Origin of the sequence: Nocardioides sp. 1609 (genome assembly GCF_004522105.1) — a bacterium.
Taxonomy (GTDB): domain Bacteria; phylum Actinomycetota; class Actinomycetes; order Propionibacteriales; family Nocardioidaceae; genus Nocardioides.
On sequence record NZ_SPUJ01000003.1, the window covers coordinates 739,864 to 855,206 of the forward strand.

102 protein-coding genes and 1 tRNA gene (1 of these 103 running past the window's edge) are annotated in these 115,343 nt (G+C 73.5%); 32 read left to right on the top strand and 71 right to left on the bottom strand.

Translation table 11 applies throughout. From position 1 onward, the window contains the following. Positions 1-51: 51 nt before the first annotated feature. Positions 52-636 carry an HhH-GPD-type base excision DNA repair protein gene (locus E4623_RS09740; RefSeq protein WP_134766292.1) on the bottom strand — a complete coding sequence of 195 codons (585 nt, stop codon included), beginning with the start codon at positions 634-636 and terminating at the stop codon, positions 52-54. A 129-nt stretch (positions 637-765) separates the two neighbouring features. On the opposite strand from E4623_RS09740, the gene E4623_RS09745 reads away from it, so the two are divergent. Next, a complete protein-coding gene (locus E4623_RS09745) occupies positions 766-1,944 on the top strand; it encodes a ScyD/ScyE family protein (protein ID WP_167736549.1) in 1,179 nt (392 codons plus the stop codon). Here the strand turns inward: E4623_RS09745 and E4623_RS09750 are convergent. The 3 genes from E4623_RS09750 to E4623_RS09760 are packed head-to-tail and all read right to left on the bottom strand — an operon-like array spanning position 1,884 to position 4,372. After that, positions 1,884-3,149, bottom strand: a complete 1,266-nt coding sequence (locus E4623_RS09750) for an AGE family epimerase/isomerase (RefSeq protein WP_134766294.1) — start codon at positions 3,147-3,149, stop codon at positions 1,884-1,886. The genes E4623_RS09745 and E4623_RS09750 overlap by 61 nt on opposite strands. After that, complete coding sequence (locus tag E4623_RS09755; RefSeq protein WP_134766295.1) at positions 3,146-3,970, bottom strand: VOC family protein; 825 nt, start codon at positions 3,968-3,970, stop codon at positions 3,146-3,148. Before E4623_RS09755 ends, E4623_RS09750 begins: the two co-directional genes overlap by 4 nt. 24 nt (positions 3,971-3,994) lie before the next feature. Next, positions 3,995-4,372, bottom strand: a complete 378-nt coding sequence (locus tag E4623_RS09760) for a universal stress protein (protein WP_134766296.1) — start codon at positions 4,370-4,372, stop codon at positions 3,995-3,997. An 86-nt stretch (positions 4,373-4,458) separates the two neighbouring features. Here E4623_RS09760 and E4623_RS09765 point away from each other — a divergent pair, with 86 nt between their 5' ends. After that, a complete protein-coding gene (locus E4623_RS09765) occupies positions 4,459-4,929 on the top strand; it encodes a hypothetical protein (RefSeq protein WP_134766297.1) in 471 nt (156 codons plus the stop codon). A gap of 12 nt (positions 4,930-4,941) precedes the next feature. On the opposite strand, the gene E4623_RS09770 is transcribed toward E4623_RS09765, so the two are convergent. The 5 genes from E4623_RS09770 to E4623_RS09790 form a co-directional block, all read right to left on the bottom strand. Continuing rightward, a complete protein-coding gene (locus E4623_RS09770) occupies positions 4,942-6,426 on the bottom strand; it encodes a glutamate--cysteine ligase (protein WP_134766298.1) in 1,485 nt (494 codons plus the stop codon). A gap of 32 nt (positions 6,427-6,458) precedes the next feature. Further along, complete coding sequence (locus E4623_RS09775; protein ID WP_167736550.1) at positions 6,459-7,457, bottom strand: DUF4192 domain-containing protein; 999 nt, start codon at positions 7,455-7,457, stop codon at positions 6,459-6,461. 95 nt (positions 7,458-7,552) lie between these two features. Further along, entirely contained in the window at positions 7,553-8,203 is a 651-nt protein-coding gene (locus E4623_RS09780) for a response regulator transcription factor (RefSeq protein WP_245154988.1), read from the bottom strand. Beyond that, positions 8,200-9,486: a sensor histidine kinase gene (locus tag E4623_RS09785; RefSeq protein ID WP_134766300.1), complete on the bottom strand. Its 1,287-nt coding sequence runs from the start codon at positions 9,484-9,486 to the stop codon at positions 8,200-8,202. Before E4623_RS09785 ends, E4623_RS09780 begins: the two co-directional genes overlap by 4 nt. A 20-nt stretch (positions 9,487-9,506) precedes the next feature. Next, positions 9,507-9,905 carry a hypothetical protein gene (locus tag E4623_RS09790; RefSeq protein WP_134766301.1) on the bottom strand — a complete coding sequence of 133 codons (399 nt, stop codon included), beginning with the start codon at positions 9,903-9,905 and terminating at the stop codon, positions 9,507-9,509. 149 nt (positions 9,906-10,054) lie between these two features. Here E4623_RS09790 and E4623_RS09795 point away from each other — a divergent pair, with 149 nt between their 5' ends. Both E4623_RS09795 and E4623_RS09800 read left to right on the top strand, forming a co-directional pair. Further along, positions 10,055-11,392: a DNA polymerase IV gene (locus E4623_RS09795; RefSeq protein WP_134766302.1), complete on the top strand. Its 1,338-nt coding sequence runs from the start codon at positions 10,055-10,057 to the stop codon at positions 11,390-11,392. A gap of 9 nt (positions 11,393-11,401) precedes the next feature. Beyond that, positions 11,402-12,406 (top strand): GNAT family N-acetyltransferase, encoded by a 1,005-nt coding sequence (locus E4623_RS09800; RefSeq protein ID WP_134766303.1) that lies wholly within the window; start codon positions 11,402-11,404, stop codon positions 12,404-12,406. Between the two features lie 18 nt (positions 12,407-12,424). Here E4623_RS09800 and E4623_RS09805 read toward each other — a convergent pair whose 3' ends face one another. From E4623_RS09805 to E4623_RS09835, 7 genes are all read right to left on the bottom strand, one after another. Further along, positions 12,425-14,155 (bottom strand): ABC transporter ATP-binding protein, encoded by a 1,731-nt coding sequence (locus E4623_RS09805; protein ID WP_134766304.1) that lies wholly within the window; start codon positions 14,153-14,155, stop codon positions 12,425-12,427. 18 nt (positions 14,156-14,173) lie between these two features. Next, positions 14,174-15,877 (bottom strand): ABC transporter ATP-binding protein, encoded by a 1,704-nt coding sequence (locus E4623_RS09810; protein WP_134766305.1) that lies wholly within the window; start codon positions 15,875-15,877, stop codon positions 14,174-14,176. A gap of 9 nt (positions 15,878-15,886) precedes the next feature. Continuing rightward, entirely contained in the window at positions 15,887-16,747 is an 861-nt protein-coding gene (locus tag E4623_RS09815; RefSeq protein WP_134766306.1) for a biotin-dependent carboxyltransferase family protein, read from the bottom strand. Then, complete coding sequence (locus E4623_RS09820) at positions 16,744-17,376, bottom strand: carboxyltransferase domain-containing protein (RefSeq protein ID WP_134766307.1); 633 nt, start codon at positions 17,374-17,376, stop codon at positions 16,744-16,746. Before E4623_RS09820 ends, E4623_RS09815 begins: the two co-directional genes overlap by 4 nt. 435 nt (positions 17,377-17,811) lie before the next feature. After that, positions 17,812-18,894, bottom strand: coding sequence for an oxidoreductase (locus E4623_RS09825; protein ID WP_209020585.1), 1,083 nt, complete (start codon positions 18,892-18,894; stop codon positions 17,812-17,814). A 39-nt stretch (positions 18,895-18,933) separates the two neighbouring features. Further along, positions 18,934-19,635, bottom strand: a complete 702-nt coding sequence (locus E4623_RS09830) for a 5-oxoprolinase subunit PxpA (RefSeq protein WP_134766308.1) — start codon at positions 19,633-19,635, stop codon at positions 18,934-18,936. Continuing rightward, positions 19,632-20,531 carry a GNAT family N-acetyltransferase gene (locus E4623_RS09835; protein ID WP_134766309.1) on the bottom strand — a complete coding sequence of 300 codons (900 nt, stop codon included), beginning with the start codon at positions 20,529-20,531 and terminating at the stop codon, positions 19,632-19,634. The genes E4623_RS09830 and E4623_RS09835 overlap by 4 nt, the downstream gene beginning before the upstream one ends. 34 nt (positions 20,532-20,565) lie before the next feature. On the opposite strand from E4623_RS09835, the gene E4623_RS09840 reads away from it, so the two are divergent. From E4623_RS09840 to E4623_RS09850, 3 genes are all read left to right on the top strand, one after another. Then, positions 20,566-22,758: a S9 family peptidase gene (locus E4623_RS09840; RefSeq protein ID WP_134766310.1), complete on the top strand. Its 2,193-nt coding sequence runs from the start codon at positions 20,566-20,568 to the stop codon at positions 22,756-22,758. Positions 22,759-22,946: 188 nt separating this feature from the next. Further along, on the top strand, positions 22,947-23,912 hold the full coding sequence (locus E4623_RS09845; protein WP_134766311.1) for a sigma-70 family RNA polymerase sigma factor: 966 nt from the start codon (positions 22,947-22,949) through the stop codon (positions 23,910-23,912). Between the two features lie 105 nt (positions 23,913-24,017). Further along, positions 24,018-24,473 (top strand): GNAT family N-acetyltransferase, encoded by a 456-nt coding sequence (locus E4623_RS09850; RefSeq protein ID WP_134766312.1) that lies wholly within the window; start codon positions 24,018-24,020, stop codon positions 24,471-24,473. Here E4623_RS09850 and E4623_RS09855 read toward each other — a convergent pair. The 6 genes from E4623_RS09855 to E4623_RS09880 all read right to left on the bottom strand — a co-directional run bounded on the left by E4623_RS09855 (position 24,454) and on the right by E4623_RS09880 (position 29,221). Beyond that, positions 24,454-25,650, bottom strand: a complete 1,197-nt coding sequence (locus E4623_RS09855; RefSeq protein ID WP_245154989.1) for an MFS transporter — start codon at positions 25,648-25,650, stop codon at positions 24,454-24,456. The two genes, E4623_RS09850 and E4623_RS09855, sit on opposite strands and share 20 nt — an antisense overlap. An 8-nt stretch (positions 25,651-25,658) precedes the next feature. Further along, complete coding sequence (gene coaE / locus E4623_RS09860; RefSeq protein ID WP_134766313.1) at positions 25,659-26,264, bottom strand: dephospho-CoA kinase; 606 nt, start codon at positions 26,262-26,264, stop codon at positions 25,659-25,661. A 9-nt stretch (positions 26,265-26,273) separates the two neighbouring features. Further along, positions 26,274-26,585 (bottom strand): hypothetical protein, encoded by a 312-nt coding sequence (locus E4623_RS22960; RefSeq protein ID WP_209020587.1) that lies wholly within the window; start codon positions 26,583-26,585, stop codon positions 26,274-26,276. A 35-nt stretch (positions 26,586-26,620) separates the two neighbouring features. Further along, a complete protein-coding gene (locus tag E4623_RS09870) occupies positions 26,621-27,574 on the bottom strand; it encodes a hypothetical protein (RefSeq protein ID WP_134766314.1) in 954 nt (317 codons plus the stop codon). Continuing rightward, positions 27,574-28,158 (bottom strand): RNA polymerase sigma factor, encoded by a 585-nt coding sequence (locus tag E4623_RS09875; RefSeq protein WP_134766315.1) that lies wholly within the window; start codon positions 28,156-28,158, stop codon positions 27,574-27,576. Before E4623_RS09875 ends, E4623_RS09870 begins: the two co-directional genes overlap by 1 nt. Before the next feature lie 91 nt (positions 28,159-28,249). After that, a complete protein-coding gene (locus tag E4623_RS09880; protein ID WP_348537288.1) occupies positions 28,250-29,221 on the bottom strand; it encodes an NAD-dependent epimerase/dehydratase family protein in 972 nt (323 codons plus the stop codon). A 127-nt stretch (positions 29,222-29,348) separates the two neighbouring features. Between E4623_RS09880 and E4623_RS09885 the strand changes: the two genes are divergently transcribed. The 8 genes from E4623_RS09885 (at position 29,349) to E4623_RS09920 (ending at position 37,821) form a co-directional block, all read left to right on the top strand. Then, positions 29,349-30,047: a TetR/AcrR family transcriptional regulator gene (locus E4623_RS09885; protein WP_134766317.1), complete on the top strand. Its 699-nt coding sequence runs from the start codon at positions 29,349-29,351 to the stop codon at positions 30,045-30,047. 178 nt (positions 30,048-30,225) lie between these two features. Then, positions 30,226-31,263, top strand: coding sequence for a GNAT family N-acetyltransferase (locus E4623_RS09890; RefSeq protein WP_134766318.1), 1,038 nt, complete (start codon positions 30,226-30,228; stop codon positions 31,261-31,263). Further along, entirely contained in the window at positions 31,238-32,527 is a 1,290-nt protein-coding gene (locus E4623_RS09895) for a hypothetical protein (protein ID WP_134766319.1), read from the top strand. Before E4623_RS09890 ends, E4623_RS09895 begins: the two co-directional genes overlap by 26 nt. Continuing rightward, the gene (locus tag E4623_RS23335) at positions 32,524-33,579 is read left to right on the top strand and encodes a glycosyltransferase family 2 protein (protein WP_209020588.1); all 1,056 of its coding nucleotides are present in this window, start codon (positions 32,524-32,526) and stop codon (positions 33,577-33,579) included. The genes E4623_RS09895 and E4623_RS23335 overlap by 4 nt, the downstream gene beginning before the upstream one ends. Beyond that, positions 33,576-34,844: an ATP-grasp domain-containing protein gene (locus tag E4623_RS09905; protein ID WP_134766321.1), complete on the top strand. Its 1,269-nt coding sequence runs from the start codon at positions 33,576-33,578 to the stop codon at positions 34,842-34,844. The genes E4623_RS23335 and E4623_RS09905 overlap by 4 nt, the downstream gene beginning before the upstream one ends. After that, complete coding sequence (locus E4623_RS09910) at positions 34,841-35,509, top strand: hypothetical protein (RefSeq protein ID WP_134766322.1); 669 nt, start codon at positions 34,841-34,843, stop codon at positions 35,507-35,509. The genes E4623_RS09905 and E4623_RS09910 overlap by 4 nt, the downstream gene beginning before the upstream one ends. Then, positions 35,506-36,516 (top strand): GNAT family N-acetyltransferase, encoded by a 1,011-nt coding sequence (locus E4623_RS09915; RefSeq protein ID WP_134766323.1) that lies wholly within the window; start codon positions 35,506-35,508, stop codon positions 36,514-36,516. Before E4623_RS09910 ends, E4623_RS09915 begins: the two co-directional genes overlap by 4 nt. A gap of 27 nt (positions 36,517-36,543) precedes the next feature. After that, complete coding sequence (locus tag E4623_RS09920; protein ID WP_134766324.1) at positions 36,544-37,821, top strand: AMP-binding protein; 1,278 nt, start codon at positions 36,544-36,546, stop codon at positions 37,819-37,821. Positions 37,822-37,883: 62 nt separating this feature from the next. On the opposite strand, the gene E4623_RS09925 is transcribed toward E4623_RS09920, so the two are convergent. Continuing rightward, positions 37,884-38,828 (bottom strand): helix-turn-helix domain-containing protein, encoded by a 945-nt coding sequence (locus E4623_RS09925; protein WP_134766325.1) that lies wholly within the window; start codon positions 38,826-38,828, stop codon positions 37,884-37,886. A 102-nt stretch (positions 38,829-38,930) separates the two neighbouring features. On the opposite strand from E4623_RS09925, the gene E4623_RS22585 reads away from it, so the two are divergent. Next, positions 38,931-39,095 (top strand): hypothetical protein, encoded by a 165-nt coding sequence (locus E4623_RS22585; RefSeq protein WP_167736552.1) that lies wholly within the window; start codon positions 38,931-38,933, stop codon positions 39,093-39,095. Positions 39,096-39,192: 97 nt separating this feature from the next. On the opposite strand, the gene rpsA is transcribed toward E4623_RS22585, so the two are convergent. Together rpsA and E4623_RS09935 are read right to left on the bottom strand one after the other, a co-directional pair. After that, positions 39,193-40,662: a 30S ribosomal protein S1 gene (gene rpsA, locus E4623_RS09930; RefSeq protein ID WP_134766326.1), complete on the bottom strand. Its 1,470-nt coding sequence runs from the start codon at positions 40,660-40,662 to the stop codon at positions 39,193-39,195. Positions 40,663-40,735: 73 nt separating this feature from the next. Beyond that, positions 40,736-41,632 carry a phosphotransferase gene (locus E4623_RS09935; protein ID WP_134766327.1) on the bottom strand — a complete coding sequence of 299 codons (897 nt, stop codon included), beginning with the start codon at positions 41,630-41,632 and terminating at the stop codon, positions 40,736-40,738. Between the two features lie 44 nt (positions 41,633-41,676). Here E4623_RS09935 and E4623_RS09940 point away from each other — a divergent pair, with 44 nt between their 5' ends. Further along, positions 41,677-42,588 carry a class I SAM-dependent methyltransferase gene (locus E4623_RS09940; protein WP_134766328.1) on the top strand — a complete coding sequence of 304 codons (912 nt, stop codon included), beginning with the start codon at positions 41,677-41,679 and terminating at the stop codon, positions 42,586-42,588. Here the strand turns inward: E4623_RS09940 and E4623_RS09945 are convergent. The 6 genes from E4623_RS09945 to E4623_RS09970 form a co-directional block, all read right to left on the bottom strand. After that, positions 42,543-45,383, bottom strand: coding sequence for a PQQ-dependent sugar dehydrogenase (locus E4623_RS09945; protein WP_167736553.1), 2,841 nt, complete (start codon positions 45,381-45,383; stop codon positions 42,543-42,545). The genes E4623_RS09940 and E4623_RS09945 overlap by 46 nt on opposite strands. A gap of 69 nt (positions 45,384-45,452) precedes the next feature. After that, a complete protein-coding gene (locus E4623_RS09950; protein ID WP_134766330.1) occupies positions 45,453-47,591 on the bottom strand; it encodes a transglutaminase domain-containing protein in 2,139 nt (712 codons plus the stop codon). Continuing rightward, entirely contained in the window at positions 47,588-48,805 is a 1,218-nt protein-coding gene (locus E4623_RS09955; RefSeq protein ID WP_134766331.1) for a DUF58 domain-containing protein, read from the bottom strand. The genes E4623_RS09950 and E4623_RS09955 overlap by 4 nt, the downstream gene beginning before the upstream one ends. Continuing rightward, complete coding sequence (locus E4623_RS09960) at positions 48,798-49,763, bottom strand: AAA family ATPase (protein WP_134766332.1); 966 nt, start codon at positions 49,761-49,763, stop codon at positions 48,798-48,800. Before E4623_RS09960 ends, E4623_RS09955 begins: the two co-directional genes overlap by 8 nt. Before the next feature lie 30 nt (positions 49,764-49,793). After that, the gene (locus E4623_RS09965; RefSeq protein ID WP_167736554.1) at positions 49,794-50,714 is read right to left on the bottom strand and encodes a DUF3068 domain-containing protein; all 921 of its coding nucleotides are present in this window, start codon (positions 50,712-50,714) and stop codon (positions 49,794-49,796) included. A gap of 110 nt (positions 50,715-50,824) precedes the next feature. Further along, the gene (locus E4623_RS09970; protein WP_209020590.1) at positions 50,825-51,583 is read right to left on the bottom strand and encodes a class I SAM-dependent methyltransferase; all 759 of its coding nucleotides are present in this window, start codon (positions 51,581-51,583) and stop codon (positions 50,825-50,827) included. 35 nt (positions 51,584-51,618) lie between these two features. On the opposite strand from E4623_RS09970, the gene E4623_RS09975 reads away from it, so the two are divergent. Continuing rightward, on the top strand, positions 51,619-52,779 hold the full coding sequence (locus tag E4623_RS09975; RefSeq protein WP_134766334.1) for a glycosyltransferase family 4 protein: 1,161 nt from the start codon (positions 51,619-51,621) through the stop codon (positions 52,777-52,779). 71 nt (positions 52,780-52,850) lie between these two features. Here the strand turns inward: E4623_RS09975 and E4623_RS09980 are convergent, their stop codons facing one another. Then, the gene (locus E4623_RS09980; RefSeq protein WP_134766335.1) at positions 52,851-54,722 is read right to left on the bottom strand and encodes a hypothetical protein; all 1,872 of its coding nucleotides are present in this window, start codon (positions 54,720-54,722) and stop codon (positions 52,851-52,853) included. A gap of 73 nt (positions 54,723-54,795) precedes the next feature. On the opposite strand from E4623_RS09980, the gene E4623_RS09985 reads away from it, so the two are divergent. Both E4623_RS09985 and E4623_RS09990 read left to right on the top strand, forming a co-directional pair. Continuing rightward, positions 54,796-56,052 carry a lipopolysaccharide biosynthesis protein gene (locus E4623_RS09985; protein ID WP_245154991.1) on the top strand — a complete coding sequence of 419 codons (1,257 nt, stop codon included), beginning with the start codon at positions 54,796-54,798 and terminating at the stop codon, positions 56,050-56,052. Between the two features lie 68 nt (positions 56,053-56,120). Then, entirely contained in the window at positions 56,121-56,852 is a 732-nt protein-coding gene (locus E4623_RS09990; RefSeq protein WP_209020591.1) for a class I SAM-dependent methyltransferase, read from the top strand. Between the two features lie 31 nt (positions 56,853-56,883). Here E4623_RS09990 and E4623_RS09995 read toward each other — a convergent pair whose 3' ends face one another. The 3 genes from E4623_RS09995 to E4623_RS10005 all read right to left on the bottom strand — a co-directional run bounded on the left by E4623_RS09995 (position 56,884) and on the right by E4623_RS10005 (position 63,959). Then, the gene (locus tag E4623_RS09995) at positions 56,884-57,954 is read right to left on the bottom strand and encodes a hypothetical protein (protein WP_134766336.1); all 1,071 of its coding nucleotides are present in this window, start codon (positions 57,952-57,954) and stop codon (positions 56,884-56,886) included. Between the two features lie 61 nt (positions 57,955-58,015). Beyond that, positions 58,016-59,863 (bottom strand): hypothetical protein, encoded by a 1,848-nt coding sequence (locus tag E4623_RS10000; RefSeq protein WP_134766337.1) that lies wholly within the window; start codon positions 59,861-59,863, stop codon positions 58,016-58,018. Beyond that, positions 59,847-63,959, bottom strand: a complete 4,113-nt coding sequence (locus E4623_RS10005) for an alpha-(1->3)-arabinofuranosyltransferase family protein (protein WP_134766338.1) — start codon at positions 63,957-63,959, stop codon at positions 59,847-59,849. Before E4623_RS10005 ends, E4623_RS10000 begins: the two co-directional genes overlap by 17 nt. Before the next feature lie 44 nt (positions 63,960-64,003). On the opposite strand from E4623_RS10005, the gene E4623_RS10010 reads away from it, so the two are divergent. Next, positions 64,004-64,870 (top strand): decaprenyl-phosphate phosphoribosyltransferase, encoded by an 867-nt coding sequence (locus tag E4623_RS10010; protein WP_245154992.1) that lies wholly within the window; start codon positions 64,004-64,006, stop codon positions 64,868-64,870. Between the two features lie 84 nt (positions 64,871-64,954). On the opposite strand, the gene polA is transcribed toward E4623_RS10010, so the two are convergent. Beyond that, positions 64,955-67,645 carry a DNA polymerase I gene (gene polA, locus E4623_RS10015; RefSeq protein WP_134766340.1) on the bottom strand — a complete coding sequence of 897 codons (2,691 nt, stop codon included), beginning with the start codon at positions 67,643-67,645 and terminating at the stop codon, positions 64,955-64,957. Between the two features lie 65 nt (positions 67,646-67,710). On the opposite strand from polA, the gene E4623_RS10020 reads away from it, so the two are divergent. Next, complete coding sequence (locus E4623_RS10020) at positions 67,711-68,142, top strand: hotdog fold thioesterase (RefSeq protein ID WP_134766341.1); 432 nt, start codon at positions 67,711-67,713, stop codon at positions 68,140-68,142. Here E4623_RS10020 and E4623_RS10025 read toward each other — a convergent pair. After that, a complete protein-coding gene (locus E4623_RS10025) occupies positions 68,132-68,746 on the bottom strand; it encodes a GNAT family N-acetyltransferase (protein WP_245154993.1) in 615 nt (204 codons plus the stop codon). The genes E4623_RS10020 and E4623_RS10025 overlap by 11 nt on opposite strands. 318 nt (positions 68,747-69,064) lie before the next feature. Between E4623_RS10025 and E4623_RS10030 the strand changes: the two genes are divergently transcribed. The 4 genes from E4623_RS10030 to E4623_RS10045 are packed head-to-tail and all read left to right on the top strand — an operon-like array spanning position 69,065 to position 73,216. Continuing rightward, positions 69,065-70,420, top strand: coding sequence for a branched-chain amino acid ABC transporter permease (locus E4623_RS10030; protein ID WP_134766342.1), 1,356 nt, complete (start codon positions 69,065-69,067; stop codon positions 70,418-70,420). An 18-nt stretch (positions 70,421-70,438) separates the two neighbouring features. Then, on the top strand, positions 70,439-71,407 hold the full coding sequence (locus E4623_RS10035) for a branched-chain amino acid ABC transporter permease (RefSeq protein WP_134766343.1): 969 nt from the start codon (positions 70,439-70,441) through the stop codon (positions 71,405-71,407). Further along, positions 71,397-72,419 carry an ABC transporter ATP-binding protein gene (locus E4623_RS10040; protein WP_134766344.1) on the top strand — a complete coding sequence of 341 codons (1,023 nt, stop codon included), beginning with the start codon at positions 71,397-71,399 and terminating at the stop codon, positions 72,417-72,419. Before E4623_RS10035 ends, E4623_RS10040 begins: the two co-directional genes overlap by 11 nt. After that, positions 72,416-73,216, top strand: coding sequence for an ABC transporter ATP-binding protein (locus E4623_RS10045; RefSeq protein ID WP_167736555.1), 801 nt, complete (start codon positions 72,416-72,418; stop codon positions 73,214-73,216). Before E4623_RS10040 ends, E4623_RS10045 begins: the two co-directional genes overlap by 4 nt. Before the next feature lie 325 nt (positions 73,217-73,541). On the opposite strand, the gene E4623_RS23145 is transcribed toward E4623_RS10045, so the two are convergent. From E4623_RS23145 to E4623_RS10060, 3 genes are all read right to left on the bottom strand, one after another. After that, positions 73,542-74,903, bottom strand: a complete 1,362-nt coding sequence (locus tag E4623_RS23145) for an ABC transporter substrate-binding protein (RefSeq protein ID WP_245154994.1) — start codon at positions 74,901-74,903, stop codon at positions 73,542-73,544. Positions 74,904-75,059: 156 nt separating this feature from the next. Beyond that, on the bottom strand, positions 75,060-75,644 hold the full coding sequence (locus E4623_RS10055; RefSeq protein ID WP_134766345.1) for a response regulator: 585 nt from the start codon (positions 75,642-75,644) through the stop codon (positions 75,060-75,062). Positions 75,645-75,680: 36 nt separating this feature from the next. Next, positions 75,681-75,863, bottom strand: coding sequence for a hypothetical protein (locus E4623_RS10060; protein WP_134766346.1), 183 nt, complete (start codon positions 75,861-75,863; stop codon positions 75,681-75,683). Positions 75,864-75,969: 106 nt separating this feature from the next. On the opposite strand from E4623_RS10060, the gene E4623_RS10065 reads away from it, so the two are divergent. The 3 genes from E4623_RS10065 to E4623_RS10075 all read left to right on the top strand — a co-directional run bounded on the left by E4623_RS10065 (position 75,970) and on the right by E4623_RS10075 (position 76,919). Beyond that, positions 75,970-76,043, top strand: a tRNA-Leu gene (locus tag E4623_RS10065). Next, a complete protein-coding gene (locus E4623_RS10070; protein WP_209020592.1) occupies positions 76,017-76,292 on the top strand; it encodes a hypothetical protein in 276 nt (91 codons plus the stop codon). Before E4623_RS10065 ends, E4623_RS10070 begins: the two co-directional genes overlap by 27 nt. Positions 76,293-76,325: 33 nt before the next feature. Next, complete coding sequence (locus E4623_RS10075; protein WP_134766347.1) at positions 76,326-76,919, top strand: hypothetical protein; 594 nt, start codon at positions 76,326-76,328, stop codon at positions 76,917-76,919. Positions 76,920-76,929: 10 nt separating this feature from the next. On the opposite strand, the gene pyk is transcribed toward E4623_RS10075, so the two are convergent. The 8 genes from pyk to trpC all read right to left on the bottom strand — a co-directional run bounded on the left by pyk (position 76,930) and on the right by trpC (position 89,234). Next, complete coding sequence (gene pyk, locus E4623_RS10080) at positions 76,930-78,393, bottom strand: pyruvate kinase (RefSeq protein ID WP_134766348.1); 1,464 nt, start codon at positions 78,391-78,393, stop codon at positions 76,930-76,932. 130 nt (positions 78,394-78,523) lie between these two features. Then, positions 78,524-80,011, bottom strand: coding sequence for a glutamate synthase subunit beta (locus tag E4623_RS10085; protein WP_134766349.1), 1,488 nt, complete (start codon positions 80,009-80,011; stop codon positions 78,524-78,526). Further along, a complete protein-coding gene (gene gltB / locus E4623_RS10090; RefSeq protein ID WP_134766350.1) occupies positions 80,004-84,593 on the bottom strand; it encodes a glutamate synthase large subunit in 4,590 nt (1,529 codons plus the stop codon). The genes E4623_RS10085 and gltB overlap by 8 nt, the downstream gene beginning before the upstream one ends. 152 nt (positions 84,594-84,745) lie before the next feature. Continuing rightward, positions 84,746-85,780, bottom strand: a complete 1,035-nt coding sequence (gene lgt, locus E4623_RS10095; protein WP_134766351.1) for a prolipoprotein diacylglyceryl transferase — start codon at positions 85,778-85,780, stop codon at positions 84,746-84,748. Continuing rightward, a complete protein-coding gene (locus E4623_RS10100) occupies positions 85,780-86,382 on the bottom strand; it encodes an SCO family protein (RefSeq protein WP_134766352.1) in 603 nt (200 codons plus the stop codon). The genes lgt and E4623_RS10100 overlap by 1 nt, the downstream gene beginning before the upstream one ends. After that, on the bottom strand, positions 86,363-87,184 hold the full coding sequence (gene trpA / locus E4623_RS10105) for a tryptophan synthase subunit alpha (protein ID WP_134766353.1): 822 nt from the start codon (positions 87,182-87,184) through the stop codon (positions 86,363-86,365). The genes E4623_RS10100 and trpA overlap by 20 nt, the downstream gene beginning before the upstream one ends. Beyond that, positions 87,181-88,455 (bottom strand): tryptophan synthase subunit beta, encoded by a 1,275-nt coding sequence (trpB, locus tag E4623_RS10110; RefSeq protein WP_134766354.1) that lies wholly within the window; start codon positions 88,453-88,455, stop codon positions 87,181-87,183. Before trpB ends, trpA begins: the two co-directional genes overlap by 4 nt. Next, on the bottom strand, positions 88,452-89,234 hold the full coding sequence (gene trpC, locus E4623_RS10115) for an indole-3-glycerol phosphate synthase TrpC (RefSeq protein WP_134766355.1): 783 nt from the start codon (positions 89,232-89,234) through the stop codon (positions 88,452-88,454). The genes trpB and trpC overlap by 4 nt, the downstream gene beginning before the upstream one ends. A gap of 138 nt (positions 89,235-89,372) precedes the next feature. Here trpC and E4623_RS10120 point away from each other — a divergent pair, with 138 nt between their 5' ends. Next, a complete protein-coding gene (locus E4623_RS10120; protein ID WP_134766356.1) occupies positions 89,373-89,699 on the top strand; it encodes a DUF4190 domain-containing protein in 327 nt (108 codons plus the stop codon). Positions 89,700-89,734: 35 nt separating this feature from the next. On the opposite strand, the gene E4623_RS10125 is transcribed toward E4623_RS10120, so the two are convergent. The 18 genes from E4623_RS10125 to hisD form a co-directional block, all read right to left on the bottom strand. Further along, entirely contained in the window at positions 89,735-90,139 is a 405-nt protein-coding gene (locus E4623_RS10125) for a DUF2752 domain-containing protein (RefSeq protein ID WP_167736556.1), read from the bottom strand. An 11-nt stretch (positions 90,140-90,150) separates the two neighbouring features. Then, entirely contained in the window at positions 90,151-90,351 is a 201-nt protein-coding gene (locus E4623_RS22590; RefSeq protein ID WP_167736557.1) for an HGxxPAAW family protein, read from the bottom strand. A 40-nt stretch (positions 90,352-90,391) separates the two neighbouring features. Beyond that, positions 90,392-90,982 (bottom strand): Trp biosynthesis-associated membrane protein, encoded by a 591-nt coding sequence (locus E4623_RS10130; RefSeq protein ID WP_134766358.1) that lies wholly within the window; start codon positions 90,980-90,982, stop codon positions 90,392-90,394. Then, entirely contained in the window at positions 90,975-91,328 is a 354-nt protein-coding gene (gene hisI, locus E4623_RS10135; RefSeq protein ID WP_134766359.1) for a phosphoribosyl-AMP cyclohydrolase, read from the bottom strand. Before hisI ends, E4623_RS10130 begins: the two co-directional genes overlap by 8 nt. Next, entirely contained in the window at positions 91,325-92,539 is a 1,215-nt protein-coding gene (locus E4623_RS10140) for an acetate kinase (RefSeq protein ID WP_134766360.1), read from the bottom strand. The genes hisI and E4623_RS10140 overlap by 4 nt, the downstream gene beginning before the upstream one ends. Further along, a complete protein-coding gene (gene pta, locus E4623_RS10145; RefSeq protein WP_134766361.1) occupies positions 92,536-94,623 on the bottom strand; it encodes a phosphate acetyltransferase in 2,088 nt (695 codons plus the stop codon). The genes E4623_RS10140 and pta overlap by 4 nt, the downstream gene beginning before the upstream one ends. Before the next feature lie 51 nt (positions 94,624-94,674). Then, positions 94,675-96,585, bottom strand: a complete 1,911-nt coding sequence (locus tag E4623_RS10150; RefSeq protein WP_348537289.1) for an ABC transporter ATP-binding protein — start codon at positions 96,583-96,585, stop codon at positions 94,675-94,677. Continuing rightward, the gene (locus E4623_RS10155) at positions 96,582-98,405 is read right to left on the bottom strand and encodes an ABC transporter ATP-binding protein (protein WP_134766362.1); all 1,824 of its coding nucleotides are present in this window, start codon (positions 98,403-98,405) and stop codon (positions 96,582-96,584) included. The genes E4623_RS10150 and E4623_RS10155 overlap by 4 nt, the downstream gene beginning before the upstream one ends. 122 nt (positions 98,406-98,527) lie before the next feature. Then, a complete protein-coding gene (locus E4623_RS10160) occupies positions 98,528-98,833 on the bottom strand; it encodes a hypothetical protein (protein ID WP_134766363.1) in 306 nt (101 codons plus the stop codon). Positions 98,834-98,901: 68 nt separating this feature from the next. Then, entirely contained in the window at positions 98,902-99,447 is a 546-nt protein-coding gene (locus E4623_RS10165) for a hypothetical protein (protein WP_134766364.1), read from the bottom strand. 8 nt (positions 99,448-99,455) lie between these two features. Continuing rightward, positions 99,456-101,036 (bottom strand): hypothetical protein, encoded by a 1,581-nt coding sequence (locus E4623_RS10170; RefSeq protein WP_134766365.1) that lies wholly within the window; start codon positions 101,034-101,036, stop codon positions 99,456-99,458. A 64-nt stretch (positions 101,037-101,100) separates the two neighbouring features. After that, complete coding sequence (gene hisF / locus E4623_RS10175) at positions 101,101-101,874, bottom strand: imidazole glycerol phosphate synthase subunit HisF (RefSeq protein WP_134766366.1); 774 nt, start codon at positions 101,872-101,874, stop codon at positions 101,101-101,103. Next, positions 101,871-102,623: a bifunctional 1-(5-phosphoribosyl)-5-((5-phosphoribosylamino)methylideneamino)imidazole-4-carboxamide isomerase/phosphoribosylanthranilate isomerase PriA gene (gene priA / locus E4623_RS10180; RefSeq protein WP_134766367.1), complete on the bottom strand. Its 753-nt coding sequence runs from the start codon at positions 102,621-102,623 to the stop codon at positions 101,871-101,873. Before priA ends, hisF begins: the two co-directional genes overlap by 4 nt. Positions 102,624-102,633: 10 nt before the next feature. Beyond that, positions 102,634-102,960: a hypothetical protein gene (locus E4623_RS10185; RefSeq protein ID WP_134766368.1), complete on the bottom strand. Its 327-nt coding sequence runs from the start codon at positions 102,958-102,960 to the stop codon at positions 102,634-102,636. Beyond that, complete coding sequence (gene hisH / locus E4623_RS10190; RefSeq protein ID WP_134766369.1) at positions 102,957-103,607, bottom strand: imidazole glycerol phosphate synthase subunit HisH; 651 nt, start codon at positions 103,605-103,607, stop codon at positions 102,957-102,959. The genes E4623_RS10185 and hisH overlap by 4 nt, the downstream gene beginning before the upstream one ends. Further along, positions 103,604-104,221 carry an imidazoleglycerol-phosphate dehydratase HisB gene (gene hisB / locus E4623_RS10195; protein ID WP_134766370.1) on the bottom strand — a complete coding sequence of 206 codons (618 nt, stop codon included), beginning with the start codon at positions 104,219-104,221 and terminating at the stop codon, positions 103,604-103,606. Before hisB ends, hisH begins: the two co-directional genes overlap by 4 nt. After that, positions 104,218-105,324: a histidinol-phosphate transaminase gene (locus tag E4623_RS10200; protein WP_134766371.1), complete on the bottom strand. Its 1,107-nt coding sequence runs from the start codon at positions 105,322-105,324 to the stop codon at positions 104,218-104,220. Before E4623_RS10200 ends, hisB begins: the two co-directional genes overlap by 4 nt. Continuing rightward, positions 105,321-106,664 carry a histidinol dehydrogenase gene (gene hisD / locus E4623_RS10205; RefSeq protein WP_134766372.1) on the bottom strand — a complete coding sequence of 448 codons (1,344 nt, stop codon included), beginning with the start codon at positions 106,662-106,664 and terminating at the stop codon, positions 105,321-105,323. Before hisD ends, E4623_RS10200 begins: the two co-directional genes overlap by 4 nt. A 90-nt stretch (positions 106,665-106,754) precedes the next feature. Between hisD and E4623_RS10210 the strand changes: the two genes are divergently transcribed. Together E4623_RS10210 and ybaK are read left to right on the top strand one after the other, a co-directional pair. Next, a complete protein-coding gene (locus E4623_RS10210) occupies positions 106,755-107,420 on the top strand; it encodes an LON peptidase substrate-binding domain-containing protein (RefSeq protein WP_134766373.1) in 666 nt (221 codons plus the stop codon). Continuing rightward, positions 107,420-107,917 (top strand): Cys-tRNA(Pro) deacylase, encoded by a 498-nt coding sequence (gene ybaK, locus E4623_RS10215; protein ID WP_134766374.1) that lies wholly within the window; start codon positions 107,420-107,422, stop codon positions 107,915-107,917. The genes E4623_RS10210 and ybaK overlap by 1 nt, the downstream gene beginning before the upstream one ends. Before the next feature lie 9 nt (positions 107,918-107,926). On the opposite strand, the gene E4623_RS10220 is transcribed toward ybaK, so the two are convergent. The 5 genes from E4623_RS10220 to E4623_RS10240 all read right to left on the bottom strand — a co-directional run. Then, complete coding sequence (locus E4623_RS10220) at positions 107,927-109,705, bottom strand: DUF3352 domain-containing protein (RefSeq protein WP_134766375.1); 1,779 nt, start codon at positions 109,703-109,705, stop codon at positions 107,927-107,929. Between the two features lie 70 nt (positions 109,706-109,775). Then, a complete protein-coding gene (locus tag E4623_RS10225) occupies positions 109,776-110,393 on the bottom strand; it encodes a hypothetical protein (RefSeq protein WP_134766376.1) in 618 nt (205 codons plus the stop codon). Continuing rightward, the gene (gene dnaE, locus E4623_RS10230) at positions 110,390-113,947 is read right to left on the bottom strand and encodes a DNA polymerase III subunit alpha (RefSeq protein WP_134766377.1); all 3,558 of its coding nucleotides are present in this window, start codon (positions 113,945-113,947) and stop codon (positions 110,390-110,392) included. The genes E4623_RS10225 and dnaE overlap by 4 nt, the downstream gene beginning before the upstream one ends. A gap of 208 nt (positions 113,948-114,155) precedes the next feature. Further along, positions 114,156-115,319 (bottom strand): bifunctional RNase H/acid phosphatase, encoded by a 1,164-nt coding sequence (locus E4623_RS10235; protein ID WP_134766378.1) that lies wholly within the window; start codon positions 115,317-115,319, stop codon positions 114,156-114,158. A gap of 14 nt (positions 115,320-115,333) precedes the next feature. Then, positions 115,334-115,343, bottom strand: the 3' end of a protein-coding gene (locus tag E4623_RS10240; protein ID WP_245154995.1) for a C4-type zinc ribbon domain-containing protein. Its footprint extends 734 nt past the window's final position; 10 of the gene's 744 nt are visible here — the last part of the coding sequence; the start codon falls outside the window, past its right edge; it ends in the stop codon at positions 115,334-115,336.

The following is a 115,343-nucleotide window of genomic DNA, read 5'->3' on the forward strand; positions in this document are numbered from 1 at the left end:
GGGCCTCCCCCGCGCCTCACCCTGCCCCCGCGCGGCGGACGTGCCCTGCGCTCAGGCCGGTCCCGCCTGGGCCGGTCCCGCCTTGGCCGCCGCCTTCTTCTCCTTCTTGAAGTCGCGCACCTTCTGCAGGGAGCCGGGGTCGACGACGTCGGCGACGGAGCGGTGGCCCTCGAGCGCGTAGTCGCCGGCGACGGCCTCCCAGCCCGGGGGGCGGACGTCGAGCTGCTTGGCGAGCAGGGCCACGAAGATCTTCGCCTTCTGCGCGCCGAAGCCCGGCAGCGCCTGGATCCGGCGGCCGAGGTCCTTGCCGTCGGCCGCCTCGGTCCACAGCCGCTCGGTGTGGCCGTCGTACTGGTCGACGACGATCCGGGCCAGCTCCTGGAGCCGGGCCGCCATCGAGCCCGGGAACCGGTGGATCGCCGGCGTGACCGCGCACAGCGCGGCGAACTCCTCGGGGTCGGCGGCCGCGATCCGGTGCGGGTCGAACGAGCCGAACCGGTCGGCGACCTTGGCCGGGCCGCGGAACGCGTGCTCCATGGGGTACTGCTGGTCGAGCATCATCCCCACGAGCAGGGCGAACGGGCTCGAGGTGAGGATCTGGTCGGCCGTGTCGTCACCGGTGATGTGGATCGCCATGGGCGTCATCCTCCCCCATCGCGCAGGCCACCACAGGGCAGCGGTCCCCCAACTCTGGCGATGACGGTGCCCGCCCGGTGTGAGGTAGTGGAGGTGGCCATGGGGACGTCATGTCAACGGAGACCCACCATGCACCGACGCCCGTCACTGCCCGCAGTCCTCGTCACCGCCGTCCTCGGCGCCGCCACGCTCGCCGCCGTGCCAGCCGGAACCGCCGCCGGCGGCGGTCACGGCCATCCACACCACGGGTCCCCGACCCTGCGGTCCGTCGTCGAGGGCCTCGACGGCCCACGCGGCGTCGACGCCCTCGGGCGCGGCCGCACCCTCGTCACCGAGTCGGACGGCACGTTCTCGCTCGTCGTGGAGGGCCGACGCGGCACGGCCCGCACCGTCGAGCTGTCCAGCGTGCCGTCGACCGGCTTCGCGCCGGCCATCTCGGCCGGACGCCGCGCCGTCTACGTCCTCACCGGCGCCGCCGGCGAACCCGGAGCGCCGCCCGTCCCGGGCGCCGCGTCGCTCTTCCGGTGGCAGTGGGGTGACGACGAGCCGGAGCTGGTCGCCGACATCGCCGCCTACCAGGTGACCGACCCGGACCCCGACGACCAGGAGTCGCTGCCCGCGGACTCGAACCCCTTCGACGTCCTCGCCCTGCGGGACGGCACCGTCCTGGTCGCCGACGCCGCCGGCAACGACGTCCTGCGCGTGCACCGGGACGGCACGATCGAGACGGTCGCCCGGCTGCGTCCGCGCACCGTCGAGACCCCCGCGGGCCTGCCGCCGGGCACACCCCCGGCCGGCACACCGGTCGTCTCGGAGGCGGTGGCCACCTCGCTCGCGGTCGACCGCCGCGGCGACATCTACGTCGGCGAGCTCCGTGGCTTCCCCGCGACGCCCGGCACCTCGCAGGTCTGGAGGATCGAGGCCGGCAGCACCGACGCGGTGTGCGACCCCGAGGACCCGTACGGCGACGACTGCCGGCGCCACGCCGACGGGCTGACCTCCGTCGTCGACCTCGCGGCCGGCCCCTCCGGCGACGTGTACGCCGTCAGCCTCTCCAAGCTGTCGTGGCTCGCGGTGGAGCTCGCCGTGCCCTGGGCCGAGGTCGGTGCGCTCTACCGGCTGTCCGGCCGGCACGGGCACCACGGCCACCGCGGTGGGCACGGGCACGGTGGCTGGACCCGGGTCTCCGAGCTGTTCGAGGACCAGCTCCTCCTGCCCGGCGGCGTGGACGTCGACCACGACGCGGCCTACCTCACCGGCCCCGTCTTCGGCCCGGGGGGCCTGTCGACGGGCCGGCTGCGCGGCTGAGGGCCGGTGCGCAACGCCGCCGCCAGCGCGGGCGCGAGCGGCAGCCGGGGCAGGAGCGTGGCCTGCACCGCGTGGTACAGGTCGGGCTTGCCGGTCCAGGTGAGCGTGCTCGCACCCCCGGACGGCGAGCGCTCGTGCACCCACGAGCCCCGGTCGCGGTCGACGAACCAGGCCTCGACGTGCGCCCACCAGGCGTCGTACCGCTCCCGGTGCCGGGCGTCGCCGGTCACCCGGTGCAGCGCCGAGGCGGCCGCGACCGCCTCGGCGGCGACCCAGTGCATCCGCTCGCGCACCACCGGCGTGCCGTCCCAGTCGACGGTGTAGACGAAGCCGTCGGCACCGTCGACCGCCCACCCGAGACGGGTCGCGGTGTCGACCAGCCCGACGGCGTGGTCGACCATCCAGGCCGCCGCGTCGGGACCGGCGCCGGCGTGCACCTGGAGCGCGAGCCGGGCCCACTCGAGGGAGTGGCCGAGGGTGGCGCCGTAGGGACGGAACGGGTGGGCGGGCTGGTCGCGGTGGTGGTCGAGCACCGGCTCCCACCCCGGCGTGAAGTGCTCGGGAAGCAGCCACCCGTGGGCCGGTGCGAGGTCGCGGACGACGGCGGTGGTGATCCGGGTGGCGAGGTCGCGCAGGGCGGCGTCGTCGCGGACGTCGGCGGCGGCGAGCAGCGCCTCGACGCCGTGCATGGTCGCGTTCAGGCCGCGGTAGTCGTCGAGGCGCTCGAACCCCTCGTCCCACTGCTCGGCCACCATCGCGTGCTCGTGGTCGACGAACCGGTCGAGGACCTGGAGCGCCTCGTCGAGCACCTCGCCGGCGCCGGGCCGCCCGGCCGCCTCGGCCGAGGACGCGGCCAGCACGACGAACGCGTGCTCGTAGGCGGTCTTGTCGCGCGTCGTCGGCGCACCGTCGGCGTCGAGGCCGGCCCACCAGCCGCCGTGCGCGTCGTCGTGGAAGACGCCGGCCAGCGCCTCGACGCCGTGGTCGGCCAGCGCGGCCGCGCCGGGGACGCCGAGCAGGGTCGCTAGCCCGTACACGTGGGTCATCCGGGCGGTGATCCACAGCGCGCGGGGCCGGGCGGGGTCGAGGACGCCGTCGTCGTCGAGCCAGCCGAAGCCGCCGTCACGGTGCCGTGCGCCGGCGCCGAACCCGAGCAACCGCGCGGTCTCGGCAGCCAACCAGGGGTCGGAGCCCGGGACGCTCACCGGTCGGCGGGGGCGAGCTGACCCAGGGTGAGGACCGCGCCCGCCGGGTCGCGCACCACCACGGCGCGGACCCACTCGTCCTCGTAGGTGGACAGGACCGTCCCGCCGAGCCGCTCGACGGTGGCCGCCGACGCGTCGCGGTCGGCGACGGTGAAGGTCACCCGCCAGTGCGGGACGTCGTCGTCAGACAGGTCGACGATCGCGCCGATGACGTCCTCGAACCCGTCGGGTGCCGAGGCCCGACGGGTGCGGATGTCGGGGTCGACCGTCGCGTCGAGGTGGTCACCGTGCCCCGGCACCTGGATCGAGGTCGACCGGCCCTGGTCGACGATGCGCCACCCGAAGGCGGCTGTGTAGAACGCGGTCGCCGCCGCCACGTCGGCCGACGCCAGGTCGCTGGAGCTCCAGGCGCCGGGCGCGTTCACGAGCTGCGCGCCGAGCCGGGCGCGGGCCTGCCACAAGCGCAGCTCGGCACCCTCGGGGTCGCGGACCGTCGACGTCCGGCCGCCCGGGCCGGCGTCCGCGGGCGGCTCGACCACCACGGCCCCGAGGCCCGCGAGCCGCTCGGTGGCGGCGTCGCAGTCGTCGACCGCGACGTAGGTGGACCAGGTCGGCGCAGCATCACCGTCGTCCGGGCCGGCGATCGCTGCGACGTCCTGCCCGTCGAGCGTGGCGATCACGTAGCGGCCCGGTGCGTCGGGGGGCATGGCGTCCGTGAACGACCAGCCGAACAGGCCGCCGTAGAACTCCAGGGCGGCGTCGACGTCGGCCTGCCGGGTGTCGACCCAGCAGGTGACGCCCTCGGGGTAGGTCCGGACCATCGGCCGACGGCCTCGACGACCCGGTCAGGCCTTGACGGCGAGCACGGGGCAGTGCGCGTCGAGCAGCACCCGCTGGGCGTTGGAACCCAGGATCAGCTTGCCGACCGGGGTGCGGCGGCGCAGCCCGATGACGATCAGGTCGGCCTGGCTGGACGCCGCCACGCTCACGAGGTCCTCGGAGGCCTCCAGCCCGCGGACGAGCTGGCGGAGGTCGTAGCCGACGCCGGAGGCGTCGAGCTTGGCGCGCGCGTCGGCGAGGTCCGGCTCCCCCTCGTCGCCGTGGGCCCGGTAGGAGTGGACGACCACGAGGTCGGAACCCCGCAGGCGTGCCTCCTCGATGGCCTTGTCGAGGGCGGCTTCACCCTCGGGCTTGGGCACGTATCCCACGACCACGGTCGACATGTCGGGCAGGCTATACCGCCCACGGCCCTCAGGGCACCCTGTGGAGGGTCGCGGTGGACGTGTCGTCACCGTGGAACGCTGGCTCGATGCTGCCGCCGTCCGCCAGCGCGATCCTCGAACCGGTCCCCCGCGACCTGCGCGAGCAGCTGCGGCGCGCCGTCGTCCGCCAGGTCGTCGACGAGCCCCGGCGGGCCTACCCGCCCAGCGTGCACGTCGGCGTGCCGGGCGCGGTGTCCACCGCGATCGAGCTCGGCCGCCGGGTGGGCCGGCTCGACCACGCGCTGCGTACCGACATGGTCGAGGCGATGCTGCGCGCCGTCGACCGTCCCGGCACCGCGCCGGTGGTGTGGCTGGCCCGCTGCGGGCCGGCGCAGGCCCTCGACGTCGACCTCGCCTGGCTGGCCGCGGCCCGGTGCGCGGCGGGCGAGCTCGCCCGGCCGCTGCCGATGGTCGTCGTCACCCGCCGCAGCTGGCGCGACCCCTCCACCGGCGTCGGTCGCAGCTGGTCCCGGCTGCGGACCCCCGACGGCCCCGGCGCCGACCCGGACGGCGCGTGACCCCCACGACGCTCACGACCAGGTGTGCACCGGCTCGTTGGTGTGCATCCGCTCGCGGTACTCCAGCAGCGTGGCCCGGAGGTCGTCGAACCGGTCGCTGCCCGACGTCGCCCGCGCGCGCATCGAGTCGACGAACCACTCGGCGCCGTTGGTGCGGAGCAGGCAGCGCTGCTCGATGATCCCGAGCAGCCGGTCGGCCGTCTCGGCCTCGACCCCCCACGACGCCAGGCCCTCGTGGGCCAGCGGCAGCAGCCGGCGCAGCACCAGCTCGGTCGCGGGCACCTGGCCGACGCCGGGCCAGTAGACCTGGGCGTCGATGCCGTGCTGGGCGGCGACGTGGAAGTTCTCCTCGGCGGCGCTGAACGACATCTGCGACCACAGCGGCCGCTCGCTCTCGGCGAGCGCCCGGACCAGCCCGAAGTACAGCGCGGCGTTGGCCATCGTGTCGGCGACCGTCGGGCCGGCGGCGAGGACCCGGTTCTCGACGCGCAGGTGCGGCACGCCGTTGTTGATGTCGTAGACGGGTCGGTTCCAGCGGTAGATGGTGCCGTTGTGGAGCCGCAGCTCGGACAGCGACGGCGTGCCGCCGGCCTCGAGGACGGCGAGCGGGTCCTCGTCGTCGGTGATCGGCAGCAGCGCCGAGAACCAGCGCACGTTCTCCTCGAAGAGGTCGAAGACCGACGTCACCCAGCGCTCCCCGAACCAGACCCGGGGACGCACGCCCTGGGCCTTGAGCTCCTCGCCGCGGGTGTCGGTGGCCTGCTCGAACAGCGGGATCCGGGTCTCGCGCCACAGCTGCCGGCCGAGGAGGTACGGCGAGTTGGCGCCGACCGCGAGCTGGATGGCCGAGATCGCCTGGGAGGCGTTCCAGTACGCCGCGAACTGGTCGGGCGAGGTCTGCACGTGCAGCTGGGTGCTGGTGCACGCGGCCTCGGGGACGATCGAGTCGGACGTCGTCTCCAGCGACTCCGCGCCGGCACCGCTGCCGCCCTTGACCGAGATGATCAGGTCCTCGCCGCGCGCGTGCAGGATCTGCTCGCTGAGCAGCTTGTAGCGCGGGTTGGCGCTGATGCTGTGCATGCCCATGTGGCCCTCGGCCAGCGTCGGCAGCACACCGATCATCACCAGGTGCGCGCCGACCGCGGCCGACTTCTCCTCGGCGTCGTTGAGGCTGCGACGCAGGTTCTCCTCGAAGGTCTCCAGACCGCCCTCGCGCAGCTTGGCGGGCGGCACGTTGATCTCGATGTTGAACTGGCCGAGCTCGGTCTGGAAGTCGGGGTCGGCGATCGCGGCCAGCGCCTCGGCGTTGCGCAGGGCCGGGTCGCCGACCTCGTCGACGAGGTTGAGCTCGACCTCGAGCCCGGTCATCGGGTCGTCGGTGTCGAACGCCGCCTCGCGCAGCATCCGTGCGAAGACGTCGAGGCACCGACGCACCTTCTCGCGGTGCCGGGTGCGGTCCGCGGGGGTGAACTCCTGGAGGTCGACCTCTTCGCCCATGGCCAGACAATAGGGCCACCCGGGCTCGGCTCTCAGGCCGAGTCCAGGCCCTCCCTCCCGTCGAGGTCGCGCCCGGACGCCGACCAGGCCGTCGGCGGGACCGCGCGCTCGAGCGCCTCGGCCACCAGGTCGGCCAGCGAGCACCCGGGGTCGACCTCGCGGCACCGGTCGACGGCGCACCACGCGAGCGCGCCGTCACCGGCCTGCCAGGCGGCCCAGCCGAGCAGCGCGGCGGGAGCGGAGCGCAGGTGGGACGGGCTGCGCCGCACGAGGTCGCTCAGCAGGACGACGGCCGCCCGCGCACTCCCGGGGGCGATCGCGGACCACGCCGCGTCACGCACCCGGCGCGACCGCATCCCGCGGAGCAGCCGCGCGGCCTCGGGGTCGCTGCAGCACGTGGCGGCGTCGAGGTGGCCGCGCACGAGGGCCTCGGCCCACGCGCCCTCGGCGAGGTCGTCGCCGACCGGGGCGAGGTGGGCACCGACGGCCGCCACGCCGTCCGGGTCGGGCGCGAGGGTGGCGGCCAGGTCGTCGCGCGACCCGTGCGTGACCCGCCCGTCGAGGACGGCGTGCGCCAGGAACGGGTGGGTGGCCAGCCCGTCGGTGCTGTAGGCCACCCCCGTCGTGCGGGCAGCCGGGTCGCGCGCGAGCAGCGGGTACCAGCGGTCGGGTGCGACCCGGAACGCCTCGACGACCACCACGGCCGTGCGGGCGAAGGCGTCGCGCAGCGCCGTCCACGCCGCCGCGGCCGCCCGGCCGTCGTCGGCGTAGAGCAGCAGGACCACCCGGCCGGCCCCGTGGCGGGCGGCGGGACGCACGAGCGAGTCGGCCACCTCGGCCAGCGCAGCCGGGTCGTCGGGCGGCGGCAGGTCGACCCGCGCGTGGAAGCGGTGCCGCGCGTCGAGCGTCAGCAGCACCACCGACTCGGTCGGCCAGAACCCGAGGACGACGGCGGCGGCCGCCAGCAGGTCCTCGGGGGTGCGGGCGGTGAGCGTGGTGCGGGTGGTCGGGGTCGAGGGGTCCGGGGTCATGGGACACGGTCGCTCCTGCGGGGGCGGGCGCGTGCCGGGCCGTCGACGGCCTGTGGACGACGGTCTCCTCCACAGGCCGAGGCCCGGGGACGTGGTCATCTCACGTGGTTGCGCTCGGCCCACAGGGCCGCCTGGGTCCGGTCCTGGACGCCGATGCGGGCGAACGCCGAGGTGAGGTGCGCCTTGACCGTCCGCTCGGTGATGCCGAGGCGGCGGGCGATCTGCTTGTTGGCCAGCCCGTCGCGCACGAGCGCGAGCACCTCGGTCTCCCGGGGGGTGAGCTCGACCCGTCCCGGCCGGCCCGGGCCCTGCGCCCGGGCGGTGAGGAGGGACCGCGCCGCCCGGGGGTGGATCGGCGACTCCCCCCGGCTGACGGCACGCACGCCCTCGATCAGGTCGTCGGGGTCGGCGTCCTTGAGCAGGTAGCCGACGGCCCCGGCGTCGAGGGCGGCGACGATGCGCTCGGCGTCGGAGTACGACGTGAGCACCAGCACCTGGGTGACGGGGTGTTCGGCGAGGATCAGGCGCGTCGCGGTCACGCCGTCGACGTCGGGCATCTGCAGGTCCATCAGGACGACGTCCGGCGCGACCTCCGCGACCACGGAGAGGGCCTCAGCCCCGGTCGCGGCCTGGCCGACGACCTCGATGTCGTCGACCGCGCCGAGCAGCTGGGCCAGCCCGCCCCGGACCACCGCGTGGTCGTCGACCAGGACGACCCGCACCACCGCGCGCCCGAGCCCGCTCACGTGCCCACCTCGAGCCGCACCGTCGTGCCCGACCCGACCGACGACGCGACCTCGAGCCGACCCCCGTGGTCGCGGGCCAGGCTCGCCAGTCCGCGCAGGCCGAACGAGCCGTCACCGGCGGCGGCGGGGTCGAACCCGGTGCCGTCGTCGACGACGGTGAGCACCACCTCGCCGGCGCCGGCGCGGGTGACGGTGACCTCGAGACGTCGGGCCTGCGCGTGGCGCAGCGCGTTGCGGGTGGCCTCCTGCGCGACCCGCCAGACCAGCGCCACGGTGTCGTCGGGGACGCCGCCGAGGGCCGCGACGGAGACGGCGACCTCGACACCGAGGTCCGCGGCGCCGGCGGTGAGGTCGTGCAGGGCGGCCTCCAGGTCGTCGGCGCCCAGCCCGGGCGGGTGGATCTCGACGAGCAGCGAGCGCAGGCTGCGCATGCTCGACCGCAGGCTCGTGGTCGCGTCCAGCAGCTGCGCGCGCTCGCCCGGGTCGCCGGGGCGCCGGGCCAGCGCGGACAGCGCGAACGACGTCCCGGCCAGGTCCTGGACGACGCCGTCGTGCAGGTCGCGCGCGATCCGGCGCCGCTCGGCGTCCGAGGCGTCGACGGCCGCGACCAGCAGCCGCTCACGCTCGACGGCAGCCCGGGTGAGACGCCGGGTCAGCACCCACAGCAGCGACGTGGCGAGCACGAGCACGAGGAGCAGGGAGCCCACCGTGATCGTGCGGAACGGCGCGACGAGCTCGGCCTGGCGGTCGTCGATCTGGTCGGCGTCGAAGTACGCCTCGAACAGCAGCGGCTCGCCCTCGGGCGACTCGATGCGCGTGTAGACCTCGACCAGGCTCCCGCCGTCGCGCTCGTAGCGGTTCTCGGGGTCGGCGAGGTCGGAGACCTCGGCGTCGGTGCCGCCGTGGTCGAGCACGTCGAGCTCCTCCTCGTCGAGGTCGAAGTCCTCGCCGAACAGCCGGGCCTCGTCGGACCACACGATCCGACCGTCGCGGTTCCAGATCTTCACCCGTCGCACCTGGTCGGTGACGAGCCGGGTCCGCATCTGGTGGTCGAAGCGGTCGACGGCCCCGGGCTCGCCGTCGACGAGACCGCGTGGGAGGGAGCGCTCGGCCACCGACCGGGCCAGCACCTCGGTGGTGGCGCCGGCGTCGGCGAGGGCCTCCTCGCGCGCCGCCCGGCCGGCGAGGGCGTTCGTCACGGCCAGCAGGACGACCAGCACGAGGAGCCCGGCAGCCAGGAACTGGGCCACCGGGCTCCGCACCGTGCTGGCGAGTCGCGTCATCTCCGGAGGATCATGCCGCCTCAGTAGGTGACGCGGGCGACGCACCGCTGGCCGGCGTGCCGGGCTCGGAGGACGAAGGTGTCCTGGCCGGCCTGGTCGACGACCTTCCGCTCGACCTCGAACGAGCCGCTGCGGGCCGTGGTGCGCGAGGTGCCGCTCGCCGCCCGACCACCGTCGTGCCGCAGCGTCCAGGTCCAGCGCTGACCCGCCTGGTTGCTGTCGATCTCGGCCTCGACCTCGATCCGGCCGTCGTCCTGCTTGGCCTTGATCTTCCACCGCGCCCCGTCGGAGCAGCTGCCGCTGCGCTCGACCCGGTCGTCGTCGTCCCCGGCGTGCGCCGGGCTCCCCGCGGCGAGCGGGGTCAGGAGGGCGGCGGTGACGACGGCGGTCGCGGTGGCCGTGCGGATCCTGGTGGTCATGGGGGCTCCTTCGGGTGGGTGGCGGACGGCGGCTGGCCGTCCCCTCGGCGCCCCCAGTCAAGGCCAGCGGCGGTCGCGCTTCCCAGATGTCCGGTGGTCCTAGTACCTGCCCGGCACCGCACCGGCCGGGCGGAGGTACGTTCGGCGGCGTGCGGAACACGGCGTCGGTCCTCCACCTGGACCTGGATGCCTTCTTCGCCTCGGTCGAGCAGCGCGACAAGCCCTCGCTGCGCGGCAAGCCGGTCGTCGTCGGCGGCACCGGCGGGCGGGGCGTGGTGTCGACGGCGTCGTACGAGGCCCGGGTCTTCGGCGTCCGCTCGGCGATGTCGACCCGGGAGGCGCGCTCGCGGTGCGGGCACGCGGCCTTCCTGTCCGGGCGGTTCCACGCCTACCGCGAGGCCAGCCACCAGGTGATGACGCTGCTGCGGACCGTCTCCCCGCTCGTGGAGCCGCTCTCGCTCGACGAGGCGTTCGTCGACCTCGCGCAGGCCGACCCGGCCGACCTGCCCGACCTCGACGTCGCCACCGTGACGGCGTACGCCGAGCGGCTGCGCGGACGGGTCACCGAGGTCACCGGCGGGCTGACGGCGTCGGTGGGCGTCGGGACGTCGAAGTTCATCGCCAAGGTGGCCAGCGAGCTCGACAAGCCCGACGGGCTGACCGTCGTCCCGCCGGGCACCGAGCGCGACCTGCTGCGCCCGATGAGCGCCACCGTCATCCCCGGCGTCGGTCCCGCGACCGCCGAGCGGCTGCGCCGCGCCGGGATCCTCACCGTCGCCGACATCGAGGCGGCCGGTCTCGACGACCTGGTCGGGCTGGTCGGCAAGGCGCACGGCGCCGGGCTGCACGCGCTCGCCCGCGCCCACGACGACCGGCCGGTCGTGGCCGAGCGCGAGGCGAAGTCGGTCAGCTCGGAGGGCACCTACGAGACCGACCTGACCGACCGCAGACTGATGGAGGGCCTGCTCACCCGGCAGGCCGGGGAGGTCGCGACCCGGCTGCGCAGGCACGGGCTCGCCGGGCGCACGGTGACCATCAAGGTGCGGCTGCACGACTTCACCACGCTCAGCCGCTCCACCACGCTGCCCGAACCGACCGACAGCACCGCCGTGGTGGCCCGGCTGGCCCGCCGGCTGCTCACCGACCTCGACACCTCCGGCGGCGTCCGGCTCCTCGGCGTCGGCGTCTCCGGCCTCGCCGACTGGATCCAGGACGACCTGTTCGGGGAGACCGAGGAGGAGCCCGAGCCGCTCGACCTGCCCGAGGCGCCGAGCACCCGCCGGGTGGTCTACGCACCCGGCCTCGACGTCGTCCACGACGAGATGGGCCGGGGCTGGGTGTGGGGGTCGGGCCGTGGTGTCGTCACGGTCCGCTTCGAGACCGCCGAGACTCCCCCCGGCCCGGTGCGGTCCTATGCCCTGGACGACCCGGCGCTGCGGCTCTGGGTGCCCGAGAACCCGGTGGCCGAGGAGCCCGTCGCGCCGTAGCGTCGGGGTGTGGAGATCTCACCCGTCGACGTGACCAGCGACCTCGCCCTGCGCGCGTCCTACGACCTCGAGCGACGGGCCGTGATGGTCGGCCGCGAGACGATGCCGCACTGGTCGTGGCCGGAGATGGCCGCCGTCTGGCGTCTCCCCGACCCCGGCGAGAAGGCGGTCCTGCTGGGCGGCACCGAGGGCGGCCGGATGGTCGCCGGTGCGGTGCTGTTCATGCCGCTGCTCGACAACACCGAGAAGTGCTGGCTCGGCGTCGCCGTCGAGCCCGCCGAGCAGGGGCGCGGCCTGGGCCGCGAGATGCTGGACGCCGTGTGCGCGCTCGCCGTCGCGGAGGGCCGCACCGACCTGCTCGCCGAGGTGAAGCTGCCCTTCGACGAGGTCACCAGCCACCGCGCCCGACGCTTCGCCGAGGCGGCCGGCTTCACGCTGTCCAACGTCGAGATCGTGCGCCACCTCGCGCTGCCGGTCGCCACCCACGACCTGGAGGCCTGGGCCGGGCAGGCCGCACCCCGGCACGACGGCTACCGCCTCGAGACCTACCTCAACGAGGTGCCCGACGACCTCGTCCCGTCGCTGTGCGTGCTCCTGGGCCAGCTGTCCGTCGACGCGCCCACCGGCGAGGCCGAGTGGGAGGAGGAGCTGATCACCCCCGAGCGGTACCGCGAGAACCAGCGGTCGCTGGTCGCAGCCGGGCGCCGCATCTACGAGACCGTCGCGGTCGCCCCCGACGGCACCGTCGCGGCGCAGTCGACCATCTCGGTCCCGCCCGCCGGCGGGCGCACGGACGCCTCGCAGTGGGGCACCTTCGTGCACCGCGAGCACCGGGGACGCCGGCTCGGCCTCGCCGTCAAGGCGGCCAACCTGCGCACCGTGCAGGAGGCGCACCCCGAGATGCGCCGGATCGTCACCCAGAACGCCGAGACGAACGGCTACATGGTCTCCATCAACGAGCTGATGGGCTTCGAGCCGGTCGAGGCGTCGGTCGAGCTGATCAAGCGGGTCTGAGCCCCGCCCGGACCCGGGTCAGCCCGACCAGGCCGACCACAGGTCGGCGTACCGGCCGCCGGCGGCGACCAGCTCGTCGTGCGTGCCCTGCTCGACGATCCGGCCGTCGTCCATCACCAGCACCCGGTCGGCGACCGCGGCCTGGCTGAGCCGGTGGGCGATGACGAGGGCGCCGCGGCCCTCGGTGACGGCGAGCGCGGCCGTCTCGAGCTCGCGGGCACCGGAGGAGCCGGCCTCGGCCGTCGCCTCGTCGAGGACGACGAACCACGGGTCGAGGAGCGCCACGCGGGCCAGCGCGACCTGCTGCGACTGGGTGGGGGTCAGGGCGTGGCCGTGCTCGCCGACGACCGTGTCGAGCCCGTCGGGCAGGGCCACGACCCACCCCCACGCCAGCACGGTCTCCAGGGCGGCACGCACCCGCGCGTCGTCGGCACCGGGGTCGGCCAGGAGGACGGCGTCGCGCAGGGTGGCGGAGAAGTCGTGGACCTCCTGGCTGACCATCGCCACGCACCGGCGCAGCCGGGTCCGGCCGAGATCGGCGAGCGGCGTCCCGGCCACCCGCACCTCGCCGCGCGTCGGGTCGAGGACGCCGGCCGCCACCGCACCCAGCGTCGTCTTGCCGGCGCCGCTGGCGCCGACCAGCGCGACCCGCTCCCCGGGCGCCACGGTGAGGTCGACCTCGCGCACCACCGGGTGCTCGGCGACGTAGGAGTGGGTGAGCCCCCGCACGGTGAGCGGACCGGGCTCGAGGTCCGTGTCGGCGGGCTCCACCGCGCGCGGCACCAGCACGACGCCGACCAGCCGGGTCAGCGACGCCCCGGCCGACTGCACCTCGTCGAAGAGGAAGATGAGCGCGCCGATCGGGTTGAAGAGGCGGTGGAAGAACAGCGCCGCCGCGGTGACCTCGCCGACGGTGGCGGCGTCCGAGCGCACCAGCAGGAACCCGGTGCCGAGCACCGCGAGCAGGCCCACCAGCTCGGCCCGGTTGTTGCGGGCACCGAAGCGCATCAGCAGGCCGAAGACGTCGAGGGTGATCTGGACCGCGGCCCACGACGCCTCACGGATCCGACCGACCTGCCGGTCCTGCAGCCCGTAGGCCCGCAGCGTGGCGGCACCCTGGAGCCCGGTGACCAGGGCCTCGGCCCGCGCCCCCTGGGCGACCCGCTCCCGCTGGTAGTAGGGCCCCGAGCGCGGCAGGTACCAGCGCAGCGAGAGCCAGTACGCCGGCCCGGCCACGAGCCCGGCGAGGCCGAGCCGCCAGTCGAGCGCGACCAGGCCGGCCACGGTGAACAGCACCGCGATCGCCGACCCGACGACGGTGGGCACCACCAGGTCCAGCGACCGGCCGATCGCGCGGACGTCGTCGCCGACCCGGCTGACGACGTCGCCGACGCCGGCGTCCTCGACGACGCCGTGGTCGAGGTGCAGGGCCCGGTCGACGACGTCCTCGCGCAGCGCCGCGAGGGCCGGTTGGACGGCGCGGGCCAGCAGCGACTCCGCGACCCAGGTGGCCAGACCGACCAGCAGCCCGGCGACGGCGATGCCGACGGCGTAGCGGGTGATCGTCGCGGGCGCGGCGTCGTCGAGGACGGCGTCGACGGTGCGGCCCATCAGCCAGGGGCCGCCCAGCTGGGCCAGTCCGACGACGGCGAAGGCTGCCGCGGCCAGCGCCAGGACGCCGCGGTGGCGGCCCAGGTAGCCGCGCGAGACGTGCCAGGACTCGCGGGCCGGTGCGATCGGCAGGATCATCGGAGCCTCATCGGAGCCTCATCGGAGCACCGTCGCCCGGTAGGTCTCGTGCGCCAGCAGGTCGTGGTGGGTGCCCTCGAGCACCACGCGACCCTCGCGGACCAGGACGACCCGGTCGGTGCGGGCGAGCAGGGTGGGGCTGCACGTGACCAGCCAGGTGGTGAGGGCGCCGGCGTTGGGGCCGCGCAGGTCGTGGATGCCGGCCGCGACGCGCTGCTCGGTGACGGGGTCGACGGCCGTGGTCGGGTCGTGCAGCACCAGGACCGGGGCGTCGGCGGCGAGCGCGCGGGCGACGGCGACGCGCTGGCGCTGGCCGCCGGAGTAGGTGGTGGCCGAGGCCGACACCGGCTCGTCGAGCCCGCCGGGACGCAGCGCGAGGACCTCGTCGGCGGCGGAGGCGACCAGCACCCGGGCCAGGGCCTCGTCGTCGAGGCGGCCCCAGGGGTCGACGTTGCTGCGCAGGGTGCCCTCGAACAGGTCGACGCGGTGCGGCACCACGACGAGCGTGCCCCGGCGCGCGCCGACGTCGAGGTCGCCCAGCGGCGTGCCGCCCAGGCGGACGTCGCCGACGACGTCGTCCGGGTGCGCGTCGCCGGCGAGCAGCCGGACCAGCGCCTGGGCGTCGGCCGGGTCGGCCACGGCGACGCCGAGGAGCTCCCCCGGCGGCGAGTGCAGGTCGAGGCCGCGCAGCGAGCCGTGCGCGACGCCGGCCAGGCTCACCGTCACGCCGTGGGCCGTCGCGCCGGCCGGGTCGGCGGCGCCGGCCGGCAGGTGCGGCGCGGCCAGGAAGTCGACGATGCGTCGGCCCGAGGCGACGGCGGAGGCGAGCTGGGCGCTCATGTCGGCGAGGATCGCGATCGGCTCGGCGAGGAACTGGGTCAGCCCGACGATCGCGATCAGCTCACCGACCGAGATCTCGCCCTCGAGCGCCAGCCGCCCGGCGAGGAGGGTGACCACGGCGAGGAACAGGCCGCTGAGCACCTGCGCCAGGCCCGCCAGCGCGGCCCGGGCCCCGGCGACGTGCACCGCGGCGTCGCGGGCCTCGCCGCTGGCCACCCGGTAGCGGGCGGCCCCGGCCGACTGCCCGCCGATGCCCTGGAGCACCCGCAGCCCGCGCACCAGGTCGACGGCGAGCCCGGCGGAGGTGGCCGTGCGCTCCTGCTGGACCCGGCTGCGGCGCCCGATCCGGGGCGTGGCCACCTGCGTCACGGCCAGGCACAGCGGCAGCCCGCAGAGGATGACCAGGCCGAGCAGCAGGTCGGTGCGCAGCAGGACGACGGCGGCGATGCCGACCGCGACGAGCGAGCCGGCCGCGTAGCCGACCATCCGCAGCGCGTAGCCCACCTCCTCGGCGTCGGAGGTCGCCAACGACAGCGTCTCGCCCGAGAGCCGGTCGGTGCGCAGCCCCCGGGCGTCGAGCGCGTGCGCGGCGACCTCCGAGCGCAGCTCGTGGACCTCGCCCTCGATGGCGCGCACCCCGAACCGCGCCCCGAACCGGTAGCTGTAGCTCAGCACCGCGAACAGCACGCACAGCCCGGCCGCCCAGGCCAGGAAGACCGACCCGTCGCCGGTCGCCACGCCGTGGTCGATGGTCAGGCCGATCACGACCGGCACCAGCGCCTCGCACACCTGCCACGAGACGAGCAGCGCGACGTACGGGCTCAGCCGCCGCCGGTTGCGACGCAACGCGCGGCGGACGACGCCCCACCCGGTCTCCGGCACCGCGCCAACTTAGGGCACCCTCACGAAGCGCACGGCACCGCCCGGTCGCACCTGGGCGCAGCGGGCCAGGTCGTCGCGCTCGACGACCGCCAGGACCGGGTAGCCGCCGGTGGTCGGGTGGTCGGCGAGCAGCACGACGGGACGCCCGTCCGGCGGGACCTGCACGGCGCCGAGCACCATCCCCTCGCTGGCCAGCTCGCCGGGTCGGACCCGCTCCAGCGCGGAGTCCGCGGCCAGCCGCAGGCCGACCCGGTCGGAGGCCGGGGCGGCGACGTACGACGTCGCGCACAGCCGGTCGAGCGCGTCGGCGGCGAACCAGTCGGCCCGCGGCCCGGGCCGTACCCGCAGCGGACCCGGCCGCACCACGGCCGGGACGTCGACCGGGACCGGCGGCCCCGCCGGCTCCCCCAGCGCGAGCACCGTGCCCGCGGTGACGAGGGGCGGGCCGACCCACGCGAGCGTGTCGGTCGAGCGGGAGCCGAGGACCGGCTCGACGTCGAGACCGCCCGCGACGGCGAGGTAGGAGCGGACCCCGGTCGTGGCCGGCCCCAGCCGCAGCTCCGCCCCGGCCGGGAGCCACTCGGGACGTCCGTGGGCGCGGGCGGCGCCGTCGACGCTCACCGTGCACGCGGCTCCGGTCACCGCGACCCAGCGCGACGCCGTGGACCGGAGCCGCAGGCCGCCCAGGGTGACCTCGAGCAGTGCCCGGGTCGCCGGCCGGTCGTCGTTGCCGACCAGCCGGTGCGCGTGCCGCGCCGCGGGCGCGTCGAGCCAGCCCGCCCGCGGGACGCCGAGGTGCGCGAGACCCGGCCGGCCGGCGTCCTGCACGGTGACGAGGCCGCCGACGTCGAGGACCTCCCAGGCCCTCATGCCGGCACGAACCTGACCCGCGTGCCGGGCGCGAGCAGCGCCGGTCCCCGGTCGCCCCGGCCGCCGGACCGCGCGGGGTCCCACAGGACGGCGTCGGTGCGGCCGAGCAGCCGCCAGCCCCCGGGTGAGCCGGTCGGGTAGACGCCGCACCAGGCTCCGGCCAGCCCCACCGAGCCCGCCGGCACCCGGGTCCGGGGCGTGTCGAGCCGGGGCACGGCCAGGTCGGCCGCGAGCCCGTCGAGGTAGGCGAAGCCGGGCGCGAAGCCGCAGAACGCCGAGACGAACGTCGTCCCCGCGTGCCGCGCGACCACGCCGTCGCGGTCGGTGCCCCACCGCTCCGCCACGTCGTCGAGGTCGGCGCCGTCGTACGTCGTCGGCAGCTCGACCAGGTCGCCGTCAGCCACGGGCGCGCCCGGGGTCCACAGCGCGACCAGGCGGTGCACCGCGGCGACGTCCTCGGGGCCGGCGAGGCCGTCGAAGAGCACCGTCGTGGCCGCCGGCACCACCTCGACCGCAGGCACGGCCGCGGCGCGGGCGAACAGGGCCAGGGACAGCGCCTGCCCGGCGTCGGCGACCTCGGCCAGCAGCGCGGTCGGTCCGACCGGGAGCAGGGTCGTGGCCGGGCGCATGGGGAGAGTGTTCACGATCCGGCCACCGCCGGTCCGTGCCGCCGCCGCGGTGGTGTGGGAAAAAGGGTGAGGGCCTCGTGGAGGTATGAGCTTCACGAGGCCCTCGGGGTGCCTGGCGAGGTGACGTGCCGGGCGACCTGCGGACTCTCCGACCCCGTCGTCCCCGTCACCGGTCCGACGCCGCGAGCGTGCTCGTGGTGTGGGTCTTCGTGCCTGCCGATCCCCTCCGCTCCGGTCCCCCTCGCGGGTTCTCTCGGCTTCGGTAGGGAGAGTTCTACGGGGCGGCGACGGTCTCCCGCAAGGGGGTGGCAGGAACCGGTTCCGACGATGTCGCGGTCCCACAGGACCCTCCACAGGAAACGGTCGGTTCTCCACCACACCCGTCCCGTCGTCCACAGGAACGGCCCGCCCCTGTGGACGAGGACGTCGGGTGGTCTAGGCCGGCTGCCCGGTCCGCACGACGAGGCGCGCGACCGCGCCGGCCGGCCCGGAGGCCCAACAGGCGGCCGGCACGCACTGGACGCTGTCGTAGCCGCCGGCCGGACCGGCCCGGAACGGCGACCAGGTGCGGCCGCGGTCGCGGGACACGTCGACGCCGTCCGGCCCGACCGCGACGACCCACGACCGCCAGAAGTCGACGCCGGAGCGGTAGCCGGACAGGTCGCCGGCGTTGGTCCAGGAGCGACCGCCGTCCCGGGTGTAGGCCGCGCGGTCGACGCCGTCGTCCTCGACCTCGAAGTCGCCGCCGACGGCGACCCCGACGCCGGGGCCGCGGAAGGCCAGCGAGAAGACGCCCCCGGCCTCGGACGCCGGCAGGGTCGAGTCGGTCGCGCGCCACGTGCGGCCGTCGTCGCGCGTCGCGAACACGCGGGCCCGGGCGCCGCCGGAGGCGAGGTAGGCGCGGTGCCGCCCGGCGGTCACCAGGCAGGTGCCGCTGGCGGCGAAGCCGAACTCGCCCTCGGCGCGGGGCATCCCGGCCCGGGGCAGGACCTGCCACGAGCGGCCGCCGTCGGTGGTCGACAGGATCCGGAACCGGCCGTTGACCGGGTCGCTCATCGCGAGGCCGCGACGGTCGCCGGGCCACATCGCGAGGCAGTCGTAGAACGCCCTGGGGTCACGGTTGACGAAGGTCCTGGTCCAGGTGCGGCCGGCGTCGTCGGTCCGGTAGATCCGGCTGTCGCCGCCCTCCCCGATGGTCATCGCGAGCGCGGTCCGCGCGTCGGCGGCCTCGACGTCGCGGAACAGCAGCCCGTCGGCGCCGGGCGGGCTGACGTCCTGCCAGGTCGTGCCGCCGTCGGTGGTGCGCCACACCCCGCCCTCGCTCCCGCCCACCCACGCGACCCGGCCGCTGACGGCGTCGAGCCCCCGCAGCTGCTGGTCGGTGTCGACGGGGACCGGCTTCCACCGGGTGAGCCCGGGAGCGGGACCGGGCTCCGCCCCGACCGAGGAGGTGGCCGAGCCGGGGACGAGCCCGACGGCGAGGAGCAGGGCGGCGATGGTTCCGAGGGTGCGACGCATGACCCTCACGATGTCGATCCGGACCGTCGGTGTCCAGGGTCAGGCGAACGGGGCCAGCGTGTGCCCGGCCGCCTCGAGCGCGGTGCGGCAGGCCACGGCGTGCGCGACGGCGTCCGGGCTGTCGCCGTGGACGCACACCGAGGCCACCGGCCGCCGGGGTGCCGGCGGACCGGCGAGCTCGACGGCCCGGGCCGCCACCGTGGCGCCATCGGTGACCAGGGCGCCGGGGCGGTCGCGCGGCAGCAGGCGCCCGTCGGCGCCGTACCCCCGGTCGGGGAAGCCCTCGAGCACGACCCGCCGGCCCGCCGCCGCGGCCCGGTCGAGGAGCACCCCGGGCATCCCGAGCACCGGCAGCGCGCCGGAGCCGGCCAGGACGGCGGCCGCCTGCTCCTCGTCGTCCATCGTGCGGTGGTAGAGCGCACCGTGCGCCTTGACGTAGCGGACGTCGGTGCCGGCCGCCCGGGCGATCGCGGTGAGGACGCCGACCTGGTCGGCCACCTGCTCGCGCAGCACCTCGCCGGCGACGTCCAGCGCCACCCGCCCGAACCCGGCCCGGTCGGCGTACGACACCTGGGCACCGACCGCGACGCCGCGCTCGACCGCCTGCGCGCAGACCGCGCGCATGATCGCCTCGGTGCCGGCGTGGTAGCCGCAGGCGACGTTCGCGCTGGTGACGACGGCGAGCAGGGCGGCGTCGTCGGTGACCTCCTCGCCGAGGTCCGCGTTGAGGTCGACGGTCACAGCCGCTTGCCCAGGAACTCCTCGGTCACGTGGTAGCCGAGCTTGTCGTAGAGCGCCCGGGCCGCGTGGTTGTGGCCGAACACGTTCAGGCCCAGGGCGTGCGCACCGTGCTCCTGCGCCCAGAGCGCGCCGGCGCGCATCAGCCCGGCGCCGTGGCCCCGGCGGCGGTGCGCCTCGTGGACGGCGACGTCGTAGACGAAGGCCATCGGCCGCTCGGTGCTGAGCCACAGCGTGCCGACCGTGGACCAGCCGTCGTCACCCCTCACCCGGCCGACGAAGAAGTGGTGGTGCTCGCTCGCGACGCCGTCCGGGAGCAGCTCGGCGTGCTGCTCCCGGGAGACCTCGCGGGCCCGCTCGAGCGACTCCCCCGTGCGCGCCCGCTCCTGGGCGTAGTTCTCGAGCTCGTCGGCCTCCCAGCCGGCGAAGGCGACCTCGTCCATCGGCTCGAGGACGACGACCGGCTCGGCCGGGAGCCGGTGGTCCAGGTCGAGCAGCATCTGGGTCGCCGCGAGCTCGAACCCGCCACCCTCGACGAGGGCGGTCGCGACCGGGTCGCCGGGCGAGACCGTCACGGTCAGGCGCGCGGCCGACTCGGCCCGGCCGAGCTCCTCGAGCAGGGCGCGGGTGCCGACGGCGTGCTCGGCCCGCACCAGGGTGAGGTCGACGACGGCGATCTCGTCGCCGCGCGAGACCACCCACACCTCGCCGGCGTGCTCGTCGCCGTCGCGCACCTCGAGCAGGCGGCCACGGTCGGCGGTCCGCTCGACGTGGGCGGTCGCGGCGGCGTGCGCGGCGTCGAGGTCCGCGTGCTCGTGGAGGAACCGGCGGTGCTGCAGCCGGCCCACCAGCGCCTCCGTGCTGCGGCCGGTGTCGTGGTGCAGGGTCAGGTCGCTCACGCTGCGACTCTGCCACTTGGCTACCGTTCGCGACATGCCCGACGTCCCGCCCGTGCCACCCGTCTCCGCACCCGTGGCCCCACCCGTGCCCGCACGCCGCCCGGTCACCACCGAGCACCACGGTCACACCCGGGTCGACGACTACGACTGGCTGCGCGCCAAGGACTCCGCCGAGGTCGTCGCGCACCTGGAGGCCGAGAACGCCTTCACCGCCGACCGCACCGCCCACCTGGCCGACCTGCGCGACCGGCTCTTCGGCGAGATCAAGGCCCGCACCCGCGAGACCGACCTGTCGGTACCGACCCGCGGTCGCGAGCACTGGTACTACGGCCGGTCCTTCGCGGGGCGCGAGTACGGCGCGTCGTGCCGTGTCCCGATCACCGGTCCCGACGACTGGACCCCGCCGCAGCCCGCCGAGGACGCCGCGCCCGACCAGCCGGCCCTGCCCGGCGAGGAGGTGCTGCTCGACCTCGACGTCCTCGCCGAGGGCCACGAGTTCTTCTCCCTCGGCGGGTCGGCCATGAGCCCCGACAGCCGGCTGCTGGCCTACGCCACCGACGTCGTCGGCGACGAGCGCTACACGATCCGCGTCAAGGACGTCGACACCGGCGACCTGCTCGACGACGTCATCGAGGGCGCCCTCGGCGGCGCCACCTGGGACCGCGCCGGCGAGCACCTCTACTACACGACCGTCGACGACGCCTGGCGCGCCGACAAGATCTGGCGGCACCGCCTCGGCACCGCCCAGGACGCCGACGAGCTGGTCTTCCACGAGACCGACGGCCGGTTCTGGGTCGGGTGCGGCCGCACCCGCAGCGACCGCTACCTCGTGATCGCGAGCGGCTCGAAGACGACGTCGGAGTACCACCTGCTCGACGCCGACGCCCCCGAGCTCGGCTTCCGGTGCTTCGCGCCGCGGGCCGAGGGCGTGGAGTACTCCGTCGAGCACGCCGTCCTCGCCGGAGAGGACCGGTTCCTGGTGCTCCACAACGCCACCGGGCCCGACTTCGAGCTCGCCGTGGCCCCGCCCGAGCCGACGCCGCGCGACGGGTGGGTGCCGCTGGTCGCGCACGACCCCGCCGTCCGGCTCGAGGACGTCGACGCCTTCGCCGGCCACCTCGTCGTCCACCAGCGCAGCAACGGGCTCACCCAGCTGCGGATCCTCGAGCTCGGTGACTCAGCGGCCGGGCAGGGGGTCTCCGACGACTACCTCGTCGAGTTCGACCACGAGGTCTACACCGTCGGCTCCGGCGGCAACCCGCGCTTCGAGCAGCCCACCGTCCGCCTGGGCTACGTGACCATGGCGGTGCCGTCGTCGGTCTACGACTACGACGTCCGCACCCGCGAGCTCACGCTGCTCAAGCGCGCCCCGGTCCTCGGTGGCTACGACCCCGCCGACTACGAGGAGCACCGGCTCTGGGCCGCCGGCGACGACGGCGAGCCGGTCCCGATCTCGCTGGTCGTGCGCCGCGACGCACGGGCCGCGGGCGAGCCCGTGCCGCTGCACCTGTACGCCTACGGCGCCTACGAGACCTCGATCGACCCGGCGTTCTCCATCGCCCGCCTCTCGCTGCTCGACCGCGGCGCGGCGTTCGCGATCGCGCACGTGCGCGGCGGCGGCGAGATGGGGCGCCGCTGGTACGACGCCGGCAAGCTCGACCACAAGCAGAACACCTTCGCCGACTTCGCCGCCTGCGCCCGGCACCTCGTCGCCGAGGGCTGGACGACGGCCGACCGGCTCGTCGGCGAGGGCGCGAGCGCCGGCGGGCTGCTCATCGGCGCGGTCGCCAACCAGGCGCCGGACGCGTTCGCCGGCCTGGTGGCGGGGGTGCCCTTCGTCGACAACCTGACGACCATGCTGGACGCGACCCTGCCCCTGACCGTCACCGAGTACGACGAGTGGGGCAACCCGGAGGACGACCCCGACGCCTACGCGACGATCGCGGCGTACGCGCCGTACGACAACGTGGCCGCCCAGCGGTACCCGCGGATCCTCGCCGAGACGTCGTTCCAGGACACCCGGGTGCTCTACGTGGAACCCGCGAAGTGGGTGGCGCGGCTCCGCGAGCGCGCGGTCGAGCCCGACGTGCTGCTCCGTGTGGAGATGGCGGCCGGGCACGGGGGCGTCAGCGGGCGTTACCAGGCCTGGAAGGACCGTGCCTTCACCCTCGCGTGGATCCTGGACACGATGGGCCTCGCGGAGGCCCCTGCGAGCCCCGCAGCCTGAACGTTTCACCCGGCGCCCTGAGAAGTCCCTGAGATCTGCTCCGACTGGCAACTCTGCACCGATCCGGTACGTCCTTGATGACGAAGGCCTATCGAGCCTTCGGGGTGAAGTGGGAATCCACCTCCCCCCGCGAACGTTGGTCAAGACGTGGTCGCAAGGTCGACCGCAGAATCGAAGGAGGGTCCCCCATGGCAGCTCGGACCGCAACGAAGACCGGCGGAGTCTCGCGCGAGATCGAAGGCCGCGACAGCGTCGGTCTCTACCTCGACGAGATCGCCCGCAACCCGCTGCTCGACGCCGCCATGGAGGTCGAGCTGTCCAAGACCATCGAGGCCGGCCTGATGGCCGAGGCCCTCCTGGCCGAGGGCCGGGTCGGACGCCGCAAGGGCGGCGCCCCCATGCGAGCCACCCAGGAGGAGCTCGAGTGGCTCGCCGAGGAGGGCCGCAAGGCCGTCGACACGTTCATCACCGCGAACCTGCGGCTGGTCGTCTCGATCGCCCGCAAGTACGGCCGGGCGCAGATGCCGATGCTCGACCTCATCCAGGAGGGCAACACCGGCCTGATCCGTGCGGTCGAGAAGTTCGACTACACGAAGGGCTACAAGTTCTCCACCTACGCCACCTGGTGGGTGCGCCAGGCGATCACCCGTGGCATCGCGCAGCAGGCCCGCGTCGTCCGGCTCCCCGTGCACGTCGTGGAGGAGCTCAACCAGGTCGGCGGCGCCCGCCGCACCCTCGAGCGCCAGCTCGGCCGTGACCCCGAGCCGGCCGAGATCGCCGTCGAGCTCGGCCTCTCCGTCGAGCGGGTCCTGGACCTGATGGCCTGGGGTCGCGAGCACGTCAGCCTCGACACCCCCGTCGACGAGGACGGCGACACCTCGCTGGGCGACCTGATGGCCCAGGAGACGTCCCCGTCGCCCGACCTGACGGTGCTCGACGTCGAGTCCCGCGACCGGCTCAACACGCTCGTCGGGTCGCTCGACGAGCGGGCGGCCGACATCATCCGCTCCCGCTACGGCCTCACCGACGGCCGTCAGCACAAGCTCGCCGACATCGGCGCCAAGCACGGCATCTCCGCCGAGCGGGTGCGCCAGCTCGAGCGGGAGGCGCTGCAGAAGCTGCGCCGGCTGGGCGACCCCGACCTCGCCGCCTGAGCCCGCTCCACCGTTGTCCGCCGGCCCGCCGTAGATCGAGTACGGCGGGCCGGCGTCATGTCCGGCTCATGTCCGGCGTCATGTCCGGGCACTAGGCTGGCCGGCGTGCGGATCGCCCTCGACGACCTGACCGGTACCGGCGTGGTCGCGTTCCTCGAGGCACACCTCGCCCAGCTGCGGGCGACGTCCCCGCCGGAGTCGACCCACGCCCTCGACCTGGCCGGGCTGCGGGCGGCCGGGGTGCTCCTCTGGACGGCGCACGACGGCGACGAGCTCGTCGGGTGCGCCGCGCTCAAGCGGCTCGACGACGAGCACGCCGAGCTCAAGTCGATGCGGACGGCGACGCACCGGACCGGCGAGGGCATCGGCGCCCGGCTCCTCGAGCACGTGCTCGGCGAGGCTCGCGCGCGCGGCTACCGGCGGGTCAGCCTGGAGACCGGCAGCCAGGACTTCTTCGCCCCGGCCCGCCGGCTCTACGCCCGGCACGGCTTCGCGGAGTGCCCGCCGTTCGCCGGCTACCGGCCCGACCCGCACAGCACGTTCATGACGCGCGTGCTGTGAGCTCGTCCTCCAGGTAGGTCGGCCGGGAGACCGCGAGGCCGCAGAGCACCAGCGGGACGACGAGCACGGTGAGCGCGACCAGCGGCAGCGTCCAGCTGCCGCTGACGTCGTGCAGCACCCCGACCCCGAACGGGCCGACGGCGGAGAACAGGTAGCCGACCGACTGGGTGTAGGCCGACAGGGACGCCGTGCCCGCCTCCGTGCGGGCGCGCAGGCCGATGAGGGTGAGCACGAGCGGGAACGTCGAGGTGCCGGTGCCGACGAACAGCGCCCACACGACCGCGCCCTCGCCGGGGGCGAGGATCAGGCCGAGGTAGCCCACCGGGTAGCAGGCGCCGAGGGCGAGCACGAGCGGCGCCACGTTCGTCATCCGGCCGGCGAGCGACGGGACCAGGAACGACAGCGGGATGCTGGTGCCGGTGATGACGCCGAGCAGCAGGCCCGCCGACCCGCTCGAGAAGCCCGCGTCGCGGTAGACGTCGGCGAACCAGCCGAAGACCGCGTAGGCCTGGAGCGACTGCAGCGCGAACAGCGCCGCCATCAGCCGGCCGAGGCGCGTACGGCCCACGGCGGCGAGCGGGATCCGCTCGCCCGGCACGACCGGCGCGCGGTCGCGGTCGCGGCCCAGCAGCGCCAGCCACGGCAGCAGCGAGATCCCGGCCAGCACCGCCCAGGCCGCGAGCCCGGTGCGCCAGCCGTCGGCTCCGCCGACGGACTCGCTGATCGGGACGGTGAGGATCGAGGAGCCGGTGATGCCGACGGCGAGCGCGGTCGAGTAGACCGCGGTCAGGGTGCCGACCCGCTCCGGGAAGTGCTGCTTCACCAGCGACGGCAGGACGACGTTCGCAGTGGCCATCCCGGCCAGGGCCAGCAACGACAGCAGCAGGAACGCGACGACGTCGTCGACCCGGCTGCGCGCGAGGAGTCCGACGGCGACGCAGCCCAGGGCCAGGGCGGTCAGCCGGTGCGTGCCGAGCCGCTCCGCCAGCCGGGGGGCCAGCGCGCCGAAGAGCGCGAACGCCACCACCGGGAGTGCGGTGAGGATCCCGGCCCCGGTGCCCGACATCCCGAGCCCGCCGCGGACGTCGTCGAGCACCGGGCCGACGCTGACCGCCGCCGGCCGCAGGTTGAGGGCCAGGACGACGATGCCGACGAGGACGAGCAGCCGACCCCGCACCGGCCCGCTCAAGAGGCGGTGAGCTCGGCGTGGACCGCCTCGACCCGGGCACGGAGCTCGTCGAGGGTGCCGCTGTTGTCGACGACGTGGGTCGCGACGGCCAGGCGCTGCTCACGGGTGGCCTGGGCGGCGATCCGCGACTCGGCGTCCGCGCGGGTCCAGCCGCGGTCGCGCACCACCCGCTCGATCCGGATCTCGTCGGGGACGTCGACCACGACCACGGCGTCGAACCCACCCTCCTCGCCCGCCCGACCCGCCCGGCCCGACTCGGCGAGCAACGGGATGTCGTGGACGACGAGGTCGTCGGGACCGGCGGCGGCCTCCAGCGCGGCGTACCGCTCGAAGACCAGCGGGTGCACGATCGACTCGAGCAGCCTCCGCTTCGCGGGATCGCCGAAGACCAGCGCGCCCATCCGGGGCCGGTCGAGGTCACCGTCGGCGGTGAGCAGCTCGGACCCGAAGGCCGCCACGACCTGCTCCAGGCCGGGTGTGCCGCGCTCGACCACCTCGCGGGCCAGGACGTCGGCGTCGATGACCACCGCCCCGAGCTCGGCCAGGATCGCCGAGACGGTGCTCTTGCCCGAACCGACGCCGCCGGTGAGTCCTACCCGCACCCTGCGAGGCTAGTCGCCGCCGCCGCCACCGCCGCCACCGCCGTCCCCTCCCCCACCGCCACCGTCGGAGCCGCCGCCGTCGGAGCCGCCCCCGAACCAGCCGCCGCCCGAGTCGCCCCCCGAGTCGTGCGACCCACCGTCGTGCTGGCGGTGGTCGGTGCTGGTGTCGGTGCCGCCGTCGTAGCTGCCGGCGTAGCCGCCGTCCGCGGCGCGGCCGGTGCGACCGCGTCCGGGGTGGCGGCCCGAGCTCGTGGCGATCGCCACCACGACCAGCGCGACGACGACGGCCACCACGACGGCGAGGGCGATGAGGATGGTCATGGCCGCTGTCTACCCCTCCGCCCCCGACTCACGCCTCAGCAGCCGTGATTGACCTGCGCGCACGTGTCCTCGGCCCAGCGCAGCTCGTGCCGGTTGCTGGTGCCGGCGACCTGCACGTCGACGACGATCGGCTCGAGCGTCGTCTGGTCGGTGCCGGGCGCGACCAGGACGCCGTCGGTGGCGACGTACTCCATCCGCCACCAGGTGCGTCCCTCGGCGTCCGTGCTCGTGGTCGCCTCCTCGACGTGCCCGTCGGGGAAGGTGTAGCTGACCCCCCACTGCATCGCCTGCGACGTGACGATCCCGCCGGCGACGAAGACCAGGTCGTAGTCCCTGGCCGCGCCGTCCTGCGGGTCCACCGCGTTGGTGCTGACGCGCCAGGGGGTGGTGTCGTCCGGGGGGTGGCGGCCGTCGAGCGGCTGGGCACCGTGCAGGGTGACGGTGCCGCCGACGGTGTCGCACAGGACGAACCGGTCGCCCTCGACGAGGTACGACGTCGTGCCGAGCGTGCCCTCGACCGCGAGCGCGGGGACGGCACCGGGCAGGACGTGGCGCAGGTCGCGCCGGCAGGCCCCCGCCGCGTCACCCGCGGGTCCGCCGGACGGGGTGGGCACGACGGCCGCACCGTCCTCGGCCGGGGGGATCGTGCCCTCCCCGGGGTCGTCCGGCGCGTCGGGCGCCTCGGAGGTGCCGGGCGTGTCGGGCACCGTGACGTCCTCGGACGGTGCCGGGGTCGGGATCCGGTTCGGCGCGGAGGTGCTCCGGCCGCCGGGCAGGACGTCGTCGTCCGCGCCGGGGCGCAGGGTGGCGTAGCCGGTCGCGCCCGCGAGGACCACGACCGCCGCCGCTGCCGCCACCGGGACCGCCCAGCGCCGACGCGGACCGGCCGGCGCGGACTCGTCGAGGCCGGCGAGCACGCGGCCCCGCAGGCGGGCGCGGGCGGCGTCGTCGAGCGGCTGGTCGGGCGGGGTGGTGAGGTCGTCGTCCATCACGGGGTTCCTTCGGCGTCGATCGGAGCGAGGGCGGTCAGGCGCCGGCGCGCCCGGGAGAGCCGGGAGCGGACGGTGCCGACCGGCACCTCGAGGGCGGCGGCGGCGTCCTCGTAGGACAGGCCGGACCAGACGACGAGGGCGAGCACCTCGCGCTCGTGCGGTGGCAGGGTGGCGACGGCGTCGAGCACGACCCGCATCCGCCGCTCGGTGTCGAGCCGCTCGTCGACCCGGTCGGCGTGGTCGGGCTGGTCGGGAGGCCCGGGGAGCCGCGCGACGGCGCGCAGGTGGCGACGGCGTCCGCGGGTCAGGTTGCGGCAGACGTTGGTGGCGACGCCGTGGAGCCAGGGCAGCAGCGAACCGTCGTGGACCTGCACCCGGTGCCGGTGCCGCCACACCTCCAGGAACGTCGTCGCCGTGGCGTCCTCGGCGTCGGCCCGGTCGGCGGTGAGCCGGAAGCAGTGCCGGTGGATCCGGTCGGCGTGCCGGTCGAACAGCTCGGCGACGGCGTCGGCGTCGCCGTGGCGCAGGCGTTCGGCGAGCGCGGCCTCCGACTGGGTCATGGTGTCCTCCGGTGGGCTCATGCTTCCTCATGTCCGCACCGGGACCGCAGTTCCCGCGGCCGACCGACTTCCACCCGCACCCGGGGGCGTCTCCGGCCCGCGTCCACCTTCCTCAGACGGGCTCGGACACCTCCGCGCCATGTGCGACGTCGCCCAGCGCGGTCGCGGCGGTCGCCCGGCAGACGTCGTCCCACGGGGTCGGTGCCAGCCCGAGCTCGCGCTCGGTGAGCGAGGAGTCGAGCACGTAGGGGCGCTCGAACTGGTGGACGGTCTCGCGCATCTCCCGCAGGACCGGGACGACGAGCCCGCCGACCCCCAGCAGCGCGCGCGGCCAGGGCCGGACCCGCACCGGCTCGCGCCCGGCGGCCCGGCAGACGTCGGCGACGGCCTCGGCCTGGGTGCGGGGCGGGTTGGTCGGGGCGTGCCAGACCCGGCCGTGGGTGTCCGGGCGGGCCGCGACGGCGACGAGGGTGCGGGCCATGTCGCGGACGTCGGTGAAGGAGTGCGCGACGTCGGCGCGGCCGAACACCCGGACCGACCGCCCGGCGAGGGCCGCCGGCGCCACGGTCGGGATGTGTGCCATGGTCACGCCTGGCCCCAGGTAGTCGGAGCCGCGCACCTCGACCGCACGCAGCCGCCCCGCCTCGTGGGCCGCCCGGGCGTCGGCCCACATCGTGGCGCGCAGGGCGCCCTTCACCCCCTGGGCGAGGTCGGCCTGGCCCTCGAGCATCGGCGCGTCGACCACACCGTAGGGGTACAGGCAGGACGCCGTCGCCAGCACCGCACCGGTCCGCTCGGCCGCGACGAGGAAGGCCTCCGCCACCGGCGGCCACCACGTCGACCACACGTCGTACGACGGCGGGTTCACGCAGTTGTAGAGCGCGCTCGCCCCCTCGACGAGGGTCGTCAGCGCGGCCGCGTCGGCCACGTCGAGCGCCACCCGGCGCACGCCCGGGACGTCGTCCCCGTGACCCGATCGGCTCACCAGGAGGACGTCCTCGTGCCCCTGCGCCACCAGCTCCCGCACGGTCGCCAGACCCACCGGCCCCGCACCTACCACCACGTGCTTGCCCATCGTCACCATCTCCTCGTCGATCCGTTTTCGAGAGCACCGCTCTCCGTCCTGTGAACCTGTCACACTTCGGACACAATGACAAGAGCAGTGCTCTTGTTTGTTGCCACTGCTCTTGTTCCAGGGCAGGATCGCCCTCATGTCACCCGCTCCCCGCACCGCCCGCGCCACCGCCCGCGCCGAGCTCACCCGGGCGATCCTCGACAGCGCCGCGACCCAGCTCGCCGACATCGGCCCGGCCGCCCTCTCGGTGCGTGCGGTCGCGCGCGACCTCGAGATGGCGTCGTCCGCGGTCTACCGCTACTTCCCGAGCCGCGACGCGCTCCTCACCGCGCTCATCGTCGAGGCCTACGACGACCTCGGCGCCGCCGTCGAGGCCGTCGAGCGCGCTGTCCGCCGTGGCGACCTGCGGGGCCGCTGGCGCGCGATCGCGCACGGGATCCGCGACTGGGCCCGCGCCCACCCGCACCAGTACGCCCTCACCCACGGCAGCCCGGTGCCCGGGTACGCCGCCCCGGCCGACACCGTCGTACCGGCCACCCGCGTCACCCTCGCGCTCCTCACGGTGCTGCGCGACGCCCAGGCAGCCGGCCGGACGCCGGCCGCGGGACCGGCTCGGGTCTCGGCCGCCGAGAAGGCCGCGCTCGGCCCCGTCCTGGCGTTCGTCGACCCCCCGCTCTCCCCCGCCTTTGCGGTCCGCGGCCTGACCGCCTGGGCCACGCTCTTCGGGCACGTGTCGCTCGAGCTGTTCGGCCACATGCACCGCGGCGTCCTCGACTACGACACCCACTTCGCCACCGTCGTGGACCAGCTCGGCGCGGACCTCGGTCTGGGCTGACGCCCGCCGTACGCCGTCAGCCCGGAGGAGTTGCGGCGGAAGTCGCCGATGACGAAAGGATTGACGTTTGACGGTGCGTACGTAGGGTGTCGTAGGTCACACTCGTGGCGGTTCGATCGTGTTCGGTCTGTGCTCCGACCCTGCGCGCCACTCTCGGGGAGCTCACACAATGCTGCTGGTGCCTGGATCCACGCACGCCCTCACGACCCGCGTCACCCTCGCCGGCTCGGGTGAGACCCAGCCGGGATGGGCCGAGTTCGTGCGCGACGAGCGGCTCGTCGCGCTGTGGGACCACGACCTGCTGCAGCTCAGCGCGTCGTCCCCCACCCCGTGGTGCCCCACCTTCACCGCCGCCGTCCGGCACGGGGACACGATCGTCGGCGCGTTCGTCGGCAGCTACCGAGGCGTCCGTCCGCACGCGGCGCCGTCCCGCCGCGAACCGGTGCTCGTCGACATGCGGATGCCCGGGCAGGGCCACGAGGCGTCCTGGACGTTCCGCAGCGGGCTGAGCCGCCCGCAGCGGGCCGACGTCGTGCGGGCCTTCGAGCGCGGGGTGGTGCGAGCCCTGGGCCGGACCCGGCTGGCCGGCATCGCCTACCGCAACGTCACCGACGACGACCTGCCCGACCTGCGCCGCCGCGGCGCCGTCACCTCCCAGGCCCAGGGGCAGGGCACCGTGATGCCGCTGCCCGCCACCTTCGAGGAGTGGTTCGCCGGTCTCAGCAAGAAGCGCCGCAAGTCGCTGCGGCGGCTCGGACCGATGATCGAGTCGCAGGTGCGGGTCGAGTTCGGCAACGCTCGCACCGACGTCGACCCGCAGGCCGTCGCCGACCTCCTCGTCGACATGATCGCGCGCAACGCCCCGCTGCGGGTCGATCCGCGCCCGCACATGCCGGCCGCGTACTTCGCAGCGCTGATGGCCCGCTACGACGTCCGCACGATCACCTACCACCAGGGCGAGCGGCTGGTCGCGGTCGGCACCCTCCTCGAGCACCCGCGGCACCCGTGGGGCTCCTACTGGGCGATGGTCCACCCCCGTGACGGCGGCGTCCCGCACCTGTACTTCGACCACTTCCTGCGCTACGCCCGCCACGCCATCGACTCCGGCGCCGAGACCCTCTCCTCGGGACGCGGCTTCGTCGACGACAAGGTGAGCGTCGGCTTCGACGTCACGCCTCTCTCCTTCGTGGGTGTCCCCCGCCCGTTCCTGGGCTGAGGCCCGGATGAGCCTCGCCGCCGCACCGACGACGTCGGTGCCCTACGCGCCGTCGTGGGTCTCGACCGGTGTCGTGCTCGCCGGCCGGGCCGGCTTCCGCGCGCTCTGGATGGTCGCCCCGCTCCTGCTCGCCACCACCTGGACCGCCGAGGAGCTCGGCCGCACGGTCGCCGTCATCGGGGGCTTCGGCTGGTTGGCGATCCTGTTCGCCACCGCCGAGAAGACCCTGCTCAAGCAGGTGCCGAGGCTGCCGCGGCTGGCCGGGCAGGTCTCGCGCCAGACCCTGGCGACGGTCCTCGTCCCGCTGGCGTGCGTCCTGGCCGCGGCGACCCTCTCGACCCTCACGGGGGTCGGGCCGACCCTCCTCCTGTGGGGGCTGTGCTGGGGACTGACCGGCGCCGTCTACCAGGTCGTCGCCGCGCTGCACCGGCTGGCGCACCGCCCGGGGGCCGACGCGCTGCTGTTCGCGTCCGGGGCCCTCGCGCTCCTGGCGGCGACGGGGGTGACCGTCGCCCTCGACCTGCGCCCGGTCGCCTGGGTCGTCACCTGTCTGGTCCTCCTGCTCGCCGTCGCCGCCGCCGGCCTCGCCGCCGTCCCGCGGGAGATGTTCGACGGGGTCCGTCGGCGGGCCGCCGTCACCCCGCTGCGTCGCTCGCTGCTGCTGCTCGGGTTGCCGGAGGTGCTCTCGATCGTCAGCGTCAGCGCGGGCTTCTGGGCCGTCGCCGCCTTCGCCCCCGAGCACGAGGCGGTCCGCTACTACGTCGCCGTCACGGTCGCCAGCGTGTTCGGCGCGACCACCACCGTCGTCGTCCGGCTGCACCAGCCCGACGTCTCCCTGCGCCTGCGCGGCTCCGGCGCCGCGGCCGGGGAGGACGCCGCCCGGCGGATCCTCGCGCGAGCCGTCGTCGCCGGCGCCGGCACCGCGGCGCTCGCCGTCGGCGCCCACCTGCTCGGCGCGCCGTGGTGGGCGACGCTCACGCTGCTCACCGCCGGCGAGGTCGTCGTCTTCACCCAGCGCACGGTCGCCGCCAACCTGGTCGAGAACTCCCGCAGCCGCTGGCTGCCCGGCAACGTCGGCGCCTCCGCGTGCGGCCTGCTCGCGGCGGCCGTGGTCCTGCTGACGTGCACCGGGCGCGGCGGCGCGCTCGCCGCGATGGGCGCGCTGGTGGCCGCCCAGCTCTGCAACGCCACGGCGTTGCGACTCCTGCTTCGGCGCGCATCCGGGCGCCGTGTTCCACAGCCGATCTCGGGGAGATGGACATGAGGGAAGACGACCCCTACGTGACGGGTCTCAGCGTGGTGATGCCCTGCTACAACGAGGCGGGCGGTCTCGACGGGGTGCTCGACGAGCTCCTCGACGAGCTCGACCGCGAGCCCCGGCTCGACGTCGAGGTGGTCTGCGTCGACGACGGCAGCCGCGACGGCACGCTCGACGTGCTGCGGCGCCGCGCCGAGGCCGATCCACGGGTGCAGTACCTCTCGTTCACCCGGAACTTCGGGGTGGAGGCGGCGTTCTCGGCCGGGTACCTCTACGCGAGCAGGCCGTGGCTGGTGCACGTCGACGCCGACGGGCAGTTCCCGCCGAGCGAGATCCGGCGGCTGGTCGAGGCCTCCGACGGGATGGACGCCGTCTTCGGCGTCCGCGTGCAGCGGCACGACCCGCTGGTGCGGCGGATCGGCTCCACGGTCAACCAGCTCGTCGCCCGCGGCCTGCTGGGCATCGAGCTGCCGCGGCACGCGACCTGCTTCCGGCTGGTCCGCACCGAGCTCGCCCGCGCCGTGGTCGACCTGCGCCTGGGCCGCCCGTACTTCCTGGCCACCCTGCCGAAGCTCACCGACCGCCACACCACGGTGCCGATCACCCACCGCGCGCGCACCGACGGGCCGGCCCGGGTGCGGTTCCTCGACCTCGCCGGTCACGCCCTCGACCTGTGGTTCGCCTTCTCCCGCCGCCCGGCGCAGTTCGCGATCCTCACCGCGACCTGGGCCGCGCTGGTGTCGGTCGTGCTCGGCGTGCTGCACATGACCCGCGCCCTGCCGGCGACGGTGATGGAGGGCGGCATCGTGGTGCTGGTCGGGATCGCGCTGTTCGTCATCGCGGTCGAGGTCCGCTGCCTGGGCGTCCTGGCGGCCGGGCAACCACGACCACGGATGTTCTACGTGCGCGAGGCGTCCGTGCCGGTGCTGCCGGCCGACAGCTTCAGCGCCGCGGCGACCGGCGGTCCGATCCGGTCGATGGCGCCGGTCGGGCCGGTCGGGCCGGTCGGGCCGGTCGGGCCGGTCGAGCCGGTCGGTCCGATCGAGGTGGCGTCGTGAAGCGGCGTCGCAGCCGCGGCAGCGTCGTCGTCCTCGGCGCCGCGATCGGGGTCTTCGAGACCTACCGGGCCGCCCAGCGGATGGGCCTGCGCACCATCGCCGTCGACGTGCGACCCGACGCCCCGGCCCTCGGCCTCGCCGACGAGCAGCTGATCATCAGCACCCGCGACGTGGACGCCATCCACGACGCCCTCGTCGGCCGCGACGACCTGCGCGGCGTCGTCGCCCCCGCCTCGGACGTCGCCCTCGACGCCCAGCGTCGTCTCTCCCGCCGGCTCGGACTCCCCTGCGGCCTGTCGGGAGCGACGGTGCGGGCCTCGCACGACAAGACCTACCTGCGCCAGGTCTGCGACGACCTCGCCCTGCCGACGTGCCGGTGGGCCACCGGCGTCCCCGGCCCCCAGCTGCTCCGCGAGACCGAGCGGCTCGGCCTGCCCGTCGTGGTCAAGCCCGCCGACGCGCAGAGCAGCCGCGGGGTGGCCCGCTGCCGCGAGGGCGACGACCTGACGGCGGCGATCGCCGAGGCCGCGGCGTTCTCCTACTCCGGCCGGGTGATCGTCGAGGAGGAGATGCTCGGTCAGCACCTGAGCGCCGAGTGCATCGTCGAGGACTCGCGGGCCGCGTTCCTCGCCCTCAGCGCCCGCGCCATCACGCGGGCGCCCCGGGCCATCACCACCGAGCACGCGATGTCCGGCGAGCTGCCCGGCCACGTCGTCGACCAGGTCCACGACCTCGTCGACGCCCTCTGCCGCGCCCTCGACTACCGGCGCGGACCGATGATGCTGGACCTCGTCCTCGACGCCGGCGACACGGTCCGGATCGTCGAGATCGGCGCCCGCGTGGGCGGCGACCCGCTCGGCGAGCTCGTCCGGCTCACCCACGGCGTCCACACCGTCGAGAACGCGGTGCGCGCGGCGGTGGGCCTGCCCTTCGACCTCGGCCGGCGCCGGCGTCCGAGCGCGGCGGTGGGACGGATCGTCCTTCCCGACGCGGTCGGCACCGTCGCCGGCGTCCGGGGCGCCGGGCACGCCGCGCTGCTCCCCGGGGTGCAGCGGGTCCGGATCGGTGCCCAGCAGGGCGACCGCGTCGAGGGCGGCGCCTGCCTGGCCGACCAGCTCGGCTACGTGCTCACCACCGCACCCACCGTGCGCGAGGCCCGCCAGCGGGCCCTCGACGCGGCCGGGGCGCTCACGTTCGACATCACCAGGGACGGTGCCGGCGACGGCGCCGGCGAAGACATGACCAAGGAGCTGATGGCGGGATGAAGCAGGGAATCGCAACACTCGGGTTCGGTGCGGCCGCGGCCGTCACCGCCTACGCGGTGCACCACTGGGTGGCCAACGACGTCGAGACGCTGACGTCGCTGCTGTTCGCCCTGGTGCCGTTCGTGCTCGCCACCGAGGCGGTCGCCCGGGTCCCGCGTGCGTGGGCCCGCGCCCGCTGGATGGCGCCGTTGATGGTCACCGGTGTCTTCCTCGCCGTGATGGGCGGCTTCGCACCGCTGATGTTCGGGGCGTTCGTCGACGAGGACTTCGACCGCTTCTACAGCATCATGCGGATGCTGGTGCCGTTCGTGATCCTCGGTCTGGTCTTCGCGCTGCGGCTCGGCGGCGCCGCCGGTGCGACCGTGCGGCGCGCGTCCTACGCCGCGCTGCTGGTCATGCTGTCGGGCATCGAGGACCTGATGTTCCAGGTCTGGCGCGGCAACGACATCCCCGACCGGTGGGAGTGGGCCGAGCACATCACCGTGCGCCTCGGCGGCCACGTCGCCAGCCAGAACGAGGCGTTCGCGTTCATCGCCGCGCACTTCGTGCTCGCCGCCGTGGTGATCTTCGCACCGGTCCCGGGCCGCCGCTCCAAGCCCGCCGACGACGCCGACGACGCCGACGACGCCGCGGACGACCGGGCCCCCACCGCGGTGCCCTCGTGACCGACCCGGACGCCGGCCCGTACGACGTCCGCGTCGTCGACCTCGCCGGGCTGCGCGCCGACGCCGCCCTGGCCGCCCGGCTCGCGGCGTCCCGCGGCCCGCTGTGGAGGGTCGAGGCGCTGTCGGCGATGGAGGAGGAGACCCGCAACCGGGTCTGGCTCGCCGTCGCGACCCGGTCCGGGCCCCACGGCGACGCGCTGGTGGCCGGGATGCTGCTCGAGCGGGTCCTCCTCGCCGGCGGCATCGGTCACGTGCACCACCCGCACTCGGGCTCCGAGCCGTCGTACTGGACCGAGCCGGGCCACCGCGGCGCCCTCCCCCTGCTGGTCGGCGCGCTCCGGCGCCGGCTCGGCCCCCGGATGCCGGCGCTGCTGTGGCGGCAGGTCGGCGACGACGACGTGGTCTCGGGGCTGCCCGGGCGCCGGGTGGTGCAGCAGACGACGTTGCCGCTCGGCGTCGTGGACCTCGACCACCCCGACCGGCCCGACGCCGAGGCGTGGCTCCAGTCGCTGGGCCGGTCCCGGCGCCAGGACCTGCGCCGGCTGCGGCGCCGGCTCGCCGAGGACGCCGACCTCGACGTCACCCAGGGCCCCCTCGCCGAGGTGGCCAAGGGCGAGGAGGTGGCGCCGCTGCTCGACGCGAACTTCAGCAAGCACAACCCCCGCCGCCACCCGCTGATGAACCGCCCGGCCCCCGCCGAGTGGCTCGACGTCGCCATGGCCGACCACGACCTCCAGGCCGTCGCCTACCGCGACGGGGGCGTGCTGGCGGCCGTCGGGCTGATGACCACGCACCGCGGGGTCTCCCGGTGGCTGTCGTGGGGTGCCGACTACGAGGGTGCCGCCGACCGGCGCGGGCTCTACTACGACTGCACCCGCCGGATCGTCGAGCTGTCCTACCTCGGGGGCAGCACGACGCTGGTGCTCGGCAAGGGCAAGGGCGACCTCAAGTCGTCGTTCGGAGCCCGGCTCGAGGGGCAGCGCGCCGTGGTGCGCACGCCGTTCTAGTGTCCGCAGCCGTCTAGGGTCGGGGTCGTGGAGCTGGACGAGGGAGCCAGGGTCGCGCTGCTCGTGCCGGGCTCGCGCGCCTACGTCGACGCCGTCCTGGCGCTGCTGGCCCGCGGCGTCGTCCCGATCCCGCTCGACCCGCGGCTCACCGAGACCGAACGTTGCCGCATCCTGACGCCGCTCGCGCCGGAGGTGGTCGTGACCACCGCCGACGAGCTCGCGGCGGTCACGGCCGGAAGCGGACCCACCCCGGGTCACGGACTCCCCCGGGCCCGGCCGATGCACTGCACCAGCGGCACCACCGGCGTCCCCAAGGGCGTGTGGTCCGGCCTGCTCGACGACACGGACGCCGCCGCGCTGGTCGCCGAGGAGCGCGACCTGTGGGGGTTCGCTGCCGACGACGTCAACCTGGTGCTCAGCCCGCTCTACCACTCGGCGCCGCTGCGGTTCGCGATGGGCACCATCCTCGCCGGCGGCCGGTTGAGCGTCCCCGGGCCCTTCGACCCGGCCGCCGTGACCGCCGCCATCGAGCGCGACCGGCCGACCACGATGTTCTGCGTGCCGACCCACCTGCAGCGGCTGCTCGCGCACTGGGACGTCGTCGGGGTGCCGGACCTGACGTCGTTCCGGCTCGTCGCGCACGCCGGCGCCCCGTGCCCCACCGAGGTGAAGCGCCGCCTCGTCGCGCTGTTCCCCGCCGGCTCGACGTGGGAGTTCTACGGCTCCACCGAGGGCCAGTTCACCGCGTGCCGCAGCGAGGAGTGGCTGGAGCGACCCGGCACCGTCGGTCGCGCCCGCCCCGGCCGCACCCTCACCCTCGACGACGACGGCACGATCTGGTGCGCGGTGCCGCCGTACGCCCGGTTCACCTACTACGGCGACGACGCGAGGACCGCCGCGGCCTGGCGGACCGACGGCGGGGTGGCGAGCTTCACCGTCGGGGACCTCGGCCGGCTCGACGACGACGGCTACCTCTACCTCGACGGGCGACGCGAGGACCTCGTCATCACCGGCGGCGTCAACGTCTACCCGCTGGAGGTCGAGCTGGTCCTCGGCGAGCACCCCGGCGTCGAGGACGTCGCGGTGTACGGCGTCGACGACCCCGACTGGGGCGCACGCGTCTGCGCGGCGGTCGTCGGCACGGCGTCCGAGGCCGAGCTCGCGGCCTACGCGCGCGAGCGCCTCGCCCCACCCAAGCGACCCAAGACCTGGTCGTTCCTCGACGCCCTCCCGCGAACCCTCACCGGGAAGGTCCGGGTGCAGGAGCTGCGACGAGGGAGCGGCTCCGTCGCACGACGGGATTGAGCACGCGGTCCGGCCGAGGGACGAGGCCGGGACCCGCGCGTCGAGATGCTCGGGCAGTCAGGTCAGCACGCGAACTGGCGTCGGTAGACCTGCGGGCTGACGCCGCGGACCCGGGTGAAGTGGTGGCGCAGGGTGGCGGCGTTGCCGAAGCCCACCTCGGCGGCGATGTGGTCGACGGAGTTCTCGGTGCGCTCGAGCATCTCCTCGGCGAGCTGGAGCCGCTGGGCGGTGACCCACGCGTGCGGCGTCGTCCCGGTCTCGTCGCGGAAGCGTCGCGCGAACGTGCGCGGCGACATGTGGGCCTTGCGTGCCAGGGTGTCGACGTCGAGCGGCTCGGCGAGGTTCTCCAGGGCCCAGGTGAGCACGGCGCCGAGGGTCTCGGCCTGGCAGTCGACGACCTGCCGGGAGATGAACTGCGCCTGGCCGCCGTCGCGGTGCGGAGGGACGACGATGCGACGGGCCGTGGTCGCGGCGACCCGCGCGCCGAAGGTCTGACGCATCAGGTGGAGGGAGGCATCGATCCCGGCCGCACTGCCGGCGCCGGTCAGCACGTTGCCGGACTGCACGTAGAGGACGTCGGGCCGGACGATCGCGCTCGGGTACATCCGCGCCAGCCGGTCGGTGTAGCGCCAGTGCGTCGTGCACTCGCGGCCCTCCAGCAGCCCGGCCGCGGCGAGCTCGAAGACCCCGCTGCAGTGGGCGTAGACGACGGCGCCGCGGTCGTGCGCGGCGCGGGCGACCTCGAGGACGGCGGGGTCGTGGTCGAGGAAGTCGTGCTTGGGTGACAGGCAGACCAGGTCGGCGTCGGCCGCGGCCTCCAGGCCGACCTCGACCAGCAGGTCGTAGCCAGCGCGCCCCGCGACCCGTCCGGGGCGCGGGGTGCACACCTGGAAGTCGAAGACCGGGTTGTCGTCGTCGGCGTGGTAGGGCTCGCCCCACACCTCGACCAGGGAGCCGAGCCCGAAGGGCTCCGCCCCGTCCTGCACGATGACCGCAACCTTCTGCACCCGACGACTGTAGCGCCGACCTGGCAGGAAATCGACCCACGCCGCCATCTCTGCCAGGCGACGACCCTGGCGTGGGCCGCGGATCGGGCGCATCATGGCGGCATGTGGTTCCTGTGGCTGATTGCGGCTCTTTCCGTCCTCGGGATGGTCGAGACCCTGCGTGTGCTCATCCACGACGGCGCGCCCGTGCGCCCGCCCCGCTCCCGTGCCGTCGACGCGCGCTTCCTGCCCCCGGCCGACCAGGCTCCGCTCGACCGCGCGGCCTGACCCGCCCCGTCCCGACCGGTCCGGGAACGCCGAAGGCCCGCCCCCCCGAGGGGACCGGGCCTTCGTGCGTGCTACGGGTGTGGACCCGACCGTGAGGTCAGGCCTGGCCGCCCGTGAGCTTCTCGCGGAGCGCCTGCAGCGCCTCGTCGGAGGCGAGCGAGCCGCCGTCACCCTCGGTGTCGACGTCCTCGCTGCCCGAGGAGTACGAGGTAGCCTCGCCGGCCTCGGCGTCGGCCGTCTTGGCGTCGGCCTGCTGCTTGACGTGAGCCTCCCAGCGAGCGTGCGCCTTGGCGTACTGCTCCTCCCAGACCGCGCGCTGGTCGTCGAAGCCCTCGAGCCACTCGCCGGTGTCGGAGTCGAAGCCCTCCGGGTAGACGTAGTTGCCCTGCTCGTCGTAGGTCGCCGCCATGCCGTAGAGCGTGGGGTCGAACTCGTCGACGTCGGTCGCGGTCGCGGTCTCGTTGGCCTGCTTCAGCGACAGCGAGATCCGGCGACGCTCGAGGTCGATGTCGATGATCTTGACCATGACGTCGTCGTTGACCTGGACGACCTGCTCGGGGATCTCCACGTGGCGCTCGGCCAGCTCGGAGATGTGCACCAGGCCCTCGATGCCCTCCTCGACGCGGACGAACGAACCGAACGGCACCAGCTTGGTGACCTTGCCCGGCACGATCTGACCGATCTGGTGGGTCCGGGCGAAGTGCTGCCACGGGTCCTCCTGGGTCGCCTTCAGCGACAGCGAGACGCGCTCGCGGTCCATGTCGACGTCGAGCACCTCGACGGTGACCTCGTCACCGACGGTGACCACCTCGGAGGGGTGGTCGATGTGCTTCCAGGACAGCTCGGAGACGTGCACGAGACCGTCGACGCCGCCGAGATCGACGAACGCACCGAAGTTGACGATCGAGGACACGACACCCTTGCGGATCTGGCCCTTCTGCAGCTGGGTGAGGAAGCCGTGGCGGACCTCGGACTGGGTCTGCTCGAGCCAGGCACGGCGCGACAGGACCACGTTGTTGCGGTTCTTGTCGAGCTCGATGATCTTGGCCTCGAGGACCTGGCCGACGTAGGGCTGCAGGTCGCGGACGCGGCGCATCTCCACGAGGGATGCCGGCAGGAAGCCGCGCAGGCCGATGTCGAGGATGAGGCCGCCCTTGACGACCTCGATGACGGTGCCCTCGACGACGCCGTCCTCCTCCTTGACCTGCTCGATGGTGCCCCAGGCGCGCTCGTACTGGGCGCGCTTCTTGGACAGGATCAGGCGGCCTTCCTTGTCCTCCTTCTGGAGGACGAGGGCCTCGACCTTGTCACCGACGGAGACGACCTCGGACGGGTCGACGTCGTGCTTGATCGAGAGCTCGCGGGACGGGATGACGCCCTCGGTCTTGTAACCGATGTCGAGGAGCACCTCGTCACGGTCGACCTTGACGATGGTGCCCTCGACGATGTCGCCATCGTTGAAGTACTTGATCGTCAGGTCGATGGCGGCAAGGAAGTCCTCTTCGGACCCGATGTCGTTGATCGCCACCTGGGGCGCGTCGTAATCCGGGAGAAAGGCAATGGTCATAAGTGGATGGGATCCTAGGGTGGACAGAAGTCGTGTGGGCACGCCAGACGGACGTGTGGCGCAAGGTCCCAGTCTACGCGGGCGCCTCCGGCAGAGTCCAACCCAGGTCGCGCGAGGTGGCGATGCCCCGGAGCAGGTCGTGGGCACGGTCGCCCACCGGGTCCTGCCCGCGGCGCCCGGCCAGGTCGATGAGCGCCCGCAGGTCGGCGGCCCGGGCCAGCGCGAGGGCGTCGTCCGGTGCCACCCCGTGGCGGTCCTCGAAGGCCGACAGCACTACCTCGACGTACACCGGACCGCGGTCGTGGCGCAGCACGCTGCCGAGGTCGGTGAACGGGTGGCCGGCGTGCGCGCGCTCCCAGTCGACCAGGCCGGTGATCCACCCGGTGCCAGGTTCGACGAGCACGTTCGTCGGGTTCAGGTCGCCGTGCACGAGGCAGGTCCGGTCGACGGTGTCGAGGAGGGCCTGCGCGACCTCGGCGACCTCGGCGAGGCCGGTCAGCTCCTCGGGCGACCAGTGCGCCAGGGCGGGCCGGTGCGCGTCGACGTGCGCGGGGAGCCCGTCCGCGGCGCCGTCGAACGGCTCGATCCGCAGGTCGGCGCCGACGAGGGCGCCGCCGGTCAGCATCGGCATCCCGGCCAGGGTCGCGGCGAGCTCGCCCATGTCCCAGGCGAGGCCGGCGACGCGGTCGTCGTCGCGGGAGGCGAGGTGCAGGTCGCCGCGCTCCCCCGGCAGGAAGGACGTCACGAGCAGCGCCGGCATGTCCCCACGCGGCGGCCGGACCTCGAGGACGTCGGCGACCGGCACCAGTCCGCGCACCAGTCGCAGCAGCGCGGCGTCCACCTCGGCCCGGCCGGGATCGCGCGCATGGATGCGGACCACCTGGCGCTCGCCGCCGGCCTGCGCCACGAAGGTCTCCCCCGACCTGCCGCCCTCGAGCGGGGCCAGAGAGGCGAAGGCGTCGTCGATCATGCCCGCACGGTAGCGAGCCGGGCCACCGTCGCTACCGTTCACCCATGCCCGGCGCCGATCCGTTCGCCCCCGACTCGCGACACCACCCCGACCTGCCCGACTCGGTGCGCTCGGCCCGTCGTCCGGTCACCGAGGAGCAGTCGCGCCGCGCCAACGGCCCCGACTGGGACCGTTACGCCGACGAGTACCAGGCCACCCACGGCGCCTTCCTCGGCGACGTCGGGTTCGTGTGGGGACCCGAGGGCCTCACCGAGGCCGAGGCCGGGATGCTCGGCGACCTGAGCGAGCTGGCCGGTCGCGACGTCCTCGAGGTCGGCTCCGGTGCCGGCCAGTGCTCGCGCTGGGTGCGGGCGCACGGCGGCCGGGCCGTCGGGCTCGACCTGTCCTACCGCCAGCTCCAGCACTCACGGCGCATCGACGACGAGACGGGCGTCCGCGTCCCGTCGGTGCTCGGCACCGCCACCCACCTGCCGTTCGCGGACGCGTCGTTCGACGTCGTCTTCTCCTCCTTCGGCGCCCTGCAGTTCGTGCGAGAGATCGACGCCGCCGTCGCCGAGACCGCCCGGGTGCTCCGGCCCGGCGGCCGGTTCGCCTTCTCCATCACCCACCCCACGCGGTGGATGTTCCCCGACGACCCGTCCGAGGCCGGGCTCGTCGCGAGCCAGTCGTACTGGGACCGCACGCCGTACGTCGAGGTCGACGACGCCACCGGCGAGGTCACCTACGCCGAGCACCACCGCACCCTGGGCGACTGGGTCTCCCTGCTCGCCGGCGCCGGCTTCGCCCTCACCACGCTGCTCGAGCCGGAGTGGCCCGCCGGTCACGACCGGGTCTGGGGCGGCTGGTCCGGTGTCCGCGGGGCGATCACGCCGGGCACCGCCATCCTCGGCGCCGACCTGGTCACGCACCTTCAGGGCAAGCAGGGGCCGACCTCGTTGCCCAGCACACAGACGTAGACCGGTGCGCTGAGGGCGAGGAATCCCGAGGAGTCCGCTGCGCTGGCCACCAGGCGCCACACGATCTCCCCCGGAGCGTGGGCGTCGTCGACAACCACCGACCCCGTGGCTCCCGTCACGGCGCCAGGATGGAGGTGCACGGCGGACTCGCCGTAGTGCATCTCGTAGGCGCGGACCGTGATCGCGGACGCGGGCAACGAGCCGTCCTCCGCGTCGACCGCCGCAGCCGTGAACGGCACCGTCGTGCCGCGCCCGACCACGACACCGTTGGCCGGCACCGTGACCGACACGACGGGCGGTGCCCCGACCGTGGTCGAGGCCAGCACCGCCGTGCCGGCGGCACCCGGCACCAGGTCCAGCACCACCGCGGTCACCTCGGCCTGCACCAGCGTGTGGTCGAGCTCGAGACGCTGCGCGCCCCCGGTCGACCAGCGGTCCACCGTCGAGGCACCGACTCTTAGTCGCGCGGAGCCGGTGACCTGAGCCGTGAACCGGTGGGTCCCGGCCGGCAGCGGCGCCCGCCGGGTCCAGCGGACGGCATAGCCCTCGGGCAGACCGGGCGGGGCCTCGGCACCGACCCCGGCACCGGCTGCCGACACGCACGCCTCCGCGAGCGGAGCGCCCCCCATCGTGGAGTCTGCGTAGTAGTCGACGCTCCAGTCCCTGGTCGAGCAGGTGTCGTAGCCGAGCCTGCGGAGCTCGCCCGCGCCCGGTGCACCCGAGCCGAAGCCGAGCCACCAGATGGCGCCGTCGGGGCCGGTCCGGATCGCGACCGGGCTGTGGGCCGCCTCCTCGGACATCAGGGGCAGGGGCGCGGTGGCCGGGTCGTCGAGGTCGATGGTGCTGAAGAACCGCTGTGCGTAGTCGCCGAAGAAGAACCGGCCGACGTACTCGGCCGGGTAGGAGCTGCCGGTGTAGATCGCTCCGCCGGTGACCGAGCCGCCGCTCCCGTCGTGCGGGTAGGTGTGGACGGGCTCCTCGACGAGGAGCCCACCTGCGTCGTGGGCGGCGTGCATCGCGTCGCACCACGACACGTCGACGCGGATCTTCTGGCGGCCCTCGAAGCACGGCCACCCGTAGTTGCCGCCCGGGACGATGCGATCGACCTCCTCGAAGTCGCTGCCGCCGACGTCGGTGACCACGACGGCGCCACCGGGCTCGATCGTCATGCGGAACGGGTTGCGCAGGCCCGAGGCCACGACCCGCGACCGGTTGGCGGCCGGGTCGCCCTCGTCGAAGTAGGGGTTGGCAGGCACTCCCTCGCCCGTGGTCGGATCGATCCGCAGCACCTTGCCGGCCAGGACGTCGAGGTCCTGCGAGCGCATCGCCTCCTCCCCGACACCCCAGTAGATCGTCCCGTCGCCCAACGAGACCAGGAGGTCGCCGTCGGCCTCGAAGACGAGGTCGTCCACCGAGTGACCTGCACCGACGAGCGGGATGCACCCGTCGACGTCGGCATTGTCGACGAGGGAGCAGTCGACGCCGGCGGGATCACCCAGGATCCGTACCTCCGACTCCGGGTCCGCCACGCCGTCCTCGACGGTGTAGCGACTGATCACCTGGCTCCGGTACGAGGGATAGGCGGGCCTCGAGGTCTCGGGCACGTAGCTGAGGTAGAGCCATCCGTTCGCTGCGAAGTCCGGGTCGATCGCGAGCGCCACCAACCCCAGGTCACCCTCGGTCGCGATGCGTCCGCGCAGGTCCAGGACCGGGGTGGGAGCGACGACGCCGTCGCGCACGAGGCGCACCCGCCCGTCCTTCTCCGAGACCAGCACGTTCGACCGGTCGATCGCCGCGAAGTTGCTGGGGAGGTCGAACCCGGCTGCGACCACGTCGATGCCGAACCCGGCCGGCAGACCCTGGTCCTGGTCGGGGTTGTCGACGGTCACGGCGACTCCGGCACCCAGTCTCCCGTGCGGGCCACCGGTCCTCGCGACGAGGTCGTGCCCGCCGTCGGGGAGCACGGTGGTGTCCCACTCCAACCGGTACCTGCCGCCTCCGTCGTGCTCCGCGACGCCGAGGAGCAGACCGTCCGCGAAGACACGCACGGGGGCTTCGCCCGCCGGGTCGGGCAGGCTGACCACGACCGTGGCGGTGCCGACCAGGACCTCGCCGGCGACCGGCGCGACGACCACCGGTGCGGCCCTGGGCACGACGTCGACCACCGCGGCCGCGCTGGGCGCCGCCGGCGTCCCACGCCACGGCGGGACCACGACGGACAGTGCCGCTCGGCCGACGGCCTGGGGAACGTGGCGGAACGACACCCGGCCGCGCGCGTCGGTCCGGGCGCTCGTACGGGAACCCGGCGTGTCGAGGTGGACGACGCGCCCGGCCCGGGCGGGCGACACCTGCACCGGGAGGTCGAGCGGCTGGCCGACGGCCACCTGGCGCGCGCCACCGACGGTCACCGTCGGCTGCCGCACGCGCACCACGCGGGCCCTCGAGACCTGCGCGGGGTGGCGGTGCCCCTTCGAGGTCCAGGCCGGCGCGAGCACACGGAGACGCGTGGTGGTCGCGGGCCGTTGGAGGAACCGGTATCCGCGGGGTCCCTGCTTCACGGCGGCCACCCGTGCCCAGCGACCCTGGTGGCGTCGCTGCAGGACGACCGGGCGTCGCGTGCGGTCCACCCGGCCGGAGACCGTCACGCGCTCCCGCGGCAACGCGAGCCGCGGAGTCACGGTCGGGGCGGCCGACCTCGCGCGCGCCGACGACCCGGGCGGCGCCTCGATCGCGGCGCCGGAGGGGACCGCCACCCCGGAGAGCACGAGGACGGCGACCGGCACCGCCCTCAGCACGACTGCGATCCTCGTTGCCCTCACCGGGTCATTGTCGCGTCCGGGCGGGGTCCGCGCACCCGAACGACGTCACCGGAGGGTGCGCGGGTCGAGGCGGGCGCGGACCCGGCGCCACCGCGGGACCGCGGCGTCCATCCCCCGCAGCTCGGCCTCGACCAGCTCCCAGAACGCGTCCGCGTCTGCCCCGTCGAGGTCCTCGGCGGAGTAGATGCGCCGGTCGGCCTCGAGCGCGAGCGGCAGCGTCCCGGCCAGGGCCGCGGCCTGCACCGGCCGCGGTGCCGGCTCCGGGACGTCGACGCCGAGGTCGCGGCCGTGGTCGACCAGCTCGTCCCAGGCCCCGGCGTACCGGCTGCTGACCCGTCGCGCCCGACGCCGGCGTCGGCGACGCACCGCCTTGACCGCGGGCACCGTCAGCGCGAGCACCAGGACCAGGGGGACGAGCAGCACCCACCACGACAGGCCGCCGCCGTCGGCGCGGTCGGGCCGTGCGGGGTCGTCTTGCTCGGGCTCGGCGTCCGGGAGGTCCGGCTCGGCGTCGTTCGGTGGCTCGTAGTCCCGGTCGGTCGGGGCACTCGCCCCGAGGCGGTCCGGGGGCTTCCGGCTCATGAAGACGTCGCTCGGGATCGTCCGCCACGTGCCGTCGTCGGCGCGGATCTCGACCCACGCGGAGACGTCCGAGCCGCGGACGACACCGTCCTTCGGGACCACCGCGCCGACGACCACCCGGGCGGGAATGCGCATCCGGTTGGCGAGCAGCGCCATCGCCGCGGCGTACTGCTCCTCGTCACCGACGGTCGGTGACGACAGCAGGAAGTCGTCGGTCAGCCGGCGGAGGTCGTGGCCAGCCGTGATCGAGCCCTCCCAGGGCTCCTGGCCGTGGCTGTAGCGACCGACCTTCCGGATGCCTTCGGCGACCTTGAACAAGGCGTCCATCGGCGTGTAGGCGCCGATGGTCCAGTAGGTGACGACCTGGTCGAGCACCTGGAGACGCTCGTACAGGTCCTCGTCGAGAGCCATCGAGCGCTCGACCCGACGGTCGGCGAGGCGGTCGGTGTCGACCGAGGAGAAGGTGTACCGCACGTCGGGATCGAGCCCGCCCGGCAGCAGGGCGGTCTGGGTCGCGGGGTTGTACAGGACGTCGGACCCGAGGCCGGTGTCCGCGCCCTGGAACGCGATGGACCGCACGGCGCCTGCGGTCGGCACCCACGGCATCCTCCAGTGCTGGGTGGCCTGGACGACGACCTCCTGCTCCGGCCCGGACGCCGGGTTCTCGATGCTCTCCGAGACGTGGAGGAAGCGGTCGTCGTCGCGCTCGGGATCGGAGTCGTTGTCGGCCGTCCACGACTGCCCGTCGTACCGGTCCAGCGCTGCGAACCGGAGCCGGTGCCCTGCGGGCAACCCGTCGACGAGCAGCAGCTTGCGGTCGGAGACGACGAGGTCGCGGAACGCGTCGAGTGGCGTGACGACCCCGGACACCGCCTGCGGGCGCACCTCGTCGCGGAGCAGGTAGCGCCCACCGCTCGCGGGGTCGCCGACGAGCTCGAGCGAGGCCGCCGCGCACGCCGCGACGACGACGGCACCGAGGACGGTGCGCCGCAGGGTCGACGGGTCGCGGCCGGTCTCGTCGGCCTCCAGTCGGAGGGCCCGCACTCGCAGCCAGGTGATCGCGATCGCGGTGCCGCCGACCCCGACCCCGAGCAGGGACGCCGGTTCGTGCTGCCCGACGAGCAGGACCGCGCCCAGCGCCAGCGCCGCCGGCAGGAGCGGAGGCCACAGGCGCCGCGACCCGAGGGCGAGCGACGTCCCGAGGCCGCCGCTCACCAGGCCGGTGACGATGGGGGGCAGCAGCGTGGGTCCGGCAGCGGTCACCGGCGGGTGTGTGGTGAGCAGCCGGTGCCACACGTTCCACGAACCGGTGATGCCGTCGGTCACGGTTCCCCAGCCCTCCACCGCCAGGGTCTCGCGGGCCAGCGGGCCCGCGACCACCAGGTAGCCGACCAACAGCGCCAGGACGACCAGCTCGCCACCGCCGCCGGCGTCGCGAACCACGACCGCCACCATGACGGCGAGGAACGACGCCGACAGGCCCGCGACCCACCAGCCGGTGCCGACGTAGGTCGGCTCCCACGCCAGCATGACGACACCGCTGGCGAGCAGGGCCAGGACCGCGTCCGTGAGGACTCCGTCCCTGCGGGCCGTGGCACTCACCGGCCGCCACCGAGCACGCTGGCCGCCAGGACGCCGGGCAGCTCGGCCATCCGCCGGACCCGGAGCATCCGCACGGCACCCGCACCGACGTCGCGCGGCGGGTCGTCGCGGGCCTCGCCCGGCACCCGTCCGGTGGCCAGCCCGAGGAACCGGACGTCGTCGGCGAACGCCGCGCGGCAGGCCTGCACCCGCTGTGGCGCACCCAGCACCCCGGACACCACGACGAGCTGGCTCGAGCCGGGCGCTGCACGGGACGCCGTCCGGGCGCTCTCCTCGAGGTCGTCCGGACCGAGCGTCGCGCGGCACGAGGCGTCCAGCACGACACCGACCGAGTCGGCGCCGACGTCCGTGCCGCACACGAACGTGAGGGTGTAGCCCTCCTCGGTCAGCCGGACGGCGACGGAGGCCGCGATCGACAGCGCGAGCTCGAAGTCCTGGGCGCGGGGGTAGGACCGCTCGTCCCGGTCGACGACGATCACGACGTGGCTGCGCCGGGTGTCGTGGTACTGCCGCACGTGCAGCACCCCCGCCCGGGCCGAGGAGCGCCAGTGCACGTGCCGCAGGTCGTCTCCGGGCACGTACTCCCGCAGGGCGTGGAAGGCGAGGTCGCTCATCGAGACCTCCTCGCTCGGCGTGCCGTCGTGGTCGGGGACGTAGCCGGGCGCGATCGTCTCGATCACGGTCATCCGGGGGCGCACCGCGAGGTCGGCGACGCCGGTCCAGTCGCGGTCGCGCTGGAAGAGGCCGAGCGGGTCGGTACGTCGGGCGCCGATCGGCCCGACCTGGACGATCCCGCGCTCCATCGCCGGCAGCACGATCTCCTCCTGGTGCTGCACGCCGGGGCGCAGCCGGGGCAGCCGCACGAGGCCCCGCTCGGCGACGACCGCACCGGATCGCACCGGCACCGTGACCACGGGGTGGCGCACCGACCACCGGCCGCGGTTGGTCACGCGGAGCACGGCCCGGCCCGGCGTCCCCGCGATCGTCGAGGCCGGTCGCAGCTCCAGCTTGGCCTCGACCCGCCCCGGCGCGACCCGGAGCAGCGCGGCGCTGACGAGCAGCAGCAGCCCGCACAGGACGGCGACGACCTGGAGCTCGACGTACCCACCGACGCGGCCGGCGACCGCGGTGAGCAGGCCGAGCCCGACCACCGTCCACCCCGCCGGCGAGACCGAGGAGGCCAGCGACCTCAGGAGTCGGAGCGGGTCACGCACGGTCGCGAGGCGGCGGCACGTCGCGCAGGAGCCGGTCGATGACGGCGTCGACGTGGACACCGCCGTACTGGGCGTGCGCGTCGAGCAGCATCCGGTGGCACAGCACCGGGTGGGCCAGGTCGTGGATGTCCTGCGGGACGACCGCCGTCCGGCCGGCCGCGGCCGCCCAGACCTTCGTCACCCGGATGAGGGCCAGGCAGCCGCGCGCGGAGAGCCCGAGCTTGACCTGGTCGGCCTCGCGGGAGGCCTCGGCGAGCTCGCGGACGTAGCGGATCAGCGACCGGTCGACGTGCACATCGGCCGCCGCGGCGGCCAGGTCGGCGACGTCGGCGCGGCTGAGGACCGGCTTCACCAGGGTCGCGCGGTCGCGGACCCCGGCGTCCATGAGCAGCTGCTCGGTCGCCTCGGCCCCGGGGTGCCCGACGGAGGTCTTCATCAGGAAGCGGTCGAGCTGGGCCTCGGGGAGCTGGTAGGTGCCGGCCTGCTCGATCGGGTTCTGGGTCGCGATCACCATGAACGGCCGGGGCACGTCGTGCGTGGTGCCGTCGACGGTCACGTGCCCCTCCTCCATGACCTCGAGCAGTGCCGACTGCGTCTTCGGGGAGGCCCGGTTGATCTCGTCGGCGAGCACGATGTCGTGGAAGATCGGCCCCTCGTGGAAGTCGAAGGTCCCCTTGTGCTGGTCGTAGACCGTGACCCCGGTGACGTCGGTCGGGAGCAGGTCGGGGGTGAACTGGATCCGCGCGTGGCTGCCCTCGACCGAGTTGGCCAGGGCGCGCGCCAGCATCGTCTTCCCGGTGCCCGGGAGGTCCTCCAGGAGCAGGTGTCCCTCGGCCAGGAGGCAGGTCACCGCGAGCCGGACCACCCGGTCCTTGCCGAGCAGCGCCAACCCCATGTTGTCCACGACGTCGGTGAAGACGCGCTGGAAACGGGAGGCCTGGTCAGGGCTGAGGGTCACCGGGGAGGTCCTCCCGAGCAGGGGCGGGGATCAGACGTCCGTGGTCGTCTTGTCGGCGTACACGTCGTCGGCGACGGAGTGCTCCGTGCGGCGTCCCTCGCGCAGGACGAGCAGGACACCTGCGACGAGGGCCAGCAGCCCGCCGACGAGGCCGATGATCGGGATCCACTTGGTGACCAGGGCCAGCGACGTCGCGTTGCTCTTCGCGTCGTCGACGTTGGTCTGCTGCTGGTCCTCGGTGAAGGCGAGCTGCAGCTCGAGGGCCTGGGTGGCGTCCGCACCCGAGCCGATGTAGCGCTCCTGGTCGTCGGTCTGGTGGATGATCGCACCGGTGACCGGGTCGACGAAGACCTCCTTGTCGCTGCTGTAGGTGCCCTCCACGCCCTCGGCGACCTCGATGGGCGCGTCCTCGACGACCACGTGGTAGACGTACGTCTTCAGACCGAGGATGTCCTGCTCACGGTCGTAGGCGGCCGTGACCGCCTGGCCGGCGGTGCCGTCCCAGTACGTGTAGTCCTTCTTCTCGGCGTCGAAGGGCCACTTGTTCTGCAGGCCCTCCGGCTGCTCGCTGCCCTCGGGGAGGTAGGAGCCGTTGTCGACCGACATGGCGGTGTCGCGGTCGGTGGCGAACAGGCTGGTGCTGGCGGACAGGAGGCGCTCGTCGTCACCGTCGAGGCAGTCGGGCACGTCGCCCTCGTCCTTCATCAGGCACGAGGTGCTGACGAAGACGGCGACGTCGTCGTCGGAGGCCTCGGTGTCGACCTTGGTGATGCTCGAGGCGACCACCGGGCCGATCGTGATCTCGCCGGTGGCGGTGTCGACCCTGCCGCCCTCACCGGACAGGTGCGTCACCGAGTCGACGTCGAGCGGGGTCTTCTTCACCACGCCGGGGGCCCAGACGAGGGCCACCAGACCGGCCACCAGCAGAAATCCTCCGAGTGCGATCAGCACTCGACCAAGGATGGTGCGCACCTAATGTCTCCTCACGCGTCACACGAATGTCGCCGAACCGTAACGCATCCCTACCGGCAAGTACATGGAACTCACCACGCCGCGCGGGTCTACCTCTTGCGGAGCACGAGCGCCAGGTTCCAGGTGGCCAGCTCGCGCACGATCGGCACCCGCAGCAGCCACCACGACCAGGCCGGGTTGTAGCGCGGGAGCACCTCGACGACGTCGGCTGAGTCCTGCCTCCGCGACCAGTCCAACGCCTCGGCCACGGTGAGCTTGAACAGCGACTCGCCGTACCTGTTCTTCGGCTCGCGGCCGTGCTTGCGCCGGTAGCGGGCGCGGGCCCGGCGGCCACCGAGGAAGTGCCACGGCGCCGTCTCGTGCCCGCCCCACGGTCCGAACCAGACGGTGTAGCTCAGGAACACCGTGCCGCCCGGCCGGGTCACCCGCAGCATCTCCTCGGCCATCAGCCACGGGTCGCTCACGTGCTCCAGGACGTTGGAGGAGTAGCAGACGTCGAGGCTCCCGTCGCGGAACGGCAGCGCCATCCCGCTGCCGAGCACCGTGCCCGGCGGCATCTCGCCGAGGCCGGAGAGCTCGCCGACGTCGGCGTCGAGGGCGACGTAGCGGGCGCCGGCCGCGGTGAACGCGTCGCGGAAGTAGCCCGGACCACCGCCGACGTCGAGCAGCAGGGCGCCGTCGAGGTCGACGTACCCGCTGAGCTGGTCGACCGAGTCGCGGGCGAGCGCGGTGTAGAACCGCGGTGGATCGGGCTGCTCGTGGCGGAACGCACGCAGCAGCGTCACCGAGCGTCGGAGGGTGGAGCGACGTCTCGTCGTCGAGGCGGCGCGCCCGGGGAAGCAGCTCACGCGGCGAACCCTAGGTGATGCCCTACGGTTCGCGGATGCACCCGCTCGACGACCTCGCCGGCAAGCACGTGGTGTTCCTCAGCTGGCGCGACACCCGCAACCCCGAGGGTGGTGGCGCCGAGCGCTACCTCGAGAAGGTCGCCGGCGGCCTGGCCGCGCTCGGGTGCCGGGTGACCATCCTGTGCGCGGCCCACGCGGCCGCGCCACCCGACGAGGCCGTCGACGGCGTCCACTACGTGCGCCGCGGATCCAAGCTCACCGTCTACCTCCGCGGCATGGCCGCGCTGGCGACGCGCCGCTTCGGACGCGTCGACCTCGTCGTCGACGTCCAGAACGGGCTCCCGTTCTTCTCGCGCCTGGTGACCCGGGCACCGGTGGTGGTGCTCGTGCACCACGTGCACCGCGAGCAGTGGGGCGTGCTGTTCGGCCCCCTGATGGCCAGGATCGGCTGGTGGATCGAGCGGAGCTTCGCCCCCTGGCTCTACCGACGCTGCCAGTACGTCGCGGTCTCGAGGGCCACCCGCGCCGAGCTCGGTGAGCTCGGCGTCGACGTCCACCGGGTCGCGGTCGTGCACAACGGCACCGACCGCGTCGTGCGGGTCGACGAGACGAAGTCGGCGGAGCCGAGGATCGCCGTCGTGGGGCGGCTCGTCCCGCACAAGCAGGTCGAGCACGCCGTCGACGCCGTGATCGCACTGCGCGCGGAGCACCCCGGCCTGCACCTCGAGGTGGTCGGCAGCGGGTGGTGGGAGGCGAACCTGCACGAGTACGTCGCCGCGCACGGCGCGACCGACCTCGTGACGTTCCACGGGCACGTCGACGAGGGCACCAAGCACGAGGTCTACGCCCGGTCGTGGCTGCTGGCGCTGCCCTCGATCAAGGAGGGGTGGGGCCTGGTCATCGGCGAGGCGGCGATGCACGCGACGCCGGCCGTGGCGTACTCCTCGGCCGGTGGCACCCGCGAGTCGGTGCGCACGGGCGTGACCGGGCTCCTCGTCGAGGACCAGGACGGGCTCACCGAGGCGGTCGACCGTCTCCTGCGCGACGCCGCCCTGAGGGAACGACTGGGCACCGCGGCGTTGGCGATGAGCCACTCCTACACGTGGGAGCACGCCCAGGAGTCGTTCGGCGTCGTCGCGCTCGCGGCGATCGAGGGACGGATGATCGACGCCCAGGACCCCGACGAGGGAGCCTGAGCGTCAGTCGGTCGGGTGAGTGCTACTCGCCGTACTCGACGACGGGCTTCTCGACGCTGATCGGCGACTTGTCAGGCGCTGCCGTCTGGCTGCTGACGAGTCCCACGATCCCGGCCGCGCCAACGGCGCCGCCCACGACCATCGTCGCGATCAGAGTCACAATGCTGCTGGTTCCCACGTGAAGCCCTCCTAGTCGGTGGCACACCGTAGCATCGTTCGCGGTCCTGACCGGGATTGGCGCGGGTCCGGCCGCGGCGAGCCGCGACCAGCACCAGACCGGTCGCGAGGCAGCCGACGAAGGCGGCCCAGGCCGCCCCCATCCCGACGTCCCACGTCCTGCGTCGCACCGGCGCAGAGGGGTCGTCGACGGCCACGACCCGCAGGGCACCGTCGAGGAGCACCCGGCCCGCGACCTCCGGGGCCTCGCCGACGGCGGTCGTGTCGGTGACCACCACGCCGATGCCCTCCGCGGCCAGGGCGGCGGCCCGCTCCTCGGGCGTCCCCAGCGCGAGGGCGCGGCGCACGTCGGCGACACGGGGGTCCTCCCCCGGCAGCGTCGTCCCGGCGACCACCAGCTCGTCGCTCGCCACGTAGTTGCGGGGCAGGTAGCGCCACACCGGGTCGAGCACCTTGCGGTCGTCGTTCCAGGACGGCTGGCGGTAGCTCGACAGCGGCAGGCTCACCAGGTCGCCGGCCACGCTTCCCTGCGCCGCCCCCGTGCCGGTCGCCGCGCGGGCCGCCGCGTAGGACCCCGGGAAGTCGACGGCACCGAGCCGGCCCCCGGCGCCCAGCAGCGCGCCCGGCAGCAGGACGACGGGCAGCACCACGAGCACCGGCGCGAACACCGCGCGCGAACCCGCCTCGGGGGCGAGCACCCGGAGCGCGGGCTCGGTGCCGTGCGCGACGAGCACCACCAGGAGCGGCGCACAGAGCACCAGCACCCGCGCGCCGTCGCGGAACAGTCCGGCCCCGGGCACGGTGCTGAACAACCAGCCCGCGGCGTCCGGCGCTGCCCACGTCGACACCGCGAGGACGAAGCCGAGGCCCCACACCGCCACGAGGGCCACGGCGTCGCGGCGCTCGGTGGCCCGCCACCACCGCCGCGCGCCGGCCGCGGCCAGCACCAGCAGGGTCACCGTGGCGACCCAGCCGAGCAGCCCGGCCCGAGCGTCGGGGACGACCTCGGAGTTCCAGATGCCACCCAGGGTGAGCGCGGCCACCGGAGCGGGGATGCTGCCCTCGTCGGCCAGGGCGAAGGCTTCCGCCCCGCTGCCCGTCGTCGTCGCGTTCGCGGCGTGCAGGATCCCCGCGACGAACCAGGGGGCGTTCGCGGCGGCCGCCAGCGCCACCACCCGCACCAGGTGCGCCGGCCGCCGGGTCGCCGCCACCGCCACCAGGACGACGGCCGCCGCGACCCCGGCACTCGCGCTGAGCGAGGCCGCCGGGAGCAGGACGCACAGGGACACGGGAAGTCGCCCCGTGCGGCGCCACGCCCGGGCCGCCACGACGATCCAGGGCAGCGCGGCGTACCCCAGCAGCACCGGCCAGTGCCCGATCAGGAGCCGTTCGACCACCAGCGGGTTCCACTGGTAGACGCTGACGGCCACGAGCCGGCCCGACAGCGGCAGCGTCCCGAGCAGGTGCGCGGCCCCGGTGCCGGCGCCGACCAGGGCCGCGAGCAGCACGAGCTTCTGGAGCAGCTCGCCGGGCACGGCCTCGTCGAGGACCGCGACCACCGCGTCGCTCGGCACGGCGCGCGGCAGCCCGCTCGCCAGTCCGAGGAAGTCGGCGCGCAGCACGAGGTCGGGCACCCACACCATGTCGTAGGTGAGCACGAACCCGCGACCGAGCGCGGGCCCGAGCATGAGGAGGGCCAGCACCACCGACCAGGCGTGGGGCAGGACGCCGCGCACCTGCGCCCCTCGCCGCACGTGTCTGGCCACGAGCGCGATCCAACCACGGCACCGGAGCCGTGGCGCGCGCGTGGCGCGCGGCGCGATGGCCTAAGGTCCACCGGTGCCCAGTCCCGCGACGACCGACGGTGGCACCGGCCTGCGCGGCAGCGCCGGCATCGCCGTGGCGATGCTGGTGATGAACGTGGCGACGTACGGGTTCCAGGTCGTCTCGGCGCGTCTCCTCGGGCCGGCCGAGTACGGCGCGGTGGCCGGCCTGATGGCGTTCCTGCTCGTGCTCTCCGTGCCGCAGCTGGGGCTCCAGGCCACCGCGGCCCGTCGGATCGCCGCCGACGGCGACCACGTCGAGGCCGTCGAGCGCTCCATCCTGCGTCTCTCCTACCGGGTCGCGCTCGGGATCAGCCTGCTCGCGCTGGCCGCCACCCCGTTGGTGGTGCACCTGCTGCGGCTCGACACCGCCTGGCCCGCCGTCCTCGTGGCGCTCGCGGCCGGCCCGCTGACCGTGATGGGCGGCCAGGCCGGCGTGCTCCAGGGTGAACGGCGCTGGCGCTCCCTGGGCTTGCTCTACCTCGCCATGGGGATCCCCCGGCTAGTCCTGGGGTGCCTGTTCGTCGCCGTCAGCCCGACCACGACGGCCGCCATGCTCGCCGTCCTGGTCGGGCTGCTCGCTCCGATCGCCGTCGGCACGATCGCGCTGCGCCGGCCCCGCGCGGGCGCCGAGCCCGATGTCGATGCCGCTCCCGCCCGCCGGGTGCTGGCCGAGATCGCCACCAGCTCGGTCGTGCTGCTCGCGTTCTTCGTGCTGCAGAACGTCGACATCCTCATCGCCCGCCGCACCCTCGACGAGCACACGGCCGGGCTCTACGCCGGCGGGCTCATCGTCACCAAGGCGGTCCTGTTCCTCCCCCAGTTCGTCATCGTCGTGCTCTTCCCCTCCATGTCGGCGCACGCCTCGCGCCGCGCCGCGCTCGTGCGCGGGCTGCTCGTGCTGGCCGTCACCGGCGCCGTCTGCACCCTCGGCGGCTACCTCCTCAGCCCCGTGGCGCTGGTGTTCGTCGGCGGCGCCGAGTACGCCGAGGTCGAGACCCGGCTGTGGCTGTTCGCGCTGCTGGGCATCCTGCTCGCCACCCTGCAGCTGCTCGTCTACTCCGCGCTCGGACGCCAGAGCCACCGCTCGACGCACCTCATCTGGGCCGGCGTCGCCGTCATCGTGGTCGCCGGCATGTTCGCCGGCAGCCTCACCGGTCTGGCCACGGCCGTCGGCGCCGTCGACGCCGTGCTGGTCGTCGTCCTGACGGCGCTGGCGCTGCGCGAGGTCGGCCGCCCCGACCCGGCCGACGAGGCACCGCGGCTCGGCTGAGCCTCGCGCCGGCGGCGACAGGTAGCCTGCCGCCTGTGATGCGCAGCCGTCGTTCTCGTGTGATCCCCGTGACAGCGCCCGACGAGGTGACCACCCCCGACGAGCAGTTCGACCGGGCCTGGGAGGTGGCCGACCGGATCCCCGGCTGGTTGACCCGAGACCAGGCCAGGCTGCTGTACGACGAGGCGCTGGCGCTGCCGCACGGCGCGACCCTGCTGGAGATCGGCAGTCACCAGGGTCGCTCGACCGTCGTCCTCGGGCAGGTCGCCAGCGCCACCGGCGGCACCGTGATCGCGATCGACCCCTTCGTCGAGGGCCGGCTGTTCGGCGGGGCGCCGACGAGGACCAGGTTCCTCGCGCACCTGGAGGAGGCCGGCGTGGCCGGTGTGGTCCGACACGTGGAGGACTACTCGACCCGCGCCCGCCCCGGGTGGAGCGACGGCTTCGACTACCTCTACATCGACGGCAAGCATGACTTCTGGACCTTCAGCGACGACCTGCGCTGGCGCTCCTTCCTCCCTCGCAACGCACCGATCCTGGTGCACGACGCGTACTCCTCGATCGGCGTGACGCTCGGCATCCTGGCGCGCGTGCTGTTCGCCCGCGACCTCACCTACGTGCGGCGCGAGGGTTCGATGGCCCTGTTCCGGACCGCCCGTCCGCGACTCGCGGACCGCCTCCGCGTGGTGCGCGAGGTGCCGTGGTGGCTGCGCAACGTCGGGATCAAGGTCTTGCTGCGCCTGCGCCTGCGTCCCGTCGCGCGGCTGGTCGGTCACGACTCGCCGTACGACCCGTACTGAGCCCTGCGCCGCGCCGGAGCCGGAGCCGGAGTCAGTCGAAGAACCTCTCGGCGATCGCGGCGAGCAGCCGGGCGTGCTCCTGCGCATCGAGGTCGCGGCGACGCGTCCGCAGCGAGACGGTCGTGGTGGTCCCGCTCGAAGCCAGACCGATGGCGACCGCCCGCGGTCCGCTCGTCGCCGGGTACATCGCCAGCGACGAGACGCCGTCCCCCTCGACGAGACCGAGGTTGCTCAGGATCGCCGTCGACCCGAGACGGTTGCGGAGCAGCCGGACGAGGAGGGGGCCGGTTCCCTTGGCGGAGGTCTCGGGGAAGTCGGGCTCCGGGCGCAGGCCCGCGATCGCGGCTCCGACAGCCGTGTGGTCCTGGTCCGGGCCGACGCGGAGCCTGAGGTAGGCGGTCTGCCGGTCCGCCGACGGCAGGTCGGTCGTCCGTCGCGAGGCCCCGATGACGACGACGGACCGTCGCCGGTCGCGCGTCGGTGACTCGTCGTGCGCCGCGAGCACCGCGCGCGCCAGGTCCGCCGTGCCCCGCCCGACCCGCGGCCGGGTGACGGCGGTGAGGTCCTCGCCCGCCGCACCCGGGTCACCGACCCCCGGGAACCGAGACGGTGGGTGCACCAGTGCTTCGCCGACCCGGAGCAGGCTCGAGGTCAGGAACCCGTGCGGGGCGGCACGGTCCCCGATGCCGCGTGCCTTCGTGCGCAGGTCGCGTCCCAGGGCGGTGCCGGCCACGGCGAGCAGGCCGAGTCCGTCGACGGCCCCGTGGTGGGCGCCGACGAGGAGACCGGTGCCGTCCTCGGTCAGGGCCAGTCGCAGCAGCGGCGAGCGCGGTCCGTACGGAGCGGCGGCGACCTCGCCCCGAGCAGTCGCCCACCTCGCGTCGTCCGGGCGGTCGACGACCGGCGGTGTCCCGAGGTGCGGCTCCCGCGCGCAGAGGTCGGCGACCCGGTGGGCGACCAGGTCGGCATCGACGGCCCCGGCCAGCCGGAGCTCGACGCAGATCCCCCACGTCGTGTCGGGATCTCCGTACATCCCGACGACCTCCTGGGCGTCCCGGACGGAGTCCAGGCCGGTTCGCCGGCCGCGCTGGGACGAACGCACCTGCTCGGCTCCTCGAGGCGGTGGGGACAGGACGCGGAACCCTACCGCGCACGCGGCCGGGTCAGGAACCGCCGCGGGCAACCGGGAACCCGACGTCGAGCGCGGTCACGCACACCGTGCCGCCCGGACCGTCCGACCCGTCCGACCCGTCCGACCCGTCCGACGAGGAGAGGTCGTCCTCCAGGCTCAGGGTGAGGGCGTCCACGTCGCCGCGGACGACGGCGTAGAGCACCCCGGCCGAGCGCAGGGGTCCCACCACGCTCGTGTCGCCACCCGTGATCCCGAGTGACCCGCGCACCGAGGTGAAGTAGGAGATCCGGGCGACGAGCGGGTCGCCCGAGACCTCGCCCTCGAGCGGGATCCGCACCGGTCGGTCGGTGACGGCGTAGCCGCACGCGGTGCCGGCGTCCGCGGGCCGCATGGACTCGCCGCCCAGGACCTCGACGGGCTGGAGCCGGCCGCCGGAGTCCGCGATGCGCAGGTCGTGGCTGGGAAGGTCGAAGAGCGGTTGCTCGGGCGCGAGGCCGATCACCGTCGAGACCCGTGCGTCGCTGCCGAACCAGAAGGTCATCACGTCCTCCGGCGGTGCGGAGTCGATGATGATCGCGTCGGGTTGGGCCCGGACCTCGTCGCGGAGGTTCTGGACGTACTCCCGATCGGCGGAGTTGCTGGTGTGCGGAGTGATCAGCTGCATCGTCGTCGCCGACGACACGACGTAGGCCACCGTCACCAGGGCCACGACCACCGTCCGTCGTCGCCCGTCCCCCCGCGGGGCGGCCTGGGGCCGAGGGGCGCGCAGCGCTGCCGCCTCGACCTCGCGGAGCACGAGCCCGAGCGCGACGACGAGGACGGGGACGATGTCGGCCGCGTAGCGCGGGGCCAGCGCCAGGGCGGGACCGAGCGCCGTGCGACCGGCGAACAGCACCGCCACGTCGGCGACCACGTAGGAGGCCAGGAGCAGCCAGCCCCAGGCGACCCGACGTCCTCCGCGCCGCAAGGACCAGACCACCACCGCGAGAAGCAGGATCCACGCCGCGACGACCGCGTACACCTCGGGGAGCAGGAGGACGTCGCTGAGGACGTCCGCCTGCCACGGCCCACCCACGAGGCCGGGGACCGCGGTGCGCACGACGAAGTTCCAGACCAGCTCGGCCGCGCCACCCGAGCCCGCGTCGGCCGTCTCGATCGGCGCCAGCGCCCGGTGCAGCACCAGGTAGACGGCCACGATCACCACGAGCACGGACCACAGCGGACGGCGGGCCAGCCACGCCTCGCGGATCGCGCGAGGTCCCCGCGAGGGTGCGTGCGCCGCTGCGACGAAGCCGAGGACAAGGAGCACGAGCACGGCGCGCTCCTGGAACTGCAGGCCGAGGACGACGATGCCGACCACCGCCGGTGGCGCCCAGCGACGCCCGTCCTGCAGGTGCACCAGGAGCGCCCACGTCGCACCCAGCACCGCGATGCTCGTCGGCAGGAACCCGATCGCAGCGGCCCACCAGGCCGTCGGCCACCACGTGAGGGGGTTGAACAGGGCTACTGCCAGCAGGGGCACCCGGAGCGACGAGTCCGGGAGCAGGCGCGACAGCACGAGCCAGGCGAGCACCGCGGCCACCAGCTGCAGGAGCAGGATCTCGACGGCGTACCCCGCCCAGTCGAGGGGACCGAGCCGCGCGTGGGCCCACGCCAGCATGAAGTTGCCCGGCCAGATGTGGCCGGAGTAGTCCTGGAAGAGCATCTCCGCGGACATCGACTCGCGGCCGATCCGCGTCATCTGGAAGTCGTCCTGGGTCAGGTAGCCCTCGGCCAGCAACGACGCGCGCCACACCAGCTGGACAGCGATCATCAGCAGGGCGATCGCCCCTGCCCGCTTCCGCCACGGGGCGGGCACGCGCTCACGGAGCCACGACACGGTCCACCCCCACGTCCGACGGCGCCGCCTCGGCACGACGATCGACCCCGGTCAGCAACGCGACGCCGAGGCAGCCTACGCCGGTGCCGGCCACCAGGTCGCACAGCAGCGGGGGCAGCCCCGGGGAGGACACCGCCACCACCGCCGCGGCGACGCCGGCGCCGCCGACCAGCAGCGCTCCCACCAGACCGGGGTCGCCCAGGACACGCCGCGCCACGACACCGACCAGCAGGCCGAGGGCGACCGCGGGGCCCCCGAGCAGTGCGAGCGTCGCGACACCGACCACGACCCAGCCGGTGGACGGTCGCCCGACGTCGCCGCCGCAGGTCAGACCCGCGGCCCCGTCGGTCTCCTCGCACGGCACGCGACGACGATCGGAGCGCAGCCCGCGCACCAGCGCCACGGCGAGCGCCAGCGCCCCGAGGAGGCCGGCGAGCAGCGCGACGCGATACGTCGTGCCGGGGGTGAAGGCGATCTCGACGTCGCCCCCCGAACCCGCAGGGACGACGAAGCCCTGCTTCCACCCGTCGACCCGGACCGGCTTCAACGCATCGTCGCCCGACGAGGCCTCCCAGCCGGGGTTGAAGTTCTCGTTGACGACGAGCAGCCGCTCCGGTCCTGGTTCGAGTCGCACCAGGCGGCGGGTGCTCCCCCAGGCCCGCACGACCGGCGAGGTCGACTCCTGCGGCGGGAGCGCGGTGTCGGGCAGGTCGCTCGGCCTCAGCACGACCGAGGTCGGGGCGAACTGAGCCGTCGAGACGACGTCGACCTCGTGCGTGCCGGCAGCGACGGTGACCGGGCCGCCACACGACTCCAGCGTCATCGCGGTCCCGTCCACCACGTCACCGATCACGCCGGCCACGCGGGTCGGGTACACCGCGCCGTCGACGACGATCTCGGGTCCCAGACCGCAGATCGCGCCGGTCGCGCTCTTCCGCGTCAGAGGCTGGACCAGCGACCGCAGCGCAGGAGCGCTGACCTCGGCGACGCCGAGCGGACGATCGGAGCTCGGCTGCGCGTCGAACCGCACCTCCATCGACTCGGCTCGCAGCGGGGCGAAGCTGGCCACCCCGCTCGACAGGTCGATGCGTCGGGTCTCCTCGCCCGCCACGACGACGGCGGTCGTCGGCGGCGCCATGCTGTCGGGTGCGGCCGTCACGCGCAGCTCGTCGATCGTGACGGGGGTGTCCCAGGCCAGCCGGAGCGTGGGCTCCTCGTCGCCCTGGGCCGCGGCCCAGAACGTCTCGGGGTCGGCATCGGTCGCGAGCTGCGCGGCGACCCCGGGCTCACCCAGGTAGACCGACGAGGCCGTCGCCCGGACGCCGCCCAGCGGCGCGAGCAGCCGTTGCGCGCCGTCGGTCGCGCGGGCCACGACGGTCCCCGAGACCTGCCAGGAGGTGGCCTCGTCGACGGTCAGGCGACGGAACAACCCCGCTTCCTCGTCGCTGGTCCGGGCCCCGGTGACCGGCCAGCAGTTGGTCCCCAGGCCCGCGTCGAGGCAGGTGCGTCGGTGCGCCGCGGCGCGCAGCACGAAGGTCGTGCCGGCGTCCGCGCCGTCGGCCGGGATGGCGAGTGATCGTGGGGCGACCAGGTCCGGGAGGGACACCTCGGTGATGGCCACCACGCCACTGCCTGCCGCGCCCGCACCGTCGCGGGTCTCCTCCACGGTCACGCGTACCCGGTCGAAGGTGCCGCGCAGCGCCGCGGTGGCCAGTCCGGTCTCCGGGTCGACCGGGACGGTGACGTCGTTCGTCCCCGCCGTCACCCGCACGCGCAGGAGCTCGGCGCCCCCGGTCTCGAGCGGTCGCGTGCTGACGGTGACGCCCGGGAAGGCCACGTCCTCGCGGAACCGCACCTCGACCCACTGCCCCACGGGATCGAGCAGGGGTGCGGACTGCCAGTAGGTGGAGTCGTCGCCGTCGAAGGCCTGGTGCGGGGCGTTGTCCGGGCGGGACTCGCCGAAGCTGTCGCTGTAGGCCGCCGACGACGACGCCACGATCGTCGACACCGCGTCGCCGTAGTCGGCGTAGAGGGGGGCCGTGGACTCCGGTCCGGCGAAGTCGTAGGCCGCCCGGCGGTAGCGGTGCTCCTCGTCGAGCGCCATGACGGGACCGGTCGCCTCCAGGGCGCCGAACCCGCGCTCGCGCTTGCGCAGCCCGTCGCCGACCAGGTCGGGGACGCCGACCGGCCAGTTCTCCTCGCCCTCGACGACCACCGGGGTGGTCGGGTCGAGGACGCCGGCCTCCATCGCCGTCAGCACGTCCTCGGAGCTGCCGGCCAGGGTCAGCACGTCCGAGGTAGGCACGGCCACGACGCGCTGGGCCGCCGGCTCCACCTCGAGGACGTCGATCAGCGCCTGGTCACCCAGCCCGGTGCTCCCGAATCCGGCAACCTTGCGCAACCCCGGGGACCGGGTCAGCGCGAGATCGACCCGTCCCAGGTCTGCGGCGCCGCTGGTCAGCTCGAGATCACGGCGGACGACGACGTACTCGATGCCCGAGCGAGCGAGCAGGTCGGCCAGCACCGGCGATCCGCGGCCGTCCGCGACACGCTCCTGCACCGCGTCGAGCAGGCGGATCGTCGGGCCCGGGGTCAGCGGGACCTGGCTGCGCGTCACCCACGGTGTCTCGGCCAGGCCCTGCATCGGCTCGTCGATGGTCGCGCCCCACGTCTGGAGCCCGAAGCTCGCGCCGGGCAGGATCAGCGCGGAGCCAGTCCCGTCGACGCCGTCGAGGAACGCCGCGGCCTCCTCCCACGGCTCCGGGACCGTCTCCCACCCCTCCTTCCGCATCTGTCCCGTCCAGAGGGGCTGGGCGGACAGCAGGACCAGCACCAGCACCACGGCGTTGACGAGCGGCGCGGCCGTGACCAGGCGCGGCATCCGGACGTCGCTCCAGCGCGTCGCGAGGTGGGCCAGGCCCAGGGCCAGCGGCAGTCGGAGGAGCGGATCGACCTTGTGGACGTTGCGGAGCATCGCCAGGGCGCCGTCGAGCAGCCCCTGCACGGGCCCCTGCAACGGCGACGCGAGCGACCCGTCCCGCGGCAGGGTCAGGCACAGCGCCCCGAGGAGGAGGCTGGCGAGCAGGGCGCGGCGCAGGGGCATCGTCGACCGGGTCAGGCCCCACAGGCCGAGCCCGGCGACCAGGGCGGTGACGGCGATGAGCAGGGGTGAGGTGGCAAGGAGGTAGGACCCCGGCCACCACGGCTCGCCCCCGACCTCGAAGTAGCCGACCCAGTGGTCGGCCCCCCGCGTGACGTTGGTCCAGCCCAGCGGGCGCTCGACTGCGCTCGAGGTCTCGATGTAGTCGAGGAAGGGCGGGCTGAAACGTCCCAGGACGAGCAACGGCAGTGCCCACCAGGCGCTCGCCAGGACGACCGCCCCCAGCCACCAACGCACGAGGTCGCCACCGCCGGGCCGGCGCCGGCCGGCCAGCACCACCAGGAGGACCACGGGGAGGGTCGCGAGGTTTCCCACCGCGTTGACGCCGCCGAGGAACAGCATCGCGACGCCGGAGGCGGCGGCCGCCGTCCTCGGCGTCAGGCGACCTCGGTGCGCCAGCACGATCGGCAGGACCACCCACGGCAGGACCGCGGTCGGGAGCACCTCCCCGCTCAGGACGCCGGACAGGCCCAGGAGCCGCGGTGCAGCCGCGTAGGAGGCTGCGCCGAGCCAGGCCGCCCAGGCCGAGCACCCTGGCATCAGCGCCAGGACCAGCCGCCGACACCCCTCGAACGCGACGATCAGGACGAGGCCGCTCCACAGTCGCTGCGTCACCCAGTCGGGGAGACCCGCGACGTCGCCGAGGAGGAAGAAGGTCCCCTGCGGGAAGAGGTAGCCGTACGCCTGGTTCTGGAGCTCCCCGAACGACGCGCCGGGGTTCCAGAGCGTGAGGCTCCGGGCCAGGAACGGCCCGGGATTCGCGGTGAGGTCGAACTTGGTGTCGAACGTGGTGCGTCCCGGCTGCTGCAGGAACGACATCGCCATCAACCAGGCGTAGGTGAGCACCAGCGGCCATGCATCGATCAGGCGTCTACCGACCTCGCGCGTCTCTGCTCGGCCTTCGATGTCGCCCTCCTCGGTGTCGATGCCGGGCACACGGTACCCGGTAAGGTGCGCGCGTGATCCTAGGGTGCGAGCGCGTGCGCGCGGTCGCCGATGGCGCACGACCGCGGCAGTGGAGCAAGAACCTGTTGGTGCTCGGCGCGCCCCTCATGGCCGGGCGGCTCGACGAGCGGGCCGTCCTGGTGGACTCGCTGATCGCGCTGGTGGCGTACTGCCTGGCGGCCTCGGGCGTGTACCTGGTCAACGACGCCCTCGACGTCGAGTCCGACCGACGGCACCCGGTCAAGTGCCTGCGCCCGGTGGCCTCGGGCGCCCTGCCGATCCGGGCCGCCTTCGGCGCGGGCGCGGTCCTCCAGACCCTTGCCGTGGGAGTCAGCCTCCTGTCGGGCCTCCCGCTGGCGGCGGTCATCGCCGGCTACCTCGCCATGAGCCTGGCCTACTCACTGTTCCTCAAGCACGAGCCCGTGCTCGACATCGCCGTCGTCGCCAGCGGGTTCGTGCTGCGCGCCGTCGCCGGCGGCGTCGCGTCGGGGATCCCGCTCTCGCAGTGGTTCCTGCTGTCCGCGACGTTCGGCTCTCTCTTCATGGCGGCCGGCAAGCGCTACGCCGAGGCGCACCTCGACCTCGCCGGCGAAGGACCGACCCGCAAGTCGCTGGAGAGGTACACCACGTCGTACCTGCGGTTCGTGTGGACGATGTCGGCGGGCCTGCTCATCATCGTCTACAGCCTGTGGGCCTTCGAGATCAACGACGTGTCCGGCGGGTCCACGCTGACCGTCATCTCGATCGCGCCGTTCGTCCTCGCGGTGCTGCGCTACGCCTTGGCGATCGACGCGCGCACGGCCGGCGAGCCCGAGGACATCGCTCTGACCGACCGCGTGCTGCAGGCGCTGGCCGTCGTCTGGTTGGTCACGGCGGCAGGCGCCGTCTACTGGAGCCGGTAGGCCGTCGACGCCACGGCACCCGGGATCGGCTCGGGGGTCTCGACGCGTCGGTCCACGCGCTTCGCAGGCTCGCCGGACCCTCGCTCAGTGCGCCGCGTCGTGCCAGGAGCGGCCGGTGCCGACGGAGACGTCGAGCGGCACGGTGAGCTCGGCGGCGCCGGCCATCTGCTCGCGCACCAGCGCCTCGAGCGCCTCGGTCTCGCCGGGCGCGACCTCGAAGACGAGCTCGTCGTGGACCTGGAGCAGCATCCGCGAGCGCAGGTCGCTGGCGTCGATCGCGGCCTGGGTGCGCAGCATCGCGACCTTGATGAGGTCGGCGGCCGAGCCCTGGATCGGGGCGTTGAGCGCCATCCTCTCGGCCATCTCGCGGCGCTGCCGGTTGTCGCTGTTGAGGTCGGGCAGGTAGCGCCGGCGCCCCATGATGGTCTCGGTGTAGTCGTCCTTGCGGGCCTGGCCCACGACGCCCTGGAGGTAGTCGCGGATGCCGCCGAAGGTCTCGAAGTACTCGTCCATCAGGCCGCGGGCCTCCCCCGGCTCGATGCCGAGCTGCTGACCCAGCCCGAACGCCGACAGCCCGTAGGCCAGGCCGTAGTTCATCGCCTTGATCTTCGCGCGCTGCTCGACGGTGACCTCGTCGGCCGGGACGTCGAAGACGCGGGCCGCGGTGATCGAGTGGAAGTCGCGGCCCGAGCGGAACGCCTCGATGAGCAGCTGGTCCTCGGACAGGTGCGCCATGATCCGCATCTCGATCTGGCTGTAGTCGGCCGTCATCAGGCACTCCTGGCCCTCGGCGACCACGAACCCCTCCCGGATGCGGCGCCCCTCCTCGGTGCGGATCGGGATGTTCTGCAGGTTGGGGTCGGTGCTGGAGAGCCGGCCGGTGGCCGCGATCGTCTGGTTGAACGTCGTGTGGATGCGGCCGTCGGGCTGGACGGTCTTGAGCAGGCCCTCGATGGTCTGGCGCAGCCGGATCACGTCGCGGTGGCGCAGCAGGTGGGCCAGGAACGGGTGCTCGGTCTTGACGTAGAGCTGCTGCAGCGCGTCCGCGTCGGTCGTGTAGCCGGTCTTGGTGCGCTTGGTCTTCGGCATCTCGAGCTCGTCGAAGAGCAGCACCTGGAGCTGCTTGGGCGAGCCGAGGTTGATCTCGCGGCCGATCACGTCGTAGGCGGCCTGCGCGGCGGCACGCACCTCGGTGTCGAACTCGCCCTGCAGCGTCTCGAGGTGGTCGCCGTCGACGGCGATCCCGGTCTGCTCCATGTGGGCCAGCAGGTGCACCAGCGGCAGCTCGACCTCGGCGAGCAGCCGGGTGCCGCCGCGCTCCTCGAGCTCGACGTCGAGCGCCTCGGCCAGGTCGAGGACGGCGCGGGCGTGCAGCATCGCCGGGCCCGCCACGTCGGTGCCCGCGTCGAACAGCAGGCCCTGGTCGCTCTCGTCGAGCTCCTGCTTGAGCTCGCGCTTGAGGTAGCGCACGGTGAGGTCGGCCAGGTCGTAGGAGCGCTGGTCGGGGCGCGCGAGGTAGGCCGCGAGCGCGGTGTCGCTGACGACCCCGCGCAGCGCCCAGCCGTGCGCCGCGAGGGCGAGCTCGGGCCCCTTGGCGTCGTGCAGCACCTTCGGCCGGTCGACGTCGGTGAGCCAGTCGGCGAGTGCGGCGTCGTCGTCGGGCGTCAGGCCGGTCGTGTCGACGTACGCCGTGCGGCCGGTCGCGGTGGCGAACCCGATCCCGTCGACCCGGCCGGTGCCGGCGCCCCACGCCCCGCGCACGTGCAGCCCGGTGCGCTCGCCCCCGAGCTCGGCCAGCCACGCGGCGACGGCGCCGGGCTCGAGCGCCTGCCCCTCGAGCTCGAAGCCGCCCTCCTCGAGCACCTCGGTCGACTCGATCTCCTCGAAGAGCCGGTTGCGCAGCACCCGGAACTCGAGGCCGTCGAAGAGGGTGTGGACCTCCTGGCGGTCCCACGCCTGGCGGGCCATCTGCGAGGGCAGCAGGTCGAGCTCGAGGTCGCGCACGAGCGCGTTGAGCCGCCGGTTGCGCATCACGTCGGCGAGGTGGGCGCGCAGGTTCTCGCCGGCCTTCCCCTTGACCTCGTCGGCGCGGGTGATCACGTTGTCGAGGCCGTCGTAGAGGGCCAGCCACTTGGCGGCGGTCTTCGGCCCGACGCCCGGGATGCCGGGCAGGTTGTCGGAGTCCTCCCCGACCAGGGCGGCGAGCTCGGGGTAGCGGTCGGGCGTCACGCCGTACTTGGTCTCGACGGCCTCGGGCGTCATCCGGGCCAGCTCGGAGACCCCGCGGGTCGGGTAGAGGACGGTGGAGTGCTCGGTGACCAGCTGCAGGGCGTCGCGGTCGCCGGTGAGGACCAGCACGTCCATGTCGTCGGCGAGGGCCTGGGTGACGAGGGTGGCGATGATGTCGTCGGCCTCGAAGCCCGGCTTCTTCAGGAACGGGATCCGCAGCGCGTCGAGCACCTCCTCGATCAGCGGCAGCTGGCTGCTGAACTCGGTGGGCGACTTCTGCCGCTTCGCCTTGTACTCGGCGTACTCCTCCATCCGGAAGGTCTGCCGCGACACGTCGAAGGCGACCGCCAGGTGGGTGGGCCGCTCGTCGCGCAGCACGTTGATGAGCATCGAGGTGAACCCGAAGACCGCGTTGGTGAACTGCCCGGTCTTGGTCGAGAAGTTCTCGACCGGCAGCGCGAAGAACGCGCGGTAGGCCAGGGAGTGTCCGTCGAGCAGCAGCAGTCGCGGACGGTCGCCGGTGGGTGCGGTGGGTGCCTCGGTCACGCGCCCGACCCTAGCCCTCGCCACCGACACCGCGGCACGCGGCGGCGCGCGGCAGGATGGGGTCCATGACCGATGAGAAGACGTCCGTCGAGGAGTTCCTCGCCACCATGCCGATGGGCGCACTGAACGACAAGCTGGGCGTCGAGCTGGTCGAGATGTCCGCCGAGCGCGTGGTCGCGACGATGCCGGTCGAGGGCAACACCCAGCCCTACGGCCTGCTGCACGGCGGGGCGTCGGTGGTGCTGGCGGAGTCGCTGGGCTCGATGGGCTCGGCGCTGCACGCGCACGGCCTCGACAAGATCGCCGTCGGCGTCGACATCAACGCCACCCACCACCGCTCGGCCACCTCGGGGCTCGTCACCGGCGTCGCGACACCGGTGCACCTCGGTCGGTCGAGCACGTCGTTCGAGGTCGTCGTCACCGACGAGCGCGGCAAGCGGGTGTGCACCGCCCGGATCACCTGCGCGCTGATCCCCCGCGACGCCGTCACGCAGTAGGCGGCGGCTCGCTCGGCACCTCGGCGGGCCCGGGGACGTCGGCGCGTCGGGCCGAGCGGCGCGCGGCCAGCACCCGGGTCAGCTGCCGGCCACCGGCCCCGGACGACGACGCCCGGGTCGGTCGCTGCGCGGCGATCCGCGCCCGGACCGCCGCGGTCGGCGCGACCCGGAACGTGCCGACCTGACCCAGCGCGAGGCGGGCCATGAACCGGTTCGCGTCGCGCGACCCGGACGCCACGCCCACGCACACGTGCGGGACGCCGGCGTCCTCGGCGAACGCCGCGGCGCACTCCATCAGGGTGCGGCCGACACCGTGCCGGCGGAACGCGGGCGCCACGGTCGGGGAGACGACGTGCACGGCGAGCTCGAGGTTGAGCGCGGTCACCGTGCCGATGCGGAGGAGCACCGCGCCGGCCGGCTCCCCGTCGTACTCCGCGACGAGGAGACGCTGCTCGGGCGAGGCCTCGGCGGTCTTGACCACCTGCTCGAGGTCGGCGACGTGCTCGTGGTGCTCGGCGCGGCGCAGGGCGTCGCACCACAAGGTGGTGAGGAACCCGGCGTCGGTCTGGGTGGCCGGACGAACTGCGATGAGCGAACGCGACACGCCGACCTCCTGAAGGCGTCGTCGCCGACGCTGATTGCCGGCGTCCTGCCCGACGCCTGCCCCTTTCCCCGGGGGCGGTGACGAACACTACGCCCCCGGCGCGCCGGTTGTCAGAGGCCTCCCCAGGCGGCCCGGACCCCTGGTCCGAGACCGGACCGTGCCCGTGCCGTTACCTCGAACCACCCACCCGGGGCCCCCGAGGTGGGTAACGTGAACCCTCGGTCGGGCGACGCGCGGGCGTTCCATGGATATGATCCGCCGACCCACCACACCAGGGACCAGCTCGTCGGGACCTCCCGACCCGCTGACAGGAGCCACATGCCGAACCGTCAGACCCCGTCCCGGGGCATTCTTGCTCGACCACTTGCCGCCGTCGTGGCGCTCGGCGCCTTCCTCGCGCTGTTCGTGCTGGCGGGCCCGGCCTCGCCGGCGTCCGCTGCCTGCGACGGCACCGCGATCCCGAAGACGATGTCGGGCGTCCTCGTGAACTCCGCCGACGACGGCGCACCCGTGCCGGGCGTCGCGATCACCGTCACCAACTGCGACGGCGTCGAGTTCGAGGGCGAGACCGACGAGTCGGGCGCGTTCACGATCGACTTCGAGGCCGGCATCGGTCCCGTCACCGTCGCCCTGGACCCCGAGACCCTGCCCGACGGCGTCGACATGCGCGACGGGGCCAGCACCACCAACACGCTGACCGGCTCGCTGACCGAGCTCAACACGACGTTCCTCATCGGACCCGACGGGCGCAACGTCGAGACCAAGTGGGACCGCGTCGCCGGACTCGTCTACAGCGGGTTGCTGTTCGGCCTGATCCTGGCGATGGCGGCGCTGGGGCTCTCCATGGTCTTCGGCACCACCGGGCTGACCAACTTCGCCCACGGCGAGCTCGTCACCTTCGGCGCGATGGCGGCGTTCTTCGTCAGCACCGGCATCCCGCTCCCGTTCACCGACAACGACATCAGCCTGCCGTTCATCTGGGCGGTACCGGCCGTGGTCGTCCTGGCGCTCGGGTTCGGGTGGCTCCAGAACACCGTGCTCTGGCAGCCGCTGCGCAAGCGCGGCGTCGGCCTGATCGCGGCGATGATCGTCAGCATCGGCCTGCAGTTCTTCCTGCGCAACGTCTACGCCTACCTCACCGGGTCGCGCACCGAGACCTACCAGGACTACTACACGCCCCAGGGCAAGGACGCGTTCGGCCTGTTCACCTACACCGACCGTGACATCGCCATCGCCGTCACCTGCATCGTCGTCCTCACGGTCGTGCTCCTGGTGCTCCAGTTCACCCGGATCGGGCGGGCCACCCGCGCCGTCTCCGACAACCCCGCGCTGGCCGCGGCCACCGGCATCAACGTCGACCGCGTCATCTCGCTGGTGTGGATCGTCGGCACGGCGCTGGCCGCCCTGTCGGGTGTCTTCCTCGGCTTCACCCTGGGTGTCACCTACCAGATCGGGCAGCTCGTGCTGCTGCTGCTGTTCGCCGCGTGCTGCGTCGGCGGCCTCGGCTCGGTCTGGGGCGCGCTGCTCGGCGCGCTCATCATCGGCGTCCTGATCGACCTGTCGACGCTCGTCATCCCCTCCGACCTCAAGAACGCCGGAGCCCTGCTCCTGCTCATCGTCATCCTGCTCGTGCGTCCCCAAGGCCTGCTCGGCCGCCGGGAACGGGTCGGCTGAGGCGAAAGGACGAACGCAATGGACCTCATCACCACACCGCTCCACGACGCCTTCGCCCCTGTGGCCATCTCCTACGTGCTCGCGGCGATGGGCCTCAACATCCACTACGGGTACACGGGCCTGCTCAACTTCGGTCAGGCGGCGTTCGCGGCCGCCGGCTCCTACGCCATGGCGGTCACGATCGTCTCCTTCGGGGTGCCGTTCATCCCCGCCATCCTGCTCGGGCTCGCAGCCTCGGTCGTCCTGTCACTGGTCATGGGTGTACCCACCCTGCGCCTGCGGGCCGACTACCTCGCGATCGTCACGATCGCGGTGGCGGAGATCCTCCGCCTGCTGTTCAGCACCTCGTTCAAGAAGTACTTCCACGCCCGCGACGGCGTGAGCGGCTTCACCGGGACCTTCCGGTCCTGGAACCCGTTCAAGGACATGGAGGGCACGTTCCTGTCCTTCAGCGCCAACGACCTGTGGGTCATGGTGGTCGGCTGGATCATCGTCGCGCTCGTCAGCACGCTGGTGTTCCTCCTGATGCGCAGCCCGTGGGGCCGCGTCCTCAAGAGCATCCGCGAGGACGAGGACGCCGTCCGCTCGCTCGGCAAGAACGTCTACGGCTACAAGATGCAGGCGCTCGTGCTCGGCGGCATGATCGGGGCGATGGGCGGCTTCGTCGGCGCGCTGGGCCTGGCCTCGGTGCAGCCCGACACGTTCAACACCGACTTCACCTTCATCGCCTTCACCATGCTGATCCTCGGTGGCGCGGCCCGGGTCCTCTCCCCCGCCGTCGGCGCCGTGCTCTTCTGGGGCGTGCTGTCGTTCATGTCCGTCGCCCTGTCCGAGCTGTCCGACATCGTCCCGGGCGACCTGCTCGACAGCAACCGGATCGGCAACATCCGTTTCGCAGTGGTCGGCCTCGTGCTGATGCTGCTGATGATCTACCGCCCGCAGGGACTCTTCGGAGACCGGAAGGAGATCGCGATCGATGCCCGCTGACCGCGACGAGCCCACGCTCGACAAGACCACCCTCGACAAGGCCCCGCTCGACAAGGCCCCGTCCCACCGGGCCGCGACCGACGGCAAGGCAGGGCTGGCCGGACTGGCCGGTCTGTCGACCGATCCCGGCGTGGCCAAGCCCGACCCGATCCTGGTGGCCACGGGGATGACCCGCACCTTCGGCGGCCTCAAGGCCGTCGACGTCGCCCACCTGGAGATCCAGCGCGGTGTCATCACCGCGCTGATCGGGCCGAACGGCGCCGGCAAGACGACGTTCTTCAACCTGCTGACCGGGTTCGACCGACCCGACGCCGGCGAGCGCTGGTTCAACGGCCGCTCGCTCAAGCGGGTCTCGGCCAGCCGGGTCGCCCGACTCGGCATGGTCCGGACCTTCCAGCTGACCAAGGTGCTCTCCAAGCTCACCGTCCTGGAGAACATGCGCCTGGGTGCGACCGGCCAGCTCGGCGAGAAGATGTGGGCCGGCTGGCTGCCCTTCCTCTGGCGTGACCAGGAGAAGGAGGTCACCGGACGCGCTCGTGAGCTGCTGACCCGGTTCAAGCTCGACACCAAGGAGGACGACTTCGCCGGCGCCCTGTCCGGTGGTCAGCGCAAGCTCCTCGAGATGGCTCGTGCCCTGATGGTCGGCCCCGAGCTCGTCATGCTCGACGAGCCGATGGCCGGGGTGAACCCCGCGCTCAAGCAGTCGCTGCTCGGGCACGTGAAGTCGCTGCGCGAGGAGGGCATGACCGTCCTCTTCGTCGAGCACGACATGGACATGGTCCGCGACATCTCCGACTGGGTCGTGGTCATGGCCCAGGGCCAGATCATCGCCGAGGGCCCGCCGGACGCCGTCATGGCCGACCAGCGCGTCATCGACGCCTACCTGGGCGCGCACCACGACGTCGACATCACCGAGCTCGACCCCGAGGTGGTCGCGCTCGAGGTCGAGGCCGAGATCGGGGCCGAGCACGGCTCCACGGGCGCCTCCACCACCGAAGAACTGGAGCGATGAGCATGGCTCTCGAGAAGCAGACCGACGCCGACGCCCGCGCCGACGAGGCGCGGGCCAAGCACCTCGCGGCCGCCGACGGCGCCGTCCTGCGTGCCGACGACCTCATCGCCGGGTACGTGCCGGGCGTCAACATCCTCAACGGCGCCGACCTGTACTGCCACCCCGGCGAGCTGGTCGGCATCATCGGCCCGAACGGTGCCGGCAAGTCCACCCTGCTCAAGGCGCTGTTCGGCCTGGTGAAGGTGCACACCGGCTCCGTCACGCTGCGGGGCGACGAGGTCACCAACGAGCGTGCCGACTCGCTGGTCAGCAAGGGCATCGGCTTCGTGCCCCAGACCAACAACGTGTTCCCGAGCCTCACCATCGCCGAGAACCTCCAGATGGGCTGCTACCAGGCCCCCTCGAAGTACTCCAGCCGGTTCGAGTTCGTCACCAACATCTTCCCGCAGCTCGCGGCCCGTCGCGGGCAGCGGGCGGGGTCGCTGTCCGGCGGCGAGCGGCAGATGGTCGCGATGGGCCGCGCCCTGATGATGGAGCCGTCGGTGCTCCTGCTCGACGAGCCGTCGGCCGGGCTCTCCCCCGCCATGCAGGACGAGGTGTTCCTGCAGACGCGCGAGATCAACAAGGCCGGCGTCAGCGTCGTCATGGTCGAGCAGAACGCCGCCCGGTGCCTGCAGATCTGTGACCGCGGCTACGTCCTCGACCAGGGTCGCAACGCCTACACCGCGACCGGCGCCGAGCTGGCCAAGGACCCCAAGGTCATCGAGCTGTACCTCGGGACCCTGGCGAAGAAGTAGCCCGCCCAGCAACACCCGGCGCTCACCGCAGCGCGACAGCAGGCCCCCGGTGCCACCGCACCGGGGGCCTGCTGTCGTCTGCTCGCGAGCGGCCCCGGCCCGTCGAACCGGACCGGACCGGACCGGGCGGAGGCGGCGCGCGGCGGTGCGGTGGTGCGGTGCTGACAGGGACCCGCCGGAGGCTCGCCCGGACCCCGGGGTCGAGGGCGTGAGCGAGCCCTGGGACTGCCCAGCGCCTCGCTGGGGCACGGGGACACGAGAAAGGGCCCCGGGTGCCGAAGCACCCGGGGCCCTCCTCAGAAGGTGTGTCCTACCGCGGAGAAGGCTACTCGCCCTGTCCGAGGCCGGCCTGGATGAGCGCCGGGACGATCTTCTTGGTCTCGTCGAAGCTGATCAGGATGATCGCGTCGGGGTCCTCGGCAGCGATCGCCTGCACCTCGGCGTTGTAGTTGGCCGCCTCCGGCGAGTAGAGCTGGTAGGAGACGACGCTGCCGCCGGCCTCCTCGTAGAACGAGCGGACGTTCTCCGCCAGCGCCTCACCGTAGGAGTCCTGGCGAGCCAGGATCGCGATGTTCTGCTTGCCGTCCTCGATCAGGGTCGAGGCCATGACCTGGCCCTGCAGCACGTCGGACGGCGCGGTACGGAAGTACAGGCCGCTGTCGGCGTAGGAGTCGAAGGCCGTGGAGGTGTTCGCCGGGGAGATCTGGGCGACACCGGCCTGCGTGATCTTGTCGATGACCGACAGCGAGACCGAGGACGACGCTGCACCGATGACGACGTCAGCGCCACCGGAGAGGAGCTTGTCGGTCTCGGACGGGGCGATGTTCGGCGTGCCGTCACCGGAGTCGGCGCGGATCGAGGTCGCCTGCGACCCGTTGACGCCACCGTTCTCGTTGATCTCCTTGACCGCCAGCTCGACGCCGGCGAACTCCGGGGGCCCGAGGAAGGCGAGGTCACCGCTCGAGGGCAGCAGCATGCCGACGACGAACTTGCCGTCACCCGGCTTGACGCTGGCGATCTCCTGGTCGGGCTTCACCTCGGACGCGTCCGGGATCTGGCCGGTCACGAAGTTGACGGGGGCGTAGTTGTTGTCCGCGCCGTACTCGAAGATGCCGATCGTCGCGGCCGACGGGCTGCCGGTCGAGTTCAGGTCGATCGGACCGGAGACACCGTCGTAGTCGATGTCGGTGCCCGCGCCGAGCAGGTCGGCGCACGCCTTGAACTCGGTGCACTTCTCGCCGCCGCCGGTGACGTCGGCCATCTTGGAGCCGACCGCCGTGCCGGAGTCGTCGCCCGCGGCGATGGCCGCGAGAGCCGCCACGATCGTGGCGTCGTAGGACTCGGGACCGTAGGTGAAGTCCTTGAGCTTCTTGTCGACGCCGAGCAGCCGCTGACGGAAGTCGTCGCCGAGCTCGGCGCCCGGGTAGGTCGCCTTGACACCCTCGAGGGTGCCCGGGTCGAAGTCCTCGGTGTAGTTGGCGGTGTTGCCGTCGACGAAGTACAGCTGCATCCCCGTCGCCTCGGCCGGCGGAGCACTCGACTCGCCGCCCTCGGCGCTCGAGCTCGACTCGCCGCCGGACGGCGTGTCGTCGCTGTCGCCGTCGTCCTCGCCGCCACATGCGGCGAGCACGAGCGTGCTGGCAACGGCAACGATCCCGAGTCGCGCCTTCTTGCTAAGGGGTTTCATGGGGCCTCCGGAGTCATCACAGGTCGCGGCTCGTGCCGACGACGAGGCACAACCTAATACGGCTGCGCCCCCGCGCGCAGTATGTCGCCACGGCTTGTCGGATTCGTGATCTTTCCGTGTCGAAGCGCCTGAGGCCGGACAGTTGCCGGTCGAGGGTCAGGAACGGCCGGGAACGCCGTGCTCGACGACGCCCTCGGCCACCTGGCGCATCGAGAGCCGCAGGTCCATCGCGGTCTTCTGGATCCACCGGAAGGCGTCCGGCTCGGACAGCTGGAGCTCCTGCTGGAGGACGCCCTTGGCGCGGTCGATCGCCTTGCGGGTCTCGAGCCGCTCGGTGAGGTCGGAGACCTCGGCCTCGAGCAGGGAGAGCTCGGCGAACCGGCTCCGTGCCATCTCGATCGCCGGCACCAGGTCGGACTGGGTGAACGGCTTGACGAGGTAGGCCATCGCCCCGGCGTCGCGGGCGCGCTCGACGAGCTCGCGCTGCGAGAACGCGGTGAGGATCACGACCGGGGCGATCCGCTTCGCCGCGATCGCCTCGGCGGCCGCGATCCCGTCGAGGACGGGCATCTTGACGTCGAGGATGACCAGGTCGGGCCGGTGCTCGGTGGCCAGCTCGATGGCCCGGGCCCCGTCACCGGCCTGCCCCACGACGGAGTAGCCCTCGTCGGTCAGCATCTCGGCGAGGTCCATCCGGATGAGGGTCTCGTCCTCGGCTATGACGACGGTGGGCGCGTTCACGGCCCCAATCTAGCGGGCGTTCGGGTCACCGCCGTCTCAGGCCGGGTGCTCCGAGCCGTAGGTCCGGGCGAGGGGCGCGGGGAGCCGCGACCGCGAGTCGAGGTAGTGCGCGACCTCGGCCCGCTCGACCCGGCGCCGGCCGCAGGCGGTGGCGCCGGCCCGGGCGTTCTCGATGGCACGCTGGTTGCTGGCCGCGGCCCAGCCCAAGAGGTTCCACACGGTGTGCTCCCGGCGGTCTGGTGATGGAGACTTTAACTGTAGTTAGTTGATCATGTTTATGCAATGCGCCGACGGGACTCGCCGTGGGCTAGGGTTTCGTGCGCTCGCCCCGATAGCCCAACTGGCAGAGGCGATGGTCTCAAACACCATTCAGTGTGGGTTCGAATCCCACTCGGGGCACCCGGGTCGCCTCCGCCGCACCACCCGCTCGTCCGCAACCGGGCCAGCCAGCGGGTGGCCGGCGAGGTCAAGCGCTACGACTACCCGCGGTGGCAGCTCACCAACGTCAGCGCCGACATCCGGGAGCTGTGCTGCTGGGCCCTGGACCTGGTCGACGTGCCGTGGCGGCAGAGCCGCTGGAACTGCATCAGTGTCTCCCGGCGCGAGGCGGTCGCGCGGCTCGACGGGCTGATCGGCCCGAAGACCTGACGGCACGGGACCGCCGGCTCCTATGCTGGCGCGGTGGACCGCACCGTCACCGCCGCCGTCGTGCTGTCGGTGCTGGCGCTCGCGGCCTGCACCCAGGACGGCGACGCCGGACCGCCGCCGGACCCGCCCACCGCGGAGCCGGCCAGCTCCGGCCAGCGGGCGCAGTGCGCGGTCGCCGACCCCGAGGGGCAGCTGATCCTCCTGCCCGGCAGCCTGACGCCGAGCAGCGAGACGGTGCTCGACGGCGTCGACCTCGACCGCTCCGTCGGGCTGGAGGTCATCGAGCAGGCGGCCGTCGCGTTCGCCGGCCGGAGCACCGTGCAGGGCGTCGTCCTCGACTACCCCCCGCTGCCGAACGCCGACCTCGCCGACTCGCTCGCCACCTGGGACACCCGCCGGGCCCTGCCCGGGCTCAGGCTCACGCCCGACGACGGGCAGCACGCCGTCCTGGTGGCCGTGCAGCTCACCGATCCCGACGAGGCCGGTCACCTCGACGGCGTCGTCCTGCGCCACACCGACGCGGACGGCACCCACGAGAAGGTGATGGCGCAGCCGCTGCTGGTGCAGCCGGCCGACGCGCTGTGCGACGTCGAGGCCTACGCCTCGACGCTCGACTGGGCGCCCTGACGCGCCGGGGTCAGTTCTGTCGGCGGTAGGCCGGGGCCGCCTCGTTGATGGCGTCGCCCATCCGGTGGATGCGCAGCGCGTTCGTCGAGCCGGGGATGCCGGGCGGGCTGCCCGCGACGATGACGACGAGGTCGCCCTCCTCGACCCGGCCGATCGCGAGCAGCTGCTCGTCGACCTGGCGGACCATCTCGTCGGTGTGGTCGACCGCCACGGTCCTGAACGTCTCGACGCCCCAGGTGAGCGAGAGCTGCGAGCGCACCCGGTTCTCCGGCGTGAAGGCGAGCGTCGGGATCGCGCTGCGCAGCCGGGCGAGCCGCTTGGCCGAGTCGCCGCTCTGGGTGAAGGCGACGACGTACTTCGCGCCGACGCGGGCCGCGACCTCCTCAGCCGCCTTGGCGATCACGCCGCCGCGGGTGTGGGGGTCCCACACGATCGCGGTGATCTGGCCGGACTCGGCCTGCTCGAGGGCGTGGTTCTCGGTCGAGGTGATGATCCGGGCCATCGTCTCGACGACGTGGATCGGGTGGTCGCCGACGCTGGTCTCCCCCGACAGCATGACCGCGTCCGCGCCGTCGAGGACGGCGTTCGCGACGTCGCTGGCCTCGGCGCGGGTGGGCGCCGGGCTGGTGATCATCGACTCGAGCATCTGGGTCGCGACGATGACCGGCTTGGCGTTCAGCCGGGCCTTGCGCACGATCTCCTTCTGCAGGAACGGCACGTCCTCGAGCGGGCACTCCACGGCCAGGTCGCCGCGGGCGACCATGAAGCCGTCGAAGGCCTCGATGACCTCGTCGAGGTTGTCGATGGCCTGCGGCTTCTCGATCTTGGCGATGACGGGGAGCAGCTGCCCCTCCTCGCGCATGATCCGCCGCACGTCCTCGACGTCCTTGGCGTCGCGCACGAAGCTCAGGGCGATGAAGTCGACGCTGAGGCTGAGCGCGAAGCGGAGGTCCGCGATGTCCTTCTCCGACATCGCCGGCACCGAGACCGCCACGCCGGGCAGGTTGATGCCCTTGTGGTTGCTCACCCGCCCGCCGACGAGCACCTCGGTCTGGACGTCGGTGCCGTCGACCTGCAGCACGCGCAGCCGCACCTTGCCGTCGTCGATGAGGATCGGGTCTCCGGTCTTCACGTCACCCGGCAGGCCCTGGTACGACGTCCCGGCGACCACGCCGTCCCCGGGCACGTCGCGGGTCGTGATGGTCCACCGCTGGCCGCGCTCGAGGATCGCGTGGCCCTCCGCGAACGTCGCCAGCCGGATCTTGGGGCCCTGCAGGTCCGCGAAGATCCCGACGCCGCGACCCGAGGCGTCGGCGGCCTCGCGGACGAGGCGGTAGGACTCGGCGTGGTCGGCGTGGGTGCCGTGGCTCATGTTCAGCCGGGCGACGTCCATGCCGGCGTACACCAGCTCACGGATCCTCCGCTCGGAGCTCGTGGCCGGACCCAGGGTGCAGACGATCTTTGCTCTACGCACGTGCTCACCCTACTCCGTCTTGGATCGATCCAAGAACAACTGGCCGCACCAGACCCCCGCGAGTGCGCCCGGCTCGTCTCCCCACCGACGCCGACCCGTCACCTATAGATGACGGGTCAGCGTCATCTGCTCAGACGACGAGCGGGCGCGCGGTCGGCGGGATCGGCGCCGGCAGCGCCGTCGAGCCGGTCAGGTAGGTGTCCACGGCGGCGGCCGCCGCGCGACCCTCGGCGATGGCCCAGACGATGAGCGACTGGCCGCGCCCGCAGTCGCCTGCGGAGAAGACGCCGCTGACCGACGTCATGTAGTGCTGGTCGCGCGCGACGTTGCCGCGCTCGTCGAGGTCGACGCCGAGCTGCTCGACCAGGCCCTGCTTCTGCGGCCCGACGAAGCCCATCGCGAAGAGCACCAGCTCGGCCGGGATCTCGCGCTCGGAGCCCTCGATCTCGGTCAGCCGGCCGCCCTCGAACACCACGTCGACGATGAGCAGCGCCCGCACGTTGCCGTCGGCGTCGCCGAGGAACTCCTTGGTCGAGACCGCGTAGACGCGCTCGCCGGCCTCCTCGTGCGCCGAGGAGACGCGGAACGTCATCGGGTACGTCGGCCACGGCTGGCCCGCGGGTCGCGCGCTCGGCGGCTCCGGCATGATCTCCAGCTGCGTGATCGACGCCGCGCCGTGCCGCGTCGAGGTGCCGAGGCAGTCGGCGCCGGTGTCGCCGCCGCCGATGATGACGACGTTCTTGCCGGTGGCCGTGACCTGCTCGGAGCCGTCGGTGGTCGCCGGCTCGCCGAGCGCCGCGCGGTTGGCCTGCGGCAGGAACTCCATCGCCTGGTGGATGCCGCCCAGCTCGCGGCCGGGCACCGGCAGGTCGCGCGCCTCGGTCGAGCCCATGGCCAGGACGACGGCGTCGTAGCGGTCGCGCAGCTTGTCGGTGGTCAGCCCCGACTCCTCGGAGCCGACCTCGATGCCGGTGCGGAAGACGGTGCCCTCGCGCCGCATCTGCTCGAGACGCTTGTCGAGGTGCTTCTTCTCCATCTTGAACTCGGGGATGCCGTAGCGCAGCAGCCCCCCGATCTTGTCGGCCCGCTCGTAGACGGCGACCGTGTGACCGGCCCGGGTCAGCTGCTGGGCGGCCGCGAGACCGGCCGGGCCCGACCCGATGACGGCGACGGTGCGTCCCGAGAGCCACTCCGGCGCCTGCGGGCGCACCAGCCCGGACTCCCAGGCCCGGTCGATGATCGAGACCTCGACGTTCTTGATGGTCACGGGGTCCTGGTTGATCCCGAGCACGCACGCGGTCTCGCACGGCGCGGGGCAGAGGCGTCCGGTGAACTCCGGGAAGTTGTTGGTCGCGTGCAGGCGGTCGATGGCGCCCTCCCAGTCGTCGCGCCAGACCAGGTCGTTCCACTCGGGGATGATGTTGCCGAGCGGGCAGCCCTGGTGGCAGAACGGGATGCCGCAGTCCATGCAGCGGCCCGCCTGCTGGGTGATGATCGGCAGCAGCGCCCGCCCGGCCGAGCCCGGGTAGACCTCGTTCCAGTCCTGCACGCGCTCCTCGACGGGGCGTCGGGTCGCCACCTCGCGGCCCTGCTTCAGGAAGCCCTTCGGGTCAGCCATGGAGACTCTCCATCATCGCGTTGGCGGTCTGCTGCTCGTCGAGTCCCTCGGCCTCGGCCTTGGCCTTGGCCTCCAGGACGGTGCGGTAGTCGCGCGGCATCACCTCGGTGAAGCGGGCCAGCGCTGCGGGCCAGTCGGCCAGCAGCTCGGCGGCCACCGGCGAGCCGGTCTCCTCGAGGTGCTCGCGCACCAGCTGCTCGAGCTCGCCGGCGGCCTCGCCCTCGACGGGGCCGAGCGCGACGAGCTCCTGGTTGACACGGAACTCCTTCAGGTCGAGCACCCAGGCGACGCCGCCGGACATGCCGGCCGCGAAGTTGCGCCCGGTCTTGCCCAGCACGACCACCCGGCCGCCGGTCATGTACTCGCAGCCGTGGTCGCCCACGCCCTCGGTGACCAGCCAGGCTCCGGAGTTGCGCACGGCGAACCGCTCCCCCACGCCACCGCGCAGGAACACCTTCCCGGACGTCGCGCCGTAGGCGATCGTGTTGCCGGCGATGATCTGCTCGTTGCTGTTGAACGTCGCCGCACGGTCCGGGCGGACGACGATCCGGCCGCCGGAGAGTCCCTTGCCGACGTAGTCGTTGGCGTCGCCCTCCAGGCGCAGGGTGATCCCCCGCGGCAGGAACGCGCCGAACGACTGGCCGGCCGAGCCGGTGAAGGTGAGGTCGATGGTGCCCTCGGGCAGCCCCTCGCCGCGGTACCGCTTGGTCACCTCGTGGCCGAGGATCGTGCCGACGGTGCGGTTGACGTTGCGGATCGGGACCTGGGCGCGCACCGGCTCGCCGCGCTCGAGCGCGGCCTCGGCCAGCGGCACGAGCGTGGTGACGTCGAGCGAGCGCTCCAGGCCGTGGTCCTGCGTGCCGGTGTTGCGGCGCGCCTGGTCGGGGAACTGGGCGTGGTCGACCTCGTGCAGGATCGGCGACAGGTCGAGACCGGCGGCCTTCCAGTGCTGGACCGCCTCGACGGTGTCGAGCGCCGAGACCTGGCCGACGGCCTCCTCGAGGGTGCGGAACCCGAGCTCGGCGAGGATCTCGCGCACCTCCTGGGCGACGTACTCGAAGAACGTGACGACGTACTCGGCCTTGCCGCTGTAGCGCTCGCGCAGCACCGGGTTCTGGGTGGCGACGCCCACCGGGCAGGTGTCGAGGTGGCAGACCCGCATCAGGATGCAGCCCGACACCACCAGCGGGGCGGTGGCGAAGCCGAACTCCTCGGCGCCGAGCAGCGCGGCCACGACGACGTCGCGCCCGGTCTTGAGCTGGCCGTCGGCCTGGACGACGATCCGGTCGCGCAGGCCGTTGAGCAGCAGCGTCTGCTGGGTCTCGGCCAGGCCGAGCTCCCACGGACCGCCGGCGTGCTTGAGCGACGTCAGCGGCGAGGCGCCGGTGCCGCCGTCGTGCCCGGAGATCAGGACGACGTCCGCGTGCGCCTTGGAGACGCCCGCGGCGACGGTGCCCACGCCGACCTCGGAGACCAGCTTGACGTGCACGCGGGCGGCCGGGTTGGCGTTCTTGAGGTCGTGGATCAGCTGGGCGAGGTCCTCGATGGAGTAGATGTCGTGGTGCGGCGGGGGGCTGATCAGCCCCACGCCCGGCGTGGAGTGCCGGGTCCTGGCGACCCACGGGTACACCTTGTTGCCGGGCAGCTGACCGCCCTCGCCGGGCTTGGCGCCCTGCGCCATCTTGATCTGGATGTCGTCGGCGTTGGTGAGGTACTCCGACGTGACGCCGAAGCGACCCGAAGCGACCTGCTTGATCGAGCTGCGCCGCTCGGGGTCGTGCAGCCGCTCGGGGTCCTCGCCGCCCTCGCCGGTGTTGGACTTCGCGCCCAGCCGGTTCATCGCGATGGCGAGCGTCTCGTGCGCCTCCTGCGAGATCGAGCCGTACGACATCGCGCCGGTGGAGAAGCGCTTGACGATCTCGCTGACCGGCTCGACGTCCTCGATCGGGATCGGGTCGCGGCCGGTGATGTGGGCGCCCTTGAAGCGGAACAGCCCGCGCAGCGTCATCAGCTCGCCGGCCTGGTCGTCGACGGCCTTCGTGTACTGCTTGAAGATGTCGTAGCGCTGGCTGCGCGTGGAGTGCTGGAGCCGGAAGACGGTCTCGGGGTTGAACAGGTGCGGCTCGCCGTCCCTGCGCCACTGGTACTCGCCGCCGATCTCGAGCTGCCGGTGGATCGGCAGCACGCCGCCGCGGGGGTAGGCCGTCGCGTGGCGGCGGGCGACCTCCTCGGCGATCGTGTCGAGGCCGATGCCGCCCAGCTTGGACGTCGTGCCGGTGAAGTAGGCGTCGACGACGTCCTGGGAGATGCCGACGGCCTCGAAGATCTGCGCGCCGGTGTAGGACGCGACGGTCGAGACGCCCATCTTCGACATCACCTTGAGCACGCCCTTGCCGAGGCCCTTGATGAGGTTGGCGACGGCCTGCTCGGGCTCGGTCTTGACGTAGTAGCCCTCGCGGGCGAGGTCCTCGACCGACTCCATGGCGAGGTAGGGGTTGACCGCCGCGGCGCCGTAGCCGACGAGCAGCGCGACGTGGTGCACCTCGCGGACGTCGCCGGCCTCGACCAGCAGCCCGACCTGGGTGCGGGTCTTCTCGCGCACCAGGTGGTGGTGGACCGCGCCGGTGAGCAGCAGCGACGGGATCGGCGCCAGGTCGGCGTCGGAGTGCCGGTCGGAGAGCACGATGACGCGGGCGCCCTCGGCGATCGCGTCGCTGACCTCGCGGCAGATCTCCTCGATCCGGGTGGCCATCGCCGCGCCCCCGCCGGCGACCTCGTAGAGGCCGCGGGCGACGTGGGTGATGAAGCCCGGCATGTCGCCGTCGCGGTTGATCTGGCGGATCTTGCCGAGGTCGTCGTTGGAGATGACCGGGAACGGCAGCACGACCTGGCGGCACGACGCCGGCTGCGGCTCGAGCAGGTTGGCCTCCGGTCCGATGGTGCCGTTGAGCGAGGTGACGAGCTCCTCGCGGATGGCGTCCAGCGGCGGGTTGGTGACCTGCGCGAAGAGCTGGGCGAAGTAGTCGAACAGCAGCCGCGGCTTCGCGCTGAGGGCCGCGATCGGCGAGTCGGTGCCCATCGAGCCGAGCGCCTCGCCGCCGGTGTTGGCCATCGGCGAGAGCAGCACCCGCAGCTCCTCGGTCGTGTAGCCGAAGATCTGCTGGCGCCGGGTGACCGAGGCGTGGGTGTGCACGACGTGCTCGCGCTCGGTGAGGTCGTCGAGGTGGATCAGGCCCGCGTGCAGCCACTCGCCGTACGGGTGCTCGGCGGCCAGCGCGGTCTTGACCTCCTCGTCCTCGATGATCCGGTGCTCGTCGGTGTCGACGAGGAACATCCGGCCCGGCTGCAGCCGGCCCTTGCGGACGATGGTGGCGGGGTCGAGGTCGAGGACGCCGACCTCGGAGGCCAGGACGACGAGCCCGTCGTCGGTGACCCAGTAGCGCGAGGGACGCAGCCCGTTGCGGTCGAGCACGGCGCCGATCTGCGAGCCGTCGGTGAACACGACGCACGCGGGACCGTCCCACGGCTCCATCAGGGCCGAGTGGAACGAGTAGAACTCGCGCCGCTTGGCGTCCATCTCGGTGTGGTTCTCCCAGGCCTCCGGGATCATCATCAGCACCGCGTGCGGCAGCGACCGGCCGCCCATGTGCAGCAGCTCGAGCACCTCGTCGAACGACGCGGAGTCCGACGCGCCGGGCGTGCAGATCGGGAACAGCCGGTCGAGGTCGCCGGGGATCAGGTCGGACGACAGCAGCGCCTCGCGGGCCCGCATCCAGTTGCGGTTGCCCATCACGGTGTTGATCTCGCCGTTGTGGGCGATGAACCGGAACGGGTGCGACAGCGGCCAGCTCGGGAACGTGTTCGTCGAGAACCGCGAGTGCACCACGGCCAGCGCCGAGGCCATCCGCTCGTCGACGAGGTCGGGGAAGACCTGGTCGAGCTGGTCGGTGGTGAGCATGCCCTTGTAGGCGAGGGTGCGCGAGGAGAGCGACGGGAAGTACACGTCGGTCTCCCGCTCGGCGCGCTTGCGCAGGCAGAAGGCGAGGCGCTCGAGCGCCATGCCGGTGAGCCGCTGGCCGGCGCCGGCCACGAAGAGCTGGCTGAAGGTCGGCATCACCGAGAGCGCCATGCTGCCGAGGCTCGACGGGTCGGTCGGCACCTCGCGCCAGCCGAGGACCGCGAGGCCCTCCTCGGCGGCGATCGTCTCGACCTGGGCGCGGGTGGCCGCGACGTGCTCGTCGTCTCCGGGCAGGAACGCGATGCCCACGGCGTACGACGACGGCGCGGGCAGCTCGAACCCGGCCTCGGCGGTGACCGCGCGCAGGAACGCGTCCGGCACCTGGAGCAGGATGCCGGCGCCGTCACCGGAGTTGACCTCCGCGCCGGCAGCACCGCGGTGGTCGAGGTTGCGCAGCGCCGTCAGGGCCTTCGCGACGATGTCGTGCGAGGCCTCTCCCGTGAGCCTGGCCACGAACGCGACGCCACAGGCGTCCTTCTCGTGCGCCGGGTCGTAGAGCCCCTGGGGCGGCGGGAACGCGTGCTGGTACGGCACTGGAGTTCTCCCGTCGGTGGTGCCGCGCATCGATGGTGCGAACGCGGAACGTGTGTGGACGCAGGGACATCGTTGGCCCACGCGGCGGAGTTCCAGAGATTACCACCGCGTTACGCCGCCCGCGCCGACGTCCCTCCCGCGTGGACAACGCTGACCCGTCACCTATCGGCGACGGGTCGGCGTCAGGGTGTGTCGGGTCTCGCGGAACGGTCCGCGTCGGCGGGCTCGCCGTCGGGGTCGACGCCGTCCCTGGCCGGCTCGACGTCCCCGGCCGCGGCCGCCTCGTCGGTCCCATCGGTCCCGTCGGTCCCATCGGTCCCGTCGGTCCCGTCGGTCCCGTCGGTGGCGTCGTGCTCGTCGGTCTCCGGTGCCGGCTCTCGGCCGGGCAGGTAGACGGAGGGCTCACGACCCGGGTGGCGGCGGCTGCTCCACACGAAGTACGCCGCGGCGGCGACGAAGAGCACGATCGAGGTCCACACGTTGAACCGCAGCCCGAGCACGTCGTCGAGCTGGACGGCGTCGACGCGGAGGTACTCGATCCAGCCCCGACCCAGGGTGTAGCCCATGACGTAGAGCGCGAAGACCCGGCCGTAGCCGAGCTTGAACCGGCGCTCGGCCCACAGCAGCAGGCCGAAGACCCCGAGGTTCCAGACGCACTCGTAGAGGAACGTCGGGTGGAACGTCGTGCCCGGCGGGTAGCCGTTCTCGACGGCGACGTCGTCGGTCACGTCGAGCGCCCACGGCAGGTCGGTGGGCTTGCCGAAGAGCTCCTGGTTGAACCAGTTGCCCCAGCGGCCGATGGCCTGGGCCACGATGACCGCCGGCGCGAGGGTGTCCATCAGCGCGGTGATCCGGAAGCCGCGGCGGCGCGACCAGATCCAGACGCCCACCGCACCGAGCGCGACCGCGCCCCAGATGCCGAGGCCGCCGCGCCACACGTACAGCGCGGTGACGGGGTTCTTGCCCTCGCCGAAGTACTTCTCCCAGTCGGTGGCCACGTGGTAGAGGCGGGCGCCGACGACGCCGAACGGCACCGCCCACACCGCGAGGTCCTGGACGTCGCCGGGGCGACCACCGCGGGCGACCCAGCGGCGCTCGCCGATCCAGATCGCCACGACGATGCCGAGGATGATGCACAGCGCGTAGCCGCGGAGCGGGAGCGGGCCGAGGTCCCAGACGCCGTCGCCGGGCGGGTGCGGGAAGGTCATCGGGAGCATCAGGATTCCTCGAGGAGCGCGTGGATGTCGGCGGCGTACTGCGACGGGCTGGTGGTGGCGTCCCAGTAGACCGGTGCCTCGTCGGCGGGGTCGATCCCCATGACCTGGGTGGTGTGGCCGCCGGGGTCCTTGCGGTCGATCCCGACGGCGAGCGACCTGCCGACCGTGGCGATGGTGTCGAAGTCGCTGGTGAGCCCGATGAAGGCGTCGTCGAACTGGTCGAGGTAGCTGCGCAGCGCCTCGGGGGTGTCGCGGTCGGGGTCGCTGGTGACCATCACGACGTCGACGGCGTCGCGGTCGGCGTCGTCGAGGCGGGTCATCGCCGAGGCGAGGTTGGTGAGCACGGCCGGGCAGACGTCGTCGCAGTTGACGTAGCCGAAGAAGACCAGGGTCAGGCGCTTGTCGGTGCTGTCGGCGAGCGAGTACGCCGCCCCGTCGGTGTCGACCAGCTCGGTGGCCGGCACGTCGTAGGGGTTCTCGAGCACCCGTCCCGAGAACGGGGCGGCGTCGTCGTCGCCCCCGCACGCGCTCAGCCCGAGACCCAGCGCGAGCGACAGGACGAGGGCGAGGGCGGCCGGGCGGCTACGCACGGGCCGGGGCACGGCGTACTCCCTCGGCGAGCTCGGCGGTGAGCGCGGACAGCGCGCGCAGCCCCGCGGCGCGGTCGCCGGCGTGGTCGAGCAGGGTGCGGACGAACGCTGACCCGACGATCACCGCGTCGGCGTACGACGCCACCTCGGCGGCCTGGTCGCCGGTGCTGACGCCCACGCCGACGCCGACCGGGAGGTCGCGGCCCTCGGCGAGCGAGGCCCGGGTGCGGGCGACGAGGGGCCCGGCGAGGTCGCTGCTCGCGGCGCGGGCGCCGGTCACGCCCATCACGGCGGTGGCGTAGACGAAACCGCGGGAGGCCGCGGTGGTCAGGGCGAGCCGCTCCTCGGTCGAGGACGGCGCCACCAGGAAGATCTTGTCGAGGTCGCGCTCGTCGGCCGCGGCGATCCACTCGGGGGCGTAGTCGGGCGTCAGGTCGGGCGTGATGAGGCCCGCTCCCCCGGCGTTCGCGAGGTCGGTGGCGAACCGCTCGACGCCGTAGCGCTCGACCGGGTTCCAGTACGTCATCACCACGGTCGGGACGCCGGTGGCGGCGACCGCCTCGACGGTGCGCAGCACGTCGGAGGTGCGGAAGCCGAGCTCGAGGGCCTGCTGGGCGGCGGCCTGGATGGTCGGGCCGTCCATGACCGGGTCGCTGTAGGGCAGCCCGACCTCGATCGCGTCGCACCCGGCCTCGACCATGGCGCGCATCGCCTCGATGCCGCCGTCGACGTCGGGGAAGCCGGCCGGCAGGTAGCCGAGGAGGACCGCGCGGTCCTCGGCGCGGGCCCGGGCGAAGGCGCGGGAGGTGCTCACTGCTGCTCCGCCGTGGCGCTCTGGGGGTCGGCGACCGGGGTCGCCCTGCCGAGGCCGAAGTACTCGAGCGCGGTGCCCATGTCCTTGTCGCCGCGGCCCGAGAGGTTGACCAGGATCGTCTGCCCGGGGCGCTCGCGGGCCAGGTCGACCACGCCCGCGATGGCGTGCGCGGACTCGATGGCCGGGATGATCCCCTCGGTGCGCGAGAGCAGGGCCATCGCCTCCATGGCCGCCTTGTCGGTGACCGGGACGTACGTCGCCCGGCCGCTCGCCGCGAGGTGCGCGTGCTGGGGACCGACGCCGGGGTAGTCGAGACCCGCCGAGATCGAGTGGGACTCGACGGTCTGACCGTCGTCGTCCTGCAGGACGTAGGTGCGGGCGCCGTGCAGGACGCCGACCTCGCCGGCGTGGATGGTGGCGGCGTGCCGACCGGTCTCGACCCCGTCGCCGCCCGGCTCGTAGCCGTAGATCGCGACGTCGTCGTCGTCGAGGAAGCCCGCGAACAGGCCGATCGCGTTGGAGCCGCCGCCGACGCACGCCGCGACGACGTCCGGGAGGGCGCCGGTGAGCTCGAGACACTGCCGACGGGCCTCGTCGCCGATGCTGCGCACGAACGACAGCACCAGGCTCGGGAACGGGTGCGGACCGGCGGCGGTGCCGAAGAGGTAGGCGGTGTGGTCGACCGAGGAAACCCAGTCGCGCAGCGCCTCGTTGATGGCGTCCTTCAGGGTGCGCGAGCCGCTCGTCACCGGGACGACCTCGGCGCCGAGCAGCTGCATCCGGGCGACGTTGAGGGCCTGGCGCTCGGTGTCGACCTCGCCCATGTAGACGGTGCAGTCGAGCCCGAGGTACGCCGCCGCGGTGGCGGAGGCGACGCCGTGCTGGCCGGCGCCGGTCTCGGCGATGACCCGCTTCTTGCCCATCCGCTTGGTGAGCAGCGCCTGGCCGAGCACGTTGCGGATCTTGTGGGCTCCGGTGTGGTTGAGGTCCTCGCGCTTGAGGAGGATCCGCGCTCCCGCGAGCTCGGAGAGCCGGTGGGCCTCGTAGAGCATGCTCGGGACGCCGGCGTAGTTCTGCAGCAGGAGCTCGAACTCGCGGCCGAAGGCCGGGTCGGCGAGCGCCCCCTGCCAGGCGGTGTCGAGCTCGTCGAGGGCCGCGATCAGGGCTTCCGGCATGAACCGGCCGCCCCACTGCCCGGCGGTGTCGCCGAACCAGCCCTGGTCGTCGGCGGCCCAGCGGGTCGGGCGGGTCGTGCCGGTCGGGGTGCTCATGCGGTGACTCCGGTCATCTTGGCGACCGCCTCGCGCGGTGCGCCGTCCTTGACGAGCGCCTCGCCGACGAGGACCGCGCGGGCGCCCTCGGAGACGAAGCGCTTCACGTCGGTCTCGTCGCCGATGCCCGACTCGGCCACCAGCACGCGGTCGGCCGGCACCAGCGACGCGAGCCGGCCGAAGGTGTCGGCGTCGACGGCGAGGGTCTTGAGGTTGCGGGCGTTGACCCCGATCAGCTCGGCGCCGAGGGCCACGGCGCGCTCGGTCTCGGGCTCGTCGTGCACCTCGACCAGCACGGTCAGCCCGAGCTCGCGGGCCTCGTCGTGCAGCCGGTGCAGCGTGTCGTCGTCGAGCGCGGCGACGATGAGCAGGGCCAGGTCGGCGCCCGCGGCGCGGGCCTCGACGAGCTGGTAGCCCTCCACGATGAAGTCCTTGCGCAGCAGCGGGACGTCGACGGCGGCGCGGACGGCGACCAGGTCGGCGAGGCTGCCCCCGAAGCGCCGCTCCTCGGTGAGCACGCTGATCGCGGCGGCTCCCCCGGCGGCGTACTCGCCGGCGAGCGAGGCCGGGTCGGGGATGTCGGCGAGGTCGCCCTTGCTGGGGCTGCGGCGCTTGACCTCGGCGATCACGCTGGAGCCGGCGCTGCGGAGGTGCGGCATCGGGTCACGCGGGGGCGGGGCGTCGGCCAGGGCGGCCCGGACGTCAGCGAGCGGCGTCCGCGCCTCACGGACGGCGAGGTCGAGCCGGACGCCGGCGACGATGTCGTCGAGCACGGACATTTGCTGATCTCCGGTGGTGGACTGGACCGATGTTCGGATCGAGGTTTGCGCAGTGGCCTTCCGAAGCAGTCTGGCACGCGACCCCCTAAGGTCTGGCGCGACCCCACGTCATCTCCAGCAGATGGAAAGAGAGATCACATGAGCTACGGAGCTCCGCCCCCGTCCAACCCCTACGGCTCCCCCGGTGGCTACGGCGGTGCGCCGCAGGACCACCCGAAGGGCACCACCGTCCTGATCCTGGGCATCCTGAGCCTGGTGTGCTGTGGTCTGTTCACCGGCATCCCGGCGATCGTCATGGGCAAGAAGGCGCTCGAGGAGATCGACCGGGCGCCGCAGTCCTACGGCAACCGCGGCAACATCAAGGCCGGCTACATCTGCGGCATCGTCGGCACCGCGCTGTCGGTCGTCGGCATCGTGCTCAACATCATCCTGCTCGCGGCGGGTGCCGGCCTCGCCGGCAGCTGACCGACTCGCTGGACGGCGCCCTGGTCCCTCGTGGGTCAGGGCGCCAGCCATGTCCCGAAGGGCAGGTTGCGCGCCACGGTGAACACCGCGAGCGCGATCAGCAGGAGCACGACGAGCGGCGTCGTGAGGGCCGACGCCGGGCGGTCGGTGCCGCGCCAGGCGTCGAGCGCCCAGCGACCGAGCAGGAAGACCGCGACCGGGATCATCGCGACGAGCAGGACGTTGCTCGAGGCGGCGTCGAGGAACCGGCCGTGGGTCAGGTCGTTGACGGCGCGAAGGCCGCCGCAGCCGGGGCACGCGAAACCCAGCGCCGCGCTCGGGCAGGCGCCCCAGGAGCCCTGGGAGTGCGGGTCGCGCAGGGCCAGGGCGACCGTGGCGGCCGCCAGGCCGCCGATCGTCGCAGCCGGCCAGAGGACCTGGCGGGTGCGGGTCGCGAGCACCGGGTCGGCGGTCAGTGGCTCGACTCGTGGTAGCCGAGCCTGGCCATCACCACGAAGAGCAGTCCGGCGACCACGTTGAGGCCCACCCCGACCCAGAAGACCGCGAAGTTGATCGGGGAGAGCATCAGGCCCGCGCCGCCGACCACGAACCCGACCAGGGCGACCACGACCGCCGTCCACGCAGCGGGGGTGTTGCCGTGGTTGTCAGACATGCAGGGCTCCTCGGTCGTGCGTGCGGGCGGTACGGCGATCCTAGTGGCCCGTCCCGTCGTCCGGGGAGTCGGTCGGGTCGCGGCCCTCGTCCATCGCCCTCCAGAGGTCGAGGCTCGCCTGCTCGGCGTCGTCGGACGGCGGCGCGGCGGTCGCCTCGACGGGCGAGTCGTAGCGCCGACCCATCTCCGGCCACCGCCCCACCCCGCGGACGGCGAGCACCGACGTCGTCACGGCGAGGACGCCGGCGCCGACGCCGAGGTAGGCCCACACCGTGCGGCCGACGTCGAGGTCGAGGGTCGGCAGGTCGTCCGCGACCTCGTCGGGACGCACGAGCCACGACGCCACCGCGAACCCGAGGACGGCGACCGCGGCGACCAGTCCGAGCCACGCCACGGCCCGGCGGAACCCGCCGCGGGTGACCAGCACGACGCCCCACGACGCCAGCAGCACCAGCGCGGTCGCCGTCACGGGCGGGGCGGTGAGGTCGACGCCGCCGGTGCTCGCGAAGACCAGGTCGCCGGAGCCGCCGTCGTCGAGCGACACCCAGTCGCGGGCCCCCACGACCGCGGCCGCGCCGCCGGCGACCAGGCCGCCGAGGACGACCACGCCGAAGCGGGAGCGCTCAGCCACGCAGGAGCCCGGCGTCGAAGCAGGTGCGGTCGCCGGTGTGGCAGGCGGCGCCGACCTGGTCGACGCTGACCAGCACGGTGTCGCCGTCGCAGTCGAGGCGCACCTCCTTAACGTGCTGCACGTGCCCGGAGGTGTCGCCCTTGACCCAGTACTCCTGCCGCGAGCGGCTCCAGTACGTCGCCCGCCCGGTCGTCAGCGTGCGGTGCAGCGCCTCGTCGTCCATCCAGCCGAGCATCAGCACCTCGCCGGTGTCGTGCTGCTGGGCGATCGCCGCGACCAGCCCGCGTCCGGAGTCGTCGGGGGTGCGCTTGAGGCGGGCGGCGATGGCGGGGTCCAGCGAGGTCACGGGTCCAGTATCGCGGGCGGCCGGGCGTCCTCGACGACGGCCGCCGACTGCCGGGCGATCTCGAGCTCCTCGGCGGTCGGCACCACCCACACCGCGACGCGCGAGGCGTCGGTCGAGATCCGCCGCTCCGCGGGGCCGGACTCGTTGCGGGCGGCGTCCAGCTCGATGCCGAGACCCTCCAGCCCGGCGAGCGCGGCGGCGCGGACGGGTGCGGAGTTCTCGCCGACCCCCGCGGTGAACGCGATCGCGTCGGCGCCGCCCAGCACCGCCAGGTAGGCACCGATGGTGGAGCGCAGCCGGTGCGCCAGCACCTCGAGCGCCTCGACGGCGTGGTCGTCGCCGGCCCCGGCCGCGCGGACGACGTCGCGCAGGTCGCCGGTGCCGGTCAGCCCCACCAGGCCGGAGCGCTGGTTGAGCAGCCGGTCGAGGTCGTCGACGCTCATCCCGGCGACCCGGTGCAGGTGCACGAGCACGCCGGGGTCGACGTCGCCCGAGCGGGTGCCCATCACCAGGCCCGCGAGCGGCGTCATGCCCATCGAGGTCTCGACCGACCGGCCGCCGTCGACCGCGCACGCGCTGGCGCCGTTGCCGAGGTGCAGCACGATCGTGCGGGTCTGCTCGAGCGGCCGGCCGACGAGCTCGGCGGTGCGTCGGGCGACGAACTGGTGGCTGGTGCCGTGGAAGCCGTACTTGCGCACGTGGTGCGCGTCCGCGACCGCCCGGTCGATCGCGTAGCGCCACGCCGCGCGCGGCAGGGTGCGGTGGAAGGCGGTGTCGAAGACGGCGACGTGCGGCAGCGCCGGGAACGCCGCCCGCGCCGCGGTGATGCCGAGGAGGTTGGCGGGGTTGTGCAGCGGGGCCAGCGGGGCGACGTCGGTGATGGCGGCGACGACGTCCTCGTCGATCACGACGGCGGCGTCGAACCGGTCGCCGCCCTGGACGACGCGGTGACCGACCGCGACGACCCGCCCGTCGTCGAGGGCCGGACCGTGCTCGGCGAAGGCGGCGAGCACGTGGGCGAACGCCGCCTCGTGGTCGGCGGCCCGCACCTCCTGCTCCGACCGGACGTCGCCGGCGACGTGCCGGGCGGGGCTGCGCGCCTCGCCGATCCGCTCGACGAGCCCGCTGGCCAGGGCGACACCCGCCGTGACGTCGACGAGCTGGTACTTCAGGCTCGAGGAGCCGGCGTTGACGACGAAGACGCAGCTCACGCCGGCGTCCTCGGACCCTGGGCCTGGATGGCGGTGATGGCGACGGTGTTGACGATGTCGGCCACCAGTGCGCCGCGCGAGAGGTCGTTGACGGGCTTGTTCAGCCCCTGCAGCACCGGTCCGATCGCGAGCGCGCCGGCCGAGCGCTGCACCGCCTTGTAGGTGTTGTTGCCGGTGTTGAGGTCCGGGAAGACGAAGACCGTCGCGCGGCCGGCGACCTCGCTGTCGGGCATCTTCGCCGCGGCGACGGTCGGGTCGGCCGCGGCGTCGTACTGGATCGGCCCCTCGACCGCCAGCTCGGGCGCCCGCTCGCGGACCAGGCGCGTCGCCTCACGCACCTTGTCGACGTCGGCGCCGGCACCGGACTCCCCCGTCGAGTACGACAGCATCGCGACCCGCGGCTCGATGTCGAAGTCGAGCGCGGTGCGCGCCGAGGAGATCGCGATGTCGGCGAGCTCGGTCGCCGTCGGCTCCGGGACCACGGCGCAGTCGCCGTAGACGAGCACCCGGTCGGCCAGCGCCATGAGGAACACCGAGGAGACGACCGAGACGCCGGGCTTGGTCTTCACCACCTCGAACGACGGCCGGATGGTGTGGGCGGTGGTGTGCGCGGCGCCGGAGACCATGCCGTCGGCGTCGCCGAGGTGGACCATCAACGTCGCGAAGTACGACACGTCGGCGACCCGTTCCCAGGCCTCCTCGAACGTCGTCCCCCTGTGCGCGCGGGCGACCCGGTAGGCCTCGGCGTAGCGGTGCCGCAGCGTCTCGTCGGTGGTCGCGACCACGGCGGCCCCGCTCAGGTCGAGACCGAGCTGGGCGGCGCGACCGCGCACCGCCGTCTCGTCGCCGAGGATGGTCAGCCGGGCGACACCCCGCTGCAGGATCGTCGAGGCGGCGCGCAGGACCCGGTCGTCGTCGCCCTCGGGCAGCACGATGTGGCGGACGTCGGCGCGGGCCCGCTCGATGAGCCCCTGCTCGAACATCAGCGGCGTCACGACGCTCGAGTGCTGCAGCTGGAGGACGTCGAGCAACCGGTCGACCTCGACGTGCTTCTCGAAGACCGCCAGGGCGGTGTCGCGCTTGCGCTGCGTGCCGGTCGAGAGCATGCCGCGGGTGGCTGCGACCCGCCGCGCGGTCTCGTAGGTGCCGTGCGGCGAGCGCCCGATCGGCATCGCGACGTCGAGGCCGTCGATGAGCCGCTGCACCGGCGGGGCCAGGTCGAAGCCGCCGTTGAGGATGATCCCCGCGACCGTCGGGAACCCCTCGGACCGCTGGGCCAGCAGGGTCGCCACGACGACGTCCGACCGGTCACCGGGGACGACCACGATGCCGCCGTCGATGAGCCGGTCGAGCACGTGGTCCATCGACATGCCGGCCACCACCGTGCCGAGCGACTCGCGCTCGAGCAGCGCGGCGTCGCCACCGACGAGCTCGGCGTCGGTGGCCTCGAAGAGCTGGTGGACGGTCGGCGCCGACAGGATCGGGTCCTCCGGGATCGCCCACACCGGCACGTCGGCGAGGCCGGTGATCTCGGTGATCTCGGTCGCGGGCACGTCGCTGCGGTTGACGACGATCGCGGCCAGGTGCGCGTGGGCGGTGCGCAGCTCGGGCAGCGTCACGTCCGCGAGCTGGTGCAGGTCACCCGCCGTCCGCACGGCTCCGGTCTCGGGGTCGCGTCCCCCGAGCACCAGCACGACGGGCGCGCCGAGGTTGGCCGCCACCCGCGCGTTGAAGCTCAGCTCGGCCGGGCTGCCGACGTCGGTGTAGTCGGTGCCGACGACCACGATGGCGTCGAAGCGGTCCTCCAGCGCGTGGAACCGCGTCACGATCGTCGCGAGCGCCGCGTCGGCGTCCTCGTGGACGGCCTCGTACGTCGTCCCGACCGCCTCGTCGTACCCGAGGTCGACCGCGTCGTGCCTCAGCAGCAGCTCGAGCACGCTGTCGCGCGCCACGCTCGACCGCGACACCGGCCGGAACACCCCGACCCTGCCCACCCGCCGGCTCAACGCGTCCACCAGGCCCAGCGCCACGATCGACTTGCCGGCATGCCCCTCGGGCGACGCGATCATCATCCTGGAGCTCACCCGTGGCAGCCTAGTTCGCCGCCCTCGGCGGCGACCGCGGGGAGGCGACGGCTACGACTGCTGGGAGACCCAGCTGCGGTGCAGGCCGGCGTACACGCTGTCGGGCTCGGCGACGAGGACGGCGTGCGGGCCGCGCTGGACGACGCGGCCGCGGTCGACGACGACGACCTCGTCGGCGTTCTCGGCGGTCGAGAGGCGGTGGGCGATGGTGACGCTGGTGCGGCCGGACATGAGGCGCTCGAGGGCGCGGCCGATACGCATCTCGAGCTGGGGGTCGACCGCGCTGGTGGCCTCGTCGAGGACGAGCAGGTCGGGGTCGGCCAGGTGGGCGCGCAGGAGCGCGACGAGCTGCCGCTCCCCCGCCGACAGCGACTCGCCGCGCTGGCCGACCCGGGTGTCGAGGCCAGCGGGCAGGCCGGCCAGCCAGTCGCCGAGGCCGAGCTCCTCGGCACTGGCGCGGACGTCGTCCTCGGTGGCGTCGAGCTTGCCGTAGCGGACGTTGGCGGTGATGGTGTCGTCGAAGAGGAAGCCCTCCTGGGGCACCAGCACGACGCTCGAGCGCAGCGAGGTCTGCCGGACGTCGCGGACGTCGATGCCGTCGAGGAGGACCGCGCCGCTGCTGGGGTCCATCAGCCGGGTGAGCAGCTTGGCGAAGGTGGACTTGCCGGAGCCGGTCTCGCCGACGATCGCGACGCGGCGGCCGGCGTCGATGTCGAGGGTCACGTCGCGCAGCACGGGCGGGCCGCCCGGGTAGGCGAACCCGACGTCGGCGAAGCGGACGTCGATCGGGCCGCGCGGCAGGACGTGACCGTCGTCGCCGGGGTCGACCAGGTCGGCCGGGGTGTCGAGGATGCCGATGACGCGGCGCCAGCCGGCGATCGCGTTCTGGGCGTCGGTGAGGATCTGGGTGCCCATCTGCACGGGTCCGACGAACAGGGTGACGAGGAACGCGAAGGCGAGGACCTCGCCGGCGGTGATGTCTCCGGCGCTCCAGAAGCGGCCCTGTCCGAGCCAGATGCCGACGACGAGCACGCCGGCGTTCGCGAGGCCGGCGGACAGGCCGCCGAGCGAGAACGACACCGCGGTGAAGCCCTGTGCGCGGGTGCTGGCGCGCTGGTGGATGGCGACGGCCTCGTCGATGCGGGCCTGGGTGCGGGCCTCGACGGCGTACGACTTCACGACGGCCGCGCCGACGACGGGCTCGGAGATCGCCGAGAGCATCGAGCCGACCTGGCGGCGGACCAGGCTGTAGGCGTCGGACAGCTTGCGCTGGAAGTAGCGCAGCGACAGGAACAGCGGCGCGAAGCAGACCCAGACCACGACCGCGAGCTGCCAGGAGTAGAAGAGCATCACGATGGTCGCGATCAGCACCTGGCCGATGCTGATGATGAAGAGCAGCCCGCCGAAGACGAGGAACTGGCTGACCTGGTCGACGTCGCTGGTGACGCGCGAGACGAGCGCACCGCGGCGCTCGGTGTTCTGGGTGAGCAGCGGCAGGTCGTGCACGTGCCGGAACGCCTTGACCCGCAGGGTGGCCAGGCCGTGCTCGGCGACGGTGAAGAGCCGCGTCGTCATGAGGTAGGACGCGACGCTGGTGATCACGACCGCCAGGCCGGCGAGCACCCCCATCAGGACCGTGTAGGAGAGGTCGGGACCGCCGGGGCCGTTGAGCCCGCGGTCGAGGGTCTGCTGCACGGCGATCGGGACGACGACCTGGCCGACCGAGGCGAGGACGGCGAGCGCCAGGGTGCCGCGGATGCCGTGGGTGAGCTCGGGCGAGTGCCGGATGCCGCGCCGGATCGTCTCGATCGCGCCGAGCTCCTCGCCGGTGGTCATCGAGGTGCCGGACGCCGACGCCCCGCGGGCCGTGCCGTCCGCGGTGCCGTCCGTGGCGCCGCCCGTGGTGCCGCCCGTGGTCCCGTCGGCGGCCTCGCCGGTGGTGTCGGTGTCGGTGGTGCTCATCGGGCGGCCTCCTCGGTCTCGCGCTCCTGCTCGTAGGCGTTCACCAGGCGCGCGTACGCCGGCGAGCGGTCGAGCAGCTCGCGGTGGGTGCCCCGGTCGGCGATCCGGCCGTCCTCGAGGTGCAGGACCTCGTCGGCCAGGCCGATGGTGGCCTTGCGGTAGGCCACGACGACCAGCGTCGTGTCGTTCTGCCCGTCCTCGGCGCTGCCCTTGAGGCCCGCGAGGATCCGGGCCTCGACCTCGGGGTCGACGGCGGAGGTGGCGTCGTCGAGGATCAGCAGCCGCGGACGCCGGACGAGGGCGCGGGCCAGCGAGAGCCGCTGGCGCTGGCCGCCCGAGAGCGACGTCCCGCGCTCGCCGAGGCGGGCGGAGAGCCCGTCGGGCAGGGCGGCGACGAACCCGTCGGCCTGGGCGACCCGCAGGGCCGCCCACACCTCGTCGTCGCTGACGTCGGCGCCGAGGGCGACGTTGCCGCGGACGGTGTCGTCGAAGAGGAACGGGGTCTGCGGGACGATCGAGACGGCATCGGCGAGCGCGCCGCGGGCGAGGTCGCGGACGTCGACCCCGTCGACGAGCACGGCGCCGCCGTCGGGGTCGACGAGGCGGGTCAGCAGCGTGGTGAGCGTGCTCTTGCCCGAGGCGGTAGCGCCGACCAGGGCGACCGTGCGGCCAGGGTCGACGGTGAAGGACAGGTCCTGCAGCAGCGGCTGGGTGGGCGTGTAGGCGTAGTCGAGGGCAGCGACCTCGAGCCGTGCTCCCCCGCCGCCGGGCGGTGCGGGGACGACGGCGTCGCCGTACGGCATCTCGCCGGTCGCGCGCAGGACGGCGTCGACGCGTCGGTAGCCGACCACGCTGCGAGGGAACTCGCCGAGCAGCCAACCGATGGAGCGGATGGGGAAGGAGACGATCGTGAGCAGGTAGGCGACGGTGACCACGTCGCCGGGGTCGGTGGCGCCGCTGGTGACGCGCTGGACGCCGACGGCGAGCACGACGAGGACGCCGACGTTGGGCAGCGCCGCGAGCACGGGGTCGAACGCCGCGCGGATCCGGCCGACGCGGATGTTGACGTCGCGCAGCTCCTGGGCCCTGCGGGCGAACCGCTCGGTCTCCTCGACCTCGCGGCCCAGGGTCTTGACGACCATCGCGCCGTCGAACGACTCGTGCGCGATCTCGCTGACCTCGGCGCGCAGCTGCTGGGCACGGGTCGCCCAGCCCTGGGCGCGGCTCTGGTAGACGATGTTGGTGACGATGACGGCCGGGAAGACCAGCAGTCCCACGGTGGCCATCGCGACGTCGGCGAAGAACATCTGGCCGACGGCGATCACCATCATCGCGACCGTGCCGACCGCCATCGGCAGCGGCGCGATCGGTCCCCACGCGGCCTCGACGTCGGCGTTGGCGTTGCTGAGCAGCTCGCCGGTCGGGTGCTTCTGGTGCCACTGCATCGGCAGGGCCAGGTAGCGGCGGGTCACGTCGCGGCGGTAGCGGGCCTGCATCCGGAACTGCATGATCCCGGCCCCGAGGCGGCGCGCGACGATGCCGACCGCGCGCAGGATGGCGACGCCCACGAAGAGGGCGAGCACCGCCCACAGCATGTCCGCGCCGATCTCGCCGTCGCGGAACGCCGGCAGCACGACGTGGTCGGTGGCCCACCCGAGCACCCAGGCGTCGGCGACGGTGAGCGCGCCGAAGAGCAGGCTGCCGATCGTGGAGAGGGTGAAGATCCACGGCTCGCGCTTGATCGCGACCCACAGGACCGCAAAGCCCGCGCTCGTCGAGCCGCGCCCGAGCTGGGACGGCGGTGCGGCGGTGTCGGTCACGATTCTCCTGCGGTCGGGGTGCGGGGGCGCACAGCCTGCGGCAACCTCGTCCGGCCGCCGGCTATTCCTCGCTCGTGTCGAGGATCAGGATGCAACCTCGACCGCACGTGAGGTCAAGCCGGTCAGACCTCCTGCACGACGCGGGTGCTGAAGTGGAACGACTTGGTGGCGCCCCGGACGACGGTCAGGTAGCCGGCTGCCTCGCGGAAGACCGTGCGGCCCTGCGGCGACCACGGGTCGGGCGGGTCGTAGGTCCGGGCGATCTCGAGGGCCGCCTCGTCGGCCGACTCGACGTCGCGATACCGCTCCCTGAACACCTCGACCACGGTCGACGGCTTCGCGTCCCCGCGGTTCGAGTACTCGACCAGGACCTGCCAGAGCACCTCGCCCGTCGCGGGCGCGTCGCCGTCGTACACCTCGTAGCTCATGGGTCGGACCCTAGACGGCCTCGGCCGGTCCGGCCGCCGGCACCGTCGTCACCTTGACGGGGCCCACCTCAGCGCCACACGACCTCCGCTGCGTTGCGCCGGTAGTCGCCGGCGTCGTGGAAGCCGACCCGGTCGATCGGGGTGGCGCTGGTGAAGACGGTGCACGTCTCGAGCACACCCACGGGACCGTCGTCCGGGAAGTAGCGGGTGGGGCACGGATCGTAGGGCCGCGGGTCGGTCAGCACGTGCGGGACGAGGTCGTCGCCCGCCCAGCCGTGGACGTGGTCGTAGGAGGCGAAGCCGCCCACGTCGCCCGACACCCGGGTCACCGTCATCCAGACGTAGGACACGGCGGCCCTGGCGTCCTGACCGAACGCCTCGAGGTCGGCCGGCCGGCCCTCCTCGATCCTGGTCACGACCAGTCGGGCGACGCCGTTGCGGCCGATCGGGACGGTGGCCGCCTCACCGAGCTCCAGCGCCGTCCCGGGTGCGGTGAGCGCCGGGCCGGCCGGCTCCTCGTTCGTCCCGGTCACGAACTCCTCGCCGCAGGCGGCCAGCACCACGCAGGCCGCCGTGGCCACCGCTGCGGCTGGCGCCCGGCGGAGCACGGACACGCCGACCATCAGACGGTGTCGAACTGAGCGGCGATCGCGTCGAGCTCCGCCTCGCGGTCCGCGTCGGTGAGCGAGAAGTCCGTGGAGATGTCGAAGGCGTGCTCGGCCACCCGGTGGGCCGTGTCGGCCTCCTGGACCAGGAGGCCGACCAGGCTGTCGACGAGCGCCTCGTAGCTCGCGAAGTGGCCGTGCGGGCCGGACCCGAGCACGACGCCGTCGAGCGACTCGCGCGACCACTCGGACTCGACGAGCGCGCTCGGGTTGCCGGCCGAGTCCGCCCCCCCGAGCTTGCCGGCGACGTCGCGCTGGTGGTCGCCGATGGTCTCGATCATGCCGGCGACGTTCCTCAGCTTGGCGTGCACGATGTTGATCTCGGTGCCTGCGTAGAGCTCCGAGTCCGGGCTGCTCCGGTTGGCGTCGAGGAAGCGCTGGAGGTCGAGGTAGTCGTTGCCCTGACCGGAGTCGTCCGGCTTCCTGTTGGTGATCGAGAAGGCGTCGGGGAAGCTGGCGGCGTCCTCGAGCATCCGGTTGCACATCGTGGCGAGGCAGCGCTCGGCGTTGGTGAGCTCGGCGTCGACGGCGCGCACCGACGTCGTGAACGACGACCAGTACTCGTCGTAGGAGCCGCCACCCAGGACGATCTCGGTCGGCTCGATGGCCTCCTCCTGGGGCCAGAGCGCGGCACCGATGCTCGCGACGCCGGAGATCACGCCGAACGTGCCGGATGCCGGCGGGAACGCGGCGGTGGCGCCGGAGGCGACCGCCGCCACACCGGAGATGACGGACAGCGTCTGCACCTCGCCCTGTCCGGAGGCTCCCCGACTCTGGGCGTAGGAGTTGAAGTCGGCGGTGGCGTTGGTGAAGAACGTGCGGAGGTCGCTGTAGACCTTGTTCCACGCCGCGGCCTCGCCGGTGAGGGCGAGGCCGGCCACGATCGCCATGGCTCGCTGTCCCGAGATCGTCAGGCCCACGTCGTTGGTGTAGCTCCTCTCGAGCGCGTCGATGGCCAGGCCGCTCAGGTCGCCGATCTCGGTCTGGATGTCGGCGACGCAGGTCTGGATGTCGGAGACCGGCACCGACGTCGTGCCCTCGTCGTCGCCCGGCGCGACCGGGTTGCCCCCGATCCTCACCTCGTCCTGGATGTAGAGCTGGTCGATGATCGCCGCGATGCTGGCGATCTGGTTGGTGAACTCGTGGGGGCTGTGGCCGTTGACGAACGGGTCGATCCACCTCGAGACCAGGTCCTCGATCTCGCCGTACGCCGCCGCGGCGTCGAAGGGGCCGCTGGTGTCGTTGTCGAACCAGAGGGGCACGTCCTCCCGCCACTGCCCGCCGGGGTAGGAGACGTAGATCCGGTGCCCGGTCGACGCCATCGGGTGGTCGGAGTTGAGCAGCGAGAAGTAGAAGTCGAAGCGACCCTCGTCGCAGCTCCCCCCGGTGGACTCGACCAGGGGGATGACGGAGCCGTCGCCGGCGGCGTCGCCCTCGGCGAAGATCGTCGCCTTGCGGAAGTAGGCGTTGATGACCGCCTCGACGAGCGGCTGCTTCAGCGGGGCGAGGTCCGACGGCGTGGTGACGTCTCCGGTCACGGGGACTCCTTGGGGTAGAGCGGGACGTCCGATCCCTACCCGACGCCCCGCCGGCGAAACGGGATCAGCGCACCGGGTGGCCGGCCGAACCCAGCGCTCCCTTGACGTCACCGATGCGCAGCGTGCCGAAGTGGAAGACCGTGGCGGCCAGGACGGCGTCCGCGCCGGCGTCGACGGCGGGGGCGAAGTGGTCGACGGAGCCGGCACCGCCCGAGGCGATGACCGGGATCGAGACGGCGGCGCGGACCAGGCGGATCAGCTCGAGGTCGAAGCCGTCCTGGGTGCCGTCGGAGTCCATGGCGTTGAGGAGGATCTCACCGGCGCCGAGCTCGGCGGCCCGGGCGGCCCACTCGACGGCGTCCAGGCCGGCGGAGGTGCGCCCGCCGTGCGTGGTGACCTCGAAGCCGGAGTCCGTGCCGCCCTCACGACCGGCGACGCGCCGGGCGTCGACCGAGAGCACCAGCACCTGGTTGCCGAAGCGGTCGGCGATCTCGGCGACCAGCTCGGGGCGTCGGATGGCTGCGGTGTTGACGGCGATCTTGTCGGCGCCCGCGCGCAGCAGCCGGTCGACGTCGTCGACCGAGGAGACGCCGCCACCGACGGTCAGCGGGATGAAGACCTCCTCGGCGGTGCGGGAGACGATGTCCATCGTGGTCGCCCGGCCCTCGTGGGAGGCGGAGATGTCGAGGAAGGTCAGCTCGTCGGCGCCCTCGGCGTCGTAGGCGCGGGCGAGCTCGACGGGGTCGCCGGCGTCGCGCAGGTCGACGAAGTTGATGCCCTTGACGACCCGGCCCGCGTCGACGTCGAGGCACGGGATGACGCGGACGGCCAGGCTCACGACGGCGTCCTGCCGGACCGTCGCGGCAGCGTGAGGGCCAGGGCGTCCTCGAGGGTGAAGCGACCCTCGTAGAGCGCGGTGCCGGCGATCGCGCCCTCGACGCCGACCTCGACCAGTCCCATCAGGGCCCGGATGTCGTCGAGCGTCGTGACGCCGCCGGAGGCGATGACCGGCCGGTCGGTGGCCGCGCACACGTCCTGCAGCAGCTGGAGGTTCGGCCCGGCGAGCATGCCGTCCTTGTTGACGTCGGTGACGACGTAGCGCGCACAGCCCTCGGCGTCGAGGCGGGCCAGCACCTCGTAGAGGTCGCCGCCCTCACGGGTCCAGCCGCGCGCGGCGAGGGTGCGGCCGCGGACGTCGAGGCCGATCGCGATCCGGTCGCCGTGCTCGGCGATGATCCGGGCGCACCACTCAGGCTGCTCCAGCGCCGCGGTGCCGATGTTGACCCGGCGGCAGCCGGTGGCGAGCGCAGCGGCGAGCGACTCGTCGTCGCGGATGCCGCCGCTCATCTCGACGTCGATGTCGAGGGTGCCGACGATCTCGGCCTGCAGCTCACGGTTGCTCCCCCGGCCGAAGGCGGCGTCGAGGTCGACGAGGTGCAGCCACTCGGAGCCGGCGTCCTGCCAGCGCATCGCGGCGGCCACCGGGTCGCCGTACGCGCGCTCGGAGCCGGCGACGCCCTGGGCGAGCTGGACGGCCTGGCCCTCGGTGATGTCGACGGCGGGCAGCAGCTGGAGGTAGTCGCTCATGGGGTGGTTCTCACTTCCGGGTGATCAGGGCGGCGGCGATGGGGCCGACGAGGACGCAGAGCAGCAGGAACAGCGCCCGTGGCTCCCAGGAGCTGGTGCCGAGGAAGACCAGCACGTTGAGGCAGACGACGCCGGCGACGACGAGCCCGGTGGCCTGGCGCCTGCGGGCGGCCAGCGTGCCGCTCTGGCCGGGCGCGGAGGTGGGGACGAGACGGGTGAGCGTGGCCCGCCGGGCCTCGCGACGGCGGCGCTTCTCGGCCTCGGCGGCGCGGACGACGGCCGCGGCGGCGAGCTCGCGCTCCCGGGCCTCGCGGCGCCGGGCCCGCTCCTTGCTCATAGGCTCAGCACCCAGTTGCGCAGCAGTGCCGCCCCGGCGTCCCCCGACTTCTCGGGGTGGAACTGGGTCGCGCTCAGGGGCCCGTTCTCCACGGCCGCCACGAACCGGTCGCCGCGCTGCTCCGACGGCCCGGTCTCGGCCCAGGTGACGAGCGGTGCCCGGGTGTGCCCGGTGGTGACGAGGTCCCAGGTGCGTGCGGCGTAGGAGTGGACGAAGTAGAACCGCTCGTCCTCGATGCCGGCGAACAGGCTGGTCCCATCCGGGACGTCGACGGTGTTCCAGCCCATGTGCGGGACGACGTCGGCCTCGAGCCGCGAGATCGTGCCCGGCCACTCGTCGCACCCAGCGGTCTCGACCCCGTGCTCGACGCCGCGCTCGAAGAGGACCTGCATGCCGACGCAGATGCCGAGCACCGGGCGGCCGCCGGCGAGGCGGCGTCCGATGATCCGGTCTCCCTTGACCGCGCGAAGCCCGGCCATGCACGCGGCGTACGCCCCGACGCCGGGGACGAGCAGCCCGTCGGCCTCCAGCGCGGCCTCGAAGTCGCCGGTCAGCGTGACGTCGGCCCCGGCGCGCTCCACCGCGCGCACGGCGGAGCGCAGGTTGCCCGAGCCGTAGTCGAGGACGACGACGGAGGGTGTGGTCACAGCGCACCCTTGGTGCTGGGGATGCCCGTCTCGCGCGGGTCGATGGCGACGGCGTCGCGGAAGGCCCGCGCGAACGCCTTGAACTGGGTCTCCACGATGTGGTGCGGCTCGCGGCCGGCCAGCACCCGCACGTGCAGGGCGAGGTGACCGTGGAACGCGATGGTCTCGAAGACGTGCCGCGTCAGCGAGCCGAGGTAGGCGACGCTGCCGGGGACGCCGCCGCCGAGCGCGACGTACTGCTGGCCCTCGGGCTCGCCGGTGTGCACGCAGTACGGGCGCCCGGACACGTCGACGACGGCCTGGACGAGCGCCTCGTCGAGCGGCACGGTGGCGTCGCCGAAGCGGCGGATGCCGGACTTGTCGCCGAGGGCCTGGCGCAGCGCCTGGCCGAGGGCGATGGCGGTGTCCTCGACGGTGTGGTGGCCGTCGATGTGGACGTCGCCCTCGGTGCGCGCGACGAGGTCGACCAGGCTGTGCCGGGCGAACGCGGTGAGCATGTGGTCGTAGAACCCGACGCCGGTGGAGATGTCGTGTCGGCCCGAGCCGTCGAGGTCGACCTCGACGAGCACCTTCGACTCGCTGGTCTGGCGCTCGATGCGTGCGGTGCGGGTCATGCGATCTCCTTCAGGGCCCTGGTGAGGGCGTGCTTGAACGACGTCATCTCCTCGGCGGTGCCGACCGAGACCCGGAGCCAGCCGTCGGGGCCAGTCTCGCGGATCAGCACCCCCTGGTCGAGCAGGGCCTGCCACACCGCGTGCCGGTCGGCGAAGGTCCCGAAGAGCACGAAGTTCGCGTCGGAGTCGGCGACGTCGAGCCCCTGCCCACGCAGCCAGCTGACGGTGGCGTCGCGCTCGGCGCGCAGGTCGTCGACCCGGCCCAGCAGCTCGGGGGCGTGGCGCAGCGCGGCCAGCGCGACGGCCTGGGTGACCGCCGAGAGGTGGTACGGGAGCCGGACGACGCGGACGGCGTCGCAGATCTCCGCGGCGGCGGCCAGGTAGCCCAGGCGGGCGCCGGCGAGCGCGAACGCCTTGCTCATCGTGCGCGACACGACGAGGTTGCGGTGCACGGGCAGCAGCTCGAGGGCGCTCGGCGTGCCGGCCCGCCGGAACTCGCCGTAGGCCTCGTCGACCACGACCACTCCCCCGTCGCCGACCGCCTCGCACAGCATGGTGACGGCCTCGGGCGGCAGCGCGGTGCCGGTCGGGTTGTTGGGCGAGGGCAGCAGGACGACCGAGGGCCGCTCGGCCTCGACGAGCTCGCGGGCGGCGTCGAGGTCGAGGCTGAAGTCGCTCTCGCGACGTCCGGTCAGCCAGCGGGTGTGGGTGTCGCGCGCGTACTCCGGATACATCGAGTACGTCGGCGCGAAGCTGACCGCGGTGCGGCCGGGGCCTCCGAAGGCCTGCAGGAGCTGGAGCATGACCTCGTTGGAGCCGTTCGCCGCCCAGACCTGCTCGGGCGCGACGGGCACCCCGGCGCTGTCGCCCGACAGGTAGGCAGCGAGCCCGGCCCGGAGGTCGGTGAACTCGCGGTCGGGGTAGCGGTTGAGCGACGTCGTCGCCTGCGCCACCGAGGTCGCGACGTCGGCGACGACGGCAGCCGAGGGGGCGTAGGGGTTCTCGTTGACGTTGAGCTGGACCGGCACCAGGTCGACGGGGAGCTGCGGGGCGCCGTACGGCTCGATGCCGCGCAGCTCCTCCCGGATCGGCGGGAAGGTCATGGCAGCCCGTCGGGCTCGACGTCGGGCTCGACGTCGGCGAACCTGACCCGCACGGCCTGGCCGTGCCCGGGCAGGTCCTCGGCCTCGGCGAGGGTGACGACGTGGTCGGCGACCTCGGCGAGCGCCGCGCGGCTGTAGTCGACGACGTGCACGGACTTCAGGAACGCGCGCACGGAGAGACCCGAGGAGTGGCAGGCGCACCCGCCGGTGGGCAGCACGTGGTTGGAGCCGGCGCAGTAGTCGCCGAGGCTCACCGGCGCGTGCGGACCGACGAAGATCGCGCCGGCGTTGCGCACGCGCGCGGCCCAGGAGGCGGCGTCGGTGGTCTGGATCTCGAGGTGCTCGGCGCCGTAGGCGTTGACGACGTCGAGGCCCTGCTCGAGGTCGTCGACCAGGACGACGCCCGACTGCGCGCCGGCGAGCGCGGTGCGGATCCGCTCGACGTGCTTGGTGGCCGGGACCTGCACCTCGAGCTCGGCGAGGACCGCGTCGGCCAGGGCCTCGGACGGGGTCACGAGCACCGCAGCCGCGAGCGGGTCGTGCTCGGCCTGGCTGACCAGGTCGGCGGCGACGTGCGCGGGCACGGCGGTGTCGTCGGCGAGCACGACGATCTCGGTCGGCCCGGCCTCGGAGTCGATGCCGACCAGGCCCTTCAGGATCCGCTTGGCCGTGACGACGTAGATGTTGCCGGGACCGGTGACCAGGTCGACGCGGCGGCAGGGCGCGGTGCCGTGGGCGAACATCGCGATCGCCTGGGCTCCCCCGACGGCGTACACCTCGTCGATGCCGAGCAGCGCGCAGGCGGCCAGGATGGTCGGGTGCGGGAGGCCGCCGTGGTCGCGCTGCGGCGGGCTGGCGAGCGCGATCGAGCCGACGCCGGCGGTCTGGGCCGGGACGACGTTCATCAGCACGCTGGACACGAGCGGCGCGAGACCGCCGGGCACGTAGAGGCCGACCCGGTCGACCGGGATCTTGCGGTGGGTGACCGTGGCGCCGGGGCCGAGCTCGGTGGTGACGTCGTGCTCGAGCTCGCGGGCGCAGGTGGCGCGCAGGCGACGGATCGACTCCTCCAGCCCGGCGCGGATCCCCGGGTCGAGGGTCTCGAGCGCGGCGGTGATCGTTGCTGCCGGCACCCGGATGTCGTCGTCGGCGGTGCCGCCGTCGAAGCGCGCGTTGAGCTCGAGGATCGCGTCGAGACCACGGGTACGGACGGCCTCGCAGATGTCGTGGACGGCGGGGATCGCCGCCTCGACGTCGAAGTCCGCGCGCGGCACGGCGGCGCGGTAGTCGACGGGAGCGCCTGAGGCGAGAGCTCCCCGGAGGTCGATGCGGCGGATCATGGCTCGATTCTAGGTGGGAGGCCCGCCACGCTCGGACGCGGTGGCGCAGCATGGCCCTCAGGGGTGGCCGGGGCCCGTTAGGTTGGGCACGTGACCGAGCAGCTGCCCATGTTCCCGCTCAACGCGGTGCTGTTCCCGGGGCTCAGCGTGCCGCTGCACGTCTTCGAGGACCGCTATCGCGCCCTGGTCCACCACCTGCTCCGGATCGAGGACCCGACGGAGCGGCTCTTCGGCTCCGTCGGCGTCCGCGAGGGCTACGAGGTCGGCGACCACGGAGCGCAGTCGCTGTTCCGCGTCGGCTGCAAGGCGCTGCTCACCGAGATCGAGTCGCACGGCGACGGCACCTTCGACGTCGTCGCCGTCGGGCTCGAGCGGATCCAGCTCGACCGGCTCGACACCAGCGGCCCGTTCCCGGTCGGCCACGTCGAGGAGCTCCCCGAGCCCACCTCGCACGTCGCCCCCGAGGTCCTCGACCGGGCGCGGTCGACGTTCACCGCCTACCGCCAGGCGCTGTCGGAGATCCGTGCCGACCCCTACGAGGGCATGCTGCCGCGCGACGCGTCGTACCTGTCGTGGACGCTGGCCGCCTGCGCGCCGCTGCCCCTGCACGACCGGCAGGCGCTGCTCGAGGCCGACGACGCCGGCGAGCGGCTGGTGCTGGTCACCGACCTGCTCCGCTCCGAGCTGCGCGCGATGAACGTCATCCCCTCGCTGCCGGCCACGGAGGTGGCCCGGACCCGCTGGTCGCCGAACTGATGGCGAGGCGGAAGCCGGCCGGGGCGGGCGGCACCCCGGCCACCGTCGCCCTGACGGCGGCCGGGATCGACTTCGTCCTGCGCGAGTACCACCACGACCCGCGGGCGGAGTCCTACGGTTCGGAGGCCGCCGAGGCGCTCGGCGTCGAGCCTGCGCGGGTGTACAAGACCCTGCTCGCCGACGTCGACGGCCGGCTGGTCGTCGGCGTCGTCCCGGTGACCGGCCAGCTCGACCTCAAGGCGCTGGCCCGCGCGGCCGGGGGCCGCAAGGCCCAGATGGCCGACCCGGCGGCAGCCGAGCGCGCCACCGGGTACGTCGTCGGCGGCATCTCCCCGATCGGGCAGAAGCGCGCGCACCCCACGGTCGTCGACGCCGGCGCCCTCGACCACGACACGGTCCTGGTCTCGGGCGGACGGCGGGGCCTCGACCTCGAGCTGGCTCCGGCCGACCTGGTCGCGGTCACGGGTGCCACCACGGCCCCGATCGGCCGGAGCTGAGCAGACGGCTCAGTCGACGGTGATCCGCAGCATGCTGTGCGCGACGTCGTCGTCGTCGACCCAGGCCGACAGCCCGGCCGCGCTGAGCGGCTCGAGGTTGGCGGCGACCTCGTCGTCGCCCGCCGCGAGCCGGTCGAGCCACGAGCCGGCGTCGAAGTTCACGAACAGCACCGCCGAGGCGTCCTCGGACTCGGGGACGACGTCCTGGTAGGCGTCCGTGGCACCGAGGTCGCCGTCGTCGAGCAGGGAGTCGACGTAGTCGGCGGAGAAGCCGGCAGCGACGTGGTCGCCCTCGCTGCGGTGCTCCACCCCGGCCTCGGCGGCGTCGAGCTCCTCCAGGATCGACTCGATCCGGTCGGTGTCGCCCTCGACCTTGATGCCGACCGGCAGGCCGGTCGGGTCCGGCATCCCCCCGACCTCGGAGACGTCGATGTCACCGCTCACGGCGAGCGCGGCCGACTCCCCGAGCAGGGCCTCGGCGTCCTCGGGAAGCTCGAGACCGGTCTCCTGCTCGATGGTCGCGATCATCTCGTCGACGTCGAGCACGCCGCCGCTGCCCGCGGCGACGCCCTCGACGAGGGCGTCGAACCAGCCCTCCTCGAACCCGAGGCCGAGCGCCATCGCGGTGTCGTCGGGCAGCGTCGCGACGACGTCGTCGCCGCGCTCGGACGCCGGGAGCGCGTCGAGACCGCTGACGGCACCGCCGGTGGCCGCCTCGACCTCGAGACCGCCGTCGTCGAAGCGCACCTTGAGGGCCATCCCCTCGAAGTCCTCGAGCTGGTCGCGCAGCTCGGACGCCGCTGCGTCGGGCTCGGGAACCTCGACGTCGCCGCACGGCGGCACGACGGGGTCGATGTCGGTGCCGGGGTCGGCCGCGGCGCCCGGCGCGGGCGCGGGACAGCTGGGCACCGCCATCGCGGCCATGCCGCCGAACGACCCGACCGCCTCGGCGAGGAGCGGACCCGCCGCGGGGGCGGCGTAGGCGGTGAGGATGCCCTCGTCGCCGGCGGCGTCGGTCCACCTGACGAAGTCGTCGTCGTCGGACAGCGGCGCGTCGGCGGCCGCGTCGGTGACCTGCTCGGCGAGGTCGTCGGTCTCGGCGAGCACGACCCAGTCACCCTGGACCGACCAGCCGCCCAGGTCGTCGCCGCCCTCGCCCAGGCAGCCGAGCAGCTGCTCGAGGCCCTCCTCGGCCGCGTCGGCGTCGGTGACCTGGAGGACGCCGACAGCCGCGACGTCGTCGACGTCGCCGTTCCCGTCGCCGAGGTCGACGGCGGCCATCGCGAACCGGTCACCGAGCCACGGCTCGATGTCGTCGGCGTAGTCGATGTCGGGGCAGACGCCCTCCTCGCGCTGGACCAGCTCGACGAGGGTCCGGCGCAGGTCGTCGTCGCGGTCGACGTCGACGTTCTCCTCGAACGCCGGGAACTTCTCGAGGGCGTCGAGCGCGGCCAGCTTCTGCTTGCCGCTGGGGTCGAGGTCGACGCTCACGTAGGCGACCGTGCTGTCGGGCAGCGCCTCGGCCGGCTGCGGACCGGTGGCGAAGTAGGCGCTCCACGCGAAGTAGCCCCCGGTGCCGATCGCGGCGATGCCGGCGATCGCGCCGCCCGCGATGGCGGCGCGGCGGCGTCCACCCGAGGGAACCGGGCCGTCGGCACGCGACGACGGGACCGGGCCGGAGGAGGAACCGCTGTCGAGGAACTCGGGCGGACCCGAGGGCGGCGGACCCAGGGGCGGGCCGGGCGGCGGGCCCGCGGGAGGACCGGACGGAGGGAGCTGGCTGGACATGAGGCGACCCGCTTTCAGGCACGGTGGGGCGTCGAGCCGGCGCACGGAGCGCCTGGCGCGACATTCTCGTCTACGACGGGTGTCTACCCGCGCCGGTTCCGCCCGAATCGCGCGGCGAGGTGAGGAAGTAGGTGAAGGTGAGGCCCACGAGGGCGGCGAAGGGCCAGGCCACGAACGGGCTGAGCCCGTCGAAACCGAGGCTGCCCGCCAGCATGGTGCCGTCGGCGGCGGACGACGCCGCCGCGGCGGGGTCGGCCGGGCCGAGCGCCACGCCGAGCCGGTAGCTGATGATTCCGGCCAGCACCGCCCCGACGACCACGAAGGCGAGGGTGGCCAGCTCGGAGCGACGGCACAGCAGCGCGGCGGCGGTGCCAACCACGAGGCCCCCGACGAGGCCGACGACCACGTAGGTGCCGATGACGCCGAAGCCGTGGCCCAGGCTCTGGAAGTCACCGACGAAGAACTCGCCCTCGATCCGGTAGCCGAGCCGCCACTCCCCCTCGAACACGACGCCGTCGGGCGGGGTGACCCATCGCTCCCAGAGCCAGCCGACGACCGCTCCGGCCAGCGCGAAGACCGCGAGGACCACCGCCCCCTCGACCGCGATGCCGCGCCACGGCACGGGGGGCCGCGGGCCGGGGTGCGAGGGCGGCGCCGGGATCTCGGGCGCGGGCAGGTCGGTGGTCACCCGGTCAGACAACCCGGTCCGAGGAGCTGCTTCAAGTCGGCGAACAGCGCCGGGGTCGGGGTGACCCGCAGCCGGTCGTCGAGGCGCATCAGCTTCGTCGACTGCCGCGACAGCAGCTTGAGCCGCACCTCGGTCATCCCGGGGTGGGTGCCGAGGACGTCGCGCAGCTGCTCGATGACCGGGGCGGTGCAGCGGGTGGACGGCAGGCTGATGGTCACCGGACCGCTCGGACCCTCGGAGAGGTCGGGCACCGAGATCTCCTGCCCGTGGATCTCGGGCTGGTCCTTGCTCTTGGAGAGCCGGCCCTTGACCGTGATGATGGCGTCCTCGACCAGGTGCGGGCTCGCGAGCTGGTAGGCGCTGGGGAAGAGCAGCACGTCGATCGCACCGTCGAGGTCCTCGACCGTGATCATCGCCCAGGCGTCGCCGCGCTTGGTGATCTTGCGCTGGACCGAGGTGATGAGGCCGCTGATCGTGATCGGCGAGCCGTCCGAGCGCTCCTCGTCGAGCATCAGCTGCCCGATCGTGCAGTCGGTGCCGGTGGACAGGACGTGCTCGAGACCGAGGAGCGGGTGGTCGGAGACGTAGAGCCCGAGCATGTCGCGCTCGTGGCCGAGCAGGGTCATCTTGTCCCACTCGTCGATCTCCGGGACGACGACGGTGATGCCGAAGCCCCCGCCGCCCTCGTCGTCGTCGAGACCGGCGAACAGGGAGTCCTGGCCGATGGCCTCGTTGCGCTTGATGTCGACGTACTGGTCGACGGCGGTCTCGTGGATCGCGACCAGGGCCTTGCGCTTGAGCTTCATCTCGTCGAACGCGCCGGCCTTGATCAGCGACTCGAGGACCCGCTTGTTGCACACCAGGGCGGGGACCTTGCCCATGAAGTCGTTGAAGTCGGCGTAGCGCCCCTTCTCCTCGCGGCCGGCCACGATGCCGTCGACGACGTTGGCGCCGACGTTGCGGACCGCGGTGAGGCCGAAGCGGATGTCGCGCCCGACCGGGGTGAAGTTGGCCGACGACTCGTTGACGTCGGGCGGGAGCACCTGGATCTTCATCCGCCGGCACTCGTTGAGGTAGATCGCGGACTTGTCCTTGTCGTCGCGCGTCGAGGTCAGCAGCGCCGCCATGTACTCGGCCGGGTAGTTGGCCTTGAGGTAGGCGGTCCAGTAGGAGACCAGACCGTAGGCCGCGGAGTGCGCCTTGTTGAAGGCGTAGTCGGAGAACGGCAGCAGGATGTCCCACAGCGTCTTGATCGCGGCGCCGGAGTAGCCGTTGGCGGTCATGCCGGCGGAGAACCCGGCGAACTGCTTGTCCAGCTCCTCCTTCTTCTTCTTGCCCATCGCGCGCCGCAGGATGTCGGCCTGGCCCAGCGTGTAGCCCGCGAGCTTCTGGGCGATGGCCATGACCTGCTCCTGGTAGACGATCAGGCCGTAGGTCTCGCCGAGCACGTCCTCGAGGGCATCGGCCAGCTCGGGGTGGATCGCCTCGACCGGCTCGCGACCGGTCTTGCGGCGGGCGTACTTGTTGTGGGAGTCGGCGCCCATCGGGCCCGGTCGGTAGAGCGCACCGACGGCCGAGATGTCCTCGAAGGTGTCGGGGCGCATCGAGCGCAGCAGCGCGCGCATCGGCCCGCCGTCGAGCTGGAAGACACCCAGGGTGTCGCCGCGCTGGAGCAGCCCGTAGGTGGCCTCGTCGGTGAGCTCGAGGTCCTCCAGGACGACGGTCTCGCCGCGGTTGGCCTCGATGTTCTTCACCGCGTCGTCGAGGACGGTGAGGTTGCGCAGCCCCAGGAAGTCCATCTTGATGAGCCCGAGGCTCTCGCAGGTCGGATAGTCGAACTGCGTGATCATGGCGCCATCGGAGGGCCGCTTGAGCATCGGGATGATGTCGAGGAGCGGCTCGCTGGACATGATCACGCCGGCCGCGTGCACGCCCCACTGCCGCTTGAGGCCCTCAATGCCCATCGCGGTGTCGACGACCCGCTTGACGTCGTTGTCGCCGTCGTAGAGGGCGCGGAACTCGCCGCCCTCCCCGTAGCGCTTGTGCTCGGGGTTGAAGATCTCCTGCAGCGGGACGTCCTTGCCCATCACCGCGGCCGGCATGGCCTTGGTGATCCGGTCGCCCATCGCGAAGGGGTAGGCGAGGATCCGGCTGGAGTCCTTGACGGCCTGCTTGGCCTTGATGGTGCCGTAGGTGACGATGTAGGAGACGCGCTCGTCGCCGTACTTGTCGGTGACGTAGCGGATGACCTCACCGCGCCGGCGCTCGTCGAAGTCGATGTCGAAGTCGGGCATCGAGACGCGGTCGGGGTTGAGGAACCGCTCGAAGATCAGGCCGTGGACGAGCGGGTCGAGGTCGGTGATCCGCATCGCGTAGGCGACCATCGAGCCGGCACCGGAGCCGCGGCCGGGACCGACCCGGATGCCGTTCTTCTTGGCCCAGTTGATGAAGTCGGCGACGACCAGGAAGTAGCCGGAGAAGCCCATCCGGGTGATCACGTCGATCTCGAACTCGGCCTGCTTGCGCGAGGCCTCCGGGACGCCGTGGGGGTAGCGCACGGCGAGCCCGGTCTCGACCTCCTTGACCAGCCAGGAGTCCTCGTTCTCCCCCGGCGGGCACGGGAACTTCGGCATGAAGGTGCCGCTGCCCTCGGTGAAGGCGACGTCGCAGCGCTCGGCGATGAGCAGGGTGTTGTCGCACGCCTCGGGGAGGTCGCGCCACAGGTGACGCATCTCCTCGGCCGTCTTGAGGTAGTAGCCGTCGCCGGAGAACGCGAAGCGCTGCCCCGGCCCGTCTCCGGCCGGGATGTCCATCGTCGACCCGGAGTTGATGCACAGGAGGTGCTCCTGCGACGGCGCGTCCTCCTTGTTGACGTAGTGGGAGTCGTTGGTCGCCAGGAGCGGGATCTGCAGGTCCTTGGCGAGGCGGAGCAGGCCGTCGCGGACCCGCTTCTCGATGTCGAGCCCGTGGTCCATCAGCTCGAGGAAGTAGTTGTCCTTGCCGAGGATGTCCTGGAAGTCGGCCGCGGTCTGGCGGGCGGCGTCGTAGGCGCCGTGGCGCAGGTGCACCTGGACCTCGCCCGAGGGGCACCCGGTCGTGCCGATCAGCCCGGCACCGTGCTGGGCCAGCAGCTCGCGGTCCATGCGCGGGTGCTGGAAGAAGCCGTCGCGCCACGCCCCGGTGGAGAGCCGGAACAGGTTGTGCATCCCCTGCGTCGACTCCGAGAGCAACGTCATGTGGGTGTAGGCGCCCCGGCTCGAGACGTCGTCGGGGCCGCCGCCGTAGAAGTTGACGCGCTTGCGCTCGTGGCGGCTGATGTTGGGGGTGAAGTAGGCCTCGATGCCGATGATCGGCTTGACCCCGGCGCTCTTGGCCTTCTTGTAGAACTCGAAGGCACCGAAGACGTTGCCGTGGTCGGTCATCGCGACCGCCGGCATCCCGAGCTCGGCGGCCCGCTCGGTCAGGGCACCGAGCCGCGCCGCCCCGTCGAGCATGGAGTACTCGGTGTGGACGTGCAGGTGGACGAAGGAGTCCTGGCTGGAGCCGTTCGACATCGGGTGGGGCGCTCCTCAGCGAAGGATCGTGGACTGTCGTGCGGGCGCGGCGAGCAGGCCGTGGGCGGGGGTGCTGACAGGCCGGCGGGGGAAGAGCGTCGATCCTGAGGGAAGGACGTCAGCCTACGCGAACCGTCCGGCTGATCGTGGCACCCGGCACCGACATCTCACCGCAGCCGCGAGCGACGCCGTGGGCACCGCGACAGCACTACCAGGTGGCGCCGGCGAACGCGTCGCGCGCGGGCGGCAGCGCGTTGTAGAGGCGCATCGAGGCGCGGCCGTCGTCATACCACGACAGCACCGTGACCGACGCCGGCGACAGCTCCATGCGGAAGACCGCCTCGAGCGGCGCGTCCAGGGCGTGCGCGACGAGGGTCTTGATCGGGGTGACGTGACTCACGACGACGACCGTGCGGCCGGCGTGCTCGGACCGCAGCCGCTCCAGCCCGGCCAGCACCCGCTCCCGGACGACGCGGAACGACTCCCCGCCCCTGGGCGCGACGTCCAGCGCGCCGAGCCAGGCCTTCATCTCCTCGCCGTGGCGCTCCCCGACCTCGGCGAAGGTGAGGCCGTCCCAGTGGCCGAACTCCATCTCGGCGAAACCCGGCTCCTCGGTGACCGCGACGCCGAGCAGCTCGCCGAGGATGTCGGCGGACTCACGGGTCCGCCGCACCGGCGAGGCGACGATCGCGTCGACCCGGTCGGACATCGGCAGCAGCCACTCACCCGCCGCCCGGACCTGGTCGCGGCCCTCCTCGCTCAGCGGCGGGTTGTCGCCGCCGAGACCCCCGGAGAACCGCTTGGCCTGGGTGTGCTTCGTGACGCCGTGCCGCACGAGGATCACGGTGGTGGCGACCCCGGTGCCGCCCCAGCCCCGCGCCGGGGGCTTGGCGGCCTCCTGCACCTCCTCGGCGAGGGACTCCGCCGGCTCCGGGTCGATCCCGACGACCGTGACGCCCGACCGCTCGCCGTCCAGCGCCTCGTTGGCGAGCCGGTCGGCGTGGGCGTTCTCGGCCCGCGGCACCCACGTGTACGTCGTCCCGGACGGCGCCAGGCGGGTCGCCTCGGCGTGCAGCGGGCGCATGTCGGGGTGCTTGACCTTCCAGCGGCCCGCCATCTGCTCGACGACGAGCTTGGAGTCCATCCGGACCTCGACGACGGCGTCCGGGGCCAGGTCCGCGGCCATCCGGAGGCCGGCGATCAGCCCGGAGTACTCCGCCACGTTGTTGGTGGCGCGCCCGATCACGGAGCCGTCCTCGGCGATCACCGCACCCGTGTCGGCGTCGGTCAGGACCGCGCCGTACCCGGCCGGCCCGGGGTTGCCCCGCGACCCGCCGTCGGCCTGGACGACGACCGCGCGCGGTCCCGTCACGCCCACCGGTGGCCCTAGACCCCG

Coding starts and splice junctions, on each gene's coding strand:
- E4623_RS09765 (WP_134766297.1), top strand. CDS start 4,459: ATGCTGCCGCCGTCCGCCAGCGCGATCCTCGAACCGGTCCCCCGCGAC.
- E4623_RS10040 (WP_134766344.1), top strand. CDS start 71,397: ATGCCCGCTGACCGCGACGAGCCCACGCTCGACAAGACCACCCTCGAC.
- E4623_RS09815 (WP_134766306.1), bottom strand. CDS start 16,747: ATGAGGGCCTGGGAGGTCCTCGACGTCGGCGGCCTCGTCACCGTGCAG.
- E4623_RS09845 (WP_134766311.1), top strand. CDS start 22,947: ATGGCAGCTCGGACCGCAACGAAGACCGGCGGAGTCTCGCGCGAGATC.
- E4623_RS09975 (WP_134766334.1), top strand. CDS start 51,619: ATGCACCCGCTCGACGACCTCGCCGGCAAGCACGTGGTGTTCCTCAGC.
- E4623_RS09910 (WP_134766322.1), top strand. CDS start 34,841: ATGAAGCAGGGAATCGCAACACTCGGGTTCGGTGCGGCCGCGGCCGTC.
- E4623_RS10045 (WP_167736555.1), top strand. CDS start 72,416: ATGAGCATGGCTCTCGAGAAGCAGACCGACGCCGACGCCCGCGCCGAC.
- E4623_RS09760 (WP_134766296.1), bottom strand. CDS start 4,372: ATGTCGACCGTGGTCGTGGGATACGTGCCCAAGCCCGAGGGTGAAGCC.
- E4623_RS23335 (WP_209020588.1), top strand. CDS start 32,524: ATGAGGGAAGACGACCCCTACGTGACGGGTCTCAGCGTGGTGATGCCC.
- E4623_RS09940 (WP_134766328.1), top strand. CDS start 41,677: ATGCCCGGCGCCGATCCGTTCGCCCCCGACTCGCGACACCACCCCGAC.
- E4623_RS09825 (WP_209020585.1), bottom strand. CDS start 18,894: ATGCGTCGCACCCTCGGAACCATCGCCGCCCTGCTCCTCGCCGTCGGG.
- E4623_RS09840 (WP_134766310.1), top strand. CDS start 20,566: ATGCCCGACGTCCCGCCCGTGCCACCCGTCTCCGCACCCGTGGCCCCA.
- E4623_RS10120 (WP_134766356.1), top strand. CDS start 89,373: ATGAGCTACGGAGCTCCGCCCCCGTCCAACCCCTACGGCTCCCCCGGT.
- trpB (WP_134766354.1), bottom strand. CDS start 88,455: ATGAGCACCCCGACCGGCACGACCCGCCCGACCCGCTGGGCCGCCGAC.
- E4623_RS10220 (WP_134766375.1), bottom strand. CDS start 109,705: ATGTCCAGCCAGCTCCCTCCGTCCGGTCCTCCCGCGGGCCCGCCGCCC.
- E4623_RS09745 (WP_167736549.1), top strand. CDS start 766: ATGCACCGACGCCCGTCACTGCCCGCAGTCCTCGTCACCGCCGTCCTC.
- E4623_RS10200 (WP_134766371.1), bottom strand. CDS start 105,324: ATGACCTTCCCGCCGATCCGGGAGGAGCTGCGCGGCATCGAGCCGTAC.
- E4623_RS09755 (WP_134766295.1), bottom strand. CDS start 3,970: ATGGTCCGGACCTACCCCGAGGGCGTCACCTGCTGGGTCGACACCCGG.
- E4623_RS09770 (WP_134766298.1), bottom strand. CDS start 6,426: ATGGGCGAAGAGGTCGACCTCCAGGAGTTCACCCCCGCGGACCGCACC.
- gltB (WP_134766350.1), bottom strand. CDS start 84,593: ATGCGCGGCACCACCGACGGGAGAACTCCAGTGCCGTACCAGCACGCG.
- E4623_RS09740 (WP_134766292.1), bottom strand. CDS start 636: ATGGCGATCCACATCACCGGTGACGACACGGCCGACCAGATCCTCACC.
- E4623_RS10085 (WP_134766349.1), bottom strand. CDS start 80,011: ATGGCTGACCCGAAGGGCTTCCTGAAGCAGGGCCGCGAGGTGGCGACC.
- E4623_RS09875 (WP_134766315.1), bottom strand. CDS start 28,158: ATGAGCCCACCGGAGGACACCATGACCCAGTCGGAGGCCGCGCTCGCC.
- E4623_RS10035 (WP_134766343.1), top strand. CDS start 70,439: ATGGACCTCATCACCACACCGCTCCACGACGCCTTCGCCCCTGTGGCC.
- hisD (WP_134766372.1), bottom strand. CDS start 106,664: ATGATCCGCCGCATCGACCTCCGGGGAGCTCTCGCCTCAGGCGCTCCC.
- E4623_RS10150 (WP_348537289.1), bottom strand. CDS start 96,585: ATGAGCACCACCGACACCGACACCACCGGCGAGGCCGCCGACGGGACC.
- E4623_RS09775 (WP_167736550.1), bottom strand. CDS start 7,457: ATGACCCCGGACCCCTCGACCCCGACCACCCGCACCACGCTCACCGCC.
- E4623_RS22960 (WP_209020587.1), bottom strand. CDS start 26,585: ATGACCATCCTCATCGCCCTCGCCGTCGTGGTGGCCGTCGTCGTCGCG.
- E4623_RS09935 (WP_134766327.1), bottom strand. CDS start 41,632: ATGATCGACGACGCCTTCGCCTCTCTGGCCCCGCTCGAGGGCGGCAGG.
- E4623_RS22585 (WP_167736552.1), top strand. CDS start 38,931: ATGTGGTTCCTGTGGCTGATTGCGGCTCTTTCCGTCCTCGGGATGGTC.
- E4623_RS10020 (WP_134766341.1), top strand. CDS start 67,711: ATGACCGATGAGAAGACGTCCGTCGAGGAGTTCCTCGCCACCATGCCG.
- priA (WP_134766367.1), bottom strand. CDS start 102,623: ATGAGCGACTACCTCCAGCTGCTGCCCGCCGTCGACATCACCGAGGGC.
- lgt (WP_134766351.1), bottom strand. CDS start 85,780: ATGCTCCCGATGACCTTCCCGCACCCGCCCGGCGACGGCGTCTGGGAC.
- E4623_RS09790 (WP_134766301.1), bottom strand. CDS start 9,905: ATGACCACCAGGATCCGCACGGCCACCGCGACCGCCGTCGTCACCGCC.
- hisB (WP_134766370.1), bottom strand. CDS start 104,221: ATGACCCGCACCGCACGCATCGAGCGCCAGACCAGCGAGTCGAAGGTG.
- E4623_RS22590 (WP_167736557.1), bottom strand. CDS start 90,351: ATGTCTGACAACCACGGCAACACCCCCGCTGCGTGGACGGCGGTCGTG.
- E4623_RS09785 (WP_134766300.1), bottom strand. CDS start 9,486: ATGACGCGACTCGCCAGCACGGTGCGGAGCCCGGTGGCCCAGTTCCTG.
- E4623_RS09805 (WP_134766304.1), bottom strand. CDS start 14,155: ATGATCCTGCCGATCGCACCGGCCCGCGAGTCCTGGCACGTCTCGCGC.
- trpC (WP_134766355.1), bottom strand. CDS start 89,234: ATGTCCGTGCTCGACGACATCGTCGCCGGCGTCCGGCTCGACCTCGCC.
- E4623_RS10185 (WP_134766368.1), bottom strand. CDS start 102,960: ATGAGCAAGGAGCGGGCCCGGCGCCGCGAGGCCCGGGAGCGCGAGCTC.
- dnaE (WP_134766377.1), bottom strand. CDS start 113,947: ATGTCGAACGGCTCCAGCCAGGACTCCTTCGTCCACCTGCACGTCCAC.
- E4623_RS10030 (WP_134766342.1), top strand. CDS start 69,065: ATGCCGAACCGTCAGACCCCGTCCCGGGGCATTCTTGCTCGACCACTT.
- E4623_RS09870 (WP_134766314.1), bottom strand. CDS start 27,574: ATGGACGACGACCTCACCACCCCGCCCGACCAGCCGCTCGACGACGCC.
- E4623_RS10160 (WP_134766363.1), bottom strand. CDS start 98,833: ATGAGCTACGAGGTGTACGACGGCGACGCGCCCGCGACGGGCGAGGTG.
- E4623_RS09820 (WP_134766307.1), bottom strand. CDS start 17,376: ATGCGCCCGGCCACGACCCTGCTCCCGGTCGGACCGACCGCGCTGCTG.
- rpsA (WP_134766326.1), bottom strand. CDS start 40,662: ATGACCATTGCCTTTCTCCCGGATTACGACGCGCCCCAGGTGGCGATC.
- E4623_RS23145 (WP_245154994.1), bottom strand. CDS start 74,903: ATGAAACCCCTTAGCAAGAAGGCGCGACTCGGGATCGTTGCCGTTGCC.
- ybaK (WP_134766374.1), top strand. CDS start 107,420: ATGGCGAGGCGGAAGCCGGCCGGGGCGGGCGGCACCCCGGCCACCGTC.
- E4623_RS09885 (WP_134766317.1), top strand. CDS start 29,349: ATGTCACCCGCTCCCCGCACCGCCCGCGCCACCGCCCGCGCCGAGCTC.
- E4623_RS09880 (WP_348537288.1), bottom strand. CDS start 29,221: ATGGTGACGATGGGCAAGCACGTGGTGGTAGGTGCGGGGCCGGTGGGT.